A 105,601-nucleotide genomic window follows, 5' to 3' on the forward strand; every position below is an offset into this window, starting at 1 on the left:
GTCGGTGGTTATTGCGTCAGGGGTACGCCCGGTCCCATTCCGAACCCGGAAGCTAAGCCTGGTAGCGCTGATGGTACTGCAAACGGGAGTTTGTGGGAGAGTAAGTCACCGCCGACCTAAAACTTAAGATGGTGGGGAGGGGTTGTGTGCAGGCTGTGTGCTTGTGCGCATCCCCTCCCCCTTTTTTTGTGTGTGTGGGGTGTGTGTGGGGGTTGGGGTAGTCTGGGGTGGGTAGGCTTTGTAGTGTTTGAGGGAAGAGGAACCAAATGCAAACCACCCCAGCTGCACGTGCACATAACCTGACCAAGACCTATGGATCAGGCAGCACTCAAGTTACTGCAGTGAATTCTATATCCATCGAATTCCCACAACGGCAGTTTACGGCCATTATGGGGCCTTCCGGCTCCGGGAAATCTACGCTGATGCATTGCATGGCCGGGTTGGATAGCATCTCTGGGGGCTCGACCTATATTGGGGATACCGATCTATCGCAGCTCGATGATAAGGGACTGACGAATTTAAGACGTGATCGCATCGGTTTTATATTTCAGAGCTTCAATTTAGTTCCCACATTAACCGCTGCAGAAAACATCACTCTTCCGCTCGATATAGCGGGCAAACCGGTGGACCACAATTGGTTTCACACCGTGACCTCACGGTTAGGCCTCGTCGATCGTTTAGGACACCGTCCTGCCGAGCTTTCCGGAGGACAGCAGCAGCGCGTCGCTTGCGCACGTGCCCTGGTTGCGCGCCCCGATATTATTTTCGGCGACGAACCCACGGGCAACCTTGATTCCAATGCCTCTCGGGAGGTCCTCGGGATTTTGCGCGGTGCGGTCGATGAATTTGGCCAGACTGTGGTGATCGTGACCCATGACCCCAGCGCGGCGAAATATGCCGACGAGGTCATTTTCCTATCCGATGGAGAAATCCGGACACGGCTGAACAGCCCGAGCGCTGAAGAGATTTTCGCAGTCATGGGTACTTTGGAGGATACCGATGGGCAAGCATAGCGCCCCGCGCCCCTCAGGTTCGCAAACCCTCCTGCGTATGAGTTGGCGCACAGTTGTTGCACATAAACTTCGTCTTGCCCTCACAGTGGTGGCCGTGATCCTCGGTACCTCCTTCGTGGCTGGGTCGATGATGTTCACAAACTCATTGGAAAAGGTCTTCGACTCAGCAGTGGAGGATCTATTCGCCGACGTGGACGTAGTCATGCATCCCAACCCTGGAGCTATGGTGGGGGCCAACCTTTTTGCACCTGGTGCTGGAACCTCCGGTATTACGGGAATCAAGGTAGATATGCTGTCTACGCTCCGCCAAGATCCGCAGATCGCTGGGGTCACGGTACAGGGCGCAACCACCGTGGTGGTTGCTGATGCTCAACGACGACCCTTCCAGACTCGCTCCGCGCAATCTACCATCAGTCCCTGGTACGACACCGAACAGGCTGTAGGCCTCGGCAATACTCTCCTAGAGGGAGAACTCCCTCGTGACAACGGCGTAGCTATCAACCGTGCCGCCGCCAACGATTATGATATTGCCATAGGTGATGAGGTCATTGTTGTTGATCCTGAAGGCCAGCGTAGTTATCAAATCACCGGCATCTACCAACCCGCTTCGAGCGCAGTGGACCTCAGTACCGGCGTATTATTACTTCAAGCCGAAGACGTCTATATCGATACGTATCTAGGTGGCATTTTCATCCCCGCGGCCTTAATATCGGGAGACGTAAAACGCGGCAGTGAGCTAATTGACTATCTTCAGCAAACCTACCCCGAATACGGCTACGCCTCAGCCCAAGAATTAGCACGCGGCATTTCTGAGTCCGTTGCAGATGCGCTGAGTTTTGTTAACTATTTCCTTGTGGCCTTCGCCATGATCGCCCTCCTGGTCGGTTCCTTTATTATTGCCAATACCTTTGCCATGATCGTGGCTCAGCGTCTCAAAGAATTCGCTCTGTTACGAGCCCTAGGGTGTTCCAAAAGGCAACTGACATCCACGGTGGTCATCGAATCTATTCTGGTCGGTATCGTCGGATCCCTTCTCGGTGTGCTCGCCGGTATGGGATTAGTTCAGGCCATCCAATTCACCCTTGGACGACTGGGTATGCCTATCGCTGCAGGCACAACCGGCCTTGGGGCATCCGCGATTGCTTTCCCCATCGTGCTTGGTATCGTCGTGACTGTTATAAGTGCTTGGGCACCCGCTCGCCGTGCTGGGGCCGTCCGCCCCGTGGAAGCTATGCGGACCACGGAAAGCTCAACTGCAACCTCCCTTAAAACACGTACGATCTTAGGTCTTCTCTTGCTCGCTGCGGGCATGGCGTTAGCCTTCGCTGGCGCGCTTGTCGATGCTGATAGCTACGCGACTAAAACTCGTGCGATTGGCGTAGGTATTGGCGCCTTTGCTGTCATTGGTGGCGTCTTCATGGCGTCGCCGGCACTGTCCATCCCTCTCGTGGGTGCCCTGGGCCGGGTTATAGCTCGCCCCTTTAAAGCTATTGGACAATTAGCCGCCACCAATTCTCGCCGCAATCCTAAGCGCACGGCTACCACCGCTTTCGCTCTGACTCTCGGTATGGCGCTTGTCACTGCTATTGGGATGTTGAGCGCCTCCATGCACGACAGTATTGAAGATCTGGTGAATTCAGAAGTCACCGCTGATTTCGTACTAGAGGGTCCTAGTGCCATGAGATTCCCAGTGCCGACGGATGCCTACGCAGATATTCAAGCTCTGGATAGTATTGATCAAGCGGTAGCAGTATCCTATGCCAAAGTCTCCCTAGACGATTCACCCACCGGTCTGGCGGCGCTGAGGGGCTTTCCCATCACTTTTATGGCCAATGGCGATCTTGAGGACGTCGTGGGACTAAAGAATCCGCAGGGAAGGTTTGATCTCTCCCAAGCTGGGACTTTTATCGCCCGCGAGTCCTATGCTCAAGAGCGCGGATTAGCCATAGGCGATACCGTGAATATCTACGACCAAGAGGGCCAGATCTTAGCGCGCGCTGAGCTGACTGGAACTTATGGAGACAACCGCATTCTCGACGATGTTGTCCTGTCTGAAGCCACAATCATTGATACCCCCGCTTATGAAAATGACAATCTGGCTCAGGTGCTTCTGATGGGCAAAGAAGGCGTAACACAGCGCTCCTTGCGAGCCGATCTCGAACAAGCCGTGGAAAAATACCTCGTGGTGCGGGTGATGAATGCCCAAGAATATGCCGGCGCCCAAGCAGGTTTAATCAACCAAATGATGTATATCCTCTATGCACTCCTTGGCCTAAGTATTATTGTCGCGGTGCTAGGCATTATCAATACCTTGGCACTTAATGTCATTGAGCGTCGGCAGGAAATTGGTATGCTGCGCGCTGTCGGTACACATCGCAACCAAGTGCGGCTGATGATTACCATCGAGAGTGTGCAGATAGCGATCTACGGCTCCATCATCGGAATGATTGTGGGCCTCGGGCTCGGATGGTCCTTCCTAAAAGTTCTAGGCTCGCAGGGGCTCGAAACCATATCCGTGCCCTATGGAACATTAATGATCATCCTCATAGGCTCTGGACTCGTAGGTGTGCTCGCCGCGATCTGGCCAGCCCAGCGCGCCAGTACAACGCCGCCGCTCGATGCGATCTCACATTAACTAAGGGCGATGAGGCCCAGGCCTGTAATGAGGGTTATAAGAAGATAACCGACAAAGAGGAGAGACTTACCGCCTTCGAGCATAGTTCCCAATTCCTTCGCGAGGGTCGACCACGTAGAGAGTGCTCCAGCAAATCCAACACTGATCACCCAGGCGAATCCGCTCGCGGCACTCAGAGCTATTGCAAGGCAGGCCAAACTATTCGCCAGATAGGTGCCAGCTGGGCTGGGAAGGAGACGAGAAAGCACATAGCGGAGCGCCCCACCACAGCAGGCAGCAAAAAAGACCGTGAGCATTATGCGCTCACCCTCTGGGACACACTTGTGCCGGCAAACCAGGCGAGGAGGCACGTTGAGATCGTTATCAGACAGTAGCCGAAGGCCTGGGGGAGGGGCAGGTGGGCGGTGAAGCCAGCGAAGGCCGAAAAGCTCGTAAAGCCACCGAGAATTCCTACGGCGAAGAAGGCGCGCAGGTTTTCGTTGCGGGGATTGCTCAGGCCCATAGCGAGACACCCGAGAATATTGATCACGAGGAGTAGCTCCGGCCCAGAACCGAGGGAGAAGACCAACGCGCGGGCACTCGCGCCTAGTCCAGCACCAAGTCCCGCGAGGATGGTGGGGCCGAAAAATTTATGGGTTATATGCAGGCCACGATTCATGGCAGTGATTGTACATCGGGTGGATCGAGCATGATTTAGCGCTAAGATAATGAGGACACAACTGTCCACAGAAGGAGTAACAGCAATGGCTCACCCACGCGCTGGCCAAGTAGCCCAGCCAGAAGACCTTGTCGATATCGCGGGGCTTGTCACCGCGTACTACACCCGCACCCCAGACGTGAGTGACCCTGATCAACAGGTTGCGTTCGGGACCTCCGGGCACCGCGGATCGTCCTTTGATACCGCCTTTAATGAGGCCCATATTCTTGCCACGACCCAGGCCATCGTGGATTACCGCCAGGCTCACCATATCGGTGGCCCCGTTTATATCGGCCGTGATCCCCACGCACTCTCCGAGCCTGCGATGGTATCGGCCCTGGAGGTTTTAATCGGCAACGATATCCCCGTGCGCGTTGATGACCGTGGTCGCTTTACCCCCACCCCAGCCGTCTCGCATGCGATCTTGGCTCATAACGCCAATCTGCCAGGTGGGGTTACGGGCTTGGACCCCAAGCGCGCCGACGGAATTGTGATTACTCCTTCGCACAATCCGCCTCGTGATGGTGGCTTCAAATATAACCCACCTAATGGTGGGCCTGCTGATACCGATGCCACTGATTGGATCGCGCAGCGCGCCAACGATATTCTGCGTAATGACCTTAAAGACATCCGCAGAGTAAGCGTATCGGGCGTCCTCGATCCGCGAGCAGAGCGTTTTGATTACCTCAATCATTATATTGCGGACCTGCCCAATGTGATCAATATTGAGGCTATCAAGCAATCTGGTCTGACCATTGGGGCTGATCCTATGGGTGGTGCCTCGGTGGACTACTGGGGGCGTATCGCTGAGGTCCACGGGTTGAATCTCACCGTAGTAAACCCCATTGTGGATCCCACCTGGCGTTTTATGACTCTTGATACTGATGGCAAAATCCGTATGGACTGCTCCTCACCACATTCGATGGCCAGCTTGGTGCATAACCGCGATAAATACGATATCGCTACCGGCAACGACGCCGACGCTGATCGCCACGGTATCGTCACCCCCGATGCTGGACTGATGAATCCGAACCACTACTTAGCTGTTGCCATTGACTACCTCTATACCCACCGCCCGCACTGGGGCACTGACGCCGTGGGGAAGACCCTCGTATCGTCGTCTATGATCGACCGGGTTGTGGCAGATTTGGATAAGAAACTCATTGAAGTTCCGGTGGGCTTTAAGTGGTTCGTTCCGGGTCTGATCGACGGCTCAGTTGGTTTTGGTGGCGAAGAATCCGCCGGCGCTTCCTTCTTGCGCCACAACGGTACCGTGTGGTCGACCGATAAGGATGGTCTCATTCTTGACCTTTTGGCCGCCGAAATCACTGCGGTTACCTCCAAAACTCCGTCGCAACGCTATGCAGAGCTTGCCCAAAAATTCGGCGCCCCGCATTATGCACGAACAGATGCTGAGGCCAACCGCGAACAAAAGGCTCTTCTTAAGGCGCTCTCGCCTGAACAAGTGAGTGCCACTGAACTCGCTGGCGAGAAAATCACCGCGAAATTGGTCTCGGCTCCAGGCAACGGTGCACCATTGGGAGGACTTAAGGTGTGCACCCAAAACGCGTGGTTTGCGGCCCGCCCCTCCGGTACCGAAGATAAGTACAAGATTTATGCCGAGAGCTTCTTGGGCGAAGATCACCTCGCACTCATGCAGGACGAAGCTCGTGCGCTGGTGAAAAAAGTATTAGAGAGCTAAACGAATAACTGCCCGTGGCCCTACAAATAAGGGCTACGGGCAGTAGGTTGCAATAGTTCAGGTGAGCTTTTATACGCAAAGATGGATAGACTAAGTGACTATGCTCCTAGAAAACGGCATCTTAGCGGGAGATGACACCCGTTCAAAGGTTATCGACATCATCAGCGCACTGGCTCGCTTTGGGCTAGCAGCGGTATGGATTCTCGCTGGGCTAACCAAAATTGGTAAACCCATGACCGAGGCCCAAAATATTATGGCCTATGAAATCTTCACCCCAGACTGGTCCTACTTCCTCGGGCAGATTATTGGTCCTGTGGAGATCGCTGGCGGGCTCATTCTCTTAGTCGGAATCTTTATCAGGCAAGCAGCGAAGATATCCCTCATAGTTTTGATCTTCTTTATGATCGGGATCGCCCAAGCTTGGTACCGTGGACTCGTGATCGATTGCGGATGCTTCGGTGACGCTGACCTTGCCGATGGCGGAATGAGCTATGTCACCACGCTGCTACGCGACGTGGTCTTCGTGGCCATGTCAATTTGGGTAATGGTCTTTCCCTATAAACGATTCGCCATCTACCCTTAGAGAGCACCCTTTTAACATATTCGGATACAAGTGAGTCAAGAAGGCTTGATGAGTAATAAAATTAAAAATCCCAACGAGAATAGCAGTGGCTTTATCTGGGCGATCGTGGCTCTAGTTGCCATAGCGATCGCAGTTGTTGGATATATAGTTGTTAGCGGCAATAACGCGGAAAAAGAAAAACTCGCCGCGGATGTCGAGCCCGTAAATATCACTACCACCGTGGAAGACAATGCCGTCGTTTTGACATCGGATGCCACCACGCCGGACGCTCAAAATATTGAGATCTATGAGGACTTCTCTTGCTCCTTCTGCGGAAAATTGGCAACTTCTACAGATGAGGACATGAAGAAACTCGTCGAAGAAGGCAAGATCGTCGTGCATATCCGCTCGCTCAACTTCCTCGACCGCGGCCAGGCTGGCCACTCCACCCTCGCCGGCACTTCTGCCTACACCGCAGCGAAGGCTGGAGACTCCCAGGCCTACTGGAATCTTCGTAGGAAGCTCCTAGAAGATCAAGAAAAGATCTATGGTGTATGGGACGCCGCTCGCATGGCTACTATCGCTGAAGGCTTCGGCGCGCAAGCATCCACCGCTAAGCAGATCGAATCCCAGGATCTCAGTGATGAATACGTGGCTATGGCAACCGCTAACTCCGAGAAGCTAGAAAAAGTAAGCGGCAAAGTTTCCTCCCCCCGTGTCTTCATTGACGGCAAAGAGGTTGGCGACGATATCTTCGAATGGCCACGCTTAATTAAGTAATGGTCTTGAGCTAAGGGTCCGCATGGGTGAAACTATGCGGATCTTTGCTTTTTTGGAGATGTATAAGCACAGCTTGAACTCGCGATTTGGTAGTGCTGGAGACCATCAGGTAGCCTAAAATTCGTTCGCATGAACAATGGGGCTATGGCGCAGCTGGTAGCGCACCACACTGGCAGTGTGGGGGTCACGGGTTCGAATCCCGTTAGCTCCACCGAAGGAAAACCCAGCTACTTTGAGTAGCTGGGTTTTTTGCTGTCTAGCTGGGGTTATGGTCGCTCGAGGGTAGTCCAATCCGCCCCGATCCGTCCCTAAAATGGCCCTAGTGGCCCTAGAATGGCCCTAAAATGACCTCAAAAATCCGGCAAGAAACACACCCATGGCCACCTTTTGCGCGCCCGCTACCACCACGAGGGTGTATGCTGTGACGCCGTGAAATGTTTAAAAACTAAACACTAAGCCACCGCATGGAACGCCGAAGAAGAATAGCTCATCGAGCTCCACGCACAGCCATCTCCACAACCCGCAACGATCTCACCACACCGACCGCAAACCCCACCGCCAGAGAATTGGCTCAACGCCTCCTAAGAATCACTTGGCATACAGCTCAAACCGCTGAAAGAGTGCACTCTGTGGATCCACAAGAAAGTGACTGTCAACCGTGTCACGTCGCCGCTACCCCAGGCGATTAAAACCCCGAACATTATCCGCTTGGCAGGGCTGATGATAGCCGAGATTGCTATCGGCGATATTCACTGCTGGTGGGAAATAATCAACCGTGCTTACCTCTCCAAAACATTCAACCAGCAAGCCTCTAGAGGGCTCACAGGTGCTTCCGCGCGTGCTGTTGAGCGTGAAATCAGCGAGCGACAAAACCCGGAGGTGCTGGAGTGGTCGGGCGCGTTGAGTAGGACGTCCATTGTTTCGACGAGTCAGTAATGGGGCAAAACGTACATCTCGAGGTACTGGCAGACCCCCACAAGCGAAAGCGGGCGTCGCTACTGAAATCGACCCCCATCGTGGCGAGATCTGGCTGGTTACTCGCCTGGCGGGCCAAGGTGCGCCCCTGTAGGGGATCGGGAAGCTGCTTGGTTATATTTTGATCGGAATATGATCACGCAGGTGTATGGGAAGGTCCGTGCGAGCCGTATTGGCACTTTTTTGGAGAAGGTCGACGCCATTCTGACAGAACCGAACATCCCCCTCAGTAAGAAGGTTGTGAGGGTTTCTTGAGTTGTATATGCAGTCACGCACGGCTGGTGAAGCGTCGACTCGTGCGCGTTTTTCAATGTAGAGCCAGTTGAAAAGAAAAGCTGTGACATGGCTGAGGGAAATTGGGCCCCTATTATTCACCGCTGCGAAAGTTACTTGAGCGGGCTGATTGTCGTCGTAAAGCCACAGGCTACGGCTCACAAGCACAACTGTGATTGTCATAGCGGCAGCCATGTCGGTTGTCATCCCAGGATCTCTAGGAGCCTATCTCTTGATCTAGGAATCATTGCGGGTAGGTGGATTGCATCTTGATCGGGAAACAACTCACCTATCACAAAATCCTGCCTGCCCGTAGTTATGGGTGCTAAGAGGCCCAGTGGCTGATGTGGGCGCGTGTTCGAGGAATACGTCTTAGGTCCTGCCGGTGTCGACGGTGGCCCACTCTTCGCGTGAGTGGGAGTAGTGCAGCAGATATTCTGTTCTCGCGTTAGCGCGGGTGTGTTGAAATTTCGTGATATTCCGACTGTGTGCGGACTCATTGCGATCCAAGTCGTATATGTAGATCCTGTCAATCTGGCCAACTCTAGTGGGAGTATTTGAGCGTTTTAATTCAGCTAAACCGCATGAAGCATATTTGCTATGGAAGCAGGGGTCAGCTCGTCAACCTTGCTGGGTCCATTCAGGGCCCATATATCAAGGTGATCCAGAGTGCGGACGGCCACGCCAATATTTCCCTGACCGTGTGCATGTCTTGACACAATAAAACCCCTCAGACGCGGGCTAATAATATCCGAGATGTGATAAAGGGGATTTATGGTACCTGTTTTAAAATCCGCTTTAGTGAACGTTCTCGTGCGCTGTGTAAATACTTAACTAATAAGTGATAACAAAACGCGCGAGCGATGAATAGCAACGATAAACCTACTAAAATACCGCGTTTCCACCATCTTCCTAGCAGTGAGAGCATATGCGTTAATATGCATCTGACACGTGGTGTGGTCTATTGTTACGGTCGCTAGCGGCTACCTAACCCAGCAGTTAAGTGCCGGGGGGTGTTTTCTTGCGCTGGTACATTGAAGCGGTAGCACGACCACCAGTTTGCCGCTATTTCAACCTGTGCTGCTGTGCTCCGCGCTTAAGTGAACTACACTGTCACACTGTGAATATGCCCTCTCCACCAGTAAGGCCGCGCATCCCAGGGATTGCCACTCTCATTGCTCTATCCTTTATAGCCGCATGGCGGGTACTGTCGGTTAACCTTTCGGCGGAGAATATGACTTATTATGTCAACCTCTTCCAGATTCCCGTGGATTTTCGGGTCTACTATCTTGCTGGGCAGGCGCTTCGAGAAGGGCAGGACTTATACGCCGGTAATTTAGTTCTCGATTTACCGTTTACCTATCCGCCCTTCGCCGGTGCTCTCTTTGCACGGCTGGCGGCTTTTCCTGAATTATCAACCCTGGTGGTCTGGCAATTTTTTTCGGCGGCAGCGCTAGTCGCAGTGGTTATAGCCGTATTTCAGGAGCGCGGCTACCGCCTGGATTTCCCCACTGGGATTCTCGTGGCCTTGATCAGCATCGCCTTCTTCGCTCTCGCGCCGATACGCAGCACTTTTCTCTTCGGCCAAATCAATATCTTCCTGATGCTTCTCGTTAGTACCGATTTTCTTCGTCGCAGCTCACTATTGGGCGGTGCAGGAGTAGGGCTCGCTGCGGGAGTAAAGCTGACTCCCGCCTTTTTTGGTCTCGTTTTCCTTATGCAAAAGCGCTGGTGGGCGGCGCTCACTAGCATTGCTGTCTTTGGATTCACAGTCCTGATTGGCTACCTCTTGGTTCCAGATGCCCATATATTCTGGACGTGGGCGATCTTTGATTCCAGTCGCGTTGGCGATCTCAATAACCCCGGTGCCCAATCGCTACGCGGAATGCTGCTACGCGCCTTCGGAGTCGAGGGCGGAGCACTCTTAGTAGTTCTGACAGCTATAGTCCTCGCAGTGGTGATAGCGGGAATGTGGGCGGCGATCCAACTTGATAATCGTTCTCTTGCACTAGGAATTGCAGGCTATGGTGCCACACTGGTGTCACCTTTTTCCTGGCAGCACCACTGGGTTTGGGTGGTACCGATGGTCTTGAGCATTCTCGACGCGCTATGGCGGCTCACTATGCGACTATCAGCCCGTATAGCCAATAGATGGGTACGTGAGCTGAGTGAACAGTGTGCTGCCTTCTGCAGTGCGGCGCTCGTGGCCCTCATGATCCTGCCGATGGTCAGCACCGTGCAGTGGACTGAGCTAGCCTATTTTGAGGCGGGCCTGAGCCCATTGTGGTGGATGCGGGCACTTTATATTGGTTCCGCCTTACTCACCGTTCTACTCGCAGCGATCGTCGCAGTGGTTTGTGTGTGGCGGCGTCGAAAGGAAATGTCATGCTAGATCCGTATCAACAACTTCAAACTCTGCTGCAATCGCCCGCGGCTGTTCGAAGCGTGCGAGAATTTGAGAAAAAGCGCCATCTGATTGGCTCCCTCGATCCCAAGCCGGATAAATTCACCACTGTATTTGTCAACGAGACGGATTTGGTGTGGGCCTGGATTGGCCAAGAGATGGAGACCTTCGTCGATCAAGCAGTACAACTCAGTCGCACGCGTATTGATGCTAGCTACTGGGCAGACAATAAGGAAGAATTACTACAACGGTTTGTTGGCGATCACGAATTTGTCGACCCACCGCTGGTGGCCGCGCTGCAGCGGGCGGGTGGCCTCAGCTACTAGCCGCTACCTAACTCGACGAGTAGAACTCCGAGTGCGATGAGGGCTATCCCCATAGACATGGTGCGGGTGAGATGTTCGTGGAAAATAATGCGTGACAGAATTGCAGTGGCTGCAACTCCACAAGCAGTCCATATTCCATAGGCCACTCCGATACGCATACCGTGCTGCAATGCCCCCGAAAGAAGGGTGAAGGCAAGGATATAGCCCGCGACAGCGATAAGAAAAAAGCGCGGTCGAGCGGTGGCCGCTTTCAAACTCAATGTGGCGGCAACTTCGGCACAAATTGCTCCAAACAGGTACCAGAACATGAACCTAGGCCACCTGAATTTCTCGGGGATGACCAAATTCCACCAGCACAATCCCGCCTATAATAATAATGATGCCCACCGAGCTGAGCCATGAGAGCTGCTCGCCATATATCCAGCATCCCAAAATGGCCGTGAGAGCAACGCCCGCAGCGCCCCAAATTCCATAGGCTACGCCTAGCGGTACACCCCGTTTGAGGAGAATAGTGAGCGCACTATAAGAAATCGTATATCCCAGAGCTACCAAGACGTATAAAATAGTAAAGGAAGCAGCTGCTTTGAGCAGCAGCGTCGCTGATACCTCGCACACAATCGCCAGGGCGAAGAGCATCCACTTATTCACGCAAGCAAACCTACCGTATCCGCTTTCGAAGGGGAAAATATGCCAGCAGGACCCGTGAATATCCTCAGCCAAGACGAGTGCCTTGAAAAGCTCGCAGGGCAGCGCCTAGGCCGCATTGTGGTGCGTCGGCACGCTGATATGGATATCTTCCCCATCAACTATGTTCTCGATGCTGGCGATCTCTACTTCCGCACCGCAGAAGGAGCCAAACTCTTTAGTATCGCGCTTAATTCCGATGTGCTCTTTGAAGTTGATGAGGTAACCGAAACCCATGCGTGGTCAGTCGTGGCCCGCGGACATGCGCACGTCCTTCGAGATACTAAAGAGATCCAGCACGCCGATACTCTCGCGCTACAACCATGGGTGCCCACCTTAAAGTACAACTTCGTCCGCATGACCATCACGTCACTGAGCGGTCGCGCCTTTGCCCTGGGTGCTGAACCGGAGCGCTACTAGATGTCAGGTTTTAAAAAAACCGTCGCACCGCACCTCGCCGGCGCTCCTCAGTGCGAAGCAAAAGGGCTGATATGGCTGAGAGAGGGCAGCTCCGCGGTCGTCGAGGTTCTCGAGGTGGACAATATCAGCATCACTACCGAATATATCGAGCACACATCGCCTAGCGCATTGATGGCTTGGCTCGCCGGACAGGAGCTTGCTCGTATTCACGCCTTGGGTGCGCCCGCTTTTGGGGCTCCGCCACCTGGGTGGGAAGGGGATATCTATATTGGCACCCAGCGACAGTCAGCTCAGCCGACGGCAGACTGGGCTGAGTTTTACTGCCGCCAACGGGTGTGGCCCTTCGTTATTCAAGCGGTAGCCAGTGGCAATCTGAGCACACGCGATGAGGCTGTGCTCGCGACAGTTTTAGAAAAAGTCGAGCAGATACAGTGGCCTACGATCGCTCCCGCTCGGATTCATGGTGATCTGTGGAATGGAAATCTGATTTTTGGCACCCACGGCCCCTTCTTTATCGATCCCGCAGCCCACGGTGGTCACCCACTGACGGACCTGGCCATGCTGGAGTTATTTGGGTGCCCGTATCTCGAAGAATTTTTCGCTGGTTACCAAAAGATCACTGCGCTGCCTGAAAACTTCCGCAGCATGCTCTCACTCCACCAACTGCATCCCCTTGCAGTGCATACCTTCACTCACGGCCCTAGCTATGCCCCAGAGCTGATGCGAGCCGCGTATACCACCCTTAAGGTGCTGGCTTAGGCAGTGCCTGTTGACGAACGCCACCACAGATCATAAGGGGTAACGGGTAAGTGGCGCTTGTGTTCGCCGATCTGCCAGAGATGCATGATGCGCTCGAGCGCCGCAGGGCTGACCTCACCAGTGCCTTGAACGAAGGTATCGATGTCCTCATAGCTCAGGCCTAGGGCTTCTTCGTCAGCCAGTCCTGGTCGGTCGTCTTCGAGGTCCGCAGTGGGAATCTTCTTCCAGGTGGATGCTGGCGCACCCAGCTCCTGAAGAAGCGCTGCCCCTTGGTTCTTGGAGAGGCCGAAGATGGGCAGTATATCCGCGGCGCCGTCGCCAAATTTTGTATAAAAACCTGTGAGGTTTTCGGCGGCATGATCGGTTCCGATAACGAGTAGTCCACGCTCTCCGGCGAGAGCGTATTGGGCTGCCATGCGCTGTCGAGCTTTAAGGTTCCCCTTATTAAAATCCCCGAGCTTATCTAAGCCGAGCGCCTGAGCACATGCTTCCGCGAGCGCATCAGTTGAGTCTTGGATATTGATGGTGAGGCTATGGTCGGGCTGGATGAAGTCGAGTGCGATCTGGGCATCCTGCTCATCAGCCTGGTGTCCGTAGGGGAGTCGGAGGGCATAAAATTCGGCGTCGAGGCCTTCGTCCCTAGCGCGTTCTACTGCGAGCTGGGCAAGTTTGCCAGCTAGGGTGGAATCTTGGCCCCCTGAGATACCGAGGACGAAGCCGCGGGTATGCGTGGCCTTGAGGTAATCGAGGAGGAAGTTTACGCGGATCGCTATTTCCTCTGCTGGCCTAATCACAGGCTGGGTATGGAGACGCTTGCGAATATCATCGGGATTCATGGGCCTAATACTAGCGCTTTTTCGGTGTGGCTGATCTCTTAAGGTGGAGGGAAAGGTTTGGATAATCCACAGCTGATGGGCTAATATGATTCTCCGTGTCATGACTGGCTTTTATATACGCCTTCTCTCAAGGAATTGGCCTAGTCTTATTTAAGATGTGACGAGTTAGTGCGCCTGACTCATCCTCAAGCAGAAAGGAGCGCCCGATGAAGGTTCGTAAGTCCCTTCGGTCGCTGAAGAACAAGCCGGGTGCTCAGGTTGTGCGCCGTCGCGGCAAAGTTTATGTGATCAATAAGAAAGAGCCACGTTTTAAGGCTCGTCAGGGCTAATAGTCCTATATTTATCCACCCCTTAGAACTCTAAGGGGTGGATTTTTTTATGTGTTAGGCCATCTCTCAGACAAAGGGGGTAAAGGGGGTGGAGGGGATAAAAAAATTAATTTTCCGCATTTTCTCCACTGAGCTGCACGGATGTTGAAGGGGCTGAAATCCCCGGCTCCAACGGGTGAGGGGTCCGGCTCTCATGGAGGACTATATATGGTGGAAGCGGACCTGCCCAGCTGGGAATTCCATGGCTGTAACTACTATATGTTGTGCCATTTGCGTTATTTTACCACTAAGTATAGTGTTGGTTCCTGTCAGTAAGTCACTGGTCAATAAGGCCCACAGGGTAACCAGTGAAAGAATTGGGGCAGTGATTCGCAGCCTTTATGCCCGTTAATGAATAAGGAAAATTCTTACGATGTCTATCACTCTTTATACCAAGCCAGCGTGTATGCAGTGTGTTGCTACCAAGAAGCTTCTTGACCGCTCTGGTCTGGATTATGAGACGGTTGATATCTCCATCGACGACGAGGCTCGCGATTATGTCCTATCGCTCGGTTACCTCCAGGCTCCCGTCGTGATGGTCGATGGTGAAGATCACTGGTCGGGCTATCGCCCCGAGCGTATTGCGAACCTCCTCGCAGCTGCCTAAGTCATCGAGATACGTCTACGGCGCCCCTCCTACACATAATACGAACGAGCGGGGGCGCTACTTTTATGGCCTAATCACCCTCCACGCTTGCAGAATATTCTTTTGGCAAGCCCCTCACAAGCAAAGGAACCACGAGCTATCGTGTCAGAGAATCTTGGATCCAAGGTTGCCGAGCCCGCATCCCGCGATGAGCAACTCGACTACCATGCGCTCAATGCGCTGCTGAACCTTTATGGCAGTGACCATAAAATTCAGTTTGATAAAGACCGCCAGGCTGCTAATCAATTCTTCCTGCAGCACGTTAACCGCAATACCGTCTTCTTCCACGATCTCGAGGAAAAGATGCGGTATCTGGTGGAAAATAAGTACTACGACCCGGCGGTTCTGGATAAATATGATTTCGCTTTCATTAAGGAGTTATTCAAGCAGGCCTATGCCCACAAATTCCGCTTCCAAACCTTCCTCGGTGCCTATAAGTACTACACGTCCTATACTCTAAAGACCTTCGACGGTGCTCGTTACCTCGAGCGCTTCGAGGACCGCGTGTGCATGGTCTCCCTCGCGCTTGCCGACGGTGACAAAGAGCTAGCTTCGCATTTGGTTGATGAGATTATTTCCGGTCGCTTCCAGCCAGCTACCCCTACCTTCTTGAATATGGGTAAGGCTCAACGTGGCGAGCCAGTCTCTTGCTTCCTATTGCGCATTGAAGACAATATGGAATCGATTGGTCGCTCGATCAACTCCGCGCTGCAGCTTTCGAAGCGCGGAGGTGGGGTGGCCCTGCTGCTATCGAATCTGCGCGAATCAGGTGCTCCGATTAAGCATATTGAGAACCAATCGTCCGGTGTTATCCCCGTGATGAAGTTGCTCGAAGATGCCTTCTCTTATGCCAACCAGCTTGGTGCTCGCCAGGGTGCGGGGGCAGTGTATTTGAATGCGCACCACCCCGATATTTTGAACTTCCTTGATACCAAGCGCGAGAATGCCGATGAGAAGATCCGCATTAAGACCCTCTCCTTAGGTGTCGTGATTCCGGATATTACCTTCGATCTTGCCAAGCGTAATGATGATATGTACCTCTTCTCGCCCTATGACGTGGAGCGGGTCTATGGCAAGGCCTTCGGCGATATTTCGGTGACCGAACACTACCAAGAGATGGTCGAGGATCCTCGGATCCGCAAAAAGAAGATCAATGCCCGGGAATTCTTCCAGACTTTGGCGGAGATTCAGTTCGAATCCGGCTACCCATACATCATGTATGAGGACACCGTGAACGCAGCCAACCCCATTGAGGGCCGCGTTAATATGTCCAATCTCTGCTCAGAAATTCTGCAGGTCAATTCACCATCGGTCTTCAACGACGACCTCACCTATGAGCATATTGGTCAGGATATTTCCTGTAACCTTGGCTCTTTGAATATTGCCATGACCATGGATTCACCCGATTTTGGCCAAACCGTAGAATCGGCCATTCGGGCGCTGACCGCTGTGAGTGAGCAGACCAAGATTGATTCCGTACCGTCGATACGCAAGGGTAATGATGACGCCCACGCGATTGGCTTAGGGCAAATGAACCTCCACGGTTATCTCGGCCGTGAGCGTATTCAGTATGGGTCGGAAGAGGCTCTTGATTTCACCAACGCTTATTTTGCAGCGGTGCTCTACCACTGCTTGAAGGCTTCGAATCAGCTGGCAAAAGATCGCGGACATGCTTTCGTGGGCTTCGAGACGTCGGACTATGCCTCGGGTGCCTACTTCGATCGCTTTGATCCTCAAGATTTTGCTCCTCGTACCGCTCGGGTCCAAGAACTCTTTGACAATTCCTCGATTGAGACTCCGACCGCTGAACAGTGGGCAGAGCTTAGGGCTGAGGTGATGGAAGACGGTATTTATAACCGATATCTGCAGGCTATTCCACCAACAGGGTCCATTTCCTATATCAATAACTCCACCTCGTCGATTCACCCTATTGCCTCGAGGATTGAGATCCGTAAAGAGGGCAAGATCGGTCGCGTCTACTATCCAGCACCCCATATGGATAACGACAACTTGGAGTACTTCCAGGATGCCTATGAGATCGGCTTCGAGAAGGTCATTGATACCTACGCGGTGGCCACCAAGTATATCGACCAAGGATTATCGCTCACCCTTTTCTTCAAAGATACGGTGACGACCCGCGATATCAACCGCGCTCAGATTTACGCGTGGCGTAAGGGGATCAAGACCTTGTACTATATCCGGCTGCGTCAAGTCGCTCTCGAAGGAACCGAGGTTGAGGGCTGCGTTTCCTGCATGCTCTAACGGGAAAACCCCGAGAGATACTCTCGGGGTTCAACCAGATGAAGGAATAACTTAACGCTTGGAAAGCTCATCGTCGATATAGAGGACGCCAAGACCTTCACCGGCCAGGCGGAGGCGATCGAGGATCTCTCTCACGGAGGCTTCTTCTTCAACCTGCTCGGTAACGAAGGTATTAAGGAGTGGTCGAGATTCGAAATCGTGAATCGAATCGCTTAAGATCGCAAGTTCGCGTATCGACGCACTTACCTTTTGCTCATGGGCGAGGGCGAGTTCGAAAATCTCCAGTGGGCTCGAGGCATCGACCTTGGGAGGATTAATATCGCCAATCTGCGGCGTGTAGTCGCGATCGAGGAGGTGCTGAGCAAATTTCTCGGCGTGCTCGAGCTCTTCGGCGTGTTGCTTCTTTAACCATAAGGTCATGCCGGGAAGGCTGAGATCGTCGGTGATATAGGACATTTGCAGATAAACCATCGATGCTTCAAGCTCCATGGTGATCTGTTCGTTCAAGGCAGTTGCAAGTTGTGGATTAATACTCATGAATCACAGCTTAAAGTGATTGATTCATCTTGTCAGCGAAGGTTAGCCCAGCTTAACTAGGTTTTCTGGCTTCGTATTTGGTTGGGCAATCCTAAATAAGGCTACCGTAATGAGAATGGCCGAAAATATTCACGGAGATCTAAATATGCTGCTTAACCTTATAAAAACTCCCCATTAATAGGGTCTAACTAAATAATCCCGCGCGGTTTAACTAAGTCCAACCTATTTTAGCAGCCATTAAGTTGCGTGACTAAAATCACATAATTGTCTGGTGGTTAAGACCACAAACAGCAACCATATGGACTGTGGCACTATGGGTTGAAAGAATCGCACACCACCTCGCATATATAAGAAGGAGTGCTATGCACTTGCATAAGGAAGAAGAACAATTCTTCGCCACCCACCAAGATCCCGTATCCGCCATCAACTGGAATACCATCCCTGATGAGAAGGATAAAGAAGTGTGGGATCGTCTCACTGGTAACTTCTGGCTGCCAGAAAAGGTCCCTGTTTCTAATGATCTCAAGAGCTGGGCAACCCTCAATGATCTTGAGAAGCAGACCACCATGCGGGTATTCGCAGGCCTAACGTTGCTCGATACCATCCAGGGAACCGTTGGTGCGGTTTCCATGCTCAAAGATGCCCAGTCCATGCATGAAGAGGCCGTATTGACCAATATTGCTTTCATGGAGTCAGTGCACGCTAAGAGCTATTCCAATATCTTCATGACGCTCTCGTCCACCCGTGAGATAAATGATGCATTCCGCTGGTCGGAGGAAAATGAGAACCTCCAGCGCAAAGCCAAGATCATTATGACGTATTACGAGGGCGAAGATCCGCTGAAGAAGAAGATCGCCTCCACCTTGCTGGAGTCTTTCCTCTTCTACTCCGGATTCTATCTGCCCATGTATTGGTCTTCTCATGCGAAGTTGACCAATACTGCCGATATCATTCGTCTGATCATTCGTGATGAGGCCGTTCACGGCTACTATATCGGTTATAAGTACCAGAGACTGCTGGCCAAGCAGACTCCTGCGCGTCAGGCAGAACTGAAGGAATACACCATCGAAATGCTGCTAGAACTCTACGAAAACGAGATTCAGTATTCCGAGGATCTCTACGATCCATTGGGATGGACCGAGGATGTGCGACGCTTCCTGCGTTATAACGCCAATAAGGCCCTGAATAACCTCGGTTACGAGCAGATGTTCCCTACCGACGAATGCCAGGTGTCCCCAGCAATCCTGTCCGCCTTGTCGCCCAATGCCGATGAGAACCATGACTTCTTCTCCGGCTCAGGTTCTTCCTATGTCATTGGCAAGGCTGAGAATACCACTGACGACGACTGGGACTTCTAAGCACGAGTATCGCCTTGAGCTGTAGGTCTAAAGGAAGTAGCGATCCCTTGAGGCCTACGGCTTTTTCGTTTAAAAATAACTGCCGTTGTCCACATGTGGGGGGATGATAGAAAATCGATGCCCGGGGTCGCTCCAAGTTCCCCTTGGTAATCAGGTGGCCGCTTCTTGACGGGGGGTGCGTTATTGAACTCTAAGCGCCCCCCTCTAAGAATACTGAGGGCGCGAGTGCTAAAAGGCGTAAGTAATCCGTAATGGTTGGGGACTATCTCGGAGGTGACCATGGAGGTATGAGTTCCGTTGTGTCGGGAACTATCCCATATATGGACTTGTACAGGTTAAGCGTGATCGCGGTGGTATCAGCTCACCTCAGCTCAGCCATCGGAAAGCCGGGGTTTAGCGAGGCTCAGTCGTCGCTCCCGTCGGATGATGTGGCACCACGTCGTTTACCACAGTCTTTCACCGACACTTACCACAGACTCTCACCGCCACTCATTGAGTACGGCCTCGGCAAAAGTCAGGTGATGCTTGTTATGAGCGGAGCTGATCATCCTTTTGTTTGACGTTGAATGGGGGCACTGACCGTCGCATTCTCGCCTGAGAGAAGGGCACACCTTGATAACTTTGATGTCGCAGATCACATCTTTTTGCTTATAATCCCCGTTCATCGACGATGCTACGCGTTTGGGGATTAAAAAATATTTCCCCACCAGTGCAATAGTCGGTAGTGTAGAAGTGAAACTAGTCTCTTTTTTATGGGGCCGGTAGATTTTTCAGTGTTGGACACGGATAGTGTACGACATTTTTTATAGATGCACTCGCAGGAAACTCGCTCGCATCTTAAACGAAGTCAGGAGGATCGTATGACCGCAGTGGTGCCACGGCAGGAGAACTACTCCCAGCCCACTCGTCCCGCACCCACTGGGGGTGCGCGAATTGGCACGCTCGCATGGTCCATGCTGACCACCACGGATCACAAACTACTAGGCATTATGTACATCATCATGTCTTTCGTGTGGTTCTTCGTCGGTGGCTTTATGGCCTTGCTTATTCGTGCCGAGCTCTTTACCCCAGGGCTCCAATTCTTATCCAATGAGCAGTTCAACCAGCTATTTACCATGCACGGCACAATTATGTTGCTGGCATTTGGTACCCCAATTGTGTGGGGCTTTGCTAACTATATTTTGCCGCTCCAGATTGGGGCTCCAGACGTGGCTTTCCCACGCCTGAACGCTTTCGGTTTCTGGATTACCACCATCGGTGTGGTTGCCATGATGGCAGGTTTCCTCACCCCAGGCGGCGCAGCTGACTACGGGTGGACAATGTACCTACCCCTTGCTGACTCCATCCACTCCCCAGGTCTTGGTACCGATATGTGGATCGTGGGTGTGGGCGCAACCGGTGTTGGTACCGTTGCATCCGCTATTAATATGGTCACCACTATTTTGACCATGCGCGCACCGGGCATGACGATGTTCCGCATGCCAATCTTCTGCTGGAATGTCTTCGTGACGTCCGTGATTGTACTTATGATCTTCCCGCTGCTTCTGGCCGCTGCACTTGGCGTTCTCTATGACCGCAAATTGGGTGGACATATCTATGACCCAGGTAATGGCGGAGCTGTTCTTTGGCAGCACCTCTTCTGGTTCTTCGGGCACCCCGAGGTTTATGTGCTGGCGCTGCCATTCTTCGGCGTTATCTCAGAGATTCTCCCTGTTTTCTCCCGCAAGCCAATGTTCGGTTATATCGGTTTGGTCTTTGCTACCCTGTCGATCGGATCGCTCTCGATGGCTGTGTGGGCTCACCACATGTTCGTCACCGGTGCAATCCTATTGCCCTTCTTCTCCTTTATGACCTTCCTCATCTCGGTTCCTACCGGTGTGAAGTTTGTGAACTGGCTCGGCACTATGTGGCGTGGCCACATCACGTGGGAGACCCCGATGCTCTGGTCGGTCGGCTTCCTCGTTACCTTCCTCTTCGGTGGCCTCACCGGCATTATGCTTGCCTCCCCACCACTGGACTTCCACCTTGCTGAGTCTTATTTCCTCATTGCCCACTTCCACTACACCCTCTTCGGAACCGTCGTCTTCGCCTCCTGTGCAGGCGTCTACTTCTGGTTCCCCAAGATGACCGGTCGCATGCTTGATGAGCGACTAGGCAAGGTGCACTTCTGGCTAACCTTCGTTGGCTTCCACGGCACCTTCCTCATCCAGCACTGGGTAGGAAATATGGGTATGCCCCGCCGCTACGCCGACTACCTCGATTCTGATGGTTTCACCACCCTCAACCAGATTTCCACAGTATTCTCCTTCCTCCTTGGAATGAGCGTATTGCCATTTATCTGGAACGTCGTGAAATCCTGGCGCTACGGCGAGGTTGTCACCGTAGACGACCCATGGGGCTACGGCAACTCCCTCGAGTGGGCGACCTCATGCCCACCACCACGACACAACTTCACGTCGATGCCACGTATCCGCTCCGAGCGTCCAGCCTTCGAGCTGCACTATCCACATATGGTTGAGCGCATGCGTAAGGAAGCACACGTGGGCCGCCACTAATAGCTCCACGCATTCCTGACTTCTTAATACTGAGGCTGATCACACGATCGGCCTCAGTATTTTTATTACCCGAAAGAAATAGCCAAAATGTTAACCGCCCCCGCATTCGTCATGGAAGAATAGGAAGGCGTGAATAGAGACCTTGCCCCCACCGTGGAATTAGAAGCCCCGCTCACCCCTGCCGTCATTACAGTAAGCGGAACAGATCGCATTGGCGTCAGTGCAGCTTTCTTTAGAGTGCTCACAGCTCACGGTGCTCAGATTTTGGATGTCGAGCAGTCTAAATTCCGTGGTTATCTGTCGCTCGCTGCCTATATAGGCATAGATCCCAAGAGGCTAGAAACCCTCACCATCGGGCTGAGGGATACTCTAAGCGCCTACCAGCAAACGGTGACCGTAGAATTACGTGAGACCGTAGGCAGCCCTAAACCGTACTCCACTCACGAGATTATTGTGCTGGGAAATCCTGTTCGCGCTGCCGATATCTCTCGTATCGCTCAGACCCTCGCCAATTACGAAGCCAATATCGATACCATTCGTGGTATCTCCGATTACCCTGTTACTGGGCTCGAATTTAAGATTACGATGGCCAATGCCGACCCAGGTGCGGGAGTCCCCGTGCGTAAAGCACTCGCTGCCTTAAGTAGCGAGCAGGGGATTGATATCGCCATCGAGCGGGCCGGACTACAACGACGCTCCACGAGACTGATTTGCTTTGACTGCGATTCCACCCTCATAACCGGGGAAGTCATCGAGATGCTCGCCGCGCGGACAGGCCGCGAGTTGGAAGTCAAAGACATCACCGATCGCGCCATGCGCGGGGAATTAGACTTCGAGGAATCTTTGCGCGCCCGGGTGCGTCTACTTAAGGGCTTAGATGCGCGCCTCCTTAAAGAGGTCGCTAAGGATATTGTGCTCACCCCGGGTGCGCGGACGACAATTCGCACTTTAAAACGTATGGGCTATAAAACTGCGGTCGTCTCTGGTGGATTTATTGAAGTCCTTCAGGATCTTGCCGCCGACCTCGAACTCGATTATGTCCGCGCAAATACACTCGAGATCAACAATGGTGTGCTAACCGGCGAAGTCCTCGGCACAGTGGTTGATCGCCGGGCGAAAGCTGAGTTCCTCGCCGAATTCGCCGCTGATAGCGGTCTTCAGATGCATCAGACAGTCGCTGTAGGCGACGGTGCCAATGATATCGATATGATCTCAGCTGCAGGCTTAGGTATTGCTTTTAATGCCAAACCAGTTCTCAAAGAGATTGCTGATACCTCGGTCAACTCACCCTTCCTCGATGAGGTGCTCTATATCCTGGGTATCAGTCGTGCCGAAATCGAATCCGAGGATACCTCACTTACTCGTCGTGTTCCGCTCAACCCCTAATGCACTCACAATTTCTCTCGGCTCATCGTTTGCTCGCTGATGCGGTCCAGCATCGCCAACACAGCACCGGTATTGATGATCAAGCGATGCAAATTGTTCTCGAGATCCCAAAACCTAATCCACCCCGACGGGAGGATCTTCTGGCTGCAGCAGGTATCGCTGTTGTACAGGCATGCCTGATCGACGAGGCTGGCTGTGATTCCCATTATCGCAGCCACCTAGAAATGTGGTACGACCGCCGCATCCGCAAGATTACCCGGCGCGCCCGGGGTGCTGGGTGGCGTAACGTTCAAGAAATTCCCGGCGTCACCGCGCACGTCAAGGGTGCTCGCGCCCGCGCTTTTATCCCCACGGCTATGGACGACGTTGATCCCAGGTTGCGCTCCCTCCAAATCAAGGGCACCGATCTACCCCCAACCCTCCCAGCACCTGCACCCCCACCAGTTCCTCATCTCCGGGTGCTTATCGATGCCTCGCTCCGTATGAGTCTGGGGAAAGCTGCCGCCCAAGTAGGACACGCCTCCATGCTTTTTGCGGGCAGCCTTGATGCCTCCGCATGTTGGGCCTGGCGAGAGCGCGGATACCTTCTCAGCGTTGCCGAAGTAGACGCCCTCAGCTGCGCGCAGGCAGCGCATCAACCGGGCGCGATAACGGTTATTGATGCTGGTTTTACCGAGATTGCTCCGGGCTCGATGAGTTGTGTTGCGTTGTGGAGTGCTGGACCAGGCGCCCTAGAGCTGCAATGACTGTCTCTTTTTTATGGGTGCGCCAAAATGCGGGCATGGAAGAGATTAAAAAACTCCCGTAGCGCTTGCTGCTCAGGCGAGGATCGAGGCACGCTACCACCCCGCGATCCGAGGTGGCACGTAAGAGCCGGCCGGCGCCTTGAGCCATCAGTAATGCCGCGTGGGCGGCAGCAACCTCCATAAAACCGTTACGACCAGCTGCGTCCGCTGCCTCTTTGCGGGCCTGTAAAAGGGGATCATCAGGCCTTGGGAACGGGATCTTATCCATGATCACCAGCGAACAGCTGCTGCCGGGGACGTCTACACCCTGCCACAAACTCAACGTGCCGAAGAGGCAAGAATTTTCCTCTTTGCTAAAAGTTTTGATGAGTGCTCCGGTACTATCCTCGCCCTGGCACAGAACTTTAAAAGGCAAGCGATGCCGCAGCGCGTCCGCGGCTTGCACGGCGGCACGTTTAGAGGAGAATAGGCCCAAACTGCGACCTCCCGCCGCCATAATGAGGTCATAGATCTCGTCGATAATGGCATCAGCAAGGCCATCTCGTGAGGGTTCGGGCAGATGGGTGGGAAGATAGAGGATACCCGAGTGCGCGGGATCAAACGGGGTCCCCACATCGAGTCCGCGCCAGCTGTGTTTCGGCACACCCCAACTAGCCGCCATAGCCTTGAAATTCCCGCCGAGGGTCAACGTTGCCGAGGTGAGAATCACGGTGTGGTTGCTAAATAAATGCAGCGCTAAAGCGTGAGAAACAGAGAGCGGGGCAATATGCATGCTCAAGCGACCGCGTTCATCTTCCGTTAGCCACACCACATCTTTATGCTGAGTGATATCGGGCTCTTCAAAAACGTCGAGAATGCGAATGATGGCCTCGCGCTGACTTTCTAAATGCATCTTGACATTCTGTCTCTCCGCGTAGCGCTCGGGGTCATTCGTACTCTCCTGAGGTGGCGCGGTGCCAATACTGGTGATGAGCGCGCCAGTGAGAGAAACAATGGCATCGAGAGAAGGTTTGAGGGCCTCTGGGAGGTCAACCAGTCGTCCGAGTGGTATCTGCCCCATCGCTTTTTCCCAATCCTCGACAGCGGAGGCGAGTTTTTCATCGCGAACTCCGGAGCCCAATTTTGCGGCCCGATTCAGCGAAAGATCAAAAGCGTGGGTAGAGATCTCCTGGGTACTCATCGCAGTAAAGCGATCGGTGAGTTCATGGGCTTCGTCAACAATAACAACGTCGTGATCGGGGAGGACAGGCACATCGAAAATAGCGTTAATAGCGAGCATCGCGTGGTTGGTGACAACGATTTCACTCTCGGCAGCCTCTTTTTTGGCGTACTCGGCAAAGCACTCTTCCCCGAAGGGGCAGCGCGAAGCGCCCATACATTCTTGAGCGCTCACACTAAACTGGCGCCATATTAGATCGGGCACTCCAGGTTCGAGGCTGTCACGATCTCCTGTTTCCGTCTCCTCGGCCCACGCAAAAACACGGGCACTCGCCGCTCCCAGCTCACTTATGGGAGTGTCCTCGGTATCGAGCGAATCCTCTAAAGAGCTGGCTCGATCGAGCTTATAACGGCATAAATAATTGCTGCGGCCTTTTAAAATGGCGAAGCTTGGCGGAGGATCGAGAATATCGGCCAGAGCAGCGCGCACTCGCGGCAAATCTCGATCGATGAGCTGTTTCTGGAGCGCAATCGTCGCTGTGGAGATTATCACTGGTTGGGAAGAATCGCGTGCCGACATTATCGCTGGAATGAGGTAAGCAAGCGATTTACCGGTACCCGTTCCCGCCTGTACGGCCAAGTGGGTACCGTTTTTTAGAGCCTTATCCACCGCCTGCGCCATACGCACTTGACCCGGTCGGCTGTGGCCCCCAATCCCGCTGACTGCGGCATCGAGCAGCTTCGTGACATTGAGATCGGCCATTAGAAGCCGAGGTAGCGCACACTGAGCACAGGCTCATCCTTGCTGAGAGCGAGGCCCTCCCACGGAAGGGTCACCAGTTGATGTGCGAGGTAATCGCGAGACTGCTTGAGCGTGGGAAGTCCTGCAACCCGGTGCCCATCGCGCATCAGCGGGATGGTGAGCGGGAGTACGCTAAGATTTGGGAATTCCGGCTCCGCGCTGTCAAAGGGCATCACGATTTCTTCGATTGCGGTCCCTGAGGCCCGGTGAGTACGCACGGCGCGCTTGGCTCCACCCACAGAATTCTTATTCCTGGAGCGCTTGGCCACAGGATGATCATCCACTGCGACCAATTTATACACCAGTGAGGCCGTGGGAGCACCGGATCCAGTTACCAGCGAGGTGCCCACTCCGAAACTATCGACAGGATCTCCGCGCAGGCCCGCAATGGCGTATTCGTCCAAGTCAGAGGAGACGACGATGCGGGTATTATAGGCCCCCAATTCATCGAGCTGCTGGCGTACCTTGCGAGTCATGACCCCCAAATCGCCGGAATCGATACGCACGGCTCCCAGTTCGGTTCCAGCGACCTCAATGGCGTTGTTTACACCTTGGGTGATATCGAAGGTATCGACTAAGAGAGTGGTGGAGCTCCCGTACTGGGCAATCTGCGACTCAAAGGCCGCCCTTTCATTGGGGGCACCATCGGAACCGACATGCACGAGCGTCCACGAGTGCGCCGCGGTACCTGTGGCAGGGATACCATAGCGGTGTGCAGCCTCAAGATTAGAGGTGGCCTGGAAACCAGCGAGATAGGCAGCGCGAGAGGCGGTGACTGCGGCCTCCTCATGGGTTCGCCTAGAGCCCATTTCGATCAGCGGGCGACCATCGGCCGCGGTTACCATCCGTGCTGCGGCAGTAGCGATCGCAGAATCAGAGTTTAGTATTGAGAGGATCACCGTCTCGAGGATCACGCACTCGGCAAAAGTGCCCTGCACGGTGAGGATAGGGGAGTGGGGGAAATATAATTCGCCTTCCCGGTAGCCGTCCACTTGTCCCGTAAAACGGTAATGGCGAAGAAACTCCTTCGTTTCCTCGTTGAGGAAATCGAGACCAGCGATTTGATCGCTGGTAAAGATAAAATTCTCGATAGCCTCGATAACGCGCTCTGTGCCCGCGACCACCCCGTAGCGGCGCTCATTAGGAAGCCTACGTCCGAAGACTTCAAAGGTGCAGTGGCGCCAGGCAGTGCCGTCGGCAAGCGCGGACTGTAGCATGGTGAGCTCATACATATCCGTCATGAGCGCGGTTGAGGTAGACATCAAATTTTTCTTTCTCGCTTATTAGCTAATCCAGTTGAATATAAGCGTATGTCTTCTCGCCGACGCTTGCCACTCCAACGCCTGCGGTCGTGCGATCTATTCGCCCCAAAACCTGTTGGCTTGGGGGATTATGAAACCACTGGTCTAAAAATGCCGCCCCGAATGCTTGATGATGAAAAAGCTTGGCCTGCACCGTGAGCTGACCTGACTCTGGGCCCCAGTAGGTCCCTGTCGTAACATTGCGCTCGGCCCACTATTGGGCGCGCACATTTCAGTGTATACCGAGACGAAGAGACGACGAAGAGACGACGAAGAGGGTGCCCGCTATCGAGTCGCGCGCGATTCACAATTGTGAGGATATCGCTCCTCATCGCAGAGTTCTCGAAAGCCGCCGAGCATTACGGTCTCGCAGCGCGTAGTCGTAATAGCTCTCAGAAAAACGATAGCTTCTCCGCTGCGAGGATCCGTCGGATGGTGACATATATTCCGCCACGGTAGCGGAGGCAAGCGTACTTGGCGCGATGAGGCAGGCGAGAAATTGTTGAATGCCACCGAGCATCGTGAGGTTGCCGCGAAAGGGAGCTGTAATTTCTCGAATCAGAGCGGGGAGAAGTGGCATGGGGTGGAAACCCTTCCGCAGCAAAGAGTGCGGCGATGAGTAGCGGGTTGAGTAGAGGGTTGCCGTGTTTTCTGAACATACCCACGAGGTATTGCGGGTGCTTTATGCACTATGCGTGAAGCTTGCAGCTAAACTGGACGTTTATGAGTACCTGTAACCCGCGCTGCGGCTCCCCAATGGCCACACCTGAGCTGGATGAGGATCTCGAGGTCGACATTGCCACCAGTGAGAACCTCCCATGGATGTGCATTGTTTGGGATGATCCCGTGAACCTGATGAGCTATGTCACCTATGTTTTTCAAACCGTGCTCGGTTATGATCCGAAGCGGGCTGTGGAGCTGATGATGCGGGTCCACACCGAAGGCAAAGCAGTGGTGAGCTCCGGTGAAAAGGATAAGGTCGAAGCGGATGTGAAAAAACTTCATACCGCTGGGCTCTGGGCCACCATGCAGCAAGGGGGATAAGGGTTATGCACGCGTGGAAAAAGAAAAAATCTCTCCTCAAAGGCGTTTCATTTAGTTGCGAACTCGAAGTCCATGAACGCCAGATTCTAGGCAACCTCGCAGCGACTGTTGCTGAAGCCCTTATCGAGCGGGCTCAATCGGCGCCCAAGGATGAACTGGCGGAGCTCACCGGCATGCCCTCAGGTCATACCGTGGCTCCAGAGGACCCGGGACTGGCCCGTCTCTTGCCCGATTTTGAGCGCGAGGGTGATGAGGAATACGAGGGTGATAATGGCCTCTTACGCGCCCTCAACGAAACCGAGATTACCAAGGAGAAGCTCGCTGGGCTCAGCGCAATCTCTCATGCGATTGGCCCGGGTGGCTCAGAGCATATCAAGCTCTCTGAACCAGAGGCACATCTATGGCTACGTGCTCTCAACGATATTCGGCTCTTCTTTGCCGCTAGCGAGATCGCCCAACCTGATGAAAGCCGCGACCGTGATCAAATCGTGGAGTGGCTCGCCTATAACCAAGACAGCCTGCTCCAGGCCGTGATGGGGGAAGCTTAATGGGAGGCTTTTTAAGCGATATCCCAGGCATCGCCATCGCCCATCAAAGCCTAGGTGATACCGGCTGCAGTGTTATTATCGCCCGCGATTCCGCCACCTGTGCAGTAGATGTGCGTGGTGGGGGGCCGGGAACGAGAGAAACTGATCTCCTCGAACCTCACAACACAGTGCAGCGCGTCCACGCAATCGCATTAAGTGGGGGATCAGCCTACGGTCTAGCTGTTGCTGATGGTGTCATGGCGGCCCTCGAAGAGGCAGGCATCGGTTTCCCCGTCCTAGGACCAGAAGTTCCCGGTCCGATTGTCCCCATCGTGCCAGCAGCAGTCATCTTTGATCTCCTCGTTGGCGATCCACATCACCGCCCCACCAAAGAGGATGGAATCGCTGCCACTAAAGCAGCGCTCAAGGATGGCAAGGATCAGCGTTCTGGATCTATCGGTGCGGGAGTGGCCGCCACAGCTGGGGTGCTGCGGGGCGGCTTCGGCCAGGCCAGCATGCACGTAGGTCCAGATAACCAGTGGCGTATTGCGTGCGGCATTGTGGCTAATCCAGTTGGTAGAGTGGCCGATCCGAATACCGGCCAACTCTATGCGGACCCCTCGATACGGGTGGATAGACAAAAATTTGCCGCCCTCAAACCGCTGCTCAGTAAGCTCAATACCACCATCGGTGTCATCGCCACCGATGCTCCCATCACCAAAGCGCAAGCAAAGAGGATCGCTATGGTGGGCCACGATGGAATTGCCAGAGCTATTCAGCCAGCCCACTCGCCGCTCGATGGAGACACTCTCTTCTGCCTATCCACTGGCGCAGATACTGGCGTGGATATCGCCATGATGGGTGAATTATCGGCTGCGGCGGCGCAGGTCGTATCAGCGGCAATCCTTGATGCCCTCCTCCACGCGCAGCCTGCCTTCTCACTGCCGACCGTGAGCTTATTGCGGGTACAATAGCGCGTACCATGAGCAATGTGATGCGGCAACCAGCAGAAACTTTTGGACCAGTCAGAAGCGTGAAAAAAGGCCTTATTGTGGCAGGCTCCTTTTTAGTACTGATTTGGTCGGTTCAGATCATCGGCCTCCTCCTGTTTCCTAAGAATATGGCCTATCTGGGGATTCGCCCCCTAGAATTCTCTTCCGTAGCTTCGATCCTTTCAGCGCCTTTTGTCCATGGAAGCTTTAGCCATTTAATTGCCAATTCTGTTCCGGGCGCCATCTTTGCTTTCTTGGTTGGCTATTCCGGCTACCGGGTCTTCGTCGAAGTAACCATGATCACGATCTTCGTCGGCGGACTGGGAGTATGGATTACCGGTGGGATGGGCACTGTGCATATAGGCGCCTCCGGATTAGTCTACGGGTGGCTGGTCTACCTCGTAGCTCGAGGGGTTTTTAATAAATCCTTTGGCCAAGTGGTGGTAGGAGTCGTTTTGGGGCTGAGCTACTCCGGAATGATTTGGGGAATATTTCCCACCGCCGCATGGATTAGCTGGCAGGGGCACCTCTTTGGCGCCCTTGGGGGATTCTTAGCAGCGGCCACCATCGTTTCCGATGATCCTAAGCCCGCCAGAAAACCTGTCCGAATCAATCCATAAACCCATGAAAATAGTAGAGACAGATATGGCTTCTTTATCACAGACTGCAACCCCTGACGCCAATGCACCAATCGGAATCTTCGATTCCGGAGTTGGAGGACTGACGGTAGCCCGCACCATCATGGAGCAGCTGCCTGGTGAGTCCGTGATTTATATAGGTGATACAGCCCATGGCCCCTACGGCCCACTGCCTATTGCCACGGTGCGCCAACACGCGCTCGCTATTGCCGACGAACTCGTTGAGCGGGGCTGCAAAATGCTCGTCATAGCCTGTAATACGGCCTCGGCTGCCTGTCTGCGTGATGCTCGAGAACGATATGCCATTCCCGTCCTTGAAGTAATCCAACCCGCCGTACGCCGCGCAGTAGCGACCACCCGCAATGGAAAGATTGGGGTCATAGGAACCGTCGGTACCATCAATTCAGGGGCCTACCAAGATCTTTTTGCTGTTAATCCCCAGGTAGAGGCTTATGCCCAAGCATGCCCTCGGTTTGTCGACTTCGTCGAACGTGGGATTACTTATGGACGTCAAGTACTCGGAATAGCTGAGGCTTATGTAGAGCCGCTCCAAGCAGCGGGAGTGGATACCCTCGTGCTTGGCTGCACCCATTACCCATTGCTTTCTGGGGTGATCCAACTCGCCATCGGGGACCAAGTTACCCTGGTGTCTTCGGCGGAGGAAACCGCCAAGGATGTGATGCGAACTCTGTCGCAGCGCAATCTCCTCGCCAGCACCGACCATCCCACAAGAGTCTTTGAGGCAACCGGCGATCCAGAGAAATTTCAGCAGTTAGCTGCGCGTTTTCTCGGGCCAGATGTGACGTGCGTCAGTCCGCATAGATAAAGCTAAATTTCCCACATATGCAGGACTTTTCTTGTTGTCGATAGAAAAAACATGGGAAAGTTGATCTATGAAGGTTACAGTTCTCGGTAGCTCCGGAAGCCTGGGGGCGCACGGCAATCCCGCCTCCGGCTACCTCGTGGAAGCCACCGCCGGGTCCGCCGTAGTGATGGATTTAGGTCCTGGCGTACTTGGCAATCTGCAGACCCTACAGAACCCGAGCGAGGCGCACGTGGTCTTCTCTCACCTGCACCCCGATCACTGCCTGGACTTTCCCTCACTCATGGTCTGGCGACGCTACCACCCCGAGCGTGCTGCCCACTCCCATCATATCTGCGCGGGCCCTCGACTTCTCCCCGAAAAGCTTGGAATTTTAAGTGCCAACGAACCCGGCCAGATCGATGATATGGGTGATACCTTCACCTTCACCGCCTGGCAGGCCCACCACGCAGAAATAATTGGTGGACTCCACATCACCCCTTATCCAGCAATTCACCCCAGCGAGAGCTATTCGCTACGCGTTGAGGACCAGGCAACGGGTGCGGTCATAACCTACTCAGGCGATACTGCCTATCATGAGCACCTCATCGCCGCCGCTGATCAGGCCGATCTCTTCATCTGCGAGGCCACGTGGGGGGAGAGCTCTGATGGCAAGGTCACAGAAATGCATATGAGTGGCGCCGAAGCAGGACGCGCTGCCACCCAAGCTGGAGCGAAAAAGCTGCTGCTCACCCATATTCCTCCATGGGTCGACTGGGAGGCAACGCGCCGGGCTGCCGCCGCGCACTACCATGGCCCGATTGAGCTTGCTCGACCCTTCCTTGAACTCGAGATATAGCTACGCGCTAGACTCGTTTACTATGACAGCTCCTATCACGCGTGCCGACGGCCGCCAAGCCCACGAATTACGACCAGTAAAAATCACCCGCGGATTCACCTCCAACCCCGCCGGATCCGTACTCATCGAATTTGGCAATACCCGGGTGATGTGCACCGCCAGCGTGGAACGTGGCGTACCCCGCTTCAAACGCGACTCCGGCGAAGGCTGGCTTACCGCGGAGTACTCCATGCTTCCTGCCGCCACTCACGAGCGGATGCCGAGAGAATCCATGCGCGGCAAAGTCAAAGGCCGCACCCACGAAATCTCCAGGCTCATTGGTCGCAGCCTCCGCGCAGCCATCGACCTTAGAGCACTGGGCGAAAATACCATCAATATTGACTGCGATGTCCTCCAAGCCGACGGTGGTACCCGAACCGCCTCCATCACGGGCGCCTATATTGCCCTAGCGGACGCGATTACCCACTTAAAACAAATTGATCCCAGCATCGGAAACGCTCTCCTGGCTCCCGTGGCCGCCATCTCCGTGGGAGTCATCGACGGTGATGCCCTCCTCGACCTCCCTTATGAGGAAGATTCCCGCGCTGATGTGGATATGAATATCGTGATGCAAGAGGGTGGACGCTTCGTGGAAATCCAAGGCACTGGCGAACACAATACCTTCAGCCGTGAAGAACTTAACCAGTTAATGGATCTCGGCGAACAAGGCTGCCAAGAACTCATTGCCGCTCAAAAAGCCGCCCTCGGACTCTGATATGCGTATTCTGCTGGCCTCGCATAACGCAAAAAAGCGTGAGGAACTCGAAAATCTTGTACGTGCCGCGGGCCTCGAGACTATCGATATTTGTACTTTGTCCGATGTCGATCCCTATCCGGAGCCAGTTGAAGACGGGTGCACCTTCAGCGATAACGCACTGATCAAAGCGCGCGCCGGGGTGCACCACACGGGGATCATGACTCTCGCCGATGATTCTGGCCTCGCGGTCGCCGAACTCAACGGGTGCCCCGGAGTGCTCTCTGCCCGCTGGGCCGGAGAGCACGGGAACGATCAAGCCAATAATGAGCTGCTTCTAGCGCAGCTAAAGGATACCCCGCTCAAGCGACGGCAAGCGGCCTTCCACAGCGTTCTCGCGCTCGTTGATCCAAACGGGCAGGAATACCTCGTAGAAGGATATTGGCCAGGAAGCATAGCCACCAGCCCCCGCGGTGATAACGGCTTCGGCTACGATCCCATCTTCCTACCCGACGACGCCCAGGGTCGAACCAGCGCGGAATTGAGTGCGGTTGAGAAAAACCACATCAGCCACCGTGCGAGGGCGCTACAGAAGCTACTTCCTATTCTCCGGGAGATCAGCGCATAGAAAAATCCGCGACCACTATAAGTCGCGGATTTTTGGTTTTTAATTCAGATCGAATTGCTCTTTAACCTCGCTGCGGCGCCAGTGCTCCACGAAGAAGCTCAAAAAAGGCACGGCACCAGCAAGGGCAGTGACCACCCAGCGAAGCGGTGGCCACAGGGCTTTCGTTCCAAGGTTCAACGTGGCCAGTAAGTACACCATATAAAACAGCCCATGAATCTGACCGATATAGTGCATCCACATGGGCACGTCCATCCCCAAAAGATACTCTGCGATCATGCGCGCTGTGAGCAAAAGAAGCCAGGTGCCAGTGACCCACGCAGCAATGGAAAAGAAAGTTAAAGCTTGCTTCACGCGGCGCTGGCGCTCGGGGTGAACCCGTGGTGCTGCCATCTATATGTCCTCATTTCTTGAATCTGGCCGCACTCTGCGCGGCTGGACAAGCTCATTAAATTCCTCCACAGAGGGCTGATGCCACTGCGGTAAAAACTCCTCATCGATGGCATCAACAGTAGGCTGCTGCTTCTCAATGACGAATTCCTCACCCCGATGGGCGGCCTCCGCGCGCTCATTTTCGTATTGTAGGATGCGGCGATAAGCGTAGACGAAGAAGAAGCCAAAGAATGGCCATTGCAGAGCGTAGCCCAAATTTTGGAAGGTGCCCGAACCAGACTGAAAACGCGTCCACTGCCACCACGCTAGGGCGAAAGTGGCAATGACTAGCAGGGCTAGGAAAATAACGTGCCACGCCTTCACGCGTAGTTTCGGAACGGGATCAGGGTTGATACTCACAATATTTAAGAGTATCAAATACTGAGAAACCTAGACGTGGCAGAGCCATTTTGATCACCTCGCATGTGGCCTGTACAATGATCCAAGCACGCGCTCGTGGCGGAATTGGCAGACGCGCTGGATTTAGGTTCCAGTGTCTTAGGACGTGGGAGTTCAAGTCTCCCCGGGCGCACCACAGCTTTAATGCCACTCTGTGTCATAGACACGGGGTGGCTTTTTGCGTGAAGGAGTAGACTTAATCACGTCGATGTAGCAGGTTTGCAGTGCTGCTGTGATATCAACAACGGTAATTCCTGGGGGCAGTTTTGGGCTGCGGTGCAGAATCGATAGCGTTCAGGGCTTCACCTCGCATCTGATCCACAATTCGTCGGCACTAATTAGCGAGTTTCGGAGAAGATGCTAGGTTTGAAAAAATGCTTCTCCTGTGAGCCTATGCATTAAGGGATGCTCAGCCTCTAGACGGGTTTCTCTGCCTCAAGTCTAAATGGTCTTGAGACCTAGCATGCGACCGTTTGCAGTGCAGAATTTTAGGAGACTTCGCTTTGCTACATAACGATATTGGAAGACTTTCTTCTCTATGTCTCAGGTATTCGCATACGTATGTAGTTATTTAGTCATAGCCTTTGAACTGTTTGTAAGATGAGTGGTTTTGTGAAAATATTGCTTACCTTTTGGGGTGCTTAAGTTAGAAGGGCTACAGATTATAAAATTTTTGCTACGGCGAAACCTTGAAGCGTTCTATCGACCGAACTCTCGAAAGAGATTTACGGCAATTGAACATAGTGTTGAGGTTCTTTCTCTGAAAGAACTGGGGCTCGACCGCTGGGGGAGAAGAGTTTTATCGTCGTAACAAGGGCGAGCATCATCTCTGCTTAAGCGGGGGAAAACGTCCTATTTATGCAGCTAGATGATCAACGACACGGATCATCCCCGCTCGTGCGGGGAAAACAAGGTAGTATGATCTATGACACAACCGCTATCAGGATCATCCCCGCTCGTGCGGGGAAAACGGGGACTTTAGAAGCTGTAACAAGTTTGACCCAGGATCATCCCCGCTCGTGCGGGGAAAACGAGCCACAGACCTACCGCGCTCATGGGTAAATCGGATCATCCCCGCTCGTGCGGGGAAAACCCACCAACGGCCAACCCGATAGCCGTGAACAACGGATCATCCCCGCTCGTGCGGGGAAAACGCCACCTCCGACTCCAACGCCAACAGCTCAGCCGGATCATCCCCGCTCGTGCGGGGAAAACCTCACCGTCGCGGTCGCGGCGAGCGTGGCTACCGGATCATCCCCGCTCGTGCGGGGAAAACGTCTCCCCGTCCTCGGTGTCGGCCACGTGGAACGGATCATCCCCGCTCGTGCGGGGAAAACGCCTTTTGTGGTCATGTAGGCCTTTTTTGAGCCGGATCATCCCCGCTCGTGCGGGGAAAACTTCAACAGAGTTATCAACAGGTTCATCAGTCACGGATCATCCCCGCTCGTGCGGGGAAAACATGAACAAATTGGTGCGGAATTTTCGCGGTGTAGGATCATCCCCGCTCGTGCGGGGAAAACTAGGCTGCGTTGCCAGCTCTACGCCGACGGCGCGGATCATCCCCGCTCGTGCGGGGAAAACTGAATAAAGTAATCAGGGGGCACTCCCCACGCCGGATCATCCCCGCTCGTGCGGGGAAAACGAGATAGCCGCCAGGGTGAAGGAAGGCGGGAGCGGATCATCCCCGCTCGTGCGGGGAAAACAAGAAACTCCAGCGGTTGAGATTGGCTCGGCACGGATCATCCCCGCTCGTGCGGGGAAAACCTAATAGGCGCTTTTATTCCTATGATGGCGCAGGGATCATCCCCGCTCGTGCGGGGAAAACGTTTTTTGTTGTCAAAGGTAAAACGGCTATGTAGGATCATCCCCGCTCGTGCGGGGAAAACCTCAATGACCTGAGTGTCCTCACGTCTGTCCAGGGATCATCCCCGCTCGTGCGGGGAAAACCGCCGCGGGTTTTCCGTCTGATTTCCGTAGTGAGGATCATCCCCGCTCGTGCGGGGAAAACCTCGTACATGTCTGGATTATCTTCGGCCAGTTCGGATCATCCCCGCTCGTGCGGGGAAAACACCAGCAGGGGAATAGACGCTCACACCTCGAACGGATCATCCCCGCTCGTGCGGGGAAAACGCTAGTGTGCCTAGCGCTGAAGATGATCCACCGGGATCATCCCCGCTCGTGCGGGGAAAACGTACCTGCCTACGACGCCGCGCGCGTCGCTCACGGATCATCCCCGCTCGTGCGGGGAAAACTCGGACATATCCGCCCGCCACGCGCTCGTAAACGGATCATCCCCGCTCGTGCGGGGAAAACGTGAATACCGCTTATGCCCATTTGGGTCATGACGGATCATCCCCGCTCGTGCGGGGAAAACTACATGCGCCGCGCCGGTGATACCTAACAGTGCGGATCATCCCCGCTCGTGCGGGGAAAACCCGCTGAGGAAGCCGCGCCGCTTGTCAATCTCAGGATCATCCCCGCTCGTGCGGGGAAAACCGAGCTAGGCTAACCTTCCTGACGGGCACGCGCGGATCATCCCCGCTCGTGCGGGGAAAACCGAGCTAGGCTAACCTTCCTGACCGGCACGCGCGGATCATCCCCGCTCGTGCGGGGAAAACGGTACTGGGAAAAGTCGATTAAAAAGGCCGAGCGGATCATCCCCGCTCGTGCGGGGAAAACTCAAGCGTCGAAAATTCCAGCTACAGCGCGCCAGGATCATCCCCGCTCGTGCGGGGAAAACGTTTCCGCGTCGACGGGTATCCCCGTTGCGTACGGATCATCCCCGCTCGTGCGGGGAAAACTTTAGCGTGTGTCCTCACTGTGATCACGCTATCGGATCATCCCCGCTCGTGCGGGGAAAACGAAATGGCTTCAGTTATGTGCGATAGATGCCCCGGATCATCCCCGCTCGTGCGGGGAAAACCGTCACTCATCGACGACGGAGACCACTACATTAGGATCATCCCCGCTCGTGCGGGGAAAACCCACGGCGCATAGCGTCAGCGACCGCCATGAGCGGATCATCCCCGCTCGTGCGGGGAAAACGTGCTGGACATGTCCGCTGGTGAAGCGGCTTACGGATCATCCCCGCTCGTGCGGGGAAAACCTAATCATTCTGCTAATGCTGCTAGGCAGTCACGGATCATCCCCGCTCGTGCGGGGAAAACTTTTTTGCTACTAGAAAAGCTGCGCGTACCTCAGGATCATCCCCGCTCGTGCGGGGAAAACGGGGGGTTACAAATTGTTGCCTTAGCGCAATTCGGATCATCCCCGCTCGTGCGGGGAAAACCTCCTGAATATGTTCGTGGGTGCGGGCGAGCGCGGATCATCCCCGCTCGTGCGGGGAAAACCTCGTATGGTGAAAATCTGTACGGGCTCGTCCAGGATCATCCCCGCTCGTGCGGGGAAAACTCAGGATTTTCTTTCAACAGCGCCTCGCGCGCCGGATCATCCCCGCTCGTGCGGGGAAAACTTTTTTTGTTGTCAAAGGTAAAACGGCGATGTAGGATCATCCCCGCTCTTGCGGGGAAAACTTTGGGTCAAAATCTGGCAAATTAAAACGAGCCGGATCATCCCCGCTCGTGCGGGGAAAACACCACGTATGGTGCACGTTTATCAACCTCAATAGCAGTTTACATTGGATTTAAGCCGTCGCCGAATCACTTTAGCGCCGAAATCGGTGTTTCCTGCCAGCACGAGACCAGCCCACTTTTGGCTTTACCTCTTGGGCCCGGCGCGCCTTGCTAGGACGGCGAACAAGATTGACACCCTCCACGTCGACTATTTCCCACTCGTGATTATGAACTCGAAATCCATACCCTTGTTCGTATTCGCGAGTGGTGAACGTCATGATGGCTCGGCCGTTGCCTAACTCCTGCGTTACTAGCGCCCACAGCTTATCTCTAATCCGCGGGTTTACTTTTCCCACAAAGACTCCTGCAGAAATCTCGCTCAACCATCTAGTTAGATGTCCCCGTAACGAGGGTGGGCATGAGCTAAGGACGATGGTTATCATATTTGCTGCTCATAGTTGGTTCCGCCTGCAACCCGCTGCTGTCTGTCATCCCAGAGTTGAATGATCTGATCTTCAAACCAACTGTCATCGTCCGATTTAGCTTCTTCAGGAACTAAGAGAGTTTTTAGATCTTCTACTATTTTCACGTTAAGACGGTTCTGCTTGAAGGCATTGCGGCATGACTTTCTGGTGAAAGTGGGTAAATCGTCGAGCGAGAAGGGCAGATCGTGCATAGCAACGACAGACTCGAAAGCAATGGGTATCGTTATGCTGGCCTTGTATAGATCAGCAATGTCATAGACAAATGATCGGTCGTGACCGGTATGGATGATTCCGAGGCCAGGAGAGCATCCGAGGGCCACGATGGTGGCATGTACTAGCCCGTATAAGCACGTATGAGCGGCTGAGAGCGCGACGTTTATTGGGTCTCCTGAGGAAAAGTTATGCAGATCGTACTGGCGTCTATCCCAAGGTACGTCGTAGCGTTTAGACATATCGCGGTAGAGCCGCCTAATGCGAGCCCCTTCCCGTCCGCGCAGCTGTTGCATAGTCAAACCCGAGGTGTCCTCGCCGTCGAAGCGCAGCTCATACATTGCGCGAGCAGCTTGAAGTCTGAGCCTCTGATTGGAGACAATTTTAGCTTGGGCTTCTAGTAGGCGGGTATTACGCCCTATGGGCCTGCCGTGTGCATAGTATCTTACGCCTTCCTCTCCCACCCAGATGACGCTCATGCCAGAATCGGCAATGGTTGTCATCGCTTGATGTGTCACCCGAGTCCCAGGCCCGAGCATCAACACAGCTAGTGCAGCGCTCGGGATATGTATAACGCCATTTTCGTCAGTGGCAGTAAGAGCAGATGAGCTTTTCGCGATTGTGCAATGCTCCAAGTACAGGAAGCTTAAGCGATCGTCCGCTCGCACCAGCGAACTTGACTCTGTTGGCTTCATACCTGGGATACTCATAGGTACCTAACCTTCCCTAAGCGGGGCTAGCGTAACCAGACCGAAACCATATGCCTTAGCTTTACCCACACCCCTGATAAGTGTCGAACGCAGTAAATCTGGATCGGTCACCTCCAGGGCACCTTCGAAAGTGCAGGATTGCAAAGTGACCGTGCGCTCTTCGTGTCTAAATCGAATACTTGTGGAGTCGCCGACAAAGAAGCTCGGCTGTTCGGTATCGCTTCCTACTGTGAGTGAAACGCCCAGGTGTGAAGCGCGTTCCATCAGCCAGAGCATTTGGTCATCTTCGCGCTGGAGTGGTACTCGGCGCTTCTTGTCATCGCTGCAAAAGGTTTCCTTGACGGGATTTGCACGTAGTCGGAATCGATAAAGCTGACCAGTGAGTAAGCGATCGAGGAACTGATCGTATTCTCGGCTTTCCCAGGTCACTTCCTGAGACCACCCAGCTTGTTCCTGCAAATGTTCAAAGGATGGAACGCGGTTGCTGACCATCCATAAGGTTACGTCTCTTTGGTTGCGCTCCAGCCGCCATAAGGAGCGCGGATTCTGGTCTTCGAAGTGTGTGGGAAAGCAGCATTCAACTGCAGCGTGCATAGCTCGCGGGTTGCTGAGCAGTTTTCCCGTCGCCCGTCGTTGTGGGTTAAGCTTCATACGGCTGAGATAGTTCACTGAGCACCTCCTACAAGGGCGAATGGATCATGATCACGAACAGGGATCCCATCCGGGTTTGGAATCGGAGGAGAGAGCCGGTGTCGTACTGGTCGAAGTGCGTGCTTACGGTTTTCGTAGCCAAAACTGATAGGAATATCCCGGATTAACTCATCGGGCTTGTCTCCAACCTCGCAATCCGTCGATATGGGCAGCCTGAGACTTTGAGGTTGCTTGCGGCGATACCAATCCGCAGCTAGCCACGGGTGCTGATCGAGAGCGTCATCGAGGGTATCTTCCTTGAATCCCAGCACGATCTTCCCTGTCGGAGTGCATGAGCGTCGACCGAGGAAAAGGGGATAGGCGGGCTTTTTGATGCTTTCAGCCAAACCTTCAAGCAACTCCCTTTCTCCCTCAATACCCACGAGAAATTTCGCGTCGGCGAGATAGTGGCGATAGGTAAGCGGTTTCGCTTTACTGTTACGCCAGTCAATTTCGGTCTGAAAATCCTTGATTAATTTTCCCGCTTGATCGGCTCGTACTCCCAAGCGAAGGCCTACCAAATCACTGACGTCATCGGCCCGCGACCGGCCTTGAGCTGCGGCCAAAAGACCAATGACACCACTTTTAGTCGGCTCGCTCCTAGTCGTTCGGTAAACGAAGCGGGAAGAATCACCCCACGCCTGTAGCGGACCTGCAAATCTTAGTAATAGTACCGTCATGGTCTTAGCTCTGGTCTACGGTATCAAGAACAGCGGCCTCTACAAGCTGGACGATCTCAGGGAGCGTGTGAGCCTCGCCGAAATTTTCAAGGTGGGATCCCTTGGCCGCTGATCCGGTGGCCAAATAGAAGGAGTGGGTTTTCTCGGATCCATAGGCAGTATCGGAGGAAATTGCGTGCTCAGTGAGGCGATCAACGGCTTCCTTCATACGGTTAGATCGCGAGGTGATTGCGTCTTCGAAAGCATCGACAAAGTTGACCGGCTGATCGGCACGGAGTGAAACAGCGAAGAATTCGGGTCGGGTGCGATTGGCAAAAGTATTTTGCTTGCCCGTGGGCATTGACACGGCGAAGGAATCGCAGAAAGCTGCCACGGCACGAGCAGCAGCGGATACCGAGCCTAGAGTTTTGACGAGTTCAGGCACATTGATAGTGGCGTAGCGATACAAAGTAGAGGAATTGAATTCAATGGTCCCGATCATCCCAGCGCCAGCATTATCCTCTGGGGCGTTATCGTCTACAGCCGTGAAGTAGTCGAATTCGGCCTCAAGGGGATGGACTCCGATCGCATGTGCTACTTGGCAGCACGCGTCAGCGTTTAGATCAGGGGCATCGGCAATCATGCGGCCAAATAGGGCAACATCGATGGAGTGTTTATCTTCGACGGCCTTCTTGGCGTCCTTCTTTGTGATCTGCCCACCATTTTCGGTATGAGCTTTGATTGCTAAATCAGCTAGTGCTTCAATTTGCTTACGGGCAAGGAAAAGGAGGTACTGAGTGACTTGTCTCTCGGGAGCACCATCCTCGGTATCTTTCTTGCTCTTTTTAGCAGCTTGCAGCTTAATGCCAGCTGCTTTCAGTACATTTGCCGCAAGCTCTGCAGAGGTGTCCGCGAGTTCCGGGTTCTTCGCTGCGATATTGGCTGCAATACGGTCTACGGCTAGGAGAGTGCGTTCGCCGAGGTCGTCAATGTCGAGCTTAGATTCGAAATCCTTGCGGATAGCGCGCTTCCAGGCTTGTGACGATACTCGCGCGCGACGAGTGCCTCCGAAGAATGTGGATTTTGGAGCTCCCGAATCATCGCGGTTGATATTCGCGGGTCCAACGGCTTGGATAGCGTGGAAATCAATATAGAGGTGAGACATGAGAGGAAACCTTTCTTAGGATTCAGGATTGGTGAAGCGGTATATTTGGCGAGCCCAACCAAGTTGGACAGCTTTTCTACTGTCGGGAAATTGAAAGAGGTAGAGTTCCCGCGCTAGCCGGCCGTAGTCGAGCGGGATGTCTTTACTCCGTAGTAAAGACACCAGAGTACGAAGGTGGTAACTAGCTGCCTCTACAGTCTGCGCTTGGGTAGCGGATGTGAATCGGCGAAACAGTGAGCTTTCGAAAAGGTCAGCTTCGTTAGTTCGGGCAAGAGTACGCATCGCAGTGCCAAGCCCATTGTCCTTGACGTGCATTGGTCTGGTTTTAGACTGCATGTGGACTGCGAAGAGCGTCAGCGCAGTAAAGACGGCTTGCTCGGCTGCGGAGGGGTGCTGTCCCCGTCCAACGAGAGATTCTGGGAAATTTTCGGCGAGGACTGCCCACGTCTCTGGTGACTCTCCGACAGTCTTACTGGCAGACCTGCGCCATGAAGCCAAATCTGCCTTGGCACTAGGCGACCCTTCTAGGTACTTTTTCTGTAGGCGCTCAACAGTGCGGTAGACGAATGTTGAAACTTGATCAGCTTGAGTAGCCATTATTCTCCTTCCTTTGTAGGTAGTTGCTTAAAAATTTTGGATCTGAACCAAGCTTCGGACTGGCCAAGATTATAAATAGTGTCGTCTTTTTTGCGACCGCGCCAAGCATTCGGAGAGGCATGGGCCGCCAGGGTCCGTCCCTCTTCGAGAATGAGCGCGCGTAATTCGTCCGTCCAGCGCTGGAGTTGCTCCTCTGCGTGATGATGATCAATAGAGAGCTCGCTGAGCCAGGTGCGAAAGCGGGAGTCCACGAGTGAGAAGGCTACTAGCCGGGCAGAATCTCGAGCAATAGCAGGAGCATCCATGCTGTCAGTTTCGGAGCGTGCGATATTCGCAGCAAATTGTCCGAAGGTGCTAATAGTGTCCAAGGTTCTCATGACGGCGGTCTCGGCTATATCCCGAACTCCAGCACCCTCGACTGTGGTTATCAACGCTGGAAAAGTCAGCTTATCCTCAACGATGGTTGAAACTGATGCGGATTGGTTGCCATAAACAACACTTGCCACGGTCACGTTGAGGCTGAAATCGTCGGGGAGTGGACGGCCAATTCTTGCACCCAACTGGGTGACAGTTTCAGGAGGTTCGACCGAAGGGATCTGATCCTTTATGTTGAAATTCTCGATCACCTCGCGCCCAGTTGCCACCTGGGGGAGAAAGGACTGGAACCCACGCCATAATGCTTCTTCGGCGCTAAGTGCTTTGGGCATAAATACTGGGCGCTTGGCCTTTTGGGACTGTGGCCTGGAATAACGCCACGGAGTCATGGTCTCGTATTGTAGTTGGTTGAGATAATCTACTGGATCGCCGTTGGCTATCAGTACCGCGTCGATCGCTTCCCCGTTGTTTCGGAGCAGAATTCGACGCTGTGGCCATGTGATTAGTGAGAGTTGACCGTGGGCAACCGCTGTCGGGCGGGCAGCCGCTGAGAGAGGGGGCTCCTCCCAAATGGGCAGATCCTTAGATCGATCAACATCAGGTTGAGTGGCGTAATTGAGAAGCAAAGTTTCTTTTAACGTGTGACCTCTGATAATTGTGCCACCGAGCCACCCGGTCCAGCCGATTCCCATGGGGTAACCTTTGCCCCCTTTAACGCGAGAATCTCCTACAGCTCCGGACTTGATTCCAGAGTAATCGTAGGCATGAGCGTGGATGAGCCACAGTGCCGCCTCTGCGTAGCTGAGGGGTAGCTTGGAATCGCGTTGCTGGTAGAGCGAGCCCTCCCCAGGACTGTCTGTGATGAGTATATTAAGGTCTTTCCATTCGCCTTTTGCAGTGCGAAGATGAGGGGTCTGCAGGAAGGGTCTTTCAGGATCGAGAAGGTCAAATCGATTGTGTACCGAATTGAGGTATTCGTCGATTTCTTTGTTAGGTAAACCTCGGTTGAGCCATAGGTCTGACCAGTATTCTTCAGGGTCTTCATGCATAGGTTCGTCGACACTGCGTCGAAGAATAGCTAGACAGATGCGAAAGACCGCGAAGTGCATCGTGGGTAGCTCGCAGGAGATATCAATGATCTCATCGCCTAGCTGGAACAGTGAGCGCAGGCTGACTGAATCTACGGTGAGATCTTTCCTTAAAACCGGGATCCACTCTTCGTCGATTAGATTGAACTGTTGGTGCATAACGACCTCCTTTCTTTAGTTGTTTAATTCTAACTTAGCAATAAAAAAAGATTTTTTGCAAGGTCTTGTGAAATTTGATCAGATTTTTTCCACTGTCAGTCCATACTCGCGAGAATAAGCCACATGGTAGCCAGCAATATCAGCCTCTAAATCTGCATCAAGAGCTAGAAATAGTTGGTCACGTAGCCACTTGTTGCGCTTAAGCACTTCAACCTCTGTTGCAGTTAGGACGTCTTGCTCGAGAGCGTCTAACAGAGCGTCAGCAGTGGTTTCATCTTTTAGCACCCAGAAAGGTAAAGAGACGATGCTACGTGCTAAAACCTTCGATAATTGCTCATCGATCAGATGACCGAAGTTGATATATTCGTCCGCTCGTTCAGGAGCAAAATTAAGGGTTTTCAGCCCATGATCGTCGCGAACAACCACGATAACTTCGAGAGCATCCTCGATATCTCGCACCTGGGCACCACCCGCACGTTCCTCTCGCGCTTCCAGGGTGCCTCCCCTCTTTTGGAGCCATACCGGACTAGTATCGGGAGGGACTTGTAAATAGCTTTGTTGGGCGCGCGATATTTTTTGGTTGAGCTGAATCTGAGCCTTTTCTTCGGCCTGTAAAAATTCTGCGGCCCATGATTCTGGATAATAAGGATCGTCCGAGTATGCAGCGGCAACAAGAGAAGCCACGTCCCCAGGGGAGCGGAGGACAGGGCCATGTTTGAGTAGGACGGCGAGAGTGCGCAGTAATGGTGCTCTGCCATAAACCGCGGTGCTTCCTGGATCTAGTGTGGGAGCAAGCTGAGCGTCGGGGGCGGAGCATGCTGCTATATGTACACGTGGGCTGTGGTGGGCTACAGGGCGCTCGTGAGGAGCCCGCTTGTGGCGGTGGAGGCGCCCAACTCTCTGGAATATGAGGTCGATGGGGGCGATATCGCTAAATAGAACATCGAAATCGATATCCATTGATTGTTCAATGATCTGGGTAGACACCACGATCATATTGTGGGGGCGATCGGTTGAATCTGGCCCCAGTCTGTCCACGAGATCTTTCTCAATCCGGCGGCGCTCGTACCCTAGAAAGCGGGAGTGGAGCAGGATGAGTTCGGTCGAGTCCGAACAACGGTCTTTGAGAGCTCGGTATATTTTTTGGGCCCGGTTGACGGTATTGCACACCACTCCGATACAGCCACCGTGAGAGGATTCTTTGATCACCGACTCGATAAAATCTTGCGAATCAAGCTCCAAATAATCCAAGGTAAATTGACTGCTCCGGGAGCTCGGTTGGGTATCGCGCACGAGAAGACCTGTGGCTGTGACAGCACTAAGGAGCGGATAGCCTACGTGCTGATCGAAAGAGATAGCTGCCGCTTCTTTCGATTTCTTGCCGATGGCGATCATGCTACCGCTTCTGTAGGCCTCGAGAAGGTCTGAGCGCTGCTGCGGGGCGAGGGTCGCCGAAAGTGCGATTACAGGAATCCCCATGGCCCCCAACCACTCCAAGGTTCGTTTGAGGTAAACCGCCATATAGGCGTCCGCAGAGTGAATCTCATCAAGAATAACGACCTTATTACTCAAGCCTAGATGCCGAAGAGCAAGATGCTTGGTTCGTAGCGCTGCGAAAAGAATCTGGTCGATCGTCCCCACAGAGAAGTCCGCTAGGGCGCTGGTCTTACGCCCGGTAAACCACCAGTGAGGTCTGAAGTTACGATGGGTTTGAGAGTCTTCGTCGGAGATATCGTCGTCATAGATACCAGAGAAGTCTCCCCGAGCTTGATAAAAGATGGCCTGGTATTCATCGTTGAATTGGGCTTTGCCGTGGCTGAGCAAAGTTCCGGCCTGCATATCCGCAGGTAACCTTCTGTCAAGCCATGACATAAAGCGAGGTAGCATGGCATCGGAGGTCGCGCATGTGGGTAGTGCCGCAGTGATGCCGTTGAGGCCGAAACGCGAAGCCAGGATTTCTGCGGCTGCAAAGGCAGCCTCGGTTTTTCCTTCGCCTGTGGGGGCTTCAATGAGCATGAGGCAAGGGCTTGGAACCTCCCGCGCCATTCGCATAGCTTCTATCTGCACTGGCCTCGGACTTGCATTTTCGGGTAGGGAGAAACTGCTGCGAAAAAGATCCGCACTGTTCTGGTCGGGAGCTGGGGTCCAGTGTGGTGGGAAGCGGAGAGATTTAATAGCATCGCGCGCTCGATCACTACTTGAGCGCTGATCGATCAGCGGGAAGAAATCGGTGTTCGAAGAAATCCAGTCCGCCATAATGACGAATCCGCACAGTATCATCTGGGCAGGCGCTGGGAGGGGAGCCTGTGTGAGTGCAATAATGTCTCCATCGTCAAGACCTGCGGTTTTGGCGGCCCTATCCCAATACACAAACCGATCTGCCGCCCAGTGCTTGCGGGCTTCTCGAGATAGAGCGCGGTTTGTTCGTGGTTGAACTAGGTTGAAGGATGGGAAGGATCCGTGATGTCCAGCGACAATCGTCGCTAGGGATTCTCGTGCTTGCCTGTTTCCGTCCGGATTGCGCTGAGCCAGCCACGTTATAAGGCTCTCAGCGCTAAAGAGGCTATGGAAACTTTGGGCCCCTTCGGAGGGGTTAAGTTTTATGAACTCGCCACCGTGTGCTGCGATGCGTTCTTTGAGGCTATCTATTTTTCCCGCAAATGCCAGGCTATGTTTACCAATATCATGTCCTGCCGTAAGAAAGATGGCGAGCTTACGGGCGAGTTCGTCATTGTTAGAAAAGTGGGTACTGATCAAGTCTTGTGAGTGTTGAGGTAGCCAATGATCCCACAACTGGGCAGCTACGCAGGCGGCATCATCGAGATGCCTGGTGAGCGGCATCGATTCACCGGATTGATGGTCGAATTTTGCCCACGCGCCCTTATGGATAGCTATATCTAGTGGCGGTTGGATAAATGGGGGTGTGGTCATGATGTCCTTAGGATATGAGGAAAGCTTGTGATGTATTTCCATTATTCTCGATGAGTGGACAGCGGGGGTACCACGATCGCCCATATATTCGAAAAAGCCCCCAAAACCTACACGTAGGCTGGGGGCTATCCCCGCTCGTGCGGGGATTAGTGTGATCTCTTTATCGCTAAGGGATCATTCCGAAGAACCCTCGGAATATCTGTTTATTCTACGGATCTTACCCACCGAAGGTAAACACACTGCAGGTAGTGGGACGCAAAGCTAAGTCTCGTTAAATGATTAGGGTCTTATTTACTGAAGTGGGAAGCTGCTGTTGCGCACAAATATGCTGCTGATCGTTATTTTTATGACGCTTCCAGCGTGGGATCGTGGGGTTAATTGCAGCGCTGTACTAAAAATTTTTCCGAAAATATGACGCTTCCCTCATGTTTTGTGGCATAGTATTGGGGACAAAATAATCCTGTCGACGAACGACTCCTAAGCGCGCCATTTTTTCTACATAATGCATCTAGACTTAAGCAAAGGTGCCTCGGGTGACCCGACATCGCCAGGCTTTCCCGCATCAATTTGAGGAGAACTTCTCATCGTGACCTCGCACATTAACCACCACGGCATCGAGTATTCGACGTCTCGCCTAACCGAGCGCTTTCAAACTGAACCCTTTGCGCTGGTATTCTCCGGCCAAGGCCTCGATTGGCTCGATACTTTTAAGGATGCTGTAGCCCACGGGGCTGGTCGAACTCTTGAACCCGTTATGAGCCGTGCTGAGGAACTTCTCCAACCAGTGCGTTCCCTTATGGCGGGTACAAATCCCTTCGGATTCGACCCCATAGCGTGGAGCGAAGCGGAGTCTGTGAGCTTCGATCTGGCACACCCCGCGCTCAGCGTGCCTGGCATTTTTCTTGCTCAGTTAGCGGTTTTAGATCTCCTCGAAGCCCAAGGGCTCAACGTAGAAAATGCAGCCGCGCACTTAGGTCATTCTCAAGGTGTTCTCGGGGTATATGCCTTAAAGGATCTCTCCGAGGCAGCGGAGATCCTTGCGATCGCCCGCTTAGTGGGGGCGGCTGTCACCCGTCACAGTGCCCATACCGGCCTTATCTCCGAGGGAGAACAAGGCCCAATGCTTGCCATTTCAGGAGTGAACCACGCGCAGTTGTCTCAGATCATAGACCAGAGCTGCCACGATATCCCACTGCATGAGCGGCCTCATATCGGGTTGAAAAATTCCCGCGATTCCTTCGTGCTCGTCGGACGCCCCGAGGATAATCAGCGAGTCAGGAACGCTATTATTCAAGAGGCTCAGGCCCAGGCGCAGGCCCGCGACAATAAGGAAACTGGCGGCGCTGTTTTGCAGCCGCAGATCACCGTGCTGCCGATTCTTGCCGGTTTTCACCATCCGCTTTTAGCCCCAGGTGTGGAGGACGTTGCCCAGTGGGCTGCACTTTGTGGCCTCGATGCGCAACGCGCCCGGGACATCGCGAGGCAGATTATGGTCGATCCTATTGATTGGCCCCATGTGGTGCTTGCTGCCTATGACCAGGGTGCGCGTTGGTTTCTCGATATCGGCCCCGATAGCGGCATGGTGCCCATGACCGAGAAAATCCTCGAAGGATTGTCGGCGCGCAGTTTCGCGGTTGCGCCTGTTCACGGTCAAGCTTTACTTTTTGATGCCGGTGCCGATATTCACCTCCCGCAGCCTTATTCCGACTTCGCCCCGCAGCTTGTCGAGCGCAATGGCACGCTGTGTGTGTCCACTAAATTTACTCGTCTTACGGGCTATTCACCCACCCTTCTAGCTGGAATGACACCGACAACAGTAGATCCAGAGATCGTGGCAGCCGCAGCAAATGCGGGTCACTGGGCGGAATGGGCTGGTGGTGGTCAGGTGACCGAGGAGATCTTTGCAAGCAATTTAGCTAAGCTCACAGAGCTCCTAGAGCCTGGGATCAACGCACAATTTAATGCTATGTTCTTGGATCCGAAGCTGTGGCGACTCCATGTGGCAGGTAAGGGGCTCCTTCTCAAGGCCCGTGCCGCCGGCGCTCCGCTCGATGGCATTACCATCTCCGCTGGAATACCAGAACCAGATGAGGCGGTGGAGGTGATCGCACAACTGCGTGCGGCAGGCTTGCCGTGGATTTCCTTCAAGCCAGGAGCCGTCAGGCATATACGCAAGATCCTCCAGATTGCTCGGATGGTCCCGGACACCGATATCATCATGCAAATTGAAGGAGGTAAAGCAGGCGGACACCACTCGTGGGAAGACCTCGATGATTTGCTCATGACAACCTATGCTGAGATCCGCCAGACTCCTAATATCACCCTCTGTGTAGGTGGCGGCATTGGTACTCCGGAACGCGCCGCGGAATACCTGACCGGCTCGTGGGCACGCGCTTATGATCTTCCCCTTATGCCTGTCGACGGTATTCTCATCGGTACCGCTGCGATGGCCACCTTAGAGGCTAAAACCAGCCAAGCGGTCAAGGAACTATTGGTGGCAACCCCTGGTATTTCAGGCTGGGTGGGGGCAGGCGACGCCCGGGACGGTATGGCCTCAGGTCGCTCGCAACTAGGTGCTGATATCCACGAAATTGATAATTCCTTCGCCCGCACCGCCAGGTTGCTCGACGAAGTCGCTGGTAATGAAGAGCTCTGCCAGGAGCGTCGTGAAGAAATTATCGCCGCACTCAACCGAACAGCAAAACCCTATTTCGGCGATGTGGAAGACATGACCTATGCGGCGTGGCTTAATCGATATTGTGATCTATCGGGGCCCTATCAGGGGCGCTGGGTTGACCACACATGGTTTAGCCGTTTCGCGCAGATGCTCAGTCGCACCGAGGCCAGACTCAGCCCCGTCGAGCATGGGGAATTCACCCCAACGATTACTGCAGACGCGGACCAAGACCCGCGAGAACTCATTGAACAACTGCTGAGCACCTACCCAATCGCCACCACCGAACTGCTGCATCCTGCGGACTGTGCATGGTTCTTTGACCTATGCGCTGGGCGCGGAAAGCCAGTAAATTTCGTTCCGCGCATTGACGCGGAGGTGCGACGCTGGTGGCGTTCGGATTCGCTCTGGCAAGCCCAGGATGAACGATACCCAGCCGACCAAGTAGCCATCATTCCAGGTATTAGCGCTGTAGCTGGGATCACCGCACTCAATGAGCCCGTTGCCCGTCTACTTGCCCGCTTTAATGCCACCACCATCGATCAGCTCCAAGCAGCAGGTGTTGCCGCCCAGCCGGATAATACCTGTGTGGTTGAGAAGGTACTGCGAAGCCCTGGTATTTTCTGGGCAGGGCACCACCATATTTCCCTCATCGAGCGCCTTGGCAACCGCGACCAGTGGGTGATGGGAGCAGATAGCGCTTACCACGAACCCTCCGGCGCCCACCTCGTGGCACTCGATCCTGAGCTTGCTCACCTGCGGATCCCCCTGGACACCAGCGGTACGCTGCGCCAAGAACTCGCCATTCGGATCACCGTTCCTAAAAACGCACCAGCGAGCAGCCTTCCCATAGTGGAATATGCTGACGCCGAAGCGGCTATGGAGCACCTCGCCAAGATTGCCTCCGGTGGGTTGTGGGGCGAGAAGATCGGCGAGACCTACCACCACCACGCACGCCTGAGTGCCCTAGACTGTACTGACTACCTCACCATCACCGCAGGGCATATCCGATCGCAGGTGAAATCGGGGGATATCCCAGGCACCATCAGTGGTACCCATCTTAATCCCGATATCCTAGTCGGCCCCGCATGGCCAGCTATTTTCCGGGCTTTGAGTGAAGCTAAAGTCCCAGATCATCCCTTATGGCGGGCAGTCGAGGGGCTGCTCAACCTCGTTCACCTCGACCACCATATTGAACTGCACAGAGAGTTAGTTCCCCCTACTGCAGGAGAGCACGTAGACCTCGATATATCGGCCACAATCCTCTCTGTGTCTGACACCACCAGTGGGCGCGTGATTGAAGTGCGCGCTGAGATTACTGAGCAGGGGCGCATACTTGCGACTCTGAGGGAACGCTTTGCAATTCAGGGCCGCACAGGTTCGCAGCCCCTGAGCCTCTCGCAGCCGGCTTTCCACCCCACCCCCTCTTCCTTCAGGGCCCATGCCCGTATTGTCGCTCCGCACTCTATGGAAGCTTTCGCAAAGGTGACTGGGGACCATAACCCGATCCACCTAAGTGATACCGCCGCCAAGCTCGCAGGCCTTCATAAGGGCGTCATCGTCCACGGTATGTGGACCTCAGCGATTGCGCAGCACATAGCGAGCGCGCAATTTACCGAAGGAAGTATTTCTACGCCCGCAGCAGAGATCCTGGACTACCAGGTCTTTATGCAAAGCCCCCTCCTCCCCGGTGAAACCGTAGACTTCACCGTTGTACGCATCGGGGTCGATGAACGCGACGGTTATGGGGAAGTGCGAGAAATTACCGCCAGCGTTAACGATCGCCCCGTGCTCAAAGCTACGGCCACGATGAAGTCGCCGAGCACCTTCTATGCTTTTCCCGGCCAAGGCATCCAGAGCGTTGGTATGGGCATGGTTCAACGGCAAAAATCGGCAGCAGCCCGTCGCATCTGGGATCGCGCGGACCATCATACGCGCACCCAATTAGGGTTCTCGATTCTAGAAATTGTGCGCAATAACCCCCCTGCCATATCAGTGGGTAACGAGGTATTCACCCACCCTGAGGGCGTTCTCTATCTCACGCAGTTCACCCAGGTTGCTATGGCTTGTTTAGCAGTAGCGCAGATCGCAGAGTTGGACGAGGCGCACACCTTAGAAAATAACGCCTATTTTGCTGGGCACTCGGTTGGGGAATACACTGCGCTCGCTGCCTATTCCCATGTCATTACCCTCGAGAATGTTGTCGAGATTGTATATCAACGAGGCCTCACCATGCACCGCCTGGTGGAAAGAGACGAAAAAGGTAATTCCCAGTACGGATTAGCGGCTTTACGGCCTCATAAGATGGGGTTGAGTGAAGAAACGGTCTTTGACTATATCTCCACCCTGTCGCAGTCGTCAGGTGAGTTTCTTGAGATCGTGAACTACAACCTCGCTGGTAAACAATATGCCGTCGCCGGCACCATGAAGGGCTTGCATATCCTGGCAGCGGATGCGGAGCAAAAGGCCCCAGGCCAGCGGGCTCTAATTATCATCCCGGGCATTGATGTCCCCTTCCACTCCACGCATCTTCTCAACGGGGTAGCTGATTTCCGTGAGCATTTAGAGAGCCTCCTGCCTGAGGTGATTAATACTGAGGTGTTGGTAGGCAAATATATTCCCAACCTCGTTGCCCGTCCCTTTGAACTCACTCAAGAATTTGTGGGCGCCATATTAGATGTGGTGGATGCTCCAATTTTGCACACTGTCCTAGAACAGTGGGAGGATCGCATACACAATCCTGGGGCCTTAGCGCGCACCATTCTGGTGGAGCTCTTGGCCTGGCAATTCGCCTCTCCGGTGCGTTGGATTGAAACCCAAGATCTCATTCTGCGCCCCAAAAAGGCCCACGGCCTAGGCATCCAGCGGTTCATCGAAGTTGGAGTTGGCCATGCGCCCACCCTGGCTAATCTCATGGCGCAAACCGCAGCGATGGATAAATATCAGCCCACACACGTTGATATCCTCAACGTCGAACGTGACGCGGCGCAGGTTTTTGCCCGGGAAGAATACCCCGCACCAGCCATATTTACCGATGCTTCAGTAGAGGACAAACCAGAGACAGAAGCACCACAGCCTGCTGTCATCCCCGCGCCGCAAGCAGCCATCCCGGCGCATTCCACGCAGCCGCGCCCTGAGGATTTGAATTTCGGTGCCGCAGAAGCAACGAGAACGCTCATTGCCTTATGGGCTAAGGTCCGCCCCGATCAAATGGCAGCAACCGATACCATCGAGCAACTCGTTGAGGGTGTCTCCTCGCGCCGTAACCAGCTTCTTCTCGATCTCGGCCTGGAGTGCAACTTAGGTTCCATTGATGGGGCCGCAGACTCAGAGCTCAGTGACCTCTATGCCACCACAACGAGACTGAGCAAGAATTACCAGCCCTTCGGTCCAGTGCTCTCAACCGCGATCGAGGATGCCCTCAGGCGGCTGACCGGTCCCGCATCCCAGCGTCCAAGCTATATATCCGAGCGGATTACCAAAGTCTGGGAGCTGGGGCCAGGGTGGGTTTACCACGCCACCGCCGCCTTAGTACTAGGCGCCCGCGACGGTTCATCTATACGCGGCGGAGATCTAGCCACTCTTAAGCCCAGCTCGCCCAATTCCAGCAGCGAACTCGATCAGCTTATCGACGCTGCCGTGCAATCAGTGGCCACAGATCACGGCCTCACCGTGAGCATTGCACAATCGGATAATACCGCTGGGGCAGGAGTTAACCAGGAAGCAGTGCGAGAATTCACCGAGAGTATCACCGGAGATTCCGGGGTACTCGCCGCCACTGCACGCACTATCTTGACGCATCTGGGTCTAGAGGATCATTCCCACAGAGTCGACCTTTCAGCAGACGCGACTGATCAAGAGCTTTTCGATCTAGTAGCCAGCGAGCTAGGCTCGGATTGGCCGCGCACGGTGGCTCCCCGCTTTGATCCTGCCACCGCCGTGCTCATCGACGACCGCTGGGCATCAGCTCGCGAAGATATAAGCCGCGTTCATTTGGGTCATATATCAGCCGAAGACCTCGATCTTCGGGGCGCCGGCGAGAGCGTTGCGCAGCAAGCCGAATATTTCGGCCTCGATGAGCTCGCTGCTCAAGCGCGCGATATGCGACCCCTACAGTGGGAAACCGACATTGCCGTGGTCACTGGTGCCTCCCCGCAATCAATAGCCGCGCGTGTGCTGGAAGGCCTCTTGCACCACGGGGCCACAGTTATCGCGACGACCTCCTCGCTCGATCACCAGCGCTTGGAGTTTTACAAAGAGTTGTATGCGCGCTCCGCGCGGGGGAGTGCGGCGTTGTGGGTAGTGCCAGCCAACTTGAGTAGTTTCAGCGATATCGACCAATTATCAGAATGGATCGCTACTCAGCGTACCGCCCAAGTCAACGGCGAAACGAAGGTAATCAAACCAGCCTATAAGCCCACCGTGCTCTTCCCCTTCGCTGCCCCGCGGGTGAGCGGAACCGTAGCAGACGCAGGCCCCGAAGCGGAGAAGCAAATGCGTCTCTTATTATGGTCCGTCGAGCGACTGATAGCCACGCTATCGCGCATTGGGATTGACACCCATATCGGTCAGCGCATGCACATCGTGCTGCCAGGATCGCCCAACCGCGGCATCTTCGGAGCTGATGGTGCCTACGGAGAAGCCAAGGCAGCTCTCGATGCACTGGTGAACCGGTGGGTAGTGGAAGATAACTGGAAAAATCACACTTCCCTCGCTCATGTCCTTATTGGCTGGGTACGCGGAACTGGGCTCATGGCACACAACGATCCACTGGTCAGCGAGGTGGAGCGCGCCGGGGTTAGCACATTTAGCACCACCGAAATCGCGTCCATTCTCCTCGACGCGATCAGTACACCAATCCGAGATAAAGCCTGCCACGCTCCCCAAATCATCGACGCGACTGGAGGTTTGAGCGATGCTAACCTGGATCTCGCAGCTCTGGCGCGCGCTCAGCAACGCGAGGACAAGCAGGAGATAAGTGATACGCCCTCCACGATCAAGGCGCTGCCTAGCCCCTATCGACCACTGGGAGCAATCCATCCCGACTTCACCAACCAAGTGAGCCAGAATCTTGATGAGATGGTTGTCATTGTGGGTGCGGGTGAATTAGGGCCCTTGGGCAGTTCCCGAACGCGTTTCGACGCTGAAATTTCCGGTGATCTCTCCGCTGCAGGAGTCGTCGAACTAGCGTGGTCACTCGGACTCATCCATTGGGATCACGGCTGGCTTGACCAGGATGATCACGAGGTTGATGAGGCTGAGATCTACGAGCGTTATCACGACGAAGTCCTCGCACGCATTGGCATTCGTCGCTTCTACGACGATTTCGGAATGGTGGATAACCTCGCCCCCGAGCTCACCACCATCCACCTTGACTCCGATGTGAGTTTCCACGTTGCCGATGCTGCTACAGCTAAAACCTACGTTGACTCAGCGCCAGAGACGACCAGTGCAGAATGTGATCCTGAAACAGGGGAGTGGCGCGTTGTTCGCCACTCCGGATCGCCTATCTACGTGCCGCGGCGTATGGCGATGTCACGCTTCGTGGGCGGCCAAATCCCTGAAGGCTTTGATCCTGCCACCTACGGTATCCCCGCAGATATGATCGATAACCTCGATCGCGTGGCGGTGTGGAATCTCGTTGCCACCATTGATGCCTTCTTATCATCTGGATTTAGCCCAGCAGAGCTCCTCGGATCCCTCCACCCAGCTCGAGTCTCTTCCACCCAGGGAACGGGATTGGGCGGAATGCAGGCAATGCGCTCACTCTATATTGATGGGCTGCTAGCACAACCCCGAGCCAACGATATTTTGCAAGAGGCACTGCCCAATGTGATGGCCGCGCATGTGATGCAGGGATATGTTGGCGGATATGGGCAGATGATCCACCCCGTTGCGGCCTGCGCCACGGCAGCTGTTTCGGTGGAAGAGGGCGTGGACAAGATCAAACTCGGCAAGAGTGATTTCGTTGTTGCCGGCGGATATGATGATCTCTCGATTGAAGGCATCACCGGTTTCGGGGATATGGCAGCCACCGCCAATAGCAAACACATGGTGGCTCAAGGTATAGAAGAGCGTTTCTTCTCCCGAGCTAATGATCGTCGCCGTGGGGGATTCGTGGAATCCGCAGGAGGCGGCACCATCCTTCTTGCTCGTGCTAGCTTGGCCTATGAGATGGGCCTGCCGGTTCTCGGTGTTGTAGGCTTCGCAGAATCCTTCGCCGATGGTGCTCATACCTCCATCCCCGCTCCAGGACTGGGAGCGCTAGGTGCCGCCCGAGGTTCACAGGAATCTCGTCTGGTTACACAGCTTGCCGCAGTGGGAGTGAGTGCAGACGATATCCGCATTATTTCCAAGCACGATACATCCACCCACGCCAATGATCCGAATGAGTCCGATCTGCATGAAAAAATCGCTCATGCCATCGGCCGCAGTCCAGGCAATCCCCTCTACGTGATCTCGCAGAAGAGTCTCACCGGGCACGCTAAAGGTGGAGCCGCTGCATTCCAAATTATAGGGCTCACCCAGACGCTGCGCACGGGCATCATTCCGGCCAACCGCAGTCTCGACTGCGTAGATCCGGTCCTGCGCCAGCATCAACACCTAGTATGGTTGCGCTCTCCTCTTGATCTCAGCGAGCAGCCTGCTAAGGCAGGACTTGTGACCTCGCTCGGATTCGGGCACGTCTCGGCACTGATCGCTATTGTCCACCCCGCAGCCTTCGTGGAAGCGGTGCGACGACAGTATGGTGAAGATCGAGCAGAGCACTGGCAAGAAATATCCGAGGAACGAGAGATAATGGGCTTACGCCGGATACTCAATGCGATGCACGGAGGCAAGAAGCTCTACGAGAGGCCAGTTGACCGCAATCTAGGCGCCACCGGAGAGCACGCTAAACAGCGTGAGGCAGCGGTTTTGCTGAGTCCAACGGCGCGTCTTGTTAATGGAATTTTGGAGGTCTAGAAATGGGTAGCGGGTTTATTGGAATCGATATGGTGCACATTCCGGGCTTTTCGGAACAGCTGCACACAGTCGGTTCGCAGTTTTCCCGCAGCTTTTCACCGAGGGAATTACGTATTGCCTCCACCAAACCACTACGAGACGCCCATCTGGCGGGGCGGTATGCGGTGAAAGAAGCTTTTATCAAAGCGTGGTCGCAGTCGAATTATGGGCAACCCCCCACCATCGATTCCCTCGACTTCTCAGATATCGAAGTTGTTGTCGATGTTTGGGGGCGGCCTCGTCTCGAGCTGCAAGGCCGAGTCGCTGAGGTTTTCCCCTCTAGTGATATCCAAATCAGTATCAGCCACGATGGAGATTATGCGACGGCAATATGTCTCATTAACTTGTAGCAACCGCAAAGAGGTAGGCCACCGCCATGCGCTTAATCTCCCCTACAGTGCGATCAAAATCGGCTTCGGACACGTGGGGATCGTGGACCGCATAGTTGAGCAGCGATACCAACATATGCATGAGCAGCGCGGCAATGACGTGGCGTTCCTCAGCGGTGGCTGTGGGAGCCAAGGGCTTTAATACGGTTGCTAAAATATCCAAGATGGGCCGCTCCGTTTCAGCTGCGGTCGCACGCGTGGCTGGTGTGGATTGCACGGCGTGCCAAACGGCACGCCGAGAGGGGTCGGCGCGCCATAAATCTGCGAGGTGACCGATGAGCTCATTGAGGATATCGGGCCACTGCAAAGCGGGAATTTGTTCGGCAAATTTCTTTAATTCCACCACGCTTTTGGCGGTATCTTCTCGATCTAATTCGCAGATGAGGACATATTTGTTGGCAAAGAATTGATAGAGCGTACCAATGGGGACCTCGGCGCGCCGGGCAACTTCGTCAAAGGTAAAGGACTCGAAGCCGTATTCCACCAGAACAGTTCGTGCTACCTCCAAAATTCGAGAATATCGCTCCTTGGAGCGTTGCTGAGCCGGCCTTCGTCTAGGCTGCAGGATAGGGCCAGTGGGTGCGGGGGAGGAATCATTCATTGCGTAATTCCTTGAGTACTCGGGCGGCGTGTCCTTTAGCCCGCACATTGTACATGGCCTTTTCAATACGACGATCAGGCCCGATGATCAGGGTGGACCTGATCACGCCTTCGACGATTTTCCCGTAATTATTTTTCTCCCCATAAGCCCCGTATTGGCGCATCACCGTGGTGCTGGGATCCGAGAGGAGAGGGAAGTTGAGATTGTGGGAGGCTTTGAAAGAGCGCAGCTTATCAATGGAATCGGGAGAGACGCCCACCACAACGACGTCATCGAGATCAGCGACGAGATCGCGAAAATCTGTTGCCTCCACTGTGCATCCTGGAGTATCGGCTTTGGGGTAGAAGTAGAGGACCACCCGTAACCCCACAAAGTCCGACAGGCTGATCGTGACGCCTTCGTCGCTGGGGAGGGAAAAATCAGGAGCGAGGTCGCCTTCATTCAAACGGTTGTGGGTATCCATAGTTTTTAAGTTTACCTACTTCTCTGCAAAGCGAATAAGCTTAAAGCACGATATAGTGAGAATATAGTTATTAAATAGCAATAACCCCGATCAACGAGGAGTTTAGAAAAACCGTGGCTCGAAATATTGATGATATCCAGCGGGAAATCGAGCGTAGCCGGCGCCAGCTTGCCGCTACTCTTGACGAAATCGCCAACCGCACCAAGCCCGCCCACTTGGTCGAAGATGCAAAGCAGTCCCTGAGCGCGCGCCTCAATGATCCGCAAGTACAAAAAGTTCTCGGCGTTGCCGGTGCAGTTGTGTGCGGCATCGTCGTTGTGAGCTTTGTTGCAAAACGCCGGCGGAAAGCAGAAATTCGCGAGCTCAAGGAACTCCTTGCCACCCGCTAAAGATTAAAAACCCTGCCGGAACCGGCAGGGTTTTATTTCTTTGCCAGGGAGCACCCCAGGTGATGGCGATGTGCGGCAATAAAACGATATCCCGCCCCGGCGAAAGGGGTGTGGTCGACCACAGGGGCGAGATGCGGCCACGGGAAAACCATATGGCGCATCAACGCGGCGATAGCGTGGTTTTCTACTAGTTCGGCACCACCAGGCTCGGCTATATAAATGGCGGTCTGGCTGGGATCAGCGTTGAGGGGGTGGGGCCACGTGGTAGCAGGGATGAGAGCCATATCGTTTCTTGCGATGCGCTGGCGGGCGAAGTGAGCGAGCCGAGTGCACAATCTGCAGTCGGGATCATATAAAAAGCTAGCGGTCATTACACTAACTGAGCCCCGCGCGAGAGCATTTCTTTATAGGCGGCTGCCCCAGATTCTTCGCTCACAGGGGCACAGAGATCACTCAGGACGCGCACCTCGAAGTCGTGCGATAGAGCATCTAAGACCGTCGCTTTAACGCAGTAATCGGTGGCAATGCCGCAAATATCGAGGATCTCAATATCACGCTCGCGCAACCACTGCGCTAATGGCTGAGAGGTATCATGAGATTGGCCCTCAAAACCGGAATAAGCAGGCTCATACTGGCCCTTGAGAAAAACCTCATGAAGGTAGATCAGTACCGAATCGAGAGCCGGGTGAAATTCCGCTCCCTCGGTACCAGCCAAGCAGTGCACCGGCCACGTTTGCTCAAAATCGGGCTCGGCGGCGAAGTGTCCCGCGGGTTCAATATGCCAATCTTTGGTGGCAACCACCGCATCGTAAGTGCGGTGGCGCTCAGCGAGATGATCTGCAATGGCTTCTGCTACCAGCTCCCCCCGGGCGGTAGCTAAACTACCACCGGGGCAAAAGTCATTTTGAACGTCAACAATAATGAGGGCTCGTTTCATATCCCCCACTCTAGGTCAAAAGTCCCAGCTGGGGGTAAAAAAACTAAGGAAGTTGGCAGAGAGGGGTAGTATCGGCTCGCCCGTTGATCGTCGGGGTAGTCAGGAATGCACACGACCACCAACCACGCTGCTCAATCAATTGACGAACCTCACGCCACTTCTCATCACTGATATGGGGGGTGCGCGAAAGAACGAAGCCAGAACTACGGTTCGGGCTACCGACAATAGCCATAGAATAATCAGGGGCTAAATAGGTTATCCGGTAATTCCCGGGACGATTGGGCCGCTGGAAGGGGATGCCACGGAAATCCACCCGGAGGGTGGCGTCGCTACGAATTTCGGCAGAGCCATCAACAATCGAGGGCCCGAAAACGGTCGAGCAGCGATTAACCACACTGACGGCATCCTCACGGATACGCTCATATGTGGCCGTGGTATCAGTCAGGCACATGATCGTATACGGCTGTGGAATGGCGGCCAGCTGATACCACGTTCCCTGATAGCGGTCGAGATCTACAGTACCTCCAAATTCCGGTAGCGGGGGGCCGGGTGCGGGGAAGAGCTGCGCATAGAGATCGGAGGAGCCACCGGCGAAACGGCCCCCATTAAAAATGTCTTGAGCATGAGTTGGTGTGATTAGACCTGCGCTCATCACGAGGGCGGCACAGATACTCAGTAGGCGACGCTTCATAGAAAATCCTTTCGAAGGGAAAAGCTTATAAACCTTAAGCTTACACAAGATATGAGAGAAGACTCGTGCGTTAAACTGGCCACATGACTGTGACAATAGCGAGTGTGAACGTCAACGGAATCCGTGCAGCGAGTAAAAAACGCAATGAGTCCAATCACGGCATCAACCCATGGTTGAAGGACACTGAGGCCGATATCGTCCTCATCCAAGAAGTACGCGCAACCGAGGCTCAAACCCGTGCGGCTCTCGCCCCAGCCCTCGAATCGGGATGGAATCTAGTTATGGCGGAATCCCTCCTACCCGGCACCAAGGGGCGCGCTGGGGTGGGTATACTCTCCCGCGGCGAGTTTACTAATACCTCGATCGGATTCGGAAACTTTAGTGAGGCGGGTCGCTGGATCGAGGCCGATACTCTGGGCATTCATATTGCTTCGCTCTATCTCCCATCCGGCGAAACCAACTCCCCGAAATTAGATGAGAAATACACTTTCCTTGATGAGTTTGCCGATATTCTCAGCGAGCGGGCCAAGAGCCACCCAAATATGGTGATCGGTGGGGACTGGAATATCTGCCACCGTTCAGAAGATCTCAAAAATAATAAGCCCAATGAGAAAGTATCCGGCCACCTCCCCGAGGAGCGCGCTTTTCTTGATCATGTATTTGGTTCCTTCCCCGATGCCACCCCTCAAAATAAAGAGCGACTATGGCAATGGCAAGGAACTGTGAATTACAGCGCCAAAACTATGTGGCAACCAGCACAGGATCCGCAATGGTTTGATATCAGTCGCCGCCTGGCTCCTGAGGTACCAGGCCCATATACCTGGTGGACATACCGCGGCCAAGCGTTCAATAACGACGCCGGGTGGCGCATCGACTACCAAGCAGCAACGAAGGCAATGCTCGACCGAGCAGAAAAATGTTGGGTAGAGAAGGCCCCCAGCGTCGAGCAACGTTGGTCCGATCACGCACCCTTGCTGGTGCGATACGCATAAGGGCGACATAAAGAAGTCCGCTCGGGCTCCAACCCAGCGGACTGTTTCTTTGGTGCGCCATCAGGGACTTGAACCCCGAACCCACTGATTAAGAGTCAGTTGCTCTGCCAATTGAGCTAATGGCGCAAGAGTGCGTAATTAAACACGCAACGAAGAAAGACGCTACACCACATATTTTTAATTAGGCAAATCCTCAAGATCGTCTCGGGCTGAATATAATGAAGACCTCGTTGGATTCATATCCAACGAGGTCTTGACGTATCTGGTGCGCCATCAGGGACTTGAACCCCGAACCCACTGATTAAGAGTCAGTTGCTCTGCCAATTGAGCTAATGGCGCAAGGTTGCGCTAAGCAACGAAGAAAAATATAACAGTTTCTTCCATTCCGCGCAAAAGTGCTCGTCAGAGGCGGTATTAGAGATAAGAGCGATAGCGGCTGGAAATGGGCCAGGGACTTAGAAGCTGCTATCGCCTCAACCTCGGTGTGCTTGTCCATCTTCACACCAGAGTAGTGGATAATAATAAAGTGCAGTTCATTGTTTAGGATGTTTAGGATGGATATCTAAATCAATAATCCACCTATAAACGCACTCTATTCGTCCAGTAAGTCCCACGTCGTCGAAGGAATCCCGCATTTTTATGGCTTTTACGCGCGCATTTTCCACCCTCTTATTAGCAGGATTGGTGATGGTTCAGATCACTGCGTGCACCATTGATCAAAAGACCGATGGTGCAGCCCAGTCCGTCGCGCCCACCACGTCTGTCGTTGTCGCCCAAGCGCCCCAAGCGAGCGTTAAGGACGGAGCGAGTAAGGTCCCGCCCAATAAGCCCGTGTTAGTGAAATCACTCGGTGACGGACTCTCGTCGGTAACTATGACCAATGAAGAGGGGTATCAGGTCAAAGGCGAGATGGATGCAGATATGATGGGGTGGACCACAGCCGAAGATCTCGGATTCAACCGCGAATATACACTGGTTGCTACTGATAAAAATGGAGAAAAAACAACAGCTGCTTTCTCCACCATCAAACCCAACTCCCTGGTGAACACCTCTCTGGCCCCGCTCGACGGCGCCGAGGTGGGCGTGGGGCAAACAATCGCCGTCATTTTTGATTCCTACGTGGAAAACCGCAAGGCTGTGCAGGACGCTATTCGTATTACGACCGAGCCAAAGGTTGACGGGGCATTTTATTGGATCTCTAATCAACAAGTGCGCTGGCGACCCGAAACATTCTGGGAACCAGGAACCAAAGTGTCGGTGGATGCGAATCTCTACGGTATTGAGCTTGCCGATGGTGTCTATGCCAATAATGGCAATAAGGCTGACTTCACCATTGGTTCCCGAGTCGAAGCCATTGTCGATGATTCAACGAAGGCGATGACCATTTTCAAGGACGGTGAGGCTGTAAAGACGATGCCCGTCTCCTTGGGCTCCGATAAATGGCCGACCCCCAATGGCATCTATATCATCGGAGATCAGTATGAATCCTTGTTAATGGATTCATCAACGTTCGGATTATCAGTCGCAGACGGGGGATACCGCACCCCGGTATCCTATGCCACCCAAATGTCCTATTCGGGTATCTTCGTCCACGCCGCCCCCTGGTCACTTGGGGCTCAGGGAAATTCCAATGTTTCTCACGGCTGCGTGAATGTCAGTACCGAGAACGCTGCGTGGTTCCAGAACTTTGTTAAGCGTGGAGATATAGTCACGGTGAAAAATACCAAAGGCGGTATCCTCTCCGTCTACGACGGTCTGGGTGATTGGAATATCGAGTGGGAGCAGTGGAAGGCTGGCAACGCCTCCATCTCCTAGTACAAAAACTCCCCCTTTAGAGATGAGGGGGAGTACAAAAGTGGCCCCCGTGCATATACGGAGGCCACTTCTATCTATTGGGGGTGGCTGACGGGGCTCGAACCCGCGACACCCAGGATCACAACCTGGTGCTCTACCAGCTGAACTACAGCCACCACGCTACCGTTTAAAGCAGCGAGGACTATATTAACCCGAGCCTTCTATTTTTCCAAAAATGACTGGTAGCGTGCGGTGGCAGCCTCCTGTGCGGCTGAGATATCCGGTGACGATAGATCGGTGCTCATCAAGCTGCGGCGGTAGTAATCTAGTTCTCGAATAGACTCCACGATATCGGCCAACGCGCGGTGCGCGAGCCCCTTTTTCGGCTGATGAAAATATACCGGCGGGGCCCAGCGACGGGAGAGCTCTTTGAGAGTTGAGACATCAATCATCCGGTAGTGCAGAGCTTTATCTAAGCGCGGCATATAGGCGCGAATAAAACTGCGATCGGTGGCAATCGAGTTTCCCGCAAGAGGTGCTGGGTGCTCTGGATCGCAGTGCTGAGCAATAAGGTCGAGGATGGCCTCCTCAGCTTCGGCCATAGTCACAGGGGAGTCCATGATGTCCTGAAGCAGCCCCGACTCGGTATGCATAGTGCGTACAAAATCATCCATATGCGCCAGTTGAGCGGAATCGGCGTGAACAACGATATCGACGCCGTCGCCGATGATATTGAGCTCGGCATCGGTGATGATCGCTCCAACTTCAACAATAGTGTGAAGGTTAGGGTCGAGCCCGGTCATCTCCAGATCGATCCACACCAAGCGGTTATTTTTCGCAGCTATTTCACTCATACTTTTCTACCTTAGTAACTTTGCCAGACAACAATGACATAGACAGCCGTTTCTTCGGCAACGAAGCAGGTAGGCTTAGACAATGAGATTCCCATTGGCAAGAACCAAAAACCAAGAATCTAGAACCAAGAGCCAAGAACTCTGACACGTAGCGACACTTAGCTACACGTAGTGACAAATAGCCGAGACACCATATCAAGACCTCAAGGAGAATATAATGAGCTTACCTGCACCCACCTTAGAATCTCGGGCGCTCATCACCGGCGCAAGCCAAGGGATTGGGCGTCAGATGGCCAAAGATCTGGCCGCGCGGGGCTATAATCTCATCTTGGTTGCCCGGCGCTCAGATGTTCTGGAAGAACTAGCGGAATCTTTGCGTAAACAACACGCGATTACTGCAGAGGTCTATCCCTGCGATCTCTCCGATACCGCCCAGCGCGCCCAGATGATCGAAGACGTATTCACCCAGCCTATCTCTATCGTGATTAACTCTGCTGGCATCGCCAGTTTTGGCCCTTTTATCTACCAGGATTGGGAATACGAGACTGCGCAATTTGAGCTCAACGCCCGAGCAGTATTCGAGATCACTAAGGCCGCCGTAGACAATATGCTCAAGCGCGGATCCGGAGCTATCTGCAATGTAGGCTCCGCGGCCGGCAATATCGCCATTCCCAATAATGCCACCTACGTATTCACTAAAGCGGGTGTGAATGCATTCACCGAGGCTCTTCACTATGAGCTTAAACCTCTTGGCATAAGCTGCACACTTCTTGCCCCTGGGCCGGTGCGGGAGGCCACTATTGATCCTAGTGAGCAGTCGATTGTGGACAAGGTCGTCCCCGATTTTCTGTGGACCACCTATGAATCGTGTTCGGAGGAGACCTTGGAGGCAATGGCGAACAATAAGCGTCGCGTTGTCCCAGGACCGCTATCTAAGGCTATGAATACGCTGTCTCAGATTATCCCGGGGGCAGTTCTTAGCCCCGTAATGGGATGGTTCTATTCCAAGATGGCTTAGCTTGAGACAAAAAATCCCGTGGGCTGAACCCACGGGATTTTTCTATGGTGCCCCCAGAGGGACTCGAACCCCCGACCAATCGGGTAGAAGCCGACCGCTCTAATCCACTGAGCTATGGAGGCAAACTCTGCTAGCTAGACTAACCCACAACCCGTGCGGAACAAAAACTTCCCAGCCCTAGATACCTAAAGCCACTCATTGAGATTAGGGTGTTAAGCATGCAGGAACAGAAATCGGGGGCACAGGTGCGCCCCATGTGGCCACTGTATGTGTTGTGCTTCTCTGTGGCGGGCCTCATTGGGGCGGTAATCGCTTGGGGGTTTCTTTCGGAATCGCTCGCGGCCCTCGGCATTCCGGATCCAGGCCCCGCCACCACAGCAGGATTTCCTTTCTTAAGGGCAGCGGCATGGTTTCTCGCGGCCCTAAGCTCTGGATCCTTCCTTTTCTCAGCCTTTTTACTCAGTCCCAGAAAGCACGATCTCTACCAAGCTCCGCTTACTGTAGACGGTGTAATCGCAGCCCGTACCGGCATGGTGGCGGCGTGGTGTTTTAGCGCTGTTGCTTTAGTGATGGTGCCCATGGTGCTCTCCGATATTTCGGGGCAACCCTTTATTGAGGCGCTGCGCCCTGCTAACTGGCCAGTGGCAATTTCCCAAGTAGCGGAATCCCAAGCGTGGTTGGGTTCAGCCGTTATTGCAGCGCTAGTGGGGATAGCAGCATTCTTCTCCAAGAATTGGCGCTCTCAACCGCTTTTATGCGCCGGAGCTCTCTTGATTGTCTTGCCACTCGGTTTGGAAGGGCACTCGGCCGCGGGCGGAGATCATGACTACGGTACTAACTCATTGCTGTGGCATTTGCTTTTTATGCAGCTCTGGGTGGGCGGGCTCATGGCACTCATAGCCCACGGCCGCAGACTGGGGCCCCAGATGGTCCAAGTAGTAGGTCGCTATTCCCATATCGCCCTCGTCTCGGTGATCATGTTGGCACTATCAGGCTTTATCAATGCCGCTATCCGGGTACGCCCTGAGCACCTTCTCACCACCGGCTATGGGCGTGTCATAGTAGCTAAGGCGGTATTAATAATCGCCCTCGCACTGTTCGGTTTCTGGCATCGTCAGCGCACCATACCTGCTTTAAGAAGTGGGGATCACACCCCGTTTCTGCGTGTGGCTATCGGTGAGGCAGTAGTCATGGCGGCCACCATCGGGGTGGCAATCTCACTAGGCCGAACGCCACCCCCGCCACCACGTGTTTTCGATCTCAGCCCTATGGCCTTGGAGATGGGCTACGACCTCACCGTCAAACCCACCATCATCTCCATCTGGACGGTCTGGCGTTTCGATATTATGTTCTCCTTCTTCGGCCTGGTGCTCATTGGCCTCTACCTCTGGGGTCTGGTTCGAGCCAAAAAGAAGCAGATTCGATGGTCAAAATTCCGCACCATGTGGTGGATGCTGGGCGCAGGAGCTCTGGTGATCTGCATGAGTTCTGGAATAGGGCTCTATATGCCGGCGCTCTTCTCCATGCATATGGTGACCCATATGTTGTTGTCCATGGTGATTCCTGTATGTCTAGTTCTGGGCGCTCCTTTGCGCCTGTTAATGAGTGTCACCGAGCCAGGGCACGGGGGAGTGCGAGAATGGGTTGAAGCGTTACTGCAATCACGTATTCTCACCGTAATCATGTACCCAGCCGTCAATACCATTCAGTTCACTGGATTCTTCTACGTGCTTTATATCACCCCGTGGTACGACTATGTGGTATCCGAACACGCCGGCCACCTATTGATGAACTGGGTCTTTCTCATCTCTGGCTATATTTTCTACTGGGAGATGATCGGTGAGGATCCCAAGCCGCGTGAAAATTCTGTGCTCTCGCGGCTCTTGTGGCTGGTTTTTGCGATGCCCTTCGATCTCTACTTCGGGGTATACCTCATGCAGCTGTCGACCATTCTGGCCGAGGACTTTTATGCATCACTTAATCTTCCTTGGGGCGTGGACTTGATGCACGATCAGAATGTAGGTGGCGGTATCGCGTGGGGTTCCGGTGCCTTCCCGCTCATTATTGTTTTCGGAGCATTGTTTAGACAATGGCTCAAAGAAGACCGCAAGCAGCAGCATATCTACGACGAAAAGGCGGATCAAGATGATGACGCTGATTTAGAGGCCTATAACCAGATGCTGGCGTCGATACGCACGAACGACGGGAAACCCCAAGGCTAGGAAAATCTCAAGCTGGCATATTATCCACAGGATCCAGTCACACCTACTGACTCGCCGCGACGTGGGGATCACAATCAACGACACTGAGGGTATCGAAAACTCTGCTCAATCAGCAGCTCACGCAAGGGATGGCGCTGGGCAGTGTGGAAACGGGCAGGGACGGTGATCCACTATTCGTATCCCATGAAAGGGGATTAGATCCTTATGCTCAGCACAACCACTATCGTTGGAAATCTCACCAGCGATCCCACTGTCTATCATTTCCCGTCCGGCGCAATGCTCACCAAATTCCGCATTGCTTCCTCTCGGTATCGTCGCGACCCACACCACGCCGATACCGGCAACTCCGAGACCGCTAGAGATTCTGCTCAATCCGATCACAGCCGGGTCGAGAATTCTGGGTTTATCAGCTATAACCAGCTCTATATTGATGTAGAGTGCTGGGGGAACTTGGCCCATAACGCTCATCTCGCCCTAGGGGAGGGTGGTAAGGGCACTCAGGTGATTGTACTCGGGGATCTCATCCACAAAGAATGGGAGCGGGAAGGCAAGACCGAATCTCGGATTGTGGTTCGAGCAACGCATATCGGGGTGGATATGCGCAAATATGCCTGTCGCTATCACCGCAGTGAGTTGGATAAAGCCCGGAGAGCCGAAACCGTGAGCATTGAGCCAGAGAGCGAACAGATTGTGCGCGACGTCATTCAGCTCGATGAGGTTAACGCTAAGGAAATCACAACCCCTACGAGTAAAGGGAGAGCTCATACGCCAACCGTTGTGAGTGCCTAGGCATTGCCCATCTATAAGACCGACATGAGGTATCGGTCTTATAGATGATGTGGTGCGCTTTTTTGGGTAGTGATGTACTGTTTTGGGTGATCTGATAGTTATAAAACGATTGACATATAAGGGGCAGATAACGTGGGTGAATTCATCTATACGATGAAGAATGTGCGCAAAGCCATTGGCGATAAAGTCATCTTGGACAATGTGACCATGGCTTTCTACCCAGGCGCAAAGATCGGTGTGGTAGGACCTAATGGTGCCGGTAAATCCTCCATCTTAAAAATCATGGCCGGGCTCGACCAGCCCTCCAATGGTGAGGCATTCCTCGACCCAGGTGCGACCGTTGGTATCCTCCTGCAGGAACCACCCCTGAACGAAGAAAAGACCGTCCGCGAGAATGTGGAAGAGGGTCTGGGCGAGATCTTTGAAAAGAAAAATCGTTTCGAGGCCATCGCCGAAGAAATGGCCACTAATTACACTGATGAGCTCATGGAAGAGATGGGTAAACTCCAGGAAGCTCTCGACGCTGCCGATGCCTGGGAAATCGATTCTAAAATCGAGCAAGCTATGGAAGCTCTGCGCTGTCCTCCCTCTGATGCGCCCGTCACCCACCTCTCCGGTGGTGAAAGGCGCCGTGTTGCTCTAGCCAAGCTGCTCCTCTCTGAGCCAGACCTGCTGCTTCTCGACGAGCCCACTAACCACCTCGACGCTGAATCCGTTCTGTGGCTCGAGCAGCATTTGGCCAAATACCCAGGGGCCGTTTTGGCGGTTACCCACGATCGGTACTTCCTAGATCACGTAGCTGGGTGGATTTGTGAGGTCGACCGCGGCAAGCTCTACCCCTATGAAGGTAACTATTCCACTTACCTCGAGAAGAAAGCTGAGCGCTTAGAAGTTGCTGGTCAAAAGGACCGTAAGCTGCAAAAGCGCCTGAAAGAAGAGCTTGCTTGGGTACGTTCTGGTGCGAAAGCTCGTCAGGCGAAGAATAAAGCGCGTTTGGCTCGCTATGAGGAAATGGCTGCTGAGGCCGAGCAATATAAGAAGCTCGACTTTGAAGAGATTCAGATTCCTACTCCACCCCGCCTGGGTGCCCAGGTGGTGGAGGTCAAGGACCTAGTCAAGGGCTTCGATGGTCGCACCTTGATTAAGGATCTCTCTTTCACGCTTCCGCGCAACGGTATCGTGGGTGTTATCGGCCCCAATGGTGTGGGTAAGACTACTCTCTTTAAAACTATCGTGGGCCTCGAGAGCCCCGATGCTGGTGAAGTAAACGTGGGCTCCACCGTGCAGCTGTCCTATGTGGACCAGGGACGTGAAAATATCGATCCAGAGAAAACCGTATGGGAAGTAGTCTCGGATGGTTTGGACTATATCCACGTAGGCCAGAACGAGATGCCCTCACGAGCCTATCTCTCCGCATTTGGTTTCAAGGGCGCCGACCAGCAAAAACCTTCTAAGGTTCTCTCCGGCGGTGAGCGCAACCGTCTCAATCTAGCGTTGACTCTTAAGCAGGGCGGGAACCTGATTCTGCTCGACGAGCCCACCAACGACCTCGACGTTGAAACCCTGTCCTCTCTGGAAAATGCTCTCCAGCAATTTCCAGGCTGCGCCGTGGTGATTTCGCACGACCGCTGGTTCCTAGATCGCACCTGTACCCATATTCTTGCCTGGGAAGGCAATGTTGCCGAAGGCCAGTGGTTCTGGTTCGAAGGTAACTTCGAAGATTACGAAAAGAATAAGGTGGAACGCCTCGGCCCCGAGGCCGCCCGCCCTTCGCGGGTAACGCACCGCAAGCTTACCCGCTAATGGATAACCGCCGTGAACACCCACGGCGGTTCTTTTTAAACCCAATCAGCCTCAACACTGTTAGCCTAGAGAGAGATTAATAACAGATGAGAAAGGCTCCACCTACGTTATGACCAGTGATAGTCACCACGGTGTACATATTGAAAAAATACCCACAAGATGGGGCGATTTTGATCAATTCCACCACATCACAAACTCTGCCTATATTGAATTGGCTCAAGAGGCTCGCCTCATTTACGCACAACGCGAATTTGGCAAGCGCGGACTCGATATTCCAGCTGCATTTGTGCGCAAGATTGAAGCTGAATACCTCCGACCCATCCTTTCCAATACCAAAGAGGTGACAGTAGAAACTCAGGTCATCGAGATTGGGAATACCTCCTTTTGTACTCGGCAAGTCATTAGAGATGCCGATGGGACAGTGGCATGCACCATCGACGTTGTTCAAGTGGCCGTCGATATTGTCACGGGGAGCCCGCGTCAGCTTAAAGATAGCGAAGTTAAGGTTCTTTCTCTTGCATAACAGCGATATATCCCTCGTTGTTACCGGAGGTTTAGGGGGACTTCGGTCCCTCATTGAGCGAGCGATACTTTTTGATGAGCACACATTCGTACGTCTTCAGCAAGTTGAATCAGGTGTCGAAGCTTTTGTACCCACGGGTTTTGGGGTACTTATCTCCAGAAGGGTGTCGGGCAGTATTAGCCGGAGTGGGGCGGTGCTGCGCGCTGCTGACCTTTTCGGGCAAGGACCATACCCTACTCACGATGCCTCCTGGTCCGCGGGTGCGCTGCCTCGCGTCGAGGATTTTCAGCTGATCGACGAGATCCCCGCCGCTGCGGTTTATCAGCTCGCTACTCAAGGAAGCGCGCTGGCCCGACAATTCTCTGGTCCGCTTGGGCCGCCACAATCGCTGATGAATCAAACCGTTATCACTGTGAGCAATGCCCACACCCAGGTAGAGATACCAATGCGGATGATTTTTGCTCTCCAAGCATTCGGACTCATTCCCACTGATAGCGCACCTATTGATATTCCGCGACACCTTCGCGTCTCCGGCTTAGGGGTGTGGATACGAGTAGACGCCCCCTATGGGAGCGCCTACTATACCTCTGCCGCAAATCTTTTGGGCCTTTAACGTTGGTTGATCAGCATATATGCTACCCGTGTCATATGAGAGTCGATAGCTTCACGAAGAGTGGGATCCAGATTTTCTTCTTCGTTAAGAGCGTTCGTCATCATCTCTAACCAACGTTTAGCCTCGACCTCTCCTATAGCAAAAGGTGCGTGACGCATCCGCAGCCTGGGATGTCCGCGGTTATCGCTATAGGTAGTGGGCCCACCCCAGTATTGTGCAAGGAAGGTCCTCAGACGCTCCTCGGCGCCCTCGAAATCGTCTGCAGGATACATTGGTCCGATGAGATCGTCAGTGCGAACCTGATGGTAGAAGCGGCGCACGACGCGGGTGAAAAACTCATTCCCACCCACTGCCTCGTAGAGAGTGCGGGGGTCTGTGTGGCTTGAGGGAGTATCGAGAGGAGAGGACATATTATTCATCTTCGATCTGATAGAAGTGACGGTAGGGTAGGGCAATATTGGCGGACCTTAGATTATTGAGTACACGTTGGTGAATATAGCGTTCGACGGTCCACTGCTTATCGGGGAGGGTGCGTACCCGGATGCGTAACTGGATATAATCCGCACCAATTTCGTTGACACCATCGATAAGCGGCTTATCCAAAATGAAACCCTTTAATTTCTCGGACTCGATGGCCTCGAGGGTGGTAGCCGCGAAGATCTCCATAGCACGCTCGATATCGGCGCGGTAGCTTATCGGCGCTGTGAGGTGAGCGATGGAATAATCTTGGCTGTAATTACCTATTCTCTGAATTTCACCGTTACGGATAAACCACAGTGTACCTTTGACATCGCGCACGGTAGTAAGGCGTAAAGATACCGCCTCGACTGTTCCGATTACTTCACCAGCATCGATAAAATCGCCCACCCCATACTGGTCCTCAATGAGCATGAAGATACCGGAAATAAAATCCTTCACCAATGTTTGGGCGCCAAAACCTAAGGCAACACCCGCGATGCCTGCAGAGGCAATAAGCGGGGCCACATTAACCCCGAGGATCCCTAAAATCGAAAGAGCCGCCCATGTCCACACGACAATACTCACTGCGCTTCGTGCGACGGAACTGAGAGTGCGGATCCGTGACTCACGCTGAGCCTGCTTCGTGACTTCCAGGGAGCTAAGAGCTTTGGTGAGCGCAGCGTATTCGTGCTGCGGTCTCGTCGAGCGGCTTAAGTGTACTTTCGCAGCTTTTTGGATGGCAAAGCGTAGTCCAGCGTGGAGAGCAACAGCTGCCACCAAGGTCAATATGATCTTGAGGGGAGCATTGACGAGCCAGTGCCAGATCACCGGGTGATCGGCTATAAATTGAGAAATTGTGTCCATGATTTACGCCATAGTAGTAAATATTCCCCGCCGCTTCTTAATAAGAGCAGCGACGGGGGAGTACGAGCTAGGCGGCATCGACAGCGCGATTTCTTATGGCGCGCTCCACCAGAGCCTGCTGCTCGGTAAGAATACGCCGGATACCGGCACTGATCGTATGTGAGTCGAGGAAGTTCTGGGTGCGCTTGACCCCTTCGGGGCTGATATCCCACGCGGGATACAGACCTGCGAGCACACCCTGGGCCACCTCGGAGGTGAGGTTATCCCATAACCATGGCACCTTTTCGAAGTATCGGTCATTGAGTTGCTGGAGCAGTTCTGGGCGGGCAAGACCCGTGAGTCCGGCCATTTTATAGCGCAGGGTGGTATTACTCAGCCGGTGGCCCTCTTCGGTGATTTCAGTAAAAACTGCAGCTTTATTAGTGGCTGTATTTTCAGATGCCCGCACTAAATGCGCATATAGTTTGCCCGTCGCCGAGGGATCAATGGTGCTCAGGGAAACGATCTCTGCCTCCAGATCTGCCACTGCACCCGCCGCAACAAGCGCACGCAAGGCGCGCCACTGGAGTTGGTGATCGGCTACGAGCCCATTTAGTTCTGGTTCACCGTCGACGATGCTGCGCATGAGAGCCCGCCCCCTATCGTCTAAGGGGTTGGCGCACAGCTCTTGAACGAAGGCGAGTTGGGTATCAGATCCCGCTTCAGCGGCAGCAGCGGCGTCGATCAGTGCATTGCTGAAACGCTGTGCACCGGTGTCCTTAACCCACTGTGGATCGGCATAGACTTCGAGTGCCTGGGTGGCTTGGCCGAGAACGCGCTGGAGGACCGAGATTTCCGTTTCAATGGGAGCGCCGGTGATCACCAGGTCGACAAAGTCGCGGGCGCGCATGTCGCCTGCTCGTACCATTTCCCAGCACGCCGACCAGATAAGGGTGCGTGCCATGGGATCTGCAATTCGGTCGATATTTTTGGCAGCAAAGTCTCGAGAGTCCGCATCGAGCTTCATGAGACAGTAGGTGAGATCGTCGTCGTTAACGAGGACGAGATCGGCAGCTTGGTGGCCTATTAATTGGTCGAGTTCGACGCGCTCGCTGTCGATATCGACCTCGAGACGATCGGTGCGTACTACCTGCCCGTCGATCAACGAATAGAAGCCAATGGCAACGCGGTGTGTACGATATTCGCCGGCCCCTGGGTGCGCCCCAGACTGGGTAAGGGCGAAAGAGGTATAGCGATTATCCTGGACACTAAAATCCGCGCGCAGTTCATTAATTCCGGTAGTTTTGAGCCACTGCGCGGCCCAATCAGAGAGATCGCGTCCGGAACTGGCACTAAGAGTGTGTAAAAGATCAGCGAAAGTAGCATTACCGAAGGCATGATTGGCAAAGTGTTGGCGTACTCCAGCGAAGAATGCCTCACGGCCCACATAGGCCTGGAGCTGCTTGAGGACGGATGCGCCCTTGGCATAAGTTATGCCGTCAAAATTCTGTTCGGCGGTTTCCATATCGCTGGCATCGGTGGATATAGGGTGGGTTGACGGCAGCATATCCTGCTTATAGGCCCAGGCCTTGGTGTCGGTGGCAAAGGTGACCCACGCGGTATCGTATTGGGTGGCTTCCGACTGGGACACGCACGCGGCCCAGGTAGCAAAGGACTCGTTGAGCCAGAGGTCGTCCCACCACCGCATAGTAACCAAATCCCCAAACCACATATGAGCCATCTCATGCAGAATAGTTTCGCAACGTCGTTCGTAGGCGGTTCGTGTATTCTTCGAGGTGAAAATATACTCGTCGCGGAATGTGACAGCTCCGGCATTCTCCATGGCTCCCGCGTTGAATTCGGGGACAAAAAGCTGGTCGTATTTGCCGAAGGGGTACGCCATCCCGAAATTCTCATGGTAGAAGTCGAAGCCTTGCTTGGTCTCGAGGAAGATAGCGTCGGCGTCCAGGTGATCACTTAAAGATTTCCGGCAGTAGATGGCCAACGGTATCTCTAACTCGGTGTGCTCAGCAGCAGGTGTCTCTGGGTGGTGGGTGAGAGTGCCGTGCCAGAGATCGGAGGCCATATGATAATCACCAGAGCATATGGCGACGAGGTAGGTAGACAGCGGGTAATCAATCTCGGAGGAGAAGGTTGCTACGCCCTTATCCGCTTCACTCATGACTTGCGGTGCATTGGTGATCACCTTCCAGTGCGCTGGGGCCGTGACATGGATGGAGTAGGTGGCTTTTAGATCGGGTTGATCGAAACACGCGAAGACGCGCTTGGCATCGGCTGGCTCAAACTGGGTATAGAAATATACTTCCTCGTCAACGGGATCAACAAAGCGGTGCAGACCTTGACCGGTATGGGAAAACTCCATGGTGGATACCACTGTGAGCTGATGGCTGCCCACCGAGAGATTATCGAGGGAGAGCCCGTTGGTAGCGTCGTACACGTTATTGTTGCGCACAGCTTGGCGAGTGATATCCTCCCCATCCAACGTTACGCTGGACACCTCGGAGGCAACCAGATCGATGAAGGTAGATCCTTCCTCTTTGACCTCGAAATCAACAGTGGTGGTGGCGGGGAAGTGGGTATCACCAGTGATATCAATGTGGAAATCATAGTGCTTAATATGCAGCATTCGTGAGCGTTGAGCTGCTTCTACTTGAGTGAGATTGATAGAGGACATGATTCCTTCCACGTGGCTGATTATTAGTAGTCATTCTATTCTCCTCTAGGCGGGGTGCAAAGACTCGACGATCATCGCTCGCCTGAGGCAAAAGGTCACTAGAGTGGTGATATACCAAGAAAATATAGAAAATACAGAAAATACAAGGATCAGAAAGGTCCCCTATGTCTACTCAATCGCTAAGTTTTTGGTTCGATGTCTCGTGCCCCTTCTGCTGGATCACCTCGCGATGGATCAAGGAAGTGGAAAAGGTTCGAGATATCGAGGTGACCTGGATTCCTATGTCGCTCTCGGTTCTCAATGAGGGCCGCGATCTCGACCCCGCATATATGCGCAAAATGGAGGCCAATTGGGGTCCTGCGCGCGTTTTTGCACAGGTTGCTGATACTCAACCTGAGAAAGTCGATGCCCTTTATACGGCACTCGGCACACTGATCCACCCAGGAGGTGAGGGTGCTAAGGAAGGTGACGGTGCCTACGATGAGCTCATTGTCAAAGCCTTGGAAGACGTTGGCTTAGATATATCTCTCGCCGATATTGCCCATTCCACCAAGGCTGATGAGAAATTGCGCGCCTACCATCAGTCGGCGATGGATGAGGTGGGCAATGATGTAGGGACCCCAGTAATCAAGTTGGGCGAGACTGCATTCTTTGGGCCAGTGTTGACGCGAATTCCACACGGGGAGGAAGCTGGCAGGGTTTTCGACGGTGCAATGGCGTTAGCGAATTACCCCCACTTTTTCGAACTGAAGCGCTCGCGGACAGAGTTCCCCGATTTTGATGAACGAAGAGGTTAGACTCATCGATATGCGTATTTATCTCGGAGCAGACCATGCTGGTTTCGCTATGAAAACACTCATCATTGACCATCTTAAGAATAATGGGCACGACGTCGTCGACTGTGGCGCCTTCGAATATGATGCCCTAGACGATTACCCTGCCTTTTGTCTCGCTGCGGCTAAGGCTGTGGTGGATGATCCAGGTTCCCTCGGCATTGTCCTTGGGGGGTCTGGAAATGGGGAGCAAATTGCTGCTAATAAGGTACCGGGTGCGCGCTGTGCTTTAGCGTGGAGTGTGGAGACGGCTAAGCTTGCCCGCGAGCATAATAATGCGCAACTCATTGGCATCGGCGGCCGGATGCATAGTGAACAAGAGGTTCTAGCCATCGTAGATGCTTTCCTAGCCCAATCATGGAGCGAGGAGCCCCGACATCAGCGCCGTATTGATATCCTGAGCGAATTTGAAGCAACCGGGCATTACCCAGAAGTGCCAGGAGCATAATAAAAAACCTCGAAGAGTAGTTCTTCGAGGTTTTTATTAAAAATCGAATCCGCCGCCGTCGAAAAATCCGCCGCCCATATCTCCGTCGAAAAATCCGCCACCGCCATCGTCGGGGAGAATATCGCCGTTACCTACAGTATCGCCACCAATATCGTGGCCGCCGTCGTAGGCGGCAGCGTCGGCGGCAGCGTCGGCGGCAGCGTCGGCGCCTGCCATTCCCCCAAACATGGATGAGAAGAGGACAGCCGAGCCCACGGCCCACATGCCCGTGTGTAGTGCACCCGCCCACCATGCGGTGGAGTACCAGCCGGCGGGAACCGGGCGCCCAGCCACCACACCACCTGGATAGTAATTGGGGGTGCGGTGCGTCGGGCGTGGGGAGGCGGTAATAGCCTGCCCCTCAAAGGTAATGGTACGCTCCTCGGTCACGCGACCGGCCTTTTGTTGCCCTTCGAGCAATGGGAGCGCGGGTCCAGCCGGTAGTTCCATGATCTCTCGAGCAGCTTGTATATAGTACAGACCCTCGAGGGCGGCCTCGCGAGCTAATGCTGCCTGTCTGGGAGTTTGGGCGGATTGAATTTGAGCGCTAGAGGCAGTGTGGCGCTCGGAGGCATCTGCAAGTGCTTGGGTGGAAGCCTTATCGGTACCAGATAGGGTCAGTATCTGGGAGCCCAGACGCTCATTCCAGTGCCGAGCTTCTGCGATGGCGTCGGAAAAGTCGGTAGCACTCAGTTTTGTGCTAGCGCTATTGCTGCGTAGGAGGACAACGATGAGAGCAATTATGAAGCCTAAGAGAATGGCGAATAACACAAATAATTCCTTGGATTGGTGTGAAAATCGTCTATTAATAAGAAGAACGTTTAACAGATAAAAAAGTTCCCCAAACGCGCCCAGTAGCACCGTTCGGGGATCGGATCAATTATAGGTTCGTCCTAAGAAACGCTATCCTTAGAGGGCTTCGCCGATTGTCGTTGATCGGTCCACTGCCTGATCTCCTCAGAGTCCCAGAGTGTGAGGCCGTGGTGCTTAGTCACTGGTTTGGGTGCGCGACCGCGACCGGCATAGCTTGTGAAGGTGCCCCTGGCGGTACCAGAAAACTGGGCGCACTCGATTGCGGTCCAGAGTTCGCGACCCGTATCAGCGTCAATGATGGTTGGCTTCATAGGAATAAATAATAATCCATCAAGGTCAAAAATAATAATACTTTACTAATTTATTATTTACTTCCCAGCTCAGCGAGATATATTCAGCATCGAGTGGTCTTTTTAGTGATTTTGCAGCGGTAGTAGCGGCAATGAGCAGTGCACGCCTGTGATGTAAAACGCCTTTATATGTGCCTACGTGTGCGCGTGGGCGTTAACTCGGCGGATACTGGGAAGGGTGGATGTGGCCGGTCGTGGGTCGCCCACCTTTACTCGGTCTTGTCGCGCGTGCTGCGTCCTCGAATTTTGCAAAATTTTCCGCTGTCGTTTAGGCTATTTCTGTGTTGCACAGAAGCGCAGCAAATATATAGCAGAATATGGGAATGTCGTATAGTGGCTATTACCCCAGTCTTCCAAACTGGTGACGCGGGTTCGATTCCCGTCATTCCCTCCATAACTTAAGCCGCCTACAAGTAGACCACCGTCTTAGTAGTCGGCTTTTTTCTTTGCGCAACCCTCTTGGGCTATGAGGAAATAGCCCGCGTCAACGCCTGCAGTGTCGTCGAGATTGTCAGGTCGAGAGGGACTATCCACAGGGTGGTTAGTGTATCAGCGGCCAAATATCACCGTCTGCGGCTTATCCCTATCTGTGTATTTAGGTGCGAGTCGTGGAGGCGGAAAGTACGGCGCGGCACGACATGCAATTCTCAAGTCTAAAATCTTCAAACCACTCCAGAAACTGTGGAGAAGTGGATCAAAACTAAAGTGCACGATGAACAGCGGTTTTGGTTTTTAATCTAATCCGTGGCACAATTCTTTACGTCGCTCAAAGCGGCTTGTCTGTTTAGGCAATCGGGACGTGGCGCAGCTTGGTAGCGCACCTGTTTTGGGTACAGGGGGTCGCAGGTTCAAATCCTGTCGTCCCGACCATAACCCCCGAGGAGCATATTTAACGAAATGCACCTCGGGGGTTTATAGTCAATATGCCCATATAATCTATATATAACAGGAGAGATCGCTCGTGAAGAGTTCCGTCGAAAAGCTGAACGATACCCGAGTCAAGCTGACTGTCGAGGTTCCGTTCGAGGAACTAAACAACGAGATCGACAAAGCTTATAAGGCTCTGGCCGCTCAGGTGAATATTCCCGGTTTCCGTAAAGGCAAGGCGCCACGCAAGCTTATCGACGCTCGCTTTGGACGCGGCCCAGTTTTGGAGCAGGTCATCAACGATATGCTGCCCGTACGCTACCAGCAAGCTGTAGCAGACAATGATCTGGCTGTTATCGGTCAACCCGACGTAGACGTTACCAAGATGGAAGACGGCGAACTCATCGAGTTCACTGCTGAGGTTGATATCCGCCCAGAGATCTCCCTCCCAGACTTCTCCGCTATGTCTGTTGAAGTACCAGCATTGAGCGATAACGCAGCCGAAGAGGCTGTGGAGGCGGAAATTGATCGTTTGCGCGAGCGCTTCGGCGAGCTTAGCGATACCCGACGCAAGCTCAAGACCAACGACTTCGCGATCATCAACCTGGTAGCTAGCGTTGACGGTAAGGAGATCGAGGAGTCCAAGGCTGATGACCTCACCTACCAGGTAGGCCAAGGCGATCTCATCGACGGCCTCGATACCGCTCTGCGCGGACTGAAGACCGGCGAAGAAGCCGAGTTCACCACAACACTCAATATCGCCGAGTATAAAGACCAAGAGGCCACCGTGAAGGTGACTGTCGTACAGACCAAGGAGCGCAAGCTGCCTGAACTCAATGACGAGTTCGTGCAAGAAGCCTCCGAATTTGACACGGTCGATGAGTTGCGCGAATCAACCGCTTCCCAGGTAGACGATCGCCTGAAGGCAGAGCAAGCCTCCGCCATCCGCGACGCTGTCTTAGAAGCAGCACTCAAGCAGTCAGAGTTCCCATTGCCTGAGTCCTTGGTTAAGGAGCAAGCCGAGAACGCTCTGCGCGGTACCTTCGGAGAAGCTGCTTCCAACGAGGCTGTTATCGATGAATACCTCAAGTCACAAGGTTCTTCCCTGGAGCAGTTCAAGGCAGAGGCTCATGAGAACGCCGAGAAGAATGTTCGCAACCAGCTCTTCCTAGACGTGTTGGCCGAGCAAGAAAATCCTGAAGTATCTCAGTCCGAGCTCACCGATCATATTCTGTTCACTGCGCAGGCCTATGGCATGGACCCGAACCAGTTCGTGCAGTCCTTACAGCAGGCTGGCCAGATCGGAGCGCTCTTTGCTGACGTCAAACGCGGTAAGGCCCTTGCGGCTGCTATCTGTCGTGTCACCGTCACCGACGACTCCGGCGCCAGCATTAACCCCGAAGACTACTTTGGTCTCGAGGACGAGCCCGAGGAAGAAGAAAACTAAAGCTCTCCCCATAGCCCGGAAGATTTCCCATTACCAGTAGCTGGGAAATCTTCTGGGCTTTTTCCTTAGCTATCCGCTTATAGCGAACAAGGAGGTGTATTACCCTTCTTGGGCGGTAAGGTGGAAGAAACTAGAGAAATTTCACGATACAAGGAGTTTAATCATGAGCGAGCAGTTAACGACGATGTCCGCCCAGCCGGGTTTAAATTTAGGCGATTCCGTATTCGAGCGTCTCTTACGCGAGCGGATTATTTTCCTCGGTACCGAGGTGAACGACGAGATTGCCAATAAGCTCTGTGCGCAAATTCTGCTGCTCTCCGCAGAAGATCCCACGCGCGATATTTCGCTCTATATCAACTCCCCTGGTGGCTCCGTCACTGCGGGTATGGCCATCTATGACACCATGAAATATTCGCCGTGTGATATCGCAACCTATGGCATGGGGCTTGCAGCTTCGATGGGTCAATTCCTGCTGTCCGGTGGAACCCCAGGCAAGCGCTATGCGCTGCCCCATGCGCGTATCATGATGCACCAGCCATCGGCAGGTGTTGGTGGTACCGCTGCTGATATCGCTATTCAAGCCGAACAGTTCGCCCAAACTAAGCGCGAAATGGCAGAACTGATTGCTGAGCACACGGGCCAGTCCTTTGAGCAAATCACCAAGGACTCGGATCGTGACCGTTGGTTTACTGCCACAGAGGCTAAAGAGTACGGCCTCGTGGACCACGTCATCACTCTGGCACAGGGCCCGATTGCTAACTAGAAGCACACCGTAAAAGGAAATTGGAGAAATGAATTCTATGAAACACGGCCTCGAGATGCCTTCCGCCCGTTACGTGCTTCCCAGCTTCGTGGAGCAGTCGGCCTATGGGACAAAAGAAACCAACCCCTATGCCAAACTGTTCGAGGAACGCATTATCTTCCTGGGCTCGCAGGTGGACGATACTTCAGCTAATGATATTATGGCGCAGCTCCTCGTCCTTGAAGGTATGGATCCGGACCGAGATATCACCATGTACATCAATTCGCCCGGCGGTTCTTTTACCTCGCTGATGGCCATTTATGACACCATGCAGTATATCCGACCCGATGTGCGGACCGTGTGCCTCGGCCAGGCAGCATCCGCAGCCGCGGTACTACTCGGTGCCGGCGCCCCAGGTAAGCGTGCAGCCCTACCAAATGCCCGTATCCTCATTCACCAGCCCGCTACCGAGGGCTCACGCGGCCAAGTTTCTGATTTGGAAATTCAGGCTGCCGAGATCGAGCGCATTCGAACCCAAATGGAGCAGACGCTAGCCCGTCACACCGGACGCACACCGGAACAGATTCGCATCGATACAGACCGAGATAAAATTCTCACCGCAGCAGAGGCCAAGGATTATGGTCTTATTGATGAAGTCTTCGACTATCGCAAGCTCAATCCGTAGACTCTTGCTAGAGCCAGCCCGCCACGTGGATATTCCCGTGGCGGGTTGTTTCGATGCTGCCTCATCCAGGTAGCATCGACTAAAGTAAGTAGAGCACCCTTCAACGATGTGAAAGCGAAATCTTTATCTCTTATGACAACGCACAAGCACAGTAGCTCTGACCTCCTCAAGTGCTCTTTCTGTGGAAAGAGCCAAAAGCAAGTGAGAAAACTCATTGCTGGCGGTGGCGTATTCATTTGTGATGAATGTGTGGAGCTGTGTAATGAAATCATGGAGGAGGAGCTAGGATCCGGCCATGAGAGCGAGGAAAAGGATTCCAGTCTACCTAAGCCCTCGCAAATCTCTGCCTTCCTCGACGAATTTGTGATTGGACAAACCGCTGCCAAGCGCACATTGAGTGTGGCAGTGTACAACCACTACAAGCGAATCAAAGCAGAGGAAACCCGCTCGCTGTCTTCGCGCAAGGCTGAAGAAGAGACGGAGCTCGAGAAGTCGAATATTCTTCTGCTTGGCCCCACCGGATCCGGTAAGACATATTTGGCGCAAACCCTGGCGCGCAAACTCGATGTGCCCTTTGCTATCGCCGATGCCACAAGCCTGACTGAGGCTGGCTATGTGGGCGAAGACGTTGAGAATATTTTGCTGAAATTACTGCAAGCGGCTGATTTCGATGTGGAGCGGGCTCAACGCGGAATCATCTACGTTGACGAGATTGATAAGATTTCACGCAAATCCGAAAACCCCTCAATCACCAGGGATGTGTCCGGTGAAGGCGTCCAGCAGGCATTGCTAAAAATTCTCGAAGGAACGGTGGCTGCCATTCCGCCCCAAGGTGGACGCAAGCACCCCAATCATGAACTTATTCACATGGATACGTCAAAGATTCTCTTTATCGTGGCAGGTGCTTTTGCCGGCCTCGACAAGGTCATTGAGGAACGAGTATCTAAGCGCAGCCTAGGCTTCGGCGCTGATATTAAGAGCCGGGAGGAACGGGAGAACTCTGATATTCTGCGCCAGGTTCAGCCAGAAGATCTGGTTAAATTCGGCCTCATCCCAGAATTTATTGGCCGCTTGCCCATCGTGGCTTGGGTCGATCACCTTGATAAGCAATCATTGGTAGATATCCTTACCAAGCCGCGCAATGCTTTAGTTAATCAGTACCGTCGTCTCTTCGAGATGGATGGTGTCAATCTTGAATTTGAGCCGGAAGCCTTAGAAGTTGTGGCTGAGCAGGCTCTAGAGCGTAAAACCGGAGCTCGTGGCCTGCGCGCCATCATGGAGGAGATCCTCGGGGAAACTATGTTTGAAATTCCCGACTCCTCAGATATCTCTCAAGTTGTGATCACAGCAGAGGCGGCCCGCAAAGAGGGCTCACCGAAGATCGTCAACGCCGATCCCTATCAGTTCATCGCCTAAAAGAGATCAGATCCGAAGTTGTAGTTTTCGCTCCCGGTGTCATAGTGAGGAAAATCCAATACCTCGCCGGTCTCCAAATTGGCACTGGAGCTTAAATAAGAGGTTTGCTCTGGGGTTTTGAGATGTGAGGTGAGGAAGGCCAACACGCTGTCAGCGGCCATGCGCGCCATTCCTTGAGTATTAGCTTCGTTGAGCAGATCCACGTTATACAGATTAATGGTGGTCTCATGGGTGATCACGCGGAAAACGGCGAGCGAAGAAATGAGCGTAAATACGTCCTGGGCTGAGATACCGGGGCGGAATGCTCCGGCGTCCTGACCGAGCATCAGGAGTTTGTCCAATTGGAGAGTGATCGCTGATTGGTCCATGAGTGGGGGGAGTTCATGGATATGGAGGTAGTGCATGATATTTTCCAGGCACAGAAGGCGAATTGCCTCCGGGTGCTGACAGAAGCGAGTAAATACTGCTTCTACCACCTTGCGAACGCCGTCGACTGGCACCTGAGAATCTAACTCGAGCTCCTCAACGGGAGGTCGGAGGTAGTGGATGCAGAGGGCGAGGCTGCGGTGGTAGAGCCCCTTTTTATCGCCGAAGTGATAGTGGATCATGCGCTTGGACATGCCAGATTCTTTAGCAATAGCTTCGAGTTTCGTATCGGTAAACCCCAGTTCGGAGAATTTCTTTAGAGCGATATCGAGAACGAGTTCAGGTGTAGCTTCGGAGACGGAAGAATCTGAGGCCGCCTGGGGCTCCGAGGGATGAGTGATGGCCTTGTCCTTGGACACTCCGGATCTCCTTGGGTTGAATGGGATATAGATGATAGTCAGAGAGAAGCGCAATAATCGTGGATTATCCCTGATAATGCGGTGACATAAGTCGATGCGATCGTCGAAGCGATCGCGAAAGAGATCACCGTAAAAACTAGGCTTCTGCCCTAAATGTAATTTAGCTGATGAGTCTTCTTTTGTACTTATGGGAACCGTTGCGTCCTATTATAGGACGTCTTTCGGGGGTGATTTTCAACTTTTCGGCCGGTAGTTAAGAAATTTTTGGGAAATAGTTCTTCGTTTCTCAGATAGCATGTTTTATTGACAATGGGGTGTGAGCAATCTCTTAGCGGCAATAGCTGGCATTCGGGGCTTCTTCTAGTTTTTCCCTCACCACACTATTAGGCTGAAAGTTGTCATGTGCGCGCCAACTATGCGCCGACGCCTTATTGCCTAAGACAGGTAGATCAACCAGTCTTTAACTATTTTCCCAAGGAGTATCCATGAGTCATCAGACTAAGAAGATCGCCGTTACTGGTGGAGCAGGCCAAATTTCCTATTCGCTTCTGTGGCGCATTGCCAACGGCGATGTCTACGGCCCCAACACCCCTATTGAGCTGAACCTTCTGGAGATCCCACAGGCAGTCGGTGCCGCTGAGGGCGTAGCTATGGAGCTCAACGACTCAGCCTTCCCACTACTGAAGAAAGTGACTGTCACTGATAAAGCCGACGTGGCCTTCGACGGCGTCAGCGCAGCCTTCCTGGTTGGTGCTAAGCCACGTGGTGCCGGAGAAGAGCGCGCTGATTTGCTCGCTGCCAACGGCAAGATATTTGGACCACAGGGCAAGGCCATTAACGACCATGCTGCCGATGATATTCGCGTTCTGGTCGTGGGTAACCCCGCCAATACCAATGCGCTCATCGCTATGCATGCCGCCCCTGATGTCCCCAATGACCGCTTCAATGCCATGATGCGCCTCGACCATAACCGCGCTATTTCTCAGCTTGCTGAGAAGCTCGACTGCGATAAGACCGAACTCGAAAAGGTCGTTGTGTGGGGTAACCACTCCGCTACTCAGTTCCCGGATATCACCTATGCCACCATGGGAGATAAGAAGCTCACCGATCTCATCGACCACGAGTGGTACGTTGACCAGTTCATCCCACGAGTAGCTAAGCGCGGCGCTGAGATCATCGAGGTTCGCGGCAAATCCTCAGCCGCCTCTGCTGCATCATCCGCCATCGACCATATGCACGATTGGATTAACGGCTCCAAGGGTTGGGCTACCGCCGCAATTCCATCCGATGGCTCCTATGGTGTGCCCGAGGGCATTATCTACGGTTTCCCCACAATCTCCCACAATGGACAGTGGGAGATTGTGCAGGATCTCGAGCTGTCCGAGTTCCAAAAAGAGCGCATTGCTGCCAATGCCAAGGAGCTGCAAGAAGAACGCGACGCTGTCGCTGACCTGCTCAAGTCCTAGCGAGTAGATGAGATGGTGCCCAGGGTTTTCCTCCTGGGCACCTTTTCTTTGTCCCCCATAGGGAATTATCTAAGATGGTGGGCATGGCTGAAAATAATCGTGCAGATAAGTTGCCCAAAAATTGGGACCCGCAAGCGGTCGAATCCGAGTTATATGAGAATTGGGTCAACAAGGGATATTTCACCCCTGATGCCCACTCTTCAAAGCCCGGCTACTCCATTATGATTCCGCCGCCCAATGTCACCGGCCAACTGCATATGGGCCATGCCCTCGACCACACCCTGATCGATGTGGTCGCTCGCCGCAAGCGCATGCAAGGCTATGAGGTCCTCTGGATGACAGGTATGGACCACGCTGGTATTGCCACCCAGTCCAAGGTGGAGGCCAAACTCTTCGAGGAGGAGGGGAAGAAGCGCTGGGATTATGAGCGCGATGAGTTTATCGCCAAGGTCTGGGAGTGGAAAGAGCAATTCGGCGGAACCATTGGCACCCAGATGCGCGCCTTGGGTGACTCAGTTGACTGGTCGCGCGAACGCTTCACCCTAGATGCGGGGCTATCGCGCGCTGTGCAGACTATTTTCAAAAGCCTTTTCGATCGTGGCTTGATTTACCAAGCTAATCGCCTCGTCAACTGGTCTCCAGTACTGGAAACAGCTATCTCCGATATCGAGGTCGTGTACAAGGACGTCGAGGGTGAATTAGTGTCCATCCGTTATGGCTCACTCAACGATGATGAACCCCACGTTATCGTGGCCACCACGCGGGTAGAAACAATGCTTGGCGACGTCGCCGTGGCCGTACACCCCGAAGACGAGCGATACCGAGAGTTGGTGGGCACCACTTTGCCTCACCCATTTCTCAACGATCGCCAATTGATCGTTATCGCCGATGACTACGTCGATCCTGAATTTGGCACCGGCGCTGTCAAGATCACCCCCGCTCACGATCCCAACGACTACGCCATGGGTCAGCGGCATGATCTGGAGATGCCCAATATTTTCGACTCCACGGGGCATATTGCTCATACTGGCACTGAGTTTGATGGCTTGGATCGTTTTGAGGCGCGGGTAAAAATCCGTGAGGCACTTGCCGCACAAGGGCGCATTGTCAAGGAGCAACGCCCCTATATTCACTCGGTAGGTCACTCCGAACGCTCCGGAGAACCCATCGAGCCGAGGCTGTCACTGCAGTGGTACGTCAAGGTTGATGAACTTGCTCTCATGGCGGGCGATGCAATTCGAGAGGGCGATACCGTTATTCACCCGAAGTCAGCGGAGCCGCGCTATTTCGAGTGGGTCGATGATATGCACGACTGGTGCATTTCCCGCCAATTGTGGTGGGGCCACCGTATTCCCATCTGGTACGGCCCGAATGATGAGATTGTCTGTGTTGGTCCCGATGAGCAACCCCCAGCAGGCTACACACAGGACCCCGATGTTTTGGATACCTGGTTCAGTTCGGCACTGTGGCCGTTTTCCACCCTAGGTTGGCCGGAAAATACCCCAGAATTGCAGAAATTCTATCCCACCTCGGTGCTCATGACCGGTTACGATATTCTTTTCTTCTGGGTCGCCAGAATGATGATGTTCGCGACCTTCGCATCGTCGATAAGTGAAGAGACCCTCAATGGTGGGGCAGCGGGTCGCCCGCAGATACCATTTACCGATATCTTCTTACACGGACTGGTGCGCGACGAGCACGGCCGCAAGATGAGTAAATCGCTCGGTAATGGCATCGACCCCATGGACTGGGTGCGCGATTACGGCGCCGATGCACTGCGCTTTACCCTAGCTCGTGGTGCCAACCCTGGCGTAGATTTGCCTGTTGGAGCCGATTCCGCTCAAAGCTCGCGAAACTTCGCCACCAAACTCTTCAACGCCACCAAATTTGCACTCCTCAACGGTGCTCGCATTGGTGACCTTCCCGCCCGCGAGGAGCTGACAGACGCCGATCGATGGATCCTCGACCGCCTCGAAGACGTGCGCGACCACGTTGATTCCTATCTTGACCGCTATCAATTCGCCAAAGCTCACGAGCTGCTGTACCAGTTCACGTGGGGAGAGTTCTGCGACTGGTATCTCGAGATCGCCAAGGTGCAGATTCCGCGCGATTTCTCCCAGGCAAGTCCTAGCGAGCAGCAGCGTGGCAAGAATACCCAGGTAGTTTTAGGTCGCGTGCTCGATGCCGTGCTGCGATTGCTCCACCCAGCTATGCCGTTCGTGACTGAAACCTTGTGGAAGGCTCTTAGCGATGAGGAATCACTGGTTATCAGTGCCTGGCCCACCACAGAGCTCACCAATGGGGGAGCACCGCGGGATGATATCGCAGCTCGTCGGATCGCAGATATAGAAAAACTCGTCACCGAAATTCGCCGCTTCCGTTCTGATCAAGGCGTTAAACCGAGCCAAAAGGTGCCCGCTGCTGTCGATTTCGCCGCCGCTGACCTGATTGATCAAGAAACCGTGGTGCGTACCCTCGCTAAACTCGATCACCCGAATGAGGATTTCCAGGCCTCCGCCACCCTCGAGGTGCGCTTAGAGGCGGGAACAATAACGGTCTCCCTCGATACCTCTGGAACCGTGGACAAGGAAGCAGAGTGCAAGCGCTTAGAGAAGGATCTCGCCTCAGCTACCAAGGAATTGGAAGGAACCACGAAGAAACTCTCCAACGAGGCCTTCCTCGCTAAGGCTCCAGATGCTGTGGTGGAGAAGATTCGCACTCGCCAGCACCTCGCTGCGGAAGAAGTAGCTAGGATCAGCCGCAAACTGGAAGAGCTACGCTCATGAGTTCACCTTCCGACCAGCCAGATACCAGCCAAGAAGCGGACTATGCGCACCTTGCAGAAGCAGATTTAGGGGGTGAGGATTTCCAGGTCAGTGCCGCGCTTGCCGGTGAGGAAGGCGAGCCTGTGACCTTAGGTGATCTCACCCTTAAGGAGTCGGGCCTCGAGTTGCCATTGACGATCGCAGCGAAACCCGAGCCGCCAGCCCTCGAGATCACTCATGAGGATATGCGCGCGCTTAAAGAGGTCGAAGCCGAGCTTGACCAGCGTTTCAATGAAACAATAATCGATCCGACCTTAGATCGGATCGAATTCCTCATGGATCTCCTCGGACACCCAGAGCGCAGTTTTCCAGCTATCCACATCGCTGGCACTAACGGAAAAACCTCCACAGTTCGAATGGTGGAATCACTACTTCGGGCTTTCCACCGGCGCACTGGGCGCACCACGAGTCCGCATTTGCAGTTGGTTACTGAACGCATTGCTATCGATGGACGCCCGATCCACCCCCGCGATTATGTGCGTATTTTCGAAGAAATCCGCCCCTACGTGGAGATGGCTGATGCCCACAGCGAGGCAGCTGGAGGGCCAAAGCTCTCCAAATTTGAGGTCCTCACAGCCATGGCCTATGCAGCCTTTGCTGATGCTCCGGTGGATGTGGGGGTAGTAGAAGTCGGTTTGGGGGGTCGGTGGGATGCCACCAATGTGATCAATGCTGAGGTGGCCGTGATCATGCCCATAGGCATCGATCACACAGAATACTTAGGGGACACCATCGCCAATATCGCCCAGGAGAAAGCGGGGATTATTAAAACTCGATGGGATCTCGACGATCTACTCGCCCCTAAAGAAAACGTTGCTATTATCGCTGAACAAGAGCCCGAAGCGATGCGGGCGATCTTGGAGTATGCCGTAGATATCGACGCATCAGTCGCTCGGGCAGGGCAGGAATTTTCGGTCATAGAATCCCGCGTTGCTGTCGGAGGTCAGCAACTCACCCTACGCGGACTGGCGGGAGACTATGAGGACATTTTTCTACCACTCTCAGGTGAGCACCAAGCTCGCAATGCAGCTGTAGCCCTCGCCGCGGTGGAGGCCTTCTTTGGGGCCGGCCCTGGCCGCAGCCTCGATCTCAACACGGTAAAGGAAGGCTTCGCCACAGTTCAAAGTCCGGGTCGGCTGGAGCGGGTTCGATCGGCCCCCACAGTATTTATCGACGCCGCCCATAATCCCCACGGGGCGCGTGCACTCGCAACCGCTCTCGAGCGAGACTTTGACTTCCAGCGTCTTATCGGAGTGCTAGCGATCTTAGGCGACAAGGACGCCCGAGGAATTCTTGCAGCTCTAGAGCCCCACCTCGATGAGATCGTCGTCACCCAAAACTCCAGCCCAAGGGCCCTTGATATGAGGGATCTTTACGACCTCGCGGTGGGAATTTTCGGCGAAGAGCGAGTCCATACGGCTCGCGGTCTCGATGGTGCCATTGAATTAGCCGTAGGATTAGCTGAAGACGCCGATATCCAATCTGGTTCAGGGGTTCTTATTACTGGATCAGTTGTAACCGCCGGTGAGGCACGTACCCTGTTTGCAAAGGAGCCTATCTAATATGGCAGAAAACCCCGCCCCCGTTGGCCCCTTAGGAATGGGGCACAAGCCCGTCAACGATCCCCTCAAAGGCCTTCGCGGCGTGATGGCGGGGGCCATGGGGATGGAATCTATTACGTTCTACCTCGTCCTCACCGTCATTCTACGGGTGGATAACGGGGCCTACTGGACCACCTTTAACTGGGTATCGGTTGTGGTTGTCGCCACGGCGATGCTGGTCATGAGCTTCTTGCAGGGGAAGACATGGGCAATTCCAGTCAATATTGGGCTTCAGGTGCTGGGCATTCTCGGATTCTTTATCCACCCATCAATGGGCATTATTGGTATCTTCTTCGCTCTCGTGTGGTGGTATATTCTGCACCTGCGCAAGAATCTACTTGAACGTATGAAGCGCGGACTCTTGACCACCCAGCACCTTTAGCATTCCCTAGAATAGTGTTTCCTAGAAGCGGAGAAGCTGGGGGTTCCGCTGAATAAAAGCGATGATGCCACCTATCAACCCCAGCCCCGACAGAACGCTCAAAATGATGCCGATAATGCTCGAGGTTGAGGAAGTCTGGGCTCCAGGCTTCTCACCACGTCCATCGTCTTCATTCTTGTCCTCCGGCTCCGACTCCGGGCGCCTATCCAGAGTGAAGGCATCAACGAGCGAAGCGTCTGCACTGTTATAGGTGCTCAAAGTCAGCGTCTGAGAATCCACCTCAAGATGGGAGAAATCCGGGGTGGAATCTTGATTGCTGATCGCAACAAATTCCTCGCTTCCTTTCGGCTGCGCAAAATTCGCACCAGTAGGGGAATTTAGCGTCACATAGATGACCTCATTAGCCTCACCAGGTTCAGCGTTTTTGGCAACTCGCAGTGTCTGTCCGGGCCGTGGGGCAAAGCCAGGAGCTGGAGGAACCACCTCAGCACCCTTTAAAAGATGTGTGCGGGTATAGATATCCGCACCGCCAGAAAGCACGAGATCCACGTTGAGCTCCTCGAAGAGAGGACCAAGCTCGGCGCGAACCCGAGTATCAGAGGTTGCGGCCGAATATGGGGGACGCTGGAGCCCAATAATGATCCACTCATGCCCAAACCCGTGGGCTGTGACGGTTTGGCGCAGCCACCCCTTCAGCGTTGCCCAGTCATTGCCAGTCAGAGGTTGATTGCTTAGGTTGAGGCCGATATAGAGGGCGGGGCCGGCGGAGAAATAATAATTTCGAGTGGAGCGCCCCACGCCATTAAAGCTTTCATGAGGGAGCGAAAAATAATAATCAAAATCGGTATTAGGGCTAGACGTGTCGTCGGCAAGCGGCGCAGTTTGCAGACGTGGCATTACCGAGTTGTCGAGAAAGGCTGGGTATCGGGTGCGCGCATAATTCGGATTATTAACTTGGTTACCCAGTGTGAGCAAGGTCGTGGCATTCTCAGCAAAGCCCTCCGCGCGGGCTAATGCCTGCTGCCATTTAGTTCGATCAACGTCGATATCCCGGGCTCCGATTTTAACGTCGCCGAAAACGAGAGCATTAAATTGATCGGCTGAGCCCGTCGTGAAGTAGCGCACCTCGGTCCACTTCGTAGCGCCAAAACCAATGCGATAGGCGTAGCGGGTATCAGGCTGCAGTCCCTCAAAAGTGAAATAGGACTGCGCGCCCAAGAGCTTTTTCTGCGCGTCGCCGTACGCTGCACTGGGGCGAAAATACCCGTTATATAAGTTTGAGGCTTTATCCCACTGAACCTGGATGCGGCCGGTTTCGCCATGTTGGAAACTCAGGCGTGCTGAGGAAGCATTAGTGCCAGGTAGTAAAACCAAGGACGATACCTCGGGGGCTGGTGCCGCCTGGACGGGGGTGAGCAGGGAAGAGCTGAGCGCAAAGCTCGTGAGCGTTGCGGTGAAAAGACGCGTGCGCATAATTCCTTCATATTCGCTATGGGTGGCTGGACGAGGTGAAATAAGGATATCTTAATTGCGCTGGAAAAGACCAGGAAATACCCCATCCTACGATTCTCGAACTCACCATTAAAAAAGGCTAAAATCAGAACGCATGAACGAACGTACACTCATTCTCATTAAGCCCGACGGCGTCGCCCATGGCCATATCGGTGAGATCATCAGTCGCATCGAGCGCAAAGGGCTAAAGATTATAGCTTTGGATTTGCGCTTGGCCAGCGAGGACACCGCCAAGCAGCACTATGCAGAGCATGCGGATAAGCCCTTCTTTACCGAGCTTGTCGATTTCATTACCTCCGGCCCCCTGGTTGCTGGTGTCATTGAGGGGCCGCGAGCAGTGAGCGCCTGGCGACAATTAGCCGGTGGCACCGATCCTGTGGCCAAGGCAACGCCCGGTACAATCCGCGGTGACTTTGCCCTCGAGGTGAATTCCAATGTCGTTCACGGCTCCGACTCGGTTGAATCGGCAGCCAGAGAGATCAAGATTTGGTTCCCCCACCTCTAGAAAGATAAAGCCCAGGATTACCCTGGGCTTTATCTCTTCTTGAATATCGAAGTTAGCTGAGAATAACCTCTGCGAGCATAGTACCTGTAGGTTGTTCCGAACCCGTCATGGGTTCCTCCGTGAGGATCACTTTGACCGTGTGACCATCAAGGGGCATCCACACAGACTGGTGGTCTTCCGGACCAATGACTCCGGCGCTGATCATTTCACCGGCCTGGGTTTGGCTCCACACCTGAATACCCATACCGGGTTGTGTCGCCGCCGCCCCCTGCACCATGGCGCCGGCTTTTTCCATCTGCTTCGAGGCCACAATATCGAGCTGAGCACCGGCCGCATTGACGGTAACCTTCGCCATATCTTCAGATTTCATGATTTCATGCATCTCTGCATGTGGATCTCGGTAGTCCACGGGGGCGGTGGATGGGTTTGTCGACTGGGTTATAGTCGGCACGATCAGCGAGCCGCCGATCACCAGCACGCTCACGGCTGCTAACGAACCCGCGATCATGCCAGAACGATAACGTAGTCCGCCAGGCTTTAGAGTCCGAGGAAGGGGGAGAGGGGCAGCAGGTCTGGTCTCTCGGATCACCGATATATCGGTATCGGCTGGTTCTGAGGCATCCTCACGTGCCAGTTCCGCAAAAATAGCAGCTTTTAGCGAATCGCTCGGCATATGCGGAGGAACCGCTTCAAGAAGAGTTTCGTCTAGAAATTCCTCGTCTGAAGATCGGAGATCTTTATCGCACATAGTGTCCTCCTTCCGGGGTTGAAAGCAGTGCTTGACGGAGTTTCTTAAGGCCATCGCGCACTCGGGTCTTAGCAGTCCCCAAGGGGATATTGGTATGGGCGGCTAGTTCGGGATTGGAAAGGCCACCGAAATAAGATAGGAGCAGAGCGCTACGGTGGGGCTCGCCCACCCGATCGATTGCCCTCCTCAAACGTACAGCTTCGACGCTTGCCAAAGCGGCATCCTCGACACTGTCGAAACGAGTAACGGCATTAAGAGTGGCATCTTTGTGCTCTCGTGACATCTCAGCAGTCATGGAACGCAAACGATCAATCGCGCGGGACCGAGCCATTCTGAGTACCCACGTGCGGGCTGCCGCTTTTGCTGGGTCAAAGCTACCGGCTTTCCGCCATATTTCGATAAAGACCTCTTGAGCGACTTCTTCAGCTAACTGCGGGTTGCGCAATATATGCATACAGACACCCATGACATTCGGCGAAAGTTCGTCATAAAGATCACTGAAGGCACGTTTATCGCCTGCAGCAACGCGCTTAAGCACATCGTCATGGGTGGGGTGCATAGTTTCTGATTGTAAACTCAGATCTGCTAACTCGCCTATCGACGCGCGCACAGACCTGAGATCCTCGCTGGCTGGAGGGGTATAGATCTATTTTTCTTTATCCATTTTGTCGGACTCCATCTTATCCATTTTGTCCATCTTGTCGGACTCCATCTCATCCATCTTGTCCATTTTGTTGGAGTCCATTTTGTCCATCTTCTCCATGGTATCTGACTCTGTAGTGACGGCGGGTGTGCTGGTTGCATCATCACCACAGGCGACGAGCCCAGTGGAAGTGATGGCCATGGCGATGGTGGTTGCTGCAAATTTACGTGAAATCATGAAAACTCCTTAGAGAGCTAACGAGGTGGGAATAGTGGTACGAAGTTTTCTCTCAGCCTGTACGTGCAGAGCAAGGACTTTCTAAGAGAACAAGCACAGCACGGAAAGTGCTTGCCTTTTAGGTAACTTCATATCTATAGGTACGGAGAGCTCGGCACAACGGATTGCGCTTGTGTTAAAAAAAGTTCTTCGCTTTCGCACTTAGGCTCCCATAGGAATGATTGAACAGCGGTGGAGCATATATTTTCTCGTCTTCTATTCATCCTATAAGTGCACGTCAATAAGGTTCTTCCGAAGGGGGCCTGGAAGGGGTCTTGCAACGAGAATCAATCTCTTTCCTTTAGTTCTCCGAATATATGGGTAACGGCCTTTCACAACGATTCTCGTTATTTGGGTGAAAGCTACGTTGAACCATCATCTTCACCATATAAAAGGACACCCTATGATTTTCTCCATGGTCTTTATTGGCCTCCTCGGCGGTATTCTCACCAGCCTGTCGCCATGTATTTTGCCCGTGTTGCCTTTGATCCTTGCTGTCAGTGGCGGCAATAGATGGCGTCCTTACCTCGTTCTCAGTGGGTTGGCCACGAGTTTCGCAGCGCTCACCTTAGTGGGGTCCGTAGCACTCAACGCCTTAAGTTTGCCAGGGTCCACGGTGCGTTGGGTTGGTATCAGCCTGCTCGTTCTTGTTGGTATCGGTATGCTCATCCCTCGTCTTGGCGAGTTGATTCAGGCTCCTTTTGATAAAATCCCGAAGCCGTATTTCCTGCAAAATAAGGTGCGCAACCGCGGCGGCTTCGCTGTTGGTCTTGTTCTTGGAGCTGTGTATGTGCCATGTGCAGGCCCCGTACTGGCAGCGATAACAGTAGCCGCTGCCACAGGGGAGCTCGATGCTCGCATCTTCGTTCTCACTATTTCTTTCGCAATCGGTGCGGCACTCCCTCTTCTAGCTTTCGCGATCGGTGGCAATAAAGTAGGGGAGCGCGTGGATTGGTTCCAGCGTCACCAGGCGGGGATCCGTCGCGGCTCTGGCTTATTAATCATCCTGCTCGCTGTTGCACTGATCTTCAACGCCCCCGCCGCTATTCAACGCGCCCTCCCGGATTGGACCTCTTCAGCACAGCACGCTCTCGGGGAGCAGGTTGATAAGGTTCGAGAATCAGGCAATACACCGCGCCAGAAGGGTGACCTTGAGTACTGCCGTCGACAAGAAGACGCGACCCACGCTCACGACTGCGGCAAGTTACCCGCCTTCGAGGGGCTAGAGAACTGGTTCAACACTCCCGGTCCGATCGACCCGCACACATCCGGCAAAGTCACCTTCGTCGACTTCTGGGCCTATGCATGTATCAACTGCCAACGCGCAAACGAGCACATAACGAAACTCTATGACACCTATAAGGACTATGGCCTCGACGTGATTGGCATTCACGCCCCCGAATACTCCTTCGAGGAAGATATCAACAATGTTAAGGCCGCGGCTCGCGATACTGGCATCAACTACCCCGTCGTACAAGATAATGATTTCCGTACGTGGAAGAATTTTAATAACAGGTACTGGCCAGCCCACTACCTCACCGACCACACGGGTACTGTGGTGCAGATCCACGAAGGCGAAGGCAAGTATGCCGAGACTGAAACCCTGATTCGCCAGCTCCTTGTGGATCGTGACCCCACCATCACACTGCCAGAACCAGTAGAGAATAACGTGGTGGAGGCTCTACGCGAGCCGAGAAGCCCAGAAACCTATCTCGGTGCCCGCCGGTCGAAGTACCAAGCTAACCCGAGTGCTGGAACTGGGCTCATCGACTATGGGTCTGCTCAGACGCCGCAGCTTGGCTTTTATTCCCTCGCAGGGACATGGGACATAGGGCCAACGAGTATCAAGCCCGCATCACCCGAGGCAGCAATCAAGTTGAACTTCCAGGCCAAGTGGGTCCAGCTGGTGCTCTCTGGCACCGGAACAGTAACGGTCGAGCGCGAAGACGGCACAGTTAAAACCTTCACTATCACAAGCGATGGCAGCCTCGATATAGTCCGGGATCCTAATAACCACACGGAGCTCATCACTATTACCCCCACCGCAGGTCTGGAGCTCTACTCGTTCACTTTCGGTTAGATAAAAAATTTTAGGGGCGTGGCGTGGATACGATCACATCACGCCCTCTTGTGGTCTCTAGACACGTGCGCATGAGGTGTAGTTTCTCTCAGGAAGAGTGTTAGCTGCACAAAATTTTTGGTTCTATGGAACAATAGGCACTGGCGCATCACCACTGCCACTTTCTAATTAAGGAAAGGGACGAGCCTGATGGAAATAATCATCAGGGATTCCGAGGAGATCGCTTTTATAACTGAATATGACCACAACGACCGTGTAGTAGCCGAGGTGACAGAATTGCTCGGATGAGCACAGCGTTGGAAAAAACTTATAAAAATATAGGCTTCGAAGTGTGCAAGCTGCTCTGCGATGGCTGCAGATTCTGAGATAACTAGCAGGATTTGCGCCCGGGGAATTTAAGGCGGCACATTCATTCCTAGCACTCAAGAATACGGTGCCGGGCTATGGGCGCGAGAATCATCGCGCTAGTTGGATGAGTTTTTGCTCCCGCGCGCACCAGTTGCTCAATCCCCGCTAAGGCTACTCCCACACAATTAATTTCGGGAGAACGTCAATCGTGATTGACCTAAAACATATTAACGAATCTGCACTGCCAGAAAAGATTCGAGTCTACGCACTTGCCCAAGAACTAGGATTAAAATCCGGCGAGCTCATCAAGGAGCTCAAGGCCGTGGGCGTGAACAAGGCTGCTCAGTCTAACCTGTCACGTGCTGAGTACACGCAGCTTTTCGCTGCCCTGCGCTCGGGCGGAAACCAGGGCGAAAGCTCAAAGGACAAGACCGACGATTATACCGACGAGGAAAAACTGCGCTACCGCGTTGAGAAGAATGTAGAAAATGAGATCCACCAGATCGAAGAGAAGGTGGATAAGGAACTGCAAGAATCGCTACCGGCCACCGAGGAAGATGATCTCAGCACCATACTCGCCGATATCGACTCCGAGGTTAATTCCGGGGTTGATCTAGAACCGATTATCACCCCGCCACCAGCGCGTGTGGAGTTCCAGGTTCCGCAGTTCCTAGCACCCGCTGTCGAAGTAGACGCTGAGGTAGAAGATGTAAGTACCGCTGACACCGAGGACGACGAGGATGCAACCTTATCGAAGAAGCGTCGCCGTGGTAAGCGAGGTACCGGCCGTGGGCGCAAAAATGCCAGCCCAGAATCAGTAGAGGTCGATGACGATGATGTGGAATTACCGGATGAACCGACAGCCCTGAGAGGATCTACACGTCTCGAGGCGCAGCGCCGCCGACGCGTGGAAATGCGCGAAGAATCCCGCAAGAAGCGACATATTGTGTCCGAGGCTGAATTTCTAGCGCGCCGGGAATCCGTCAAGCGGACCATGGTGGTGCGTGAACGTGAACGCTTCGATGCCGTGGGTATGGTAACTCAGGTAGGCGTACTAGAAGACGAGCTGCTCGTGGAGCATTTTGTGACCTCTGATGCGCAGGCCTCCATGATCGGGAATATTTATCTAGGACGTGTTCAAAATGTCCTACCATCAATGGAAGCGGCATTTATAGATATCGGACGAGGCCGCAACGGAGTGCTCTATGCAGGCGAAGTAGACTGGCGCTCGGCTGGACTTGGGGGGCGTCAACGCAAAATCGAGCAAGCCCTCAAATCCGGCGACCAGGTGCTCGTGCAAGTGGTCAAAGACCCTGTGGGCCACAAGGGTGCGAGGTTAAGCACTCAAATTTCGCTCGCCGGACGCTATTTGGTCTATGTTCCAGGCGGACGCTCAGCAGGAATTTCGCGTAAACTTCCAGCACCGGAGCGCAAACGTTTGAAGCATATCCTGCGCAAGGTGGTCCCTGGTGACGGAGGTGTCATTATTCGCACGGCCGCCGAGGGAGTATCCGAAGAGGCAATCTCAGCCGATGTGAAACGTCTGCACCAACTCTGGGAGCAGATTGAGCACACCACACAGGCTGAAAAAGACTCGAAGGGAGCCAAACCGGTAACGCTCTATGAAGAGCCAAATATGCTGGTCAAGGTAATCCGAGATCTCTTCAACGAGGATTTTTCCACGCTGGTGGTCGACGGTGCGAAGGCATGGAATACCGTTCACGCTTATATTAAATCCGTAGCCCCTGATCTACTGGATCGGCTAGAAAAATTTGATCGCAATGCTCATGACGGTAACGATGCTTTCGAAGCTTTCCGTATTAATGAACAGATTCACAAGGCCCTCTCTCGCAAGGTGTGGCTGCCTTCTGGCGGCACTCTCGTCATTGACCGCACCGAGGCGATGACTGTCATCGACGTGAATACCGGTAAGTTCACCGGTCAGGGCGGCAATCTTGAAGAAACCGTAACGAAGAATAATCTGGAAGCCGCTGAAGAGATTGTGCGCCAGATGCGGCTGCGTGACCTCGGCGGCATGATTGTGGTTGATTTCATCGATATGGTGCTTCCTGAAAACCAGGATTTAGTCCTCCGACGCCTTACTGAGGCACTCGGGCGTGATAGGACGCGCCACCAAGTCTCCGAGGTAACCTCGCTTGGCTTGGTGCAGATGACGCGTAAGCGGCTTGGCACCGGTTTGTTGGAAACCTTTGCTACAGACTGTGAGCACTGCGAAGGTCGTGGTGTCATTGTCCACGATGACCCAATTGAACACCGCGAATCGGTTCACGAATCCCGCGGCTCTCGCAGCCCTAAACAGCAGGATCCGAAGCAACACCCCGCAGTGGTCGCAATGGACCACCACGAGGAGACGGAAGATCACGCGCCAACTATCGAGGAGCTAGCTGCCGCGGTAGTGGCTGTGCCCATGGAGGACGAAAAGCCTGCAAAGACCAGGCGTCGTCGGGGCGTTAAAAAGCATGCTGAGCCGGAGATCGAAGAATTCGAGGCCATTATCGAAAGCGCCATCGATATAGCTGATGCCGAAGATCCCGATCAGCCGACGGGCGCAGACTACCTGCCGCACACTTACGAGGAAGCGATCGCTGATTTTGAGAAATCGCCGCGCCGGAAGCGCAAGGTGCGTGGGAACTCTACCAGCGACACTCCGCCGCAGCGTAGTGACTTCGCCAGTGAGCTCGCAGCCCAGGCCGAAGAACGAGACCCCAAGGAAGTAGTCCAAGAAAAATCCACACCTCAGCCTTCGCGCGGTCGGCGCCGGGTGAAGAAAACCCACCTAAATCCGAGCGCAGAGAACTCATCGGTAGCCGCAAAGACGACGCAATCTGCGGAGACCGCTGAGTCGCATGACGCCACCCAGGCACCAGACTCACATCATGATGATGCAGTGGTGAGGCGGCGGAAAACGAAGCGAAGAGTTGTCAAAACCCAGCGGCCTCAAGAGTCCCTGCGCGAGGAGTCCAGTTCCACCCGCGAGGAGACCAACTCCAGCCAAGACAAGTCTCAGGCAATGGTGGCGGATGAAAGTGAGGTGCCAACTCACACCAAGCGTCGCGGGAAACGTCGCGTGGTGCGAAAGAAAGCAGAGATGAGTACTCCTCCAAGCCCAGGTGTGAAGGAAGAAGAAACGGTGACAAAGAGCGCCCATACCCGCGGCCGCCGACGCGCTGTGCGTCGTGGGAAGCGCTAGAGTGCTATTTGTCTTTTACTGCCTCTAAAGGGTAGTCTTTGACAGTCGCTGTTTTGAGAATACAATACGACTTGCAAGACCCTCACCTTTGCGGTGTAAGTCCTGTTAAGTAGTGAAAAATCGAAACAGATAAATAAAACGTTAAGTTCACTAGGGGATCTTATCCTCTAGTCCGAGAGAGATAAGGGGTAGCCCTCGTATGTACGCGATCGTCAAGACCGGCGGCAAGCAGTACAAGGTTGCTGAAGGTGACCTCGTCAAGGTCGAGAAGATCGAGGGTGAGCCAGGTTCGTCCGTGGCTCTTACCCCGATTCTGCTCGTCGATGGCGCATCTGTTGTGTCTAAGCCCGAGGAGCTCGCTAAGGTGAGCGTTAATGCTGAGATTGTGGACCTGGTTAAGGGTCCAAAGATCAAGATCCTCAAGTACAAGAACAAGACTGGTTATAAGAAACGTCAGGGTCACCGTCAAAAGTTGACCGTGTTGAAAGTAACCGGCATTAAATAAGGCTCACCGGCCTTTCTAGATTCCTAAAGGAGGGAAACCACATGGCACATAAGAAGGGTGCATCTAGCTCCAGTAACGGTCGCGATTCAGAGGCAAAACGCCTTGGTGTTAAGCGATTCGGTGGCCAGCGGGTCAACGCCGGCGAGATCCTCGTTCGCCAGCGCGGAACCAAATTCCACCCCGGCGAGAATGTCGGACGTGGTGGAGACGATACCTTGTTTGCTTTGGCAGCAGGCTCCGTCGAATTCTCTATCAAGCGTAACCGCCGCACTGTGAATATTGTTCCTGCGGCTGAGACTGTCAGCGCGTAGTATATTTTCTTCATAAAAGCCAAGATCGCCGTTAACCGCGGAGATCTTGGCTTTTATCCTTGCTAGACTATGGGGCGCGCATAGTTATGGATAGTTAAAGGAAGATACCGCCTAGGCCCCTCGTAAGATAGGGGAGCAGGCGATTAGAACGCGCGCAGCCGATAATGCGTTCGCAAACGAAAAGGATGAGAGTTTTTCCATGAAGATCAACCGTGTGGTTCTCAGCACGCTCAGTGCCATTGCCCTCGCTTTGCCGATCTCTACCACTCCCGTTACCGCTGAGTCTATAACCACTTATGCCGCGCAGGCTTCAGGTAGCCACAAGGCTGGCAGTAGCGATAGGCCCCGTACCGACAACGGTAAAACCTTAGAAACTGTTCTTTTAGCACTGGGGGGAACCGTCGGTGTCTTAGCCTTCCTCGCTCTTTTTGCTGCCCCCATTCTCAGGATTATCGGCGTTCGCATTTAAATCGTAGAACGCGAAAGAACCAGCCTAGCGCTGGTTCCTCCTCGTATTTGGCGCTTGACTCACTCTAACTTTGTCTGACCTCGCCTGAGCAGGGACTAGTTTTATGTGCCAGCCCTGTATCCGTCACGTTCTCATGCTCGGCTAGGGGAGAAAGTAGCTGAGCCGTAGATAGCTGAAGTGTGGGAATTCATGGGCCTATCAGGCAACCCTCAGTTGTCGTCCATGTAACATAGTAGGTATATACCTCGACTTATTAGTTAATCCACTATGGAATTATCTTCCAAGAAAAGACGTGATGCCCTATGCATTCAGCTCGATCTCTCTTCACGGCTATAGTTTCGGTGAGCGCAGTAGCTGCCACTCTCTCCATTCCAGGAGCGAGCGCGGCTGTGCGTACATCGACAGTACCCGTGACTTTCCACTGCGATGCTCGTCCGAGTAACGGAGGTCTCTATTTCCCCGTCATGGGCAATTATCCTAGCGATGATTATCAATTAGAACTGCAAGCTACAGTGACTGCTCCCAGTGCTGTGCGTGTGGGGGAAAGCTTCGAGTACACCATCGACCCTACCGTGGCTGGCATCCCCGATCCGCTATATATTCCCTATTTGGGAAGCAATGAAACTCTTGAATTGACCAAGATTTCTCGCGGTAAGATGAATATCACGGTACCCTCTGAGACATCGCTTGAATCAGTAGCTCTCGGGGTGAGCCCCATTGGAACAGTGTCTACGTTCGATCAGTCTTCGCATACGGTCTCTATCCAAGGCGACAGCGATATTGATGGGATCAATTTCGATCGCCCAGCAGCCTTGATCACCTCGTATGCGGTGAGCAAGTTGAAGCACGCTGGCTTTGAAGGCGCATCCAACGGGAGTTACTCCGGTGTAGATTTTCCAGCCGTGAGCTTGCGGCTTACCGCCAATTCAGCCGGCACGATCGCACCCGCCTTCCCGGTGGGGACGAGAGTCATGAATGGGTACACGAGCGATAATTTCTTTTCTTTCTTCGCTTCAGCGTCGTTGCGCAGTCCTAATGATCGTCGAAGCGTGGGAACTGTCGCAGTTCGCTGTGGCGTAGCCCAGGGAGAACTCCCCGCGGTAGAAGTAGTAGAAACCCCTGCTAGGCAAGTTGTTCAGCTCCAGGTGGATGCTAAGGAAAAGGCTGTTAAAGGGGAAACTCTTGCCATGTCGGTGCTTGCTACCGACGCTGAGTCCAACCCCCTAGCCGGTCAAGACGTTTCCCTTATGGTCGGGGACGTAATACTCACTGGAGTTACAGGTAGTGATGGGCGTAGTACCTTCGATTACCGCGCAGATGCGGTCGGTTCCTTCCGCGTTACTGCTACCAGCGATAAAGTAACGTCTGCTGCCCGTACCTTGAATGTTGAAAAGCCTGTTCTCACATTGAGTGTTCCCACCAATTCGGCAACAGTGACTGATTTTATTCCGGTAACCGCGAATGTCTACCAGGCTGACGGTTCGACACCAGCACACCTAGATTCTCTGGATTTATGGGTCAATGATCAGAAAATAACGCTTCATCGTGCGCCCGATGGCTCCTTTAAGTATCCTATTTCGTCTCGCACTCCGGGTCGGGTTATCCTTCGTGCTCAATCAGGTGACTCCTCCAGCGAAGAGTTGGCGCTCTATTTCGATCCACGCAGTGGGATCGTAGCTACTAAGCTCATCCTCGAGGTACGGCCCGACGTTCTCTTCGCAGGTCAGCCCGCTACGTTTATCGCGCGTGCAACCGATGATTACGGTCGTCCGGCGACCCCTCGGAGCGTTAGCTTCTATATAGATGGTGATGAAATCGCGGAAGTAACGCCCAATAGTGATGGAGAGTATCGGTATATTTACTCCACCTTGCCCGCCCGTAGTTTCGAGCTCATTGCTCGAAGCGGCGATCTAGCATCAGCACCGTATTCGGTCGTACCAACGATCCCGCGGCGAGATCCGAATATCCCCCTCGACGAGGCGAGCGAGGTTGAAGTAACGCAACAGATCGGTACCAACTACCTTTCCTATCGAGGAACTGTGCTAGGTCCGAACGGAACTCCCTTGAGCGGATACCGCGTCGATGCCTATGTAAACGGGGCAATTGTCGATAGCTTTAATACCTCCGCAAGCGGTACCTTTAGATATCGTGTGCCGATCGTCGCAGGGGAGCAGTACACCGTGAAATTTGTATCCGGAACAGTCTCATCGAAGGAATTTACCTACCCAGATTCTCAGGCTAGCGATCCCTCTGACTCTTCATCGCAGGAGTCCTCCACAATATGGGCGATTCTCGGTTCCCTTCTGGGGGCTGGGGGATTGTTAGCAGCGATCTACGCTGTGGCACGTCACTTCGGATTAGTAAACTAATGAATAAATAGGAAGGTTATCCACGAGTGAAAAGGATCCTAAGCGCGAGTATCTCATCTTTGCTCGCCGGCCTCTTGATCGCGGCCCCACAGGCTCAGGCCGTAGAGAGTACCACCGATGTAGATTTTGGGTGCCACTTATACAATCCTTCAACCTTATTGCTTAACGGATTCTGGGGCGAGAAATACGGCTTTATATTTCGAGCAAAGGTCTCAGCCCCACAGACCGTCGCAGTAGGAGTACCCTTCACCTATACGGTTGAGCCTGGACGGATAGAATTACCGGCTACGTGGTCCTATTTAGCCGAGCGGCCTCAGGTCACAGAGTTTTCTCGAATTTCTCTAAAGATAGCAGCCCCCTCCCAAGCAGAGCTCGTCAGTGTGGAAAAATCTGCGGGCGGAACAAAAGGCTTAGGGATCACCACCGAGCAAAGAGAAATAACAATTGGAGGCGACCTGACTGTTGCCGACGACGATGCCTTTTCTCGTCTCGATAGCTACGAATCGGGGGGAGTATATGCTAGTGACACCGGTTCGAGCTTTGCCGTGGACATCCCCCCGATTTCCCTGACAATGAAAGCTACTCAGCCGGGTGATCTCGCTCCGGCATTCCCCAAGGCCGCCGACAACCGAAATATCGGACCGGGAAGCTTTTTCAGCGGTTTAGCCAGAATGAATTACCAGGGTCGCCAACAGAATTTCCTAGTCCGCTGCACTCCGATAGCAGCTAATCTTCCGGCGGTAACCGCGGTCGAGCAAGATACCCGCCGCGCGGTTGCCGCAATTTCCTTGGAGTCATCCCTCGATACCCTCGAGGCTGGAAACGAGCTCATGCTCCGTTCGCGGGTGACAGATGCCGCGGGTGGCGGAATACCCGGGCGCTCGGTTGAGTTTCATATCGGGGGGCGTATATTTACCGAAACCACCGATGCCTTAGGGTACGCCCAGTACCAGTTCCGACCCCTCATCACAGAAGACTATCGCGTGCTCGCTCGCGCTGGCGGTAAAGAGGCGTCGGTAACCGTGAAAGTTCTGCCCAACAACGCAGTAAAACCCAAAGCTGCTCAGCCCGCACGCCTCCACCTAGACCCTCCACAATCCAGTTACGAATTTGGAACTCGCATCGAGCTCTCTGCCGACCTAACCTCATCAGATAATCAGCCAGTTACCAACTATCCCGTCTATTTCAATATCTACCGCGCAGAAAGCGGGGCGGTGTATAGAAGCTTTGTGTCCCGCTCGGACACGTTCGGGATGATTTCTCAAGCCATTGAACTCGGTATACCTGGAGCCTTCGAAGTTCAGGCAGTAGCGGGCCTGCAGGGCGAAACCACTTCTCAGGTACTCAGCGACAGGTACGCCTTTACCATTCGCAGCGGAGAAGCCCCCGCACCACCCGCGGTTGAAGGCTCTCGCGAGCCTAGCGCGAGATATACCTCACCACTGGGAAAGATCCTTATAAGTATTGGGTCAATTCTGGGAATTTTAGGAGTGGGAGGAGTGCTATTTGCTATCGCGCGTCACTTCAACCTCGCTCTGCCTAATTTCCCACAGTTGCCGCCTCTGCCACCATTATTCCCCTAGGCAAAAATCAGCGGAAAGAGGGGTACAACTACGATGAAAGTTGTACCCCTCTTTCCGCTTTTTCTTTGACTATTCAAAGGAAGTTTCTGCTGTTTAAGCCTATAATAAGCGCAAGAATCGTCCAGTAGAAAATGTGATGAAATAAAATTCTTCAGCAGTGTAATAAAAATGCCCAATCTAGTGATTAATGTATATGAGGGAGCTTAAGAATTTTGCCCCCGAAATTATCTACGAGAAAGCTAGGTTGTGGCCTCATTGAATACCCCCAAAAAAATTCTCGCCGCACTGCTGGGACCGGTTCTAGCAGCCGGAGTAACCGCGGTACCTGTTCACGCTGATAGTGTCAGCTCCTCACTCGAGATTCCTTTGCGATGTCAAATGAAAGCCGACGCGACGGGTCGTAACCTGAACTCTGGACTTTCCGGCAACTACTCTTCAAGTATCATTTCTTCGGCCACGGTTGATATCGAAGCTCCAGAAACGGCACGTGTAGGTGTGCCTTTCGAGTACAAGTACACCGTCAAAGATCTTGCGGTGACTAAGGAGTATAAATTTGCTGGGTCATTCTGGACCACCAAGTTTGACCTGATTCCAACGGAGATCTCGCGAGCCAGCATCAATATTCATAATCCTTCTGATACGTCTGCGAGTGCGGTTGTGGCCCAAAATGCAGATGATATTAGCGCCACGGTCACCCCTACTGCGGTACGGGTAGCGGCCTATGTCGCTAATGAAAACAACAGCGTCGACGGCCTTAAGAGCGCCCCACTGCGCGGGACTCGCAACAGCGACGGCGCTTTGCAGCTTGACTTCCCTGAGACAACTGTCACCTACACCGCCGCGGAAGCTGGAGATGCTACCCCATCTCTACAGCCTTCGTCAGCGTCCTATGACAATGCTTTCTTTACCGCAATGCTGAGTGCCGATGTGAAAAATGGTGGAGCCGATGCGGTACCCATCAATTTCCTCCTGTGGTGTACCCCCGGAAGCGGGGCCCCAGCGCTGCCGAGCGTCAGTATCCAAGCGGCAGCAACCCCTGAGAAGATCACCCTCGAGGCTCCAGAGTCAGTGGTGACGGACGATCCATTTACGGTCAATGGCCAACTCTTCGATGCGGCTGATCAGGCCGTGGCTGGAGCTGGGGTTACCATCCGCTACGGCACAGAGGAACAGCAAGTACGCAGTAACGATCAAGGTGAGTACACCGCCGAGTTCACAGCGCAAGGTGAAGGTGCTCAGCAAATAGAAGCCGTTGTCACCGATCACCCCACCGTAACCGAGCAAGCGACGATCACCGTCAAAGCTAAAGCTGCTGTGGAGTCGGTTTCAGTGACGGCAACACCAGACCAAGTGGAATCTGGTTCTCCCGTAACGCTACGCGCCGAAGTGACTTATACCCCTGGCGACATCGTCCCAGCGGACAATGTCAGCTTCCACATTGGTAGCACGAAAGTTTCTGCCACCCGCGCGGGCTCCGTGTACACCGCTACCTGGACTCCTCCGCGCGCTGGCACATTTGACGTTAAAACTACTATCGGCGGTGTCGAATCGAACACGGTGTCGTTAGTAGTAACTGGAGGGCAGACTCCTGTTGTTCCTGCGAGTGTTGTGGGGTCTCAGGTGGAGTCTGCGGATTCGTCGGTTGTGACTTTTGTGGTGGCGGATAAAGATGGTGCGCCGCTTGCGGATCAAGAGGTTGTTGTGACTGTTGGTT

93 protein-coding genes, 8 tRNA genes, 1 rRNA gene and 1 CRISPR repeat array are annotated in these 105,601 nt (G+C 53.8%); of the genes, 61 read left to right on the forward strand and 41 right to left on the reverse strand.

All coding sequences use genetic code 11. The features are described from left to right. The 3 genes from rrf (at window position 1) to NXT00_RS08475 (ending at window position 3,648) form a co-directional block, all read left to right on the forward strand. Window positions 1–117 (forward strand): 5S ribosomal RNA (gene rrf / locus NXT00_RS08465). Window positions 118–266: 149 nt separating this feature from the next. After that, complete coding sequence (locus NXT00_RS08470) at window positions 267–1,013, forward strand: ABC transporter ATP-binding protein (protein WP_259158719.1); 747 nt, start codon at window positions 267–269, stop codon at window positions 1,011–1,013. Further along, complete coding sequence (locus NXT00_RS08475; protein WP_259158721.1) at window positions 1,000–3,648, forward strand: ABC transporter permease; 2,649 nt, start codon at window positions 1,000–1,002, stop codon at window positions 3,646–3,648. The genes NXT00_RS08470 and NXT00_RS08475 overlap by 14 nt, the downstream gene beginning before the upstream one ends. Here the strand turns inward: NXT00_RS08475 and NXT00_RS08480 are convergent. Both NXT00_RS08480 and NXT00_RS08485 read right to left on the reverse strand, forming a co-directional pair. Continuing rightward, on the reverse strand, window positions 3,645–3,944 hold the full coding sequence (locus tag NXT00_RS08480) for a CrcB family protein (RefSeq protein ID WP_259080031.1): 300 nt from the start codon (window positions 3,942–3,944) through the stop codon (window positions 3,645–3,647). The genes NXT00_RS08475 and NXT00_RS08480 overlap by 4 nt on opposite strands. Then, window positions 3,944–4,306 (reverse strand): CrcB family protein, encoded by a 363-nt coding sequence (locus NXT00_RS08485; protein WP_259158722.1) that lies wholly within the window; start codon window positions 4,304–4,306, stop codon window positions 3,944–3,946. The genes NXT00_RS08480 and NXT00_RS08485 overlap by 1 nt, the downstream gene beginning before the upstream one ends. A gap of 85 nt (window positions 4,307–4,391) precedes the next feature. On the opposite strand from NXT00_RS08485, the gene pgm reads away from it, so the two are divergent. From pgm to NXT00_RS08510, 5 genes are all read left to right on the forward strand, one after another. Continuing rightward, on the forward strand, window positions 4,392–6,047 hold the full coding sequence (gene pgm, locus NXT00_RS08490; RefSeq protein WP_259080043.1) for a phosphoglucomutase (alpha-D-glucose-1,6-bisphosphate-dependent): 1,656 nt from the start codon (window positions 4,392–4,394) through the stop codon (window positions 6,045–6,047). Between the two features lie 100 nt (window positions 6,048–6,147). Further along, window positions 6,148–6,630 (forward strand): DoxX family protein, encoded by a 483-nt coding sequence (locus NXT00_RS08495; protein WP_259158771.1) that lies wholly within the window; start codon window positions 6,148–6,150, stop codon window positions 6,628–6,630. A gap of 48 nt (window positions 6,631–6,678) precedes the next feature. Continuing rightward, window positions 6,679–7,389: a thioredoxin domain-containing protein gene (locus NXT00_RS08500; RefSeq protein ID WP_259158723.1), complete on the forward strand. Its 711-nt coding sequence runs from the start codon at window positions 6,679–6,681 to the stop codon at window positions 7,387–7,389. 138 nt (window positions 7,390–7,527) lie between these two features. Further along, window positions 7,528–7,600 (forward strand) — tRNA-Ala (locus tag NXT00_RS08505). A gap of 434 nt (window positions 7,601–8,034) precedes the next feature. Beyond that, window positions 8,035–8,325: a hypothetical protein gene (locus NXT00_RS08510; protein WP_259080047.1), complete on the forward strand. Its 291-nt coding sequence runs from the start codon at window positions 8,035–8,037 to the stop codon at window positions 8,323–8,325. A 153-nt stretch (window positions 8,326–8,478) separates the two neighbouring features. On the opposite strand, the gene NXT00_RS08515 is transcribed toward NXT00_RS08510, so the two are convergent. Both NXT00_RS08515 and NXT00_RS08520 read right to left on the reverse strand, forming a co-directional pair. Continuing rightward, entirely contained in the window at window positions 8,479–8,844 is a 366-nt protein-coding gene (locus NXT00_RS08515) for a hypothetical protein (RefSeq protein WP_259158724.1), read from the reverse strand. 368 nt (window positions 8,845–9,212) lie between these two features. After that, a complete protein-coding gene (locus NXT00_RS08520) occupies window positions 9,213–9,356 on the reverse strand; it encodes a hypothetical protein (protein ID WP_259080050.1) in 144 nt (47 codons plus the stop codon). A gap of 407 nt (window positions 9,357–9,763) precedes the next feature. Between NXT00_RS08520 and NXT00_RS08525 the strand changes: the two genes are divergently transcribed. Beyond that, on the forward strand, window positions 9,764–11,029 hold the full coding sequence (locus NXT00_RS08525) for a glycosyltransferase 87 family protein (RefSeq protein WP_259158772.1): 1,266 nt from the start codon (window positions 9,764–9,766) through the stop codon (window positions 11,027–11,029). Beyond that, window positions 11,023–11,367, forward strand: a complete 345-nt coding sequence (locus NXT00_RS08530) for a hypothetical protein (RefSeq protein ID WP_259158725.1) — start codon at window positions 11,023–11,025, stop codon at window positions 11,365–11,367. The genes NXT00_RS08525 and NXT00_RS08530 overlap by 7 nt, the downstream gene beginning before the upstream one ends. Here the strand turns inward: NXT00_RS08530 and NXT00_RS08535 are convergent. Beyond that, window positions 11,364–11,675 carry a multidrug efflux SMR transporter gene (locus NXT00_RS08535; protein WP_259080054.1) on the reverse strand — a complete coding sequence of 104 codons (312 nt, stop codon included), beginning with the start codon at window positions 11,673–11,675 and terminating at the stop codon, window positions 11,364–11,366. The genes NXT00_RS08530 and NXT00_RS08535 overlap by 4 nt on opposite strands. A gap of 4 nt (window positions 11,676–11,679) precedes the next feature. After that, a complete protein-coding gene (locus NXT00_RS08540) occupies window positions 11,680–12,015 on the reverse strand; it encodes a multidrug efflux SMR transporter (RefSeq protein WP_259158726.1) in 336 nt (111 codons plus the stop codon). Window positions 12,016–12,054: 39 nt separating this feature from the next. Here NXT00_RS08540 and NXT00_RS08545 point away from each other — a divergent pair, with 39 nt between their 5' ends. Together NXT00_RS08545 and NXT00_RS08550 are read left to right on the forward strand one after the other, a co-directional pair. Further along, window positions 12,055–12,471 carry a pyridoxamine 5'-phosphate oxidase family protein gene (locus tag NXT00_RS08545; protein WP_259158727.1) on the forward strand — a complete coding sequence of 139 codons (417 nt, stop codon included), beginning with the start codon at window positions 12,055–12,057 and terminating at the stop codon, window positions 12,469–12,471. Continuing rightward, window positions 12,472–13,230 (forward strand): fructosamine kinase family protein, encoded by a 759-nt coding sequence (locus NXT00_RS08550; RefSeq protein WP_259158729.1) that lies wholly within the window; start codon window positions 12,472–12,474, stop codon window positions 13,228–13,230. On the opposite strand, the gene nadE is transcribed toward NXT00_RS08550, so the two are convergent. Continuing rightward, the gene (nadE, locus tag NXT00_RS08555; protein WP_259158731.1) at window positions 13,227–14,066 is read right to left on the reverse strand and encodes an ammonia-dependent NAD(+) synthetase; all 840 of its coding nucleotides are present in this window, start codon (window positions 14,064–14,066) and stop codon (window positions 13,227–13,229) included. The genes NXT00_RS08550 and nadE overlap by 4 nt on opposite strands. 206 nt (window positions 14,067–14,272) lie before the next feature. On the opposite strand from nadE, the gene ykgO reads away from it, so the two are divergent. The 3 genes from ykgO to nrdE all read left to right on the forward strand — a co-directional run bounded on the left by ykgO (window position 14,273) and on the right by nrdE (window position 17,342). Next, on the forward strand, window positions 14,273–14,395 hold the full coding sequence (ykgO, locus tag NXT00_RS08560; RefSeq protein WP_005511141.1) for a type B 50S ribosomal protein L36: 123 nt from the start codon (window positions 14,273–14,275) through the stop codon (window positions 14,393–14,395). Window positions 14,396–14,807: 412 nt separating this feature from the next. Continuing rightward, complete coding sequence (gene nrdH / locus NXT00_RS08565) at window positions 14,808–15,041, forward strand: glutaredoxin-like protein NrdH (RefSeq protein WP_259080112.1); 234 nt, start codon at window positions 14,808–14,810, stop codon at window positions 15,039–15,041. 141 nt (window positions 15,042–15,182) lie between these two features. Further along, window positions 15,183–17,342 carry a class 1b ribonucleoside-diphosphate reductase subunit alpha gene (gene nrdE / locus NXT00_RS08570; protein ID WP_259158733.1) on the forward strand — a complete coding sequence of 720 codons (2,160 nt, stop codon included), beginning with the start codon at window positions 15,183–15,185 and terminating at the stop codon, window positions 17,340–17,342. A 51-nt stretch (window positions 17,343–17,393) separates the two neighbouring features. On the opposite strand, the gene NXT00_RS08575 is transcribed toward nrdE, so the two are convergent. Next, window positions 17,394–17,879 (reverse strand): ferritin, encoded by a 486-nt coding sequence (locus NXT00_RS08575; protein WP_259158734.1) that lies wholly within the window; start codon window positions 17,877–17,879, stop codon window positions 17,394–17,396. Between the two features lie 362 nt (window positions 17,880–18,241). On the opposite strand from NXT00_RS08575, the gene nrdF reads away from it, so the two are divergent. The 5 genes from nrdF (at window position 18,242) to NXT00_RS08600 (ending at window position 23,924) form a co-directional block, all read left to right on the forward strand. After that, on the forward strand, window positions 18,242–19,237 hold the full coding sequence (gene nrdF, locus NXT00_RS08580; protein ID WP_259080118.1) for a class 1b ribonucleoside-diphosphate reductase subunit beta: 996 nt from the start codon (window positions 18,242–18,244) through the stop codon (window positions 19,235–19,237). A gap of 287 nt (window positions 19,238–19,524) precedes the next feature. Continuing rightward, window positions 19,525–19,797 (forward strand): hypothetical protein, encoded by a 273-nt coding sequence (locus NXT00_RS08585; RefSeq protein ID WP_259158736.1) that lies wholly within the window; start codon window positions 19,525–19,527, stop codon window positions 19,795–19,797. A gap of 300 nt (window positions 19,798–20,097) precedes the next feature. Then, on the forward strand, window positions 20,098–21,792 hold the full coding sequence (gene ctaD, locus NXT00_RS08590; RefSeq protein WP_259080123.1) for a cytochrome c oxidase subunit I: 1,695 nt from the start codon (window positions 20,098–20,100) through the stop codon (window positions 21,790–21,792). Between the two features lie 129 nt (window positions 21,793–21,921). Continuing rightward, entirely contained in the window at window positions 21,922–23,178 is a 1,257-nt protein-coding gene (serB, locus tag NXT00_RS08595; protein ID WP_259080131.1) for a phosphoserine phosphatase SerB, read from the forward strand. Next, window positions 23,178–23,924, forward strand: a complete 747-nt coding sequence (locus NXT00_RS08600) for a peptidyl-tRNA hydrolase (RefSeq protein ID WP_259080132.1) — start codon at window positions 23,178–23,180, stop codon at window positions 23,922–23,924. Before serB ends, NXT00_RS08600 begins: the two co-directional genes overlap by 1 nt. Here NXT00_RS08600 and NXT00_RS08605 read toward each other — a convergent pair. The 3 genes from NXT00_RS08605 to NXT00_RS08615 form a co-directional block, all read right to left on the reverse strand. After that, window positions 23,848–25,845, reverse strand: coding sequence for an ATP-dependent DNA helicase (locus NXT00_RS08605; RefSeq protein WP_259158738.1), 1,998 nt, complete (start codon window positions 25,843–25,845; stop codon window positions 23,848–23,850). The two genes, NXT00_RS08600 and NXT00_RS08605, sit on opposite strands and share 77 nt — an antisense overlap. Then, window positions 25,845–27,146, reverse strand: coding sequence for a nicotinate phosphoribosyltransferase (locus NXT00_RS08610; protein ID WP_259080134.1), 1,302 nt, complete (start codon window positions 27,144–27,146; stop codon window positions 25,845–25,847). Before NXT00_RS08610 ends, NXT00_RS08605 begins: the two co-directional genes overlap by 1 nt. Before the next feature lie 367 nt (window positions 27,147–27,513). Continuing rightward, a complete protein-coding gene (locus tag NXT00_RS08615) occupies window positions 27,514–27,765 on the reverse strand; it encodes a hypothetical protein (protein ID WP_259080136.1) in 252 nt (83 codons plus the stop codon). Between the two features lie 143 nt (window positions 27,766–27,908). Between NXT00_RS08615 and clpS the strand changes: the two genes are divergently transcribed. The 8 genes from clpS to rdgB all read left to right on the forward strand — a co-directional run bounded on the left by clpS (window position 27,909) and on the right by rdgB (window position 33,408). Continuing rightward, window positions 27,909–28,229, forward strand: coding sequence for an ATP-dependent Clp protease adapter ClpS (gene clpS / locus NXT00_RS08620; RefSeq protein ID WP_259080144.1), 321 nt, complete (start codon window positions 27,909–27,911; stop codon window positions 28,227–28,229). A gap of 5 nt (window positions 28,230–28,234) precedes the next feature. Further along, window positions 28,235–28,777 (forward strand): DUF2017 domain-containing protein, encoded by a 543-nt coding sequence (locus tag NXT00_RS08625; protein ID WP_259080146.1) that lies wholly within the window; start codon window positions 28,235–28,237, stop codon window positions 28,775–28,777. Continuing rightward, window positions 28,777–29,730 carry a P1 family peptidase gene (locus tag NXT00_RS08630; protein ID WP_259080147.1) on the forward strand — a complete coding sequence of 318 codons (954 nt, stop codon included), beginning with the start codon at window positions 28,777–28,779 and terminating at the stop codon, window positions 29,728–29,730. The genes NXT00_RS08625 and NXT00_RS08630 overlap by 1 nt, the downstream gene beginning before the upstream one ends. A gap of 8 nt (window positions 29,731–29,738) precedes the next feature. Beyond that, complete coding sequence (locus NXT00_RS08635) at window positions 29,739–30,368, forward strand: rhomboid family intramembrane serine protease (protein WP_259080148.1); 630 nt, start codon at window positions 29,739–29,741, stop codon at window positions 30,366–30,368. Window positions 30,369–30,393: 25 nt separating this feature from the next. Continuing rightward, window positions 30,394–31,212, forward strand: coding sequence for a glutamate racemase (murI, locus tag NXT00_RS08640; RefSeq protein WP_259158739.1), 819 nt, complete (start codon window positions 30,394–30,396; stop codon window positions 31,210–31,212). Between the two features lie 67 nt (window positions 31,213–31,279). Further along, window positions 31,280–32,047: an MBL fold metallo-hydrolase gene (locus tag NXT00_RS08645; protein ID WP_259158740.1), complete on the forward strand. Its 768-nt coding sequence runs from the start codon at window positions 31,280–31,282 to the stop codon at window positions 32,045–32,047. Between the two features lie 22 nt (window positions 32,048–32,069). After that, on the forward strand, window positions 32,070–32,801 hold the full coding sequence (gene rph, locus NXT00_RS08650) for a ribonuclease PH (RefSeq protein ID WP_259080152.1): 732 nt from the start codon (window positions 32,070–32,072) through the stop codon (window positions 32,799–32,801). 1 nt (window position 32,802) lies between these two features. After that, the gene (gene rdgB / locus NXT00_RS08655) at window positions 32,803–33,408 is read left to right on the forward strand and encodes an RdgB/HAM1 family non-canonical purine NTP pyrophosphatase (protein ID WP_259158741.1); all 606 of its coding nucleotides are present in this window, start codon (window positions 32,803–32,805) and stop codon (window positions 33,406–33,408) included. Between the two features lie 39 nt (window positions 33,409–33,447). Here rdgB and NXT00_RS08660 read toward each other — a convergent pair whose 3' ends face one another. Beyond that, window positions 33,448–33,798, reverse strand: a complete 351-nt coding sequence (locus tag NXT00_RS08660; RefSeq protein ID WP_259080157.1) for a DUF3817 domain-containing protein — start codon at window positions 33,796–33,798, stop codon at window positions 33,448–33,450. Beyond that, the gene (locus NXT00_RS08665) at window positions 33,799–34,197 is read right to left on the reverse strand and encodes a hypothetical protein (RefSeq protein WP_259080159.1); all 399 of its coding nucleotides are present in this window, start codon (window positions 34,195–34,197) and stop codon (window positions 33,799–33,801) included. A gap of 90 nt (window positions 34,198–34,287) precedes the next feature. Between NXT00_RS08665 and NXT00_RS08670 the strand changes: the two genes are divergently transcribed. Continuing rightward, window positions 34,288–34,372: transfer RNA gene (locus NXT00_RS08670), tRNA-Leu, on the forward strand. A gap of 685 nt (window positions 34,373–35,057) precedes the next feature. Continuing rightward, window positions 35,058–37,830: direct repeats of the CRISPR family, unit length 28 nt; unit sequence GGATCATCCCCGCTCGTGCGGGGAAAAC. A 70-nt stretch (window positions 37,831–37,900) separates the two neighbouring features. On the opposite strand, the gene cas2e is transcribed toward NXT00_RS08670, so the two are convergent. From cas2e to cas3, 8 genes are all read right to left on the reverse strand, one after another. After that, a complete protein-coding gene (gene cas2e / locus NXT00_RS08675) occupies window positions 37,901–38,251 on the reverse strand; it encodes a type I-E CRISPR-associated endoribonuclease Cas2e (protein ID WP_259158742.1) in 351 nt (116 codons plus the stop codon). After that, a complete protein-coding gene (cas1e, locus tag NXT00_RS08680) occupies window positions 38,248–39,213 on the reverse strand; it encodes a type I-E CRISPR-associated endonuclease Cas1e (RefSeq protein WP_259158743.1) in 966 nt (321 codons plus the stop codon). Before cas1e ends, cas2e begins: the two co-directional genes overlap by 4 nt. 6 nt (window positions 39,214–39,219) lie before the next feature. Then, complete coding sequence (gene cas6e, locus NXT00_RS08685; RefSeq protein ID WP_259158744.1) at window positions 39,220–39,882, reverse strand: type I-E CRISPR-associated protein Cas6/Cse3/CasE; 663 nt, start codon at window positions 39,880–39,882, stop codon at window positions 39,220–39,222. Continuing rightward, entirely contained in the window at window positions 39,879–40,583 is a 705-nt protein-coding gene (gene cas5e, locus NXT00_RS08690) for a type I-E CRISPR-associated protein Cas5/CasD (RefSeq protein ID WP_259158745.1), read from the reverse strand. The genes cas6e and cas5e overlap by 4 nt, the downstream gene beginning before the upstream one ends. A 4-nt stretch (window positions 40,584–40,587) precedes the next feature. After that, on the reverse strand, window positions 40,588–41,727 hold the full coding sequence (cas7e, locus tag NXT00_RS08695) for a type I-E CRISPR-associated protein Cas7/Cse4/CasC (RefSeq protein WP_259080169.1): 1,140 nt from the start codon (window positions 41,725–41,727) through the stop codon (window positions 40,588–40,590). A 15-nt stretch (window positions 41,728–41,742) separates the two neighbouring features. Beyond that, a complete protein-coding gene (gene casB / locus NXT00_RS08700; protein WP_259080171.1) occupies window positions 41,743–42,324 on the reverse strand; it encodes a type I-E CRISPR-associated protein Cse2/CasB in 582 nt (193 codons plus the stop codon). Further along, window positions 42,324–43,946 carry a type I-E CRISPR-associated protein Cse1/CasA gene (gene casA, locus NXT00_RS08705; RefSeq protein WP_259158746.1) on the reverse strand — a complete coding sequence of 541 codons (1,623 nt, stop codon included), beginning with the start codon at window positions 43,944–43,946 and terminating at the stop codon, window positions 42,324–42,326. Before casA ends, casB begins: the two co-directional genes overlap by 1 nt. Window positions 43,947–44,024: 78 nt before the next feature. Further along, window positions 44,025–46,877 carry a CRISPR-associated helicase Cas3' gene (gene cas3 / locus NXT00_RS08710; protein ID WP_259158747.1) on the reverse strand — a complete coding sequence of 951 codons (2,853 nt, stop codon included), beginning with the start codon at window positions 46,875–46,877 and terminating at the stop codon, window positions 44,025–44,027. A gap of 586 nt (window positions 46,878–47,463) precedes the next feature. Between cas3 and NXT00_RS08715 the strand changes: the two genes are divergently transcribed. Then, window positions 47,464–56,514 (forward strand): type I polyketide synthase, encoded by a 9,051-nt coding sequence (locus tag NXT00_RS08715; protein ID WP_259158749.1) that lies wholly within the window; start codon window positions 47,464–47,466, stop codon window positions 56,512–56,514. Window positions 56,515–56,516: 2 nt separating this feature from the next. Further along, window positions 56,517–56,903 carry a holo-ACP synthase gene (locus tag NXT00_RS08720; protein ID WP_259080180.1) on the forward strand — a complete coding sequence of 129 codons (387 nt, stop codon included), beginning with the start codon at window positions 56,517–56,519 and terminating at the stop codon, window positions 56,901–56,903. On the opposite strand, the gene NXT00_RS08725 is transcribed toward NXT00_RS08720, so the two are convergent. Further along, on the reverse strand, window positions 56,893–57,543 hold the full coding sequence (locus NXT00_RS08725) for a TetR/AcrR family transcriptional regulator (protein WP_259080182.1): 651 nt from the start codon (window positions 57,541–57,543) through the stop codon (window positions 56,893–56,895). The two genes, NXT00_RS08720 and NXT00_RS08725, sit on opposite strands and share 11 nt — an antisense overlap. Continuing rightward, a complete protein-coding gene (gene bcp, locus NXT00_RS08730; RefSeq protein WP_259080184.1) occupies window positions 57,536–58,006 on the reverse strand; it encodes a thioredoxin-dependent thiol peroxidase in 471 nt (156 codons plus the stop codon). The genes NXT00_RS08725 and bcp overlap by 8 nt, the downstream gene beginning before the upstream one ends. Before the next feature lie 113 nt (window positions 58,007–58,119). Between bcp and NXT00_RS08735 the strand changes: the two genes are divergently transcribed. After that, window positions 58,120–58,395, forward strand: coding sequence for a DUF3618 domain-containing protein (locus NXT00_RS08735; protein ID WP_259080186.1), 276 nt, complete (start codon window positions 58,120–58,122; stop codon window positions 58,393–58,395). A 32-nt stretch (window positions 58,396–58,427) separates the two neighbouring features. On the opposite strand, the gene NXT00_RS08740 is transcribed toward NXT00_RS08735, so the two are convergent. From NXT00_RS08740 to NXT00_RS08750, 3 genes are read right to left on the reverse strand one after another with little or no spacing between them, the layout of a single operon-like run. Further along, window positions 58,428–58,766: a DUF393 domain-containing protein gene (locus NXT00_RS08740; protein WP_259158750.1), complete on the reverse strand. Its 339-nt coding sequence runs from the start codon at window positions 58,764–58,766 to the stop codon at window positions 58,428–58,430. Further along, entirely contained in the window at window positions 58,766–59,332 is a 567-nt protein-coding gene (locus NXT00_RS08745; protein WP_259080190.1) for a nicotinamidase, read from the reverse strand. Before NXT00_RS08745 ends, NXT00_RS08740 begins: the two co-directional genes overlap by 1 nt. A gap of 43 nt (window positions 59,333–59,375) precedes the next feature. After that, window positions 59,376–60,023 (reverse strand): lipocalin family protein, encoded by a 648-nt coding sequence (locus tag NXT00_RS08750; RefSeq protein ID WP_259158752.1) that lies wholly within the window; start codon window positions 60,021–60,023, stop codon window positions 59,376–59,378. A gap of 83 nt (window positions 60,024–60,106) precedes the next feature. On the opposite strand from NXT00_RS08750, the gene NXT00_RS08755 reads away from it, so the two are divergent. Continuing rightward, window positions 60,107–61,015 carry an exodeoxyribonuclease III gene (locus NXT00_RS08755; RefSeq protein WP_259158753.1) on the forward strand — a complete coding sequence of 303 codons (909 nt, stop codon included), beginning with the start codon at window positions 60,107–60,109 and terminating at the stop codon, window positions 61,013–61,015. A gap of 50 nt (window positions 61,016–61,065) precedes the next feature. On the opposite strand, the gene NXT00_RS08760 is transcribed toward NXT00_RS08755, so the two are convergent. Together NXT00_RS08760 and NXT00_RS08765 are read right to left on the reverse strand one after the other, a co-directional pair. Beyond that, window positions 61,066–61,141, reverse strand: a tRNA-Lys gene (locus NXT00_RS08760). A 137-nt stretch (window positions 61,142–61,278) separates the two neighbouring features. Then, a tRNA-Lys gene (locus NXT00_RS08765) sits at window positions 61,279–61,354 on the reverse strand. 300 nt (window positions 61,355–61,654) lie between these two features. Here NXT00_RS08765 and NXT00_RS08770 point away from each other — a divergent pair. Next, a complete protein-coding gene (locus NXT00_RS08770) occupies window positions 61,655–62,830 on the forward strand; it encodes an Ig-like domain-containing protein (RefSeq protein WP_259158755.1) in 1,176 nt (391 codons plus the stop codon). Window positions 62,831–62,912: 82 nt separating this feature from the next. Here the strand turns inward: NXT00_RS08770 and NXT00_RS08775 are convergent. Then, window positions 62,913–62,985, reverse strand: a tRNA-His gene (locus NXT00_RS08775). A 45-nt stretch (window positions 62,986–63,030) separates the two neighbouring features. Then, window positions 63,031–63,663, reverse strand: coding sequence for an oligoribonuclease (gene orn, locus NXT00_RS08780; protein WP_259080198.1), 633 nt, complete (start codon window positions 63,661–63,663; stop codon window positions 63,031–63,033). Window positions 63,664–63,880: 217 nt separating this feature from the next. Between orn and cmrA the strand changes: the two genes are divergently transcribed. Beyond that, the gene (cmrA, locus tag NXT00_RS08785; protein ID WP_259080200.1) at window positions 63,881–64,681 is read left to right on the forward strand and encodes a mycolate reductase; all 801 of its coding nucleotides are present in this window, start codon (window positions 63,881–63,883) and stop codon (window positions 64,679–64,681) included. Between the two features lie 45 nt (window positions 64,682–64,726). On the opposite strand, the gene NXT00_RS08790 is transcribed toward cmrA, so the two are convergent. Continuing rightward, window positions 64,727–64,803, reverse strand: a tRNA-Arg gene (locus NXT00_RS08790). A gap of 96 nt (window positions 64,804–64,899) precedes the next feature. Here NXT00_RS08790 and NXT00_RS08795 point away from each other — a divergent pair. From NXT00_RS08795 to NXT00_RS08815, 5 genes are all read left to right on the forward strand, one after another. Further along, window positions 64,900–66,903 (forward strand): bifunctional copper resistance protein CopD/cytochrome c oxidase assembly protein, encoded by a 2,004-nt coding sequence (locus NXT00_RS08795; protein WP_259080202.1) that lies wholly within the window; start codon window positions 64,900–64,902, stop codon window positions 66,901–66,903. 204 nt (window positions 66,904–67,107) lie between these two features. Next, window positions 67,108–67,692 carry a single-stranded DNA-binding protein gene (locus NXT00_RS08800; protein ID WP_259080203.1) on the forward strand — a complete coding sequence of 195 codons (585 nt, stop codon included), beginning with the start codon at window positions 67,108–67,110 and terminating at the stop codon, window positions 67,690–67,692. Window positions 67,693–67,824: 132 nt separating this feature from the next. Beyond that, entirely contained in the window at window positions 67,825–69,495 is a 1,671-nt protein-coding gene (gene ettA / locus NXT00_RS08805; RefSeq protein WP_259080204.1) for an energy-dependent translational throttle protein EttA, read from the forward strand. 109 nt (window positions 69,496–69,604) lie between these two features. Beyond that, a complete protein-coding gene (locus NXT00_RS08810; protein ID WP_259080205.1) occupies window positions 69,605–70,018 on the forward strand; it encodes a thioesterase family protein in 414 nt (137 codons plus the stop codon). Then, complete coding sequence (locus NXT00_RS08815; protein ID WP_259158756.1) at window positions 70,011–70,631, forward strand: hypothetical protein; 621 nt, start codon at window positions 70,011–70,013, stop codon at window positions 70,629–70,631. Before NXT00_RS08810 ends, NXT00_RS08815 begins: the two co-directional genes overlap by 8 nt. Here NXT00_RS08815 and NXT00_RS08820 read toward each other — a convergent pair. The 3 genes from NXT00_RS08820 to pepN all read right to left on the reverse strand — a co-directional run bounded on the left by NXT00_RS08820 (window position 70,628) and on the right by pepN (window position 74,628). Continuing rightward, window positions 70,628–71,041: a globin gene (locus tag NXT00_RS08820; RefSeq protein WP_259080207.1), complete on the reverse strand. Its 414-nt coding sequence runs from the start codon at window positions 71,039–71,041 to the stop codon at window positions 70,628–70,630. The genes NXT00_RS08815 and NXT00_RS08820 overlap by 4 nt on opposite strands. Before the next feature lies 1 nt (window position 71,042). After that, complete coding sequence (locus tag NXT00_RS08825; RefSeq protein ID WP_259080209.1) at window positions 71,043–71,954, reverse strand: mechanosensitive ion channel family protein; 912 nt, start codon at window positions 71,952–71,954, stop codon at window positions 71,043–71,045. Between the two features lie 67 nt (window positions 71,955–72,021). After that, window positions 72,022–74,628, reverse strand: a complete 2,607-nt coding sequence (gene pepN / locus NXT00_RS08830) for an aminopeptidase N (RefSeq protein ID WP_259158757.1) — start codon at window positions 74,626–74,628, stop codon at window positions 72,022–72,024. A gap of 164 nt (window positions 74,629–74,792) precedes the next feature. Between pepN and NXT00_RS08835 the strand changes: the two genes are divergently transcribed. Together NXT00_RS08835 and NXT00_RS08840 are read left to right on the forward strand one after the other, a co-directional pair. Beyond that, window positions 74,793–75,425, forward strand: coding sequence for a DsbA family protein (locus NXT00_RS08835; protein ID WP_259080215.1), 633 nt, complete (start codon window positions 74,793–74,795; stop codon window positions 75,423–75,425). Window positions 75,426–75,435: 10 nt separating this feature from the next. Continuing rightward, on the forward strand, window positions 75,436–75,909 hold the full coding sequence (locus tag NXT00_RS08840) for a ribose-5-phosphate isomerase (RefSeq protein ID WP_259080216.1): 474 nt from the start codon (window positions 75,436–75,438) through the stop codon (window positions 75,907–75,909). A 36-nt stretch (window positions 75,910–75,945) separates the two neighbouring features. Here NXT00_RS08840 and NXT00_RS08845 read toward each other — a convergent pair whose 3' ends face one another. Both NXT00_RS08845 and NXT00_RS08850 read right to left on the reverse strand, forming a co-directional pair. Then, a complete protein-coding gene (locus NXT00_RS08845; protein ID WP_396124968.1) occupies window positions 75,946–76,680 on the reverse strand; it encodes a DUF1542 domain-containing protein in 735 nt (244 codons plus the stop codon). Window positions 76,681–76,841: 161 nt separating this feature from the next. After that, on the reverse strand, window positions 76,842–77,072 hold the full coding sequence (locus NXT00_RS08850; RefSeq protein WP_259080218.1) for an AlpA family transcriptional regulator: 231 nt from the start codon (window positions 77,070–77,072) through the stop codon (window positions 76,842–76,844). Between the two features lie 358 nt (window positions 77,073–77,430). On the opposite strand from NXT00_RS08850, the gene NXT00_RS08855 reads away from it, so the two are divergent. The 6 genes from NXT00_RS08855 (at window position 77,431) to clpX (ending at window position 82,268) form a co-directional block, all read left to right on the forward strand. After that, window positions 77,431–77,505: transfer RNA gene (locus NXT00_RS08855), tRNA-Gly, on the forward strand. A 399-nt stretch (window positions 77,506–77,904) separates the two neighbouring features. Continuing rightward, window positions 77,905–77,981, forward strand: a tRNA-Pro gene (locus tag NXT00_RS08860). A gap of 91 nt (window positions 77,982–78,072) precedes the next feature. Continuing rightward, window positions 78,073–79,425 (forward strand): trigger factor, encoded by a 1,353-nt coding sequence (tig, locus tag NXT00_RS08865; RefSeq protein WP_259080221.1) that lies wholly within the window; start codon window positions 78,073–78,075, stop codon window positions 79,423–79,425. 163 nt (window positions 79,426–79,588) lie between these two features. After that, window positions 79,589–80,188 (forward strand): ATP-dependent Clp protease proteolytic subunit, encoded by a 600-nt coding sequence (locus NXT00_RS08870; protein ID WP_259080223.1) that lies wholly within the window; start codon window positions 79,589–79,591, stop codon window positions 80,186–80,188. A 37-nt stretch (window positions 80,189–80,225) separates the two neighbouring features. After that, on the forward strand, window positions 80,226–80,852 hold the full coding sequence (locus NXT00_RS08875) for an ATP-dependent Clp protease proteolytic subunit (RefSeq protein WP_259080261.1): 627 nt from the start codon (window positions 80,226–80,228) through the stop codon (window positions 80,850–80,852). Between the two features lie 132 nt (window positions 80,853–80,984). Next, entirely contained in the window at window positions 80,985–82,268 is a 1,284-nt protein-coding gene (gene clpX, locus NXT00_RS08880) for an ATP-dependent Clp protease ATP-binding subunit ClpX (protein WP_259080225.1), read from the forward strand. Here clpX and NXT00_RS08885 read toward each other — a convergent pair. Then, on the reverse strand, window positions 82,265–83,035 hold the full coding sequence (locus NXT00_RS08885) for a TetR family transcriptional regulator (protein WP_259080262.1): 771 nt from the start codon (window positions 83,033–83,035) through the stop codon (window positions 82,265–82,267). The genes clpX and NXT00_RS08885 overlap by 4 nt on opposite strands. Before the next feature lie 503 nt (window positions 83,036–83,538). Between NXT00_RS08885 and NXT00_RS08890 the strand changes: the two genes are divergently transcribed. The 4 genes from NXT00_RS08890 to NXT00_RS08905 all read left to right on the forward strand — a co-directional run bounded on the left by NXT00_RS08890 (window position 83,539) and on the right by NXT00_RS08905 (window position 89,327). Continuing rightward, window positions 83,539–84,519: a malate dehydrogenase gene (locus tag NXT00_RS08890; RefSeq protein ID WP_259158759.1), complete on the forward strand. Its 981-nt coding sequence runs from the start codon at window positions 83,539–83,541 to the stop codon at window positions 84,517–84,519. Between the two features lie 83 nt (window positions 84,520–84,602). Beyond that, window positions 84,603–87,305 (forward strand): valine--tRNA ligase, encoded by a 2,703-nt coding sequence (locus tag NXT00_RS08895; RefSeq protein ID WP_259080230.1) that lies wholly within the window; start codon window positions 84,603–84,605, stop codon window positions 87,303–87,305. Beyond that, complete coding sequence (locus tag NXT00_RS08900) at window positions 87,302–88,906, forward strand: folylpolyglutamate synthase/dihydrofolate synthase family protein (RefSeq protein ID WP_259080231.1); 1,605 nt, start codon at window positions 87,302–87,304, stop codon at window positions 88,904–88,906. The genes NXT00_RS08895 and NXT00_RS08900 overlap by 4 nt, the downstream gene beginning before the upstream one ends. Before the next feature lies 1 nt (window position 88,907). Continuing rightward, a complete protein-coding gene (locus NXT00_RS08905; RefSeq protein ID WP_259080233.1) occupies window positions 88,908–89,327 on the forward strand; it encodes a DUF4233 domain-containing protein in 420 nt (139 codons plus the stop codon). Window positions 89,328–89,348: 21 nt separating this feature from the next. On the opposite strand, the gene NXT00_RS08910 is transcribed toward NXT00_RS08905, so the two are convergent. Next, window positions 89,349–90,800: a metallophosphoesterase family protein gene (locus NXT00_RS08910; RefSeq protein WP_259158761.1), complete on the reverse strand. Its 1,452-nt coding sequence runs from the start codon at window positions 90,798–90,800 to the stop codon at window positions 89,349–89,351. A 133-nt stretch (window positions 90,801–90,933) separates the two neighbouring features. On the opposite strand from NXT00_RS08910, the gene ndk reads away from it, so the two are divergent. Beyond that, window positions 90,934–91,344, forward strand: coding sequence for a nucleoside-diphosphate kinase (gene ndk / locus NXT00_RS08915; RefSeq protein ID WP_259080237.1), 411 nt, complete (start codon window positions 90,934–90,936; stop codon window positions 91,342–91,344). A gap of 52 nt (window positions 91,345–91,396) precedes the next feature. Here the strand turns inward: ndk and NXT00_RS08920 are convergent, their stop codons facing one another. From NXT00_RS08920 to NXT00_RS08930, 3 genes are all read right to left on the reverse strand, one after another. After that, complete coding sequence (locus tag NXT00_RS08920) at window positions 91,397–92,092, reverse strand: anti-sigma factor (RefSeq protein ID WP_259080239.1); 696 nt, start codon at window positions 92,090–92,092, stop codon at window positions 91,397–91,399. After that, on the reverse strand, window positions 92,082–92,651 hold the full coding sequence (locus NXT00_RS08925; protein WP_259158762.1) for a sigma-70 family RNA polymerase sigma factor: 570 nt from the start codon (window positions 92,649–92,651) through the stop codon (window positions 92,082–92,084). Before NXT00_RS08925 ends, NXT00_RS08920 begins: the two co-directional genes overlap by 11 nt. 87 nt (window positions 92,652–92,738) lie before the next feature. After that, entirely contained in the window at window positions 92,739–92,972 is a 234-nt protein-coding gene (locus NXT00_RS08930; protein WP_259158763.1) for a hypothetical protein, read from the reverse strand. Window positions 92,973–93,417: 445 nt separating this feature from the next. On the opposite strand from NXT00_RS08930, the gene NXT00_RS08935 reads away from it, so the two are divergent. The 8 genes from NXT00_RS08935 to NXT00_RS08970 form a co-directional block, all read left to right on the forward strand. Then, window positions 93,418–95,091, forward strand: a complete 1,674-nt coding sequence (locus tag NXT00_RS08935; RefSeq protein ID WP_259080263.1) for a cytochrome c biogenesis protein CcdA — start codon at window positions 93,418–93,420, stop codon at window positions 95,089–95,091. A gap of 556 nt (window positions 95,092–95,647) precedes the next feature. Beyond that, a complete protein-coding gene (locus NXT00_RS08940) occupies window positions 95,648–98,650 on the forward strand; it encodes a translation initiation factor IF-2 N-terminal domain-containing protein (RefSeq protein WP_259158764.1) in 3,003 nt (1,000 codons plus the stop codon). Window positions 98,651–98,849: 199 nt separating this feature from the next. Next, window positions 98,850–99,155, forward strand: coding sequence for a 50S ribosomal protein L21 (rplU, locus tag NXT00_RS08945; protein WP_259080247.1), 306 nt, complete (start codon window positions 98,850–98,852; stop codon window positions 99,153–99,155). A 41-nt stretch (window positions 99,156–99,196) separates the two neighbouring features. After that, window positions 99,197–99,466, forward strand: a complete 270-nt coding sequence (gene rpmA / locus NXT00_RS08950) for a 50S ribosomal protein L27 (protein ID WP_259080249.1) — start codon at window positions 99,197–99,199, stop codon at window positions 99,464–99,466. Window positions 99,467–99,665: 199 nt separating this feature from the next. Beyond that, complete coding sequence (locus tag NXT00_RS08955; protein ID WP_259158765.1) at window positions 99,666–99,935, forward strand: hypothetical protein; 270 nt, start codon at window positions 99,666–99,668, stop codon at window positions 99,933–99,935. Window positions 99,936–100,237: 302 nt separating this feature from the next. Then, window positions 100,238–102,304 carry an Ig-like domain-containing protein gene (locus tag NXT00_RS08960; protein ID WP_259158767.1) on the forward strand — a complete coding sequence of 689 codons (2,067 nt, stop codon included), beginning with the start codon at window positions 100,238–100,240 and terminating at the stop codon, window positions 102,302–102,304. A gap of 26 nt (window positions 102,305–102,330) precedes the next feature. Next, entirely contained in the window at window positions 102,331–103,887 is a 1,557-nt protein-coding gene (locus NXT00_RS08965; RefSeq protein ID WP_259158769.1) for a carboxypeptidase-like regulatory domain-containing protein, read from the forward strand. Window positions 103,888–104,142: 255 nt separating this feature from the next. Then, on the forward strand, window positions 104,143–105,601 hold a 1,459-nt coding region (locus NXT00_RS08970; protein ID WP_259158770.1), incomplete at its 3' end, for a hypothetical protein.

This window comes from Corynebacterium sp. ES2715-CONJ3 (assembly GCF_024814365.1).
In the GTDB taxonomy this organism is placed as follows: domain Bacteria; phylum Actinomycetota; class Actinomycetes; order Mycobacteriales; family Mycobacteriaceae; genus Corynebacterium.

What these genes read in the sequence shown, in the direction of transcription:
- NXT00_RS08955 (WP_259158765.1), top strand. Translation starts at nt 99,666, where the DNA reads ATGAAGATCAACCGTGTGGTTCTCAGCACGCTCAGTGCCATTGCCCTC.
- ctaD (WP_259080123.1), top strand. Translation starts at nt 20,098, where the DNA reads ATGACCGCAGTGGTGCCACGGCAGGAGAACTACTCCCAGCCCACTCGT.
- NXT00_RS08575 (WP_259158734.1), bottom strand. Translation starts at nt 17,879, where the DNA reads ATGAGTATTAATCCACAACTTGCAACTGCCTTGAACGAACAGATCACC.
- NXT00_RS08820 (WP_259080207.1), bottom strand. Translation starts at nt 71,041, where the DNA reads ATGTCCTCTCCTCTCGATACTCCCTCAAGCCACACAGACCCCCGCACT.
- NXT00_RS08645 (WP_259158740.1), top strand. Translation starts at nt 31,280, where the DNA reads ATGAAGGTTACAGTTCTCGGTAGCTCCGGAAGCCTGGGGGCGCACGGC.
- cas5e (WP_259158745.1), bottom strand. Translation starts at nt 40,583, where the DNA reads ATGACGGTACTATTACTAAGATTTGCAGGTCCGCTACAGGCGTGGGGT.
- NXT00_RS08825 (WP_259080209.1), bottom strand. Translation starts at nt 71,954, where the DNA reads ATGGACACAATTTCTCAATTTATAGCCGATCACCCGGTGATCTGGCAC.
- NXT00_RS08625 (WP_259080146.1), top strand. Translation starts at nt 28,235, where the DNA reads ATGCACGCGTGGAAAAAGAAAAAATCTCTCCTCAAAGGCGTTTCATTT.
- NXT00_RS08585 (WP_259158736.1), top strand. Translation starts at nt 19,525, where the DNA reads ATGAGTTCCGTTGTGTCGGGAACTATCCCATATATGGACTTGTACAGG.
- NXT00_RS08745 (WP_259080190.1), bottom strand. Translation starts at nt 59,332, where the DNA reads ATGAAACGAGCCCTCATTATTGTTGACGTTCAAAATGACTTTTGCCCC.
- cas1e (WP_259158743.1), bottom strand. Translation starts at nt 39,213, where the DNA reads ATGAGTATCCCAGGTATGAAGCCAACAGAGTCAAGTTCGCTGGTGCGA.
- NXT00_RS08900 (WP_259080231.1), top strand. Translation starts at nt 87,302, where the DNA reads ATGAGTTCACCTTCCGACCAGCCAGATACCAGCCAAGAAGCGGACTAT.
- cas2e (WP_259158742.1), bottom strand. Translation starts at nt 38,251, where the DNA reads ATGATAACCATCGTCCTTAGCTCATGCCCACCCTCGTTACGGGGACAT.
- cmrA (WP_259080200.1), top strand. Translation starts at nt 63,881, where the DNA reads ATGAGCTTACCTGCACCCACCTTAGAATCTCGGGCGCTCATCACCGGC.
- ykgO (WP_005511141.1), top strand. Translation starts at nt 14,273, where the DNA reads ATGAAGGTTCGTAAGTCCCTTCGGTCGCTGAAGAACAAGCCGGGTGCT.
- NXT00_RS08905 (WP_259080233.1), top strand. Translation starts at nt 88,908, where the DNA reads ATGGCAGAAAACCCCGCCCCCGTTGGCCCCTTAGGAATGGGGCACAAG.
- rph (WP_259080152.1), top strand. Translation starts at nt 32,070, where the DNA reads ATGACAGCTCCTATCACGCGTGCCGACGGCCGCCAAGCCCACGAATTA.
- NXT00_RS08660 (WP_259080157.1), bottom strand. Translation starts at nt 33,798, where the DNA reads ATGGCAGCACCACGGGTTCACCCCGAGCGCCAGCGCCGCGTGAAGCAA.
- NXT00_RS08895 (WP_259080230.1), top strand. Translation starts at nt 84,603, where the DNA reads ATGGCTGAAAATAATCGTGCAGATAAGTTGCCCAAAAATTGGGACCCG.
- NXT00_RS08910 (WP_259158761.1), bottom strand. Translation starts at nt 90,800, where the DNA reads ATGCGCACGCGTCTTTTCACCGCAACGCTCACGAGCTTTGCGCTCAGC.
- clpS (WP_259080144.1), top strand. Translation starts at nt 27,909, where the DNA reads ATGAGTACCTGTAACCCGCGCTGCGGCTCCCCAATGGCCACACCTGAG.
- NXT00_RS08755 (WP_259158753.1), top strand. Translation starts at nt 60,107, where the DNA reads ATGACTGTGACAATAGCGAGTGTGAACGTCAACGGAATCCGTGCAGCG.
- NXT00_RS08835 (WP_259080215.1), top strand. Translation starts at nt 74,793, where the DNA reads ATGTCTACTCAATCGCTAAGTTTTTGGTTCGATGTCTCGTGCCCCTTC.
- NXT00_RS08635 (WP_259080148.1), top strand. Translation starts at nt 29,739, where the DNA reads ATGAGCAATGTGATGCGGCAACCAGCAGAAACTTTTGGACCAGTCAGA.
- NXT00_RS08545 (WP_259158727.1), top strand. Translation starts at nt 12,055, where the DNA reads ATGCCAGCAGGACCCGTGAATATCCTCAGCCAAGACGAGTGCCTTGAA.
- NXT00_RS08480 (WP_259080031.1), bottom strand. Translation starts at nt 3,944, where the DNA reads ATGCTCACGGTCTTTTTTGCTGCCTGCTGTGGTGGGGCGCTCCGCTAT.
- NXT00_RS08875 (WP_259080261.1), top strand. Translation starts at nt 80,226, where the DNA reads ATGAAACACGGCCTCGAGATGCCTTCCGCCCGTTACGTGCTTCCCAGC.
- NXT00_RS08535 (WP_259080054.1), bottom strand. Translation starts at nt 11,675, where the DNA reads ATGTTCTGGTACCTGTTTGGAGCAATTTGTGCCGAAGTTGCCGCCACA.
- NXT00_RS08475 (WP_259158721.1), top strand. Translation starts at nt 1,000, where the DNA reads ATGGGCAAGCATAGCGCCCCGCGCCCCTCAGGTTCGCAAACCCTCCTG.
- nrdH (WP_259080112.1), top strand. Translation starts at nt 14,808, where the DNA reads ATGTCTATCACTCTTTATACCAAGCCAGCGTGTATGCAGTGTGTTGCT.
- NXT00_RS08605 (WP_259158738.1), bottom strand. Translation starts at nt 25,845, where the DNA reads ATGGCCGATCTCAATGTCACGAAGCTGCTCGATGCCGCAGTCAGCGGG.
- pgm (WP_259080043.1), top strand. Translation starts at nt 4,392, where the DNA reads ATGGCTCACCCACGCGCTGGCCAAGTAGCCCAGCCAGAAGACCTTGTC.
- NXT00_RS08525 (WP_259158772.1), top strand. Translation starts at nt 9,764, where the DNA reads ATGCCCTCTCCACCAGTAAGGCCGCGCATCCCAGGGATTGCCACTCTC.
- NXT00_RS08920 (WP_259080239.1), bottom strand. Translation starts at nt 92,092, where the DNA reads ATGTGCGATAAAGATCTCCGATCTTCAGACGAGGAATTTCTAGACGAA.
- NXT00_RS08750 (WP_259158752.1), bottom strand. Translation starts at nt 60,023, where the DNA reads ATGAAGCGTCGCCTACTGAGTATCTGTGCCGCCCTCGTGATGAGCGCA.
- nadE (WP_259158731.1), bottom strand. Translation starts at nt 14,066, where the DNA reads ATGAATCCCGATGATATTCGCAAGCGTCTCCATACCCAGCCTGTGATT.
- cas3 (WP_259158747.1), bottom strand. Translation starts at nt 46,877, where the DNA reads ATGACCACACCCCCATTTATCCAACCGCCACTAGATATAGCTATCCAT.
- casB (WP_259080171.1), bottom strand. Translation starts at nt 42,324, where the DNA reads ATGGCTACTCAAGCTGATCAAGTTTCAACATTCGTCTACCGCACTGTT.
- cas7e (WP_259080169.1), bottom strand. Translation starts at nt 41,727, where the DNA reads ATGTCTCACCTCTATATTGATTTCCACGCTATCCAAGCCGTTGGACCC.
- NXT00_RS08470 (WP_259158719.1), top strand. Translation starts at nt 267, where the DNA reads ATGCAAACCACCCCAGCTGCACGTGCACATAACCTGACCAAGACCTAT.
- orn (WP_259080198.1), bottom strand. Translation starts at nt 63,663, where the DNA reads ATGAGTGAAATAGCTGCGAAAAATAACCGCTTGGTGTGGATCGATCTG.
- casA (WP_259158746.1), bottom strand. Translation starts at nt 43,946, where the DNA reads ATGCACCAACAGTTCAATCTAATCGACGAAGAGTGGATCCCGGTTTTA.
- NXT00_RS08840 (WP_259080216.1), top strand. Translation starts at nt 75,436, where the DNA reads ATGCGTATTTATCTCGGAGCAGACCATGCTGGTTTCGCTATGAAAACA.
- NXT00_RS08610 (WP_259080134.1), bottom strand. Translation starts at nt 27,146, where the DNA reads ATGTCTACCTCAACCGCGCTCATGACGGATATGTATGAGCTCACCATG.
- nrdF (WP_259080118.1), top strand. Translation starts at nt 18,242, where the DNA reads ATGCACTTGCATAAGGAAGAAGAACAATTCTTCGCCACCCACCAAGAT.
- NXT00_RS08890 (WP_259158759.1), top strand. Translation starts at nt 83,539, where the DNA reads ATGAGTCATCAGACTAAGAAGATCGCCGTTACTGGTGGAGCAGGCCAA.
- NXT00_RS08495 (WP_259158771.1), top strand. Translation starts at nt 6,148, where the DNA reads ATGCTCCTAGAAAACGGCATCTTAGCGGGAGATGACACCCGTTCAAAG.
- NXT00_RS08725 (WP_259080182.1), bottom strand. Translation starts at nt 57,543, where the DNA reads ATGAATGATTCCTCCCCCGCACCCACTGGCCCTATCCTGCAGCCTAGA.
- rdgB (WP_259158741.1), top strand. Translation starts at nt 32,803, where the DNA reads ATGCGTATTCTGCTGGCCTCGCATAACGCAAAAAAGCGTGAGGAACTC.
- murI (WP_259158739.1), top strand. Translation starts at nt 30,394, where the DNA reads ATGGCTTCTTTATCACAGACTGCAACCCCTGACGCCAATGCACCAATC.
- rplU (WP_259080247.1), top strand. Translation starts at nt 98,850, where the DNA reads ATGTACGCGATCGTCAAGACCGGCGGCAAGCAGTACAAGGTTGCTGAA.
- NXT00_RS08740 (WP_259158750.1), bottom strand. Translation starts at nt 58,766, where the DNA reads ATGACCGCTAGCTTTTTATATGATCCCGACTGCAGATTGTGCACTCGG.
- clpX (WP_259080225.1), top strand. Translation starts at nt 80,985, where the DNA reads ATGACAACGCACAAGCACAGTAGCTCTGACCTCCTCAAGTGCTCTTTC.
- NXT00_RS08485 (WP_259158722.1), bottom strand. Translation starts at nt 4,306, where the DNA reads ATGAATCGTGGCCTGCATATAACCCATAAATTTTTCGGCCCCACCATC.
- bcp (WP_259080184.1), bottom strand. Translation starts at nt 58,006, where the DNA reads ATGGATACCCACAACCGTTTGAATGAAGGCGACCTCGCTCCTGATTTT.
- NXT00_RS08795 (WP_259080202.1), top strand. Translation starts at nt 64,900, where the DNA reads ATGCAGGAACAGAAATCGGGGGCACAGGTGCGCCCCATGTGGCCACTG.
- NXT00_RS08930 (WP_259158763.1), bottom strand. Translation starts at nt 92,972, where the DNA reads ATGATTTCACGTAAATTTGCAGCAACCACCATCGCCATGGCCATCACT.
- NXT00_RS08500 (WP_259158723.1), top strand. Translation starts at nt 6,679, where the DNA reads ATGAGTAATAAAATTAAAAATCCCAACGAGAATAGCAGTGGCTTTATC.
- NXT00_RS08925 (WP_259158762.1), bottom strand. Translation starts at nt 92,651, where the DNA reads ATGCACCCCACCCATGACGATGTGCTTAAGCGCGTTGCTGCAGGCGAT.
- NXT00_RS08550 (WP_259158729.1), top strand. Translation starts at nt 12,472, where the DNA reads ATGTCAGGTTTTAAAAAAACCGTCGCACCGCACCTCGCCGGCGCTCCT.
- ndk (WP_259080237.1), top strand. Translation starts at nt 90,934, where the DNA reads ATGAACGAACGTACACTCATTCTCATTAAGCCCGACGGCGTCGCCCAT.
- NXT00_RS08615 (WP_259080136.1), bottom strand. Translation starts at nt 27,765, where the DNA reads ATGCCACTTCTCCCCGCTCTGATTCGAGAAATTACAGCTCCCTTTCGC.
- NXT00_RS08530 (WP_259158725.1), top strand. Translation starts at nt 11,023, where the DNA reads ATGCTAGATCCGTATCAACAACTTCAAACTCTGCTGCAATCGCCCGCG.
- rpmA (WP_259080249.1), top strand. Translation starts at nt 99,197, where the DNA reads ATGGCACATAAGAAGGGTGCATCTAGCTCCAGTAACGGTCGCGATTCA.
- NXT00_RS08600 (WP_259080132.1), top strand. Translation starts at nt 23,178, where the DNA reads ATGCACTCACAATTTCTCTCGGCTCATCGTTTGCTCGCTGATGCGGTC.
- pepN (WP_259158757.1), bottom strand. Translation starts at nt 74,628, where the DNA reads ATGTCCTCTATCAATCTCACTCAAGTAGAAGCAGCTCAACGCTCACGA.
- NXT00_RS08810 (WP_259080205.1), top strand. Translation starts at nt 69,605, where the DNA reads ATGACCAGTGATAGTCACCACGGTGTACATATTGAAAAAATACCCACA.
- NXT00_RS08850 (WP_259080218.1), bottom strand. Translation starts at nt 77,072, where the DNA reads ATGAAGCCAACCATCATTGACGCTGATACGGGTCGCGAACTCTGGACC.
- NXT00_RS08515 (WP_259158724.1), bottom strand. Translation starts at nt 8,844, where the DNA reads ATGACAACCGACATGGCTGCCGCTATGACAATCACAGTTGTGCTTGTG.
- NXT00_RS08960 (WP_259158767.1), top strand. Translation starts at nt 100,238, where the DNA reads ATGCATTCAGCTCGATCTCTCTTCACGGCTATAGTTTCGGTGAGCGCA.
- NXT00_RS08800 (WP_259080203.1), top strand. Translation starts at nt 67,108, where the DNA reads ATGCTCAGCACAACCACTATCGTTGGAAATCTCACCAGCGATCCCACT.
- NXT00_RS08770 (WP_259158755.1), top strand. Translation starts at nt 61,655, where the DNA reads ATGGCTTTTACGCGCGCATTTTCCACCCTCTTATTAGCAGGATTGGTG.
- NXT00_RS08630 (WP_259080147.1), top strand. Translation starts at nt 28,777, where the DNA reads ATGGGAGGCTTTTTAAGCGATATCCCAGGCATCGCCATCGCCCATCAA.
- NXT00_RS08720 (WP_259080180.1), top strand. Translation starts at nt 56,517, where the DNA reads ATGGGTAGCGGGTTTATTGGAATCGATATGGTGCACATTCCGGGCTTT.
- NXT00_RS08870 (WP_259080223.1), top strand. Translation starts at nt 79,589, where the DNA reads ATGAGCGAGCAGTTAACGACGATGTCCGCCCAGCCGGGTTTAAATTTA.